Source organism: Candidatus Binatia bacterium (genome assembly GCA_029248525.1).
GTDB lineage: Bacteria > Desulfobacterota > Binatia > UBA12015 > UBA12015 > UBA12015.
The window spans coordinates 1-115,343 of the sequence record JAQWJE010000043.1 but is presented as its reverse complement, the minus strand read 5'-3'; the positions used below and the strand labels follow the sequence as shown (position 1 = coordinate 115,343).

Annotated in this window: 99 protein-coding genes (1 of these 99 running past the window's edge); 58 read left to right on the top strand and 41 right to left on the bottom strand. The window is 60.8% G+C overall.

Annotated features, from left to right (window positions below; genetic code table 11):
• Window positions 1-942: the 3' portion of an MFS transporter gene (locus P8K07_10780; GenBank protein ID MDG1959002.1), read on the top strand. 495 nt of this gene lie to the left of the window's left edge; 942 of the gene's 1,437 nt are visible here — the last part of the coding sequence; the start codon falls outside the window, past its left edge; the stop codon is at window positions 940-942.
• A 70-nt stretch (window positions 943-1,012) separates the two neighbouring features.
• A complete protein-coding gene (locus P8K07_10775; protein MDG1959001.1) occupies window positions 1,013-1,891 on the top strand; it encodes an aldo/keto reductase in 879 nt (292 codons plus the stop codon).
• Between the two features lie 12 nt (window positions 1,892-1,903).
• Here the strand turns inward: P8K07_10775 and P8K07_10770 are convergent, their stop codons facing one another.
• The gene (locus P8K07_10770; GenBank protein MDG1959000.1) at window positions 1,904-3,199 is read right to left on the bottom strand and encodes an MFS transporter; all 1,296 of its coding nucleotides are present in this window, start codon (window positions 3,197-3,199) and stop codon (window positions 1,904-1,906) included.
• An 84-nt stretch (window positions 3,200-3,283) separates the two neighbouring features.
• Here P8K07_10770 and P8K07_10765 point away from each other — a divergent pair, with 84 nt between their 5' ends.
• The 8 genes from P8K07_10765 (at window position 3,284) to P8K07_10730 (ending at window position 13,657) form a co-directional block, all read left to right on the top strand.
• Window positions 3,284-4,273, top strand: a complete 990-nt coding sequence (locus P8K07_10765; GenBank protein ID MDG1958999.1) for a DUF4105 domain-containing protein — start codon at window positions 3,284-3,286, stop codon at window positions 4,271-4,273.
• The gene (locus P8K07_10760) at window positions 4,248-6,203 is read left to right on the top strand and encodes an alpha/beta fold hydrolase (protein ID MDG1958998.1); all 1,956 of its coding nucleotides are present in this window, start codon (window positions 4,248-4,250) and stop codon (window positions 6,201-6,203) included. Before P8K07_10765 ends, P8K07_10760 begins: the two co-directional genes overlap by 26 nt.
• A gap of 106 nt (window positions 6,204-6,309) precedes the next feature.
• Entirely contained in the window at window positions 6,310-8,031 is a 1,722-nt protein-coding gene (locus P8K07_10755; GenBank protein ID MDG1958997.1) for an amidohydrolase family protein, read from the top strand.
• Window position 8,032: 1 nt separating this feature from the next.
• On the top strand, window positions 8,033-9,037 hold the full coding sequence (locus P8K07_10750) for an endonuclease/exonuclease/phosphatase family protein (GenBank protein MDG1958996.1): 1,005 nt from the start codon (window positions 8,033-8,035) through the stop codon (window positions 9,035-9,037).
• Between the two features lie 24 nt (window positions 9,038-9,061).
• Window positions 9,062-10,732, top strand: a complete 1,671-nt coding sequence (locus P8K07_10745; GenBank protein ID MDG1958995.1) for an amidohydrolase family protein — start codon at window positions 9,062-9,064, stop codon at window positions 10,730-10,732.
• The gene (locus P8K07_10740) at window positions 10,729-11,400 is read left to right on the top strand and encodes a Coq4 family protein (GenBank protein ID MDG1958994.1); all 672 of its coding nucleotides are present in this window, start codon (window positions 10,729-10,731) and stop codon (window positions 11,398-11,400) included. Before P8K07_10745 ends, P8K07_10740 begins: the two co-directional genes overlap by 4 nt.
• Window positions 11,401-11,473: 73 nt before the next feature.
• Window positions 11,474-12,361, top strand: coding sequence for an SPFH domain-containing protein (locus P8K07_10735; GenBank protein MDG1958993.1), 888 nt, complete (start codon window positions 11,474-11,476; stop codon window positions 12,359-12,361).
• Between the two features lie 120 nt (window positions 12,362-12,481).
• A complete protein-coding gene (locus tag P8K07_10730) occupies window positions 12,482-13,657 on the top strand; it encodes an acyl-CoA dehydrogenase family protein (protein ID MDG1958992.1) in 1,176 nt (391 codons plus the stop codon).
• A gap of 72 nt (window positions 13,658-13,729) precedes the next feature.
• Here the strand turns inward: P8K07_10730 and P8K07_10725 are convergent, their stop codons facing one another.
• Window positions 13,730-14,971 (bottom strand): cytochrome P450, encoded by a 1,242-nt coding sequence (locus tag P8K07_10725; protein MDG1958991.1) that lies wholly within the window; start codon window positions 14,969-14,971, stop codon window positions 13,730-13,732.
• A gap of 57 nt (window positions 14,972-15,028) precedes the next feature.
• Between P8K07_10725 and P8K07_10720 the strand changes: the two genes are divergently transcribed.
• Together P8K07_10720 and P8K07_10715 are read left to right on the top strand one after the other, a co-directional pair.
• The gene (locus P8K07_10720) at window positions 15,029-15,910 is read left to right on the top strand and encodes an SDR family NAD(P)-dependent oxidoreductase (protein ID MDG1958990.1); all 882 of its coding nucleotides are present in this window, start codon (window positions 15,029-15,031) and stop codon (window positions 15,908-15,910) included.
• A gap of 156 nt (window positions 15,911-16,066) precedes the next feature.
• Window positions 16,067-17,464: a hypothetical protein gene (locus P8K07_10715; GenBank protein MDG1958989.1), complete on the top strand. Its 1,398-nt coding sequence runs from the start codon at window positions 16,067-16,069 to the stop codon at window positions 17,462-17,464.
• Window positions 17,465-17,473: 9 nt separating this feature from the next.
• Here the strand turns inward: P8K07_10715 and P8K07_10710 are convergent, their stop codons facing one another.
• Together P8K07_10710 and P8K07_10705 are read right to left on the bottom strand one after the other, a co-directional pair.
• Window positions 17,474-18,400 (bottom strand): alpha/beta hydrolase, encoded by a 927-nt coding sequence (locus tag P8K07_10710; GenBank protein ID MDG1958988.1) that lies wholly within the window; start codon window positions 18,398-18,400, stop codon window positions 17,474-17,476.
• Window positions 18,397-19,128: a class II aldolase/adducin family protein gene (locus P8K07_10705; protein MDG1958987.1), complete on the bottom strand. Its 732-nt coding sequence runs from the start codon at window positions 19,126-19,128 to the stop codon at window positions 18,397-18,399. The genes P8K07_10710 and P8K07_10705 overlap by 4 nt, the downstream gene beginning before the upstream one ends.
• 147 nt (window positions 19,129-19,275) lie before the next feature.
• Here P8K07_10705 and P8K07_10700 point away from each other — a divergent pair, with 147 nt between their 5' ends.
• From P8K07_10700 to P8K07_10670, 7 genes are all read left to right on the top strand, one after another.
• Window positions 19,276-19,578, top strand: a complete 303-nt coding sequence (locus P8K07_10700; protein MDG1958986.1) for a sulfatase-like hydrolase/transferase — start codon at window positions 19,276-19,278, stop codon at window positions 19,576-19,578.
• Window positions 19,523-21,106, top strand: coding sequence for a sulfatase-like hydrolase/transferase (locus P8K07_10695; GenBank protein ID MDG1958985.1), 1,584 nt, complete (start codon window positions 19,523-19,525; stop codon window positions 21,104-21,106). The genes P8K07_10700 and P8K07_10695 overlap by 56 nt, the downstream gene beginning before the upstream one ends.
• Window positions 21,107-21,185: 79 nt before the next feature.
• Window positions 21,186-22,307 carry a hypothetical protein gene (locus tag P8K07_10690; protein MDG1958984.1) on the top strand — a complete coding sequence of 374 codons (1,122 nt, stop codon included), beginning with the start codon at window positions 21,186-21,188 and terminating at the stop codon, window positions 22,305-22,307.
• Window positions 22,308-22,315: 8 nt separating this feature from the next.
• Window positions 22,316-23,611, top strand: coding sequence for a serine hydrolase (locus P8K07_10685; GenBank protein ID MDG1958983.1), 1,296 nt, complete (start codon window positions 22,316-22,318; stop codon window positions 23,609-23,611).
• A gap of 83 nt (window positions 23,612-23,694) precedes the next feature.
• On the top strand, window positions 23,695-25,092 hold the full coding sequence (locus P8K07_10680) for an MATE family efflux transporter (GenBank protein ID MDG1958982.1): 1,398 nt from the start codon (window positions 23,695-23,697) through the stop codon (window positions 25,090-25,092).
• Window positions 25,093-25,166: 74 nt separating this feature from the next.
• A complete protein-coding gene (locus tag P8K07_10675) occupies window positions 25,167-26,066 on the top strand; it encodes a 1,4-dihydroxy-2-naphthoyl-CoA synthase (GenBank protein MDG1958981.1) in 900 nt (299 codons plus the stop codon).
• A 123-nt stretch (window positions 26,067-26,189) separates the two neighbouring features.
• Window positions 26,190-26,675 carry a MaoC family dehydratase gene (locus P8K07_10670; GenBank protein ID MDG1958980.1) on the top strand — a complete coding sequence of 162 codons (486 nt, stop codon included), beginning with the start codon at window positions 26,190-26,192 and terminating at the stop codon, window positions 26,673-26,675.
• A 2-nt stretch (window positions 26,676-26,677) separates the two neighbouring features.
• Here P8K07_10670 and P8K07_10665 read toward each other — a convergent pair whose 3' ends face one another.
• Window positions 26,678-28,360 carry a DUF3556 domain-containing protein gene (locus P8K07_10665; GenBank protein ID MDG1958979.1) on the bottom strand — a complete coding sequence of 561 codons (1,683 nt, stop codon included), beginning with the start codon at window positions 28,358-28,360 and terminating at the stop codon, window positions 26,678-26,680.
• 71 nt (window positions 28,361-28,431) lie between these two features.
• Between P8K07_10665 and P8K07_10660 the strand changes: the two genes are divergently transcribed.
• A complete protein-coding gene (locus tag P8K07_10660) occupies window positions 28,432-29,886 on the top strand; it encodes an NAD(P)/FAD-dependent oxidoreductase (protein MDG1958978.1) in 1,455 nt (484 codons plus the stop codon).
• A 199-nt stretch (window positions 29,887-30,085) separates the two neighbouring features.
• Window positions 30,086-32,287, top strand: coding sequence for a DUF3604 domain-containing protein (locus P8K07_10655; GenBank protein MDG1958977.1), 2,202 nt, complete (start codon window positions 30,086-30,088; stop codon window positions 32,285-32,287).
• Here the strand turns inward: P8K07_10655 and P8K07_10650 are convergent.
• The 5 genes from P8K07_10650 to P8K07_10630 are packed head-to-tail and all read right to left on the bottom strand — an operon-like array spanning window position 32,271 to window position 39,226.
• Window positions 32,271-33,149 carry an SDR family NAD(P)-dependent oxidoreductase gene (locus tag P8K07_10650; protein ID MDG1958976.1) on the bottom strand — a complete coding sequence of 293 codons (879 nt, stop codon included), beginning with the start codon at window positions 33,147-33,149 and terminating at the stop codon, window positions 32,271-32,273. The two genes, P8K07_10655 and P8K07_10650, sit on opposite strands and share 17 nt — an antisense overlap.
• 38 nt (window positions 33,150-33,187) lie before the next feature.
• Window positions 33,188-33,841, bottom strand: coding sequence for a TetR/AcrR family transcriptional regulator (locus tag P8K07_10645; GenBank protein ID MDG1958975.1), 654 nt, complete (start codon window positions 33,839-33,841; stop codon window positions 33,188-33,190).
• A complete protein-coding gene (locus P8K07_10640; protein MDG1958974.1) occupies window positions 33,838-35,601 on the bottom strand; it encodes a DUF1446 domain-containing protein in 1,764 nt (587 codons plus the stop codon). Before P8K07_10640 ends, P8K07_10645 begins: the two co-directional genes overlap by 4 nt.
• Complete coding sequence (locus tag P8K07_10635; GenBank protein ID MDG1958973.1) at window positions 35,601-37,541, bottom strand: biotin carboxylase N-terminal domain-containing protein; 1,941 nt, start codon at window positions 37,539-37,541, stop codon at window positions 35,601-35,603. The genes P8K07_10640 and P8K07_10635 overlap by 1 nt, the downstream gene beginning before the upstream one ends.
• The gene (locus tag P8K07_10630; protein MDG1958972.1) at window positions 37,538-39,226 is read right to left on the bottom strand and encodes a carboxyl transferase domain-containing protein; all 1,689 of its coding nucleotides are present in this window, start codon (window positions 39,224-39,226) and stop codon (window positions 37,538-37,540) included. The genes P8K07_10635 and P8K07_10630 overlap by 4 nt, the downstream gene beginning before the upstream one ends.
• 174 nt (window positions 39,227-39,400) lie before the next feature.
• On the opposite strand from P8K07_10630, the gene P8K07_10625 reads away from it, so the two are divergent.
• From P8K07_10625 to npdG, 6 genes are read left to right on the top strand one after another with little or no spacing between them, the layout of a single operon-like run.
• Complete coding sequence (locus P8K07_10625) at window positions 39,401-40,138, top strand: enoyl-CoA hydratase-related protein (protein MDG1958971.1); 738 nt, start codon at window positions 39,401-39,403, stop codon at window positions 40,136-40,138.
• The gene (locus P8K07_10620) at window positions 40,139-41,311 is read left to right on the top strand and encodes a nitronate monooxygenase (protein MDG1958970.1); all 1,173 of its coding nucleotides are present in this window, start codon (window positions 40,139-40,141) and stop codon (window positions 41,309-41,311) included.
• A gap of 16 nt (window positions 41,312-41,327) precedes the next feature.
• Complete coding sequence (locus P8K07_10615; protein MDG1958969.1) at window positions 41,328-42,143, top strand: TIGR03084 family metal-binding protein; 816 nt, start codon at window positions 41,328-41,330, stop codon at window positions 42,141-42,143.
• Window positions 42,144-43,346, top strand: coding sequence for an acyl-CoA dehydrogenase family protein (locus P8K07_10610; protein ID MDG1958968.1), 1,203 nt, complete (start codon window positions 42,144-42,146; stop codon window positions 43,344-43,346).
• Between the two features lie 2 nt (window positions 43,347-43,348).
• Entirely contained in the window at window positions 43,349-44,431 is a 1,083-nt protein-coding gene (locus P8K07_10605; GenBank protein ID MDG1958967.1) for an acyl-CoA/acyl-ACP dehydrogenase, read from the top strand.
• Between the two features lie 48 nt (window positions 44,432-44,479).
• Window positions 44,480-45,115, top strand: a complete 636-nt coding sequence (gene npdG, locus P8K07_10600; protein ID MDG1958966.1) for an NADPH-dependent F420 reductase — start codon at window positions 44,480-44,482, stop codon at window positions 45,113-45,115.
• A 1-nt stretch (window position 45,116) separates the two neighbouring features.
• Here the strand turns inward: npdG and P8K07_10595 are convergent, their stop codons facing one another.
• Window positions 45,117-46,367 carry a saccharopine dehydrogenase NADP-binding domain-containing protein gene (locus P8K07_10595; GenBank protein MDG1958965.1) on the bottom strand — a complete coding sequence of 417 codons (1,251 nt, stop codon included), beginning with the start codon at window positions 46,365-46,367 and terminating at the stop codon, window positions 45,117-45,119.
• A gap of 169 nt (window positions 46,368-46,536) precedes the next feature.
• Here P8K07_10595 and P8K07_10590 point away from each other — a divergent pair, with 169 nt between their 5' ends.
• Window positions 46,537-49,386, top strand: coding sequence for a TonB-dependent receptor (locus P8K07_10590; GenBank protein MDG1958964.1), 2,850 nt, complete (start codon window positions 46,537-46,539; stop codon window positions 49,384-49,386).
• A gap of 126 nt (window positions 49,387-49,512) precedes the next feature.
• On the opposite strand, the gene P8K07_10585 is transcribed toward P8K07_10590, so the two are convergent.
• Entirely contained in the window at window positions 49,513-50,895 is a 1,383-nt protein-coding gene (locus P8K07_10585; protein MDG1958963.1) for an MFS transporter, read from the bottom strand.
• A gap of 41 nt (window positions 50,896-50,936) precedes the next feature.
• Window positions 50,937-51,737 carry a phytanoyl-CoA dioxygenase family protein gene (locus P8K07_10580; protein ID MDG1958962.1) on the bottom strand — a complete coding sequence of 267 codons (801 nt, stop codon included), beginning with the start codon at window positions 51,735-51,737 and terminating at the stop codon, window positions 50,937-50,939.
• Between the two features lie 101 nt (window positions 51,738-51,838).
• Between P8K07_10580 and P8K07_10575 the strand changes: the two genes are divergently transcribed.
• A complete protein-coding gene (locus P8K07_10575) occupies window positions 51,839-52,450 on the top strand; it encodes a VOC family protein (protein MDG1958961.1) in 612 nt (203 codons plus the stop codon).
• 101 nt (window positions 52,451-52,551) lie between these two features.
• On the opposite strand, the gene P8K07_10570 is transcribed toward P8K07_10575, so the two are convergent.
• From P8K07_10570 to P8K07_10560, 3 genes are read right to left on the bottom strand one after another with little or no spacing between them, the layout of a single operon-like run.
• Complete coding sequence (locus tag P8K07_10570) at window positions 52,552-54,687, bottom strand: FAD-dependent oxidoreductase (GenBank protein MDG1958960.1); 2,136 nt, start codon at window positions 54,685-54,687, stop codon at window positions 52,552-52,554.
• A gap of 22 nt (window positions 54,688-54,709) precedes the next feature.
• On the bottom strand, window positions 54,710-55,531 hold the full coding sequence (locus P8K07_10565; protein ID MDG1958959.1) for an amidohydrolase family protein: 822 nt from the start codon (window positions 55,529-55,531) through the stop codon (window positions 54,710-54,712).
• A 9-nt stretch (window positions 55,532-55,540) separates the two neighbouring features.
• Complete coding sequence (locus tag P8K07_10560; protein ID MDG1958958.1) at window positions 55,541-56,299, bottom strand: SDR family oxidoreductase; 759 nt, start codon at window positions 56,297-56,299, stop codon at window positions 55,541-55,543.
• Between the two features lie 169 nt (window positions 56,300-56,468).
• Here P8K07_10560 and betA point away from each other — a divergent pair, with 169 nt between their 5' ends.
• A complete protein-coding gene (gene betA / locus P8K07_10555) occupies window positions 56,469-58,139 on the top strand; it encodes a choline dehydrogenase (protein MDG1958957.1) in 1,671 nt (556 codons plus the stop codon).
• A gap of 123 nt (window positions 58,140-58,262) precedes the next feature.
• Window positions 58,263-58,823: a hypothetical protein gene (locus tag P8K07_10550; protein ID MDG1958956.1), complete on the top strand. Its 561-nt coding sequence runs from the start codon at window positions 58,263-58,265 to the stop codon at window positions 58,821-58,823.
• Window positions 58,824-58,888: 65 nt separating this feature from the next.
• Here the strand turns inward: P8K07_10550 and P8K07_10545 are convergent, their stop codons facing one another.
• Both P8K07_10545 and P8K07_10540 read right to left on the bottom strand, forming a co-directional pair.
• Window positions 58,889-59,386, bottom strand: a complete 498-nt coding sequence (locus P8K07_10545) for a pyridoxamine 5'-phosphate oxidase family protein (protein ID MDG1958955.1) — start codon at window positions 59,384-59,386, stop codon at window positions 58,889-58,891.
• A 41-nt stretch (window positions 59,387-59,427) separates the two neighbouring features.
• Window positions 59,428-60,354: an EamA family transporter gene (locus P8K07_10540; protein MDG1958954.1), complete on the bottom strand. Its 927-nt coding sequence runs from the start codon at window positions 60,352-60,354 to the stop codon at window positions 59,428-59,430.
• A 254-nt stretch (window positions 60,355-60,608) separates the two neighbouring features.
• Here P8K07_10540 and P8K07_10535 point away from each other — a divergent pair, with 254 nt between their 5' ends.
• Window positions 60,609-61,727, top strand: a complete 1,119-nt coding sequence (locus tag P8K07_10535) for a hypothetical protein (GenBank protein ID MDG1958953.1) — start codon at window positions 60,609-60,611, stop codon at window positions 61,725-61,727.
• Window positions 61,728-61,740: 13 nt separating this feature from the next.
• Window positions 61,741-63,864, top strand: coding sequence for a sulfatase (locus P8K07_10530; protein MDG1958952.1), 2,124 nt, complete (start codon window positions 61,741-61,743; stop codon window positions 63,862-63,864).
• Window positions 63,865-63,869: 5 nt separating this feature from the next.
• Here P8K07_10530 and P8K07_10525 read toward each other — a convergent pair whose 3' ends face one another.
• The 3 genes from P8K07_10525 to P8K07_10515 form a co-directional block, all read right to left on the bottom strand.
• The gene (locus P8K07_10525; protein ID MDG1958951.1) at window positions 63,870-65,414 is read right to left on the bottom strand and encodes a radical SAM protein; all 1,545 of its coding nucleotides are present in this window, start codon (window positions 65,412-65,414) and stop codon (window positions 63,870-63,872) included.
• Window positions 65,415-65,526: 112 nt separating this feature from the next.
• Window positions 65,527-66,933: a phospholipase D family protein gene (locus P8K07_10520; GenBank protein ID MDG1958950.1), complete on the bottom strand. Its 1,407-nt coding sequence runs from the start codon at window positions 66,931-66,933 to the stop codon at window positions 65,527-65,529.
• A gap of 12 nt (window positions 66,934-66,945) precedes the next feature.
• Complete coding sequence (locus P8K07_10515) at window positions 66,946-67,842, bottom strand: TauD/TfdA family dioxygenase (protein ID MDG1958949.1); 897 nt, start codon at window positions 67,840-67,842, stop codon at window positions 66,946-66,948.
• Between the two features lie 96 nt (window positions 67,843-67,938).
• On the opposite strand from P8K07_10515, the gene P8K07_10510 reads away from it, so the two are divergent.
• Together P8K07_10510 and P8K07_10505 are read left to right on the top strand one after the other, a co-directional pair.
• The gene (locus tag P8K07_10510) at window positions 67,939-68,334 is read left to right on the top strand and encodes a DUF4345 domain-containing protein (protein ID MDG1958948.1); all 396 of its coding nucleotides are present in this window, start codon (window positions 67,939-67,941) and stop codon (window positions 68,332-68,334) included.
• Window positions 68,318-69,172, top strand: coding sequence for a hypothetical protein (locus tag P8K07_10505; GenBank protein ID MDG1958947.1), 855 nt, complete (start codon window positions 68,318-68,320; stop codon window positions 69,170-69,172). Before P8K07_10510 ends, P8K07_10505 begins: the two co-directional genes overlap by 17 nt.
• Window positions 69,173-69,254: 82 nt before the next feature.
• Here P8K07_10505 and P8K07_10500 read toward each other — a convergent pair whose 3' ends face one another.
• From P8K07_10500 to ilvD, 4 genes are all read right to left on the bottom strand, one after another.
• Window positions 69,255-70,550: an O-antigen ligase family protein gene (locus P8K07_10500; GenBank protein MDG1958946.1), complete on the bottom strand. Its 1,296-nt coding sequence runs from the start codon at window positions 70,548-70,550 to the stop codon at window positions 69,255-69,257.
• A 167-nt stretch (window positions 70,551-70,717) separates the two neighbouring features.
• On the bottom strand, window positions 70,718-71,974 hold the full coding sequence (gene rlmD, locus P8K07_10495; protein ID MDG1958945.1) for a 23S rRNA (uracil(1939)-C(5))-methyltransferase RlmD: 1,257 nt from the start codon (window positions 71,972-71,974) through the stop codon (window positions 70,718-70,720).
• 46 nt (window positions 71,975-72,020) lie between these two features.
• The gene (locus tag P8K07_10490) at window positions 72,021-72,863 is read right to left on the bottom strand and encodes a crotonase/enoyl-CoA hydratase family protein (GenBank protein MDG1958944.1); all 843 of its coding nucleotides are present in this window, start codon (window positions 72,861-72,863) and stop codon (window positions 72,021-72,023) included.
• 102 nt (window positions 72,864-72,965) lie between these two features.
• Complete coding sequence (ilvD, locus tag P8K07_10485; protein MDG1958943.1) at window positions 72,966-74,810, bottom strand: dihydroxy-acid dehydratase; 1,845 nt, start codon at window positions 74,808-74,810, stop codon at window positions 72,966-72,968.
• A 118-nt stretch (window positions 74,811-74,928) separates the two neighbouring features.
• Here ilvD and aroB point away from each other — a divergent pair, with 118 nt between their 5' ends.
• Together aroB and P8K07_10475 are read left to right on the top strand one after the other, a co-directional pair.
• Window positions 74,929-76,023, top strand: a complete 1,095-nt coding sequence (gene aroB / locus P8K07_10480) for a 3-dehydroquinate synthase (protein MDG1958942.1) — start codon at window positions 74,929-74,931, stop codon at window positions 76,021-76,023.
• 21 nt (window positions 76,024-76,044) lie between these two features.
• Window positions 76,045-76,677 carry a DsbA family protein gene (locus tag P8K07_10475; protein MDG1958941.1) on the top strand — a complete coding sequence of 211 codons (633 nt, stop codon included), beginning with the start codon at window positions 76,045-76,047 and terminating at the stop codon, window positions 76,675-76,677.
• Here the strand turns inward: P8K07_10475 and P8K07_10470 are convergent.
• The 5 genes from P8K07_10470 to P8K07_10450 form a co-directional block, all read right to left on the bottom strand.
• Window positions 76,674-77,864 carry a cytochrome P450 gene (locus P8K07_10470; protein ID MDG1958940.1) on the bottom strand — a complete coding sequence of 397 codons (1,191 nt, stop codon included), beginning with the start codon at window positions 77,862-77,864 and terminating at the stop codon, window positions 76,674-76,676. The two genes, P8K07_10475 and P8K07_10470, sit on opposite strands and share 4 nt — an antisense overlap.
• 182 nt (window positions 77,865-78,046) lie before the next feature.
• Complete coding sequence (locus P8K07_10465; GenBank protein ID MDG1958939.1) at window positions 78,047-78,820, bottom strand: glucose 1-dehydrogenase; 774 nt, start codon at window positions 78,818-78,820, stop codon at window positions 78,047-78,049.
• A gap of 61 nt (window positions 78,821-78,881) precedes the next feature.
• On the bottom strand, window positions 78,882-79,535 hold the full coding sequence (locus P8K07_10460; GenBank protein ID MDG1958938.1) for a GPP34 family phosphoprotein: 654 nt from the start codon (window positions 79,533-79,535) through the stop codon (window positions 78,882-78,884).
• A gap of 46 nt (window positions 79,536-79,581) precedes the next feature.
• Window positions 79,582-80,370: a phytanoyl-CoA dioxygenase family protein gene (locus P8K07_10455; GenBank protein ID MDG1958937.1), complete on the bottom strand. Its 789-nt coding sequence runs from the start codon at window positions 80,368-80,370 to the stop codon at window positions 79,582-79,584.
• Window positions 80,371-80,383: 13 nt separating this feature from the next.
• Entirely contained in the window at window positions 80,384-82,159 is a 1,776-nt protein-coding gene (locus tag P8K07_10450; GenBank protein ID MDG1958936.1) for a carboxylesterase family protein, read from the bottom strand.
• 135 nt (window positions 82,160-82,294) lie between these two features.
• Between P8K07_10450 and P8K07_10445 the strand changes: the two genes are divergently transcribed.
• From P8K07_10445 to P8K07_10410, 8 genes are all read left to right on the top strand, one after another.
• The gene (locus P8K07_10445; protein ID MDG1958935.1) at window positions 82,295-83,122 is read left to right on the top strand and encodes an enoyl-CoA hydratase-related protein; all 828 of its coding nucleotides are present in this window, start codon (window positions 82,295-82,297) and stop codon (window positions 83,120-83,122) included.
• Window positions 83,119-84,135, top strand: coding sequence for a TIGR03617 family F420-dependent LLM class oxidoreductase (locus tag P8K07_10440; protein ID MDG1958934.1), 1,017 nt, complete (start codon window positions 83,119-83,121; stop codon window positions 84,133-84,135). Before P8K07_10445 ends, P8K07_10440 begins: the two co-directional genes overlap by 4 nt.
• Before the next feature lie 2 nt (window positions 84,136-84,137).
• Window positions 84,138-84,905, top strand: a complete 768-nt coding sequence (locus P8K07_10435) for an SDR family NAD(P)-dependent oxidoreductase (GenBank protein ID MDG1958933.1) — start codon at window positions 84,138-84,140, stop codon at window positions 84,903-84,905.
• Window positions 84,906-85,004: 99 nt separating this feature from the next.
• Complete coding sequence (locus P8K07_10430) at window positions 85,005-85,985, top strand: sterol desaturase family protein (protein ID MDG1958932.1); 981 nt, start codon at window positions 85,005-85,007, stop codon at window positions 85,983-85,985.
• A gap of 77 nt (window positions 85,986-86,062) precedes the next feature.
• The gene (locus P8K07_10425; GenBank protein ID MDG1958931.1) at window positions 86,063-87,556 is read left to right on the top strand and encodes a carboxylesterase/lipase family protein; all 1,494 of its coding nucleotides are present in this window, start codon (window positions 86,063-86,065) and stop codon (window positions 87,554-87,556) included.
• 52 nt (window positions 87,557-87,608) lie between these two features.
• Window positions 87,609-89,258, top strand: coding sequence for a multicopper oxidase domain-containing protein (locus P8K07_10420; protein ID MDG1958930.1), 1,650 nt, complete (start codon window positions 87,609-87,611; stop codon window positions 89,256-89,258).
• Window positions 89,259-89,331: 73 nt separating this feature from the next.
• Window positions 89,332-89,922: a 2-hydroxychromene-2-carboxylate isomerase gene (locus P8K07_10415; GenBank protein MDG1958929.1), complete on the top strand. Its 591-nt coding sequence runs from the start codon at window positions 89,332-89,334 to the stop codon at window positions 89,920-89,922.
• 101 nt (window positions 89,923-90,023) lie between these two features.
• On the top strand, window positions 90,024-91,079 hold the full coding sequence (locus tag P8K07_10410; protein ID MDG1958928.1) for a WYL domain-containing protein: 1,056 nt from the start codon (window positions 90,024-90,026) through the stop codon (window positions 91,077-91,079).
• Here the strand turns inward: P8K07_10410 and P8K07_10405 are convergent.
• The 3 genes from P8K07_10405 to xylA form a co-directional block, all read right to left on the bottom strand.
• Window positions 91,076-91,552, bottom strand: coding sequence for a nitroreductase family deazaflavin-dependent oxidoreductase (locus P8K07_10405; protein MDG1958927.1), 477 nt, complete (start codon window positions 91,550-91,552; stop codon window positions 91,076-91,078). The two genes, P8K07_10410 and P8K07_10405, sit on opposite strands and share 4 nt — an antisense overlap.
• Before the next feature lie 84 nt (window positions 91,553-91,636).
• Entirely contained in the window at window positions 91,637-93,886 is a 2,250-nt protein-coding gene (locus P8K07_10400) for a CoA transferase (protein ID MDG1958926.1), read from the bottom strand.
• 28 nt (window positions 93,887-93,914) lie between these two features.
• Entirely contained in the window at window positions 93,915-95,231 is a 1,317-nt protein-coding gene (gene xylA / locus P8K07_10395) for a xylose isomerase (protein ID MDG1958925.1), read from the bottom strand.
• 133 nt (window positions 95,232-95,364) lie between these two features.
• On the opposite strand from xylA, the gene P8K07_10390 reads away from it, so the two are divergent.
• Window positions 95,365-96,564: a THUMP domain-containing protein gene (locus P8K07_10390; GenBank protein ID MDG1958924.1), complete on the top strand. Its 1,200-nt coding sequence runs from the start codon at window positions 95,365-95,367 to the stop codon at window positions 96,562-96,564.
• Window positions 96,565-96,573: 9 nt separating this feature from the next.
• On the opposite strand, the gene P8K07_10385 is transcribed toward P8K07_10390, so the two are convergent.
• The 5 genes from P8K07_10385 to P8K07_10365 form a co-directional block, all read right to left on the bottom strand.
• Complete coding sequence (locus P8K07_10385; protein ID MDG1958923.1) at window positions 96,574-97,239, bottom strand: TetR/AcrR family transcriptional regulator; 666 nt, start codon at window positions 97,237-97,239, stop codon at window positions 96,574-96,576.
• A gap of 142 nt (window positions 97,240-97,381) precedes the next feature.
• Complete coding sequence (locus P8K07_10380) at window positions 97,382-98,854, bottom strand: sulfatase (protein MDG1958922.1); 1,473 nt, start codon at window positions 98,852-98,854, stop codon at window positions 97,382-97,384.
• A gap of 118 nt (window positions 98,855-98,972) precedes the next feature.
• Window positions 98,973-99,428 (bottom strand): hypothetical protein, encoded by a 456-nt coding sequence (locus P8K07_10375; GenBank protein MDG1958921.1) that lies wholly within the window; start codon window positions 99,426-99,428, stop codon window positions 98,973-98,975.
• Between the two features lie 79 nt (window positions 99,429-99,507).
• Complete coding sequence (locus tag P8K07_10370) at window positions 99,508-101,259, bottom strand: hypothetical protein (protein MDG1958920.1); 1,752 nt, start codon at window positions 101,257-101,259, stop codon at window positions 99,508-99,510.
• A complete protein-coding gene (locus P8K07_10365; protein MDG1958919.1) occupies window positions 101,259-101,423 on the bottom strand; it encodes a hypothetical protein in 165 nt (54 codons plus the stop codon). The genes P8K07_10370 and P8K07_10365 overlap by 1 nt, the downstream gene beginning before the upstream one ends.
• Before the next feature lie 199 nt (window positions 101,424-101,622).
• Here P8K07_10365 and P8K07_10360 point away from each other — a divergent pair, with 199 nt between their 5' ends.
• Window positions 101,623-102,081: a nitroreductase/quinone reductase family protein gene (locus P8K07_10360; protein MDG1958918.1), complete on the top strand. Its 459-nt coding sequence runs from the start codon at window positions 101,623-101,625 to the stop codon at window positions 102,079-102,081.
• Between the two features lie 35 nt (window positions 102,082-102,116).
• Here P8K07_10360 and P8K07_10355 read toward each other — a convergent pair whose 3' ends face one another.
• Both P8K07_10355 and P8K07_10350 read right to left on the bottom strand, forming a co-directional pair.
• Window positions 102,117-102,470 carry a metalloregulator ArsR/SmtB family transcription factor gene (locus P8K07_10355; GenBank protein ID MDG1958917.1) on the bottom strand — a complete coding sequence of 118 codons (354 nt, stop codon included), beginning with the start codon at window positions 102,468-102,470 and terminating at the stop codon, window positions 102,117-102,119.
• Window positions 102,467-102,799 carry a hypothetical protein gene (locus P8K07_10350; GenBank protein MDG1958916.1) on the bottom strand — a complete coding sequence of 111 codons (333 nt, stop codon included), beginning with the start codon at window positions 102,797-102,799 and terminating at the stop codon, window positions 102,467-102,469. Before P8K07_10350 ends, P8K07_10355 begins: the two co-directional genes overlap by 4 nt.
• 500 nt (window positions 102,800-103,299) lie before the next feature.
• On the opposite strand from P8K07_10350, the gene P8K07_10345 reads away from it, so the two are divergent.
• The 10 genes from P8K07_10345 to P8K07_10300 all read left to right on the top strand — a co-directional run bounded on the left by P8K07_10345 (window position 103,300) and on the right by P8K07_10300 (window position 113,442).
• On the top strand, window positions 103,300-103,857 hold the full coding sequence (locus P8K07_10345) for a hypothetical protein (GenBank protein MDG1958915.1): 558 nt from the start codon (window positions 103,300-103,302) through the stop codon (window positions 103,855-103,857).
• A 415-nt stretch (window positions 103,858-104,272) separates the two neighbouring features.
• Window positions 104,273-105,319 carry a nicotinate-nucleotide--dimethylbenzimidazole phosphoribosyltransferase gene (cobT, locus tag P8K07_10340; GenBank protein ID MDG1958914.1) on the top strand — a complete coding sequence of 349 codons (1,047 nt, stop codon included), beginning with the start codon at window positions 104,273-104,275 and terminating at the stop codon, window positions 105,317-105,319.
• Complete coding sequence (locus P8K07_10335; GenBank protein MDG1958913.1) at window positions 105,319-106,074, top strand: adenosylcobinamide-GDP ribazoletransferase; 756 nt, start codon at window positions 105,319-105,321, stop codon at window positions 106,072-106,074. Before cobT ends, P8K07_10335 begins: the two co-directional genes overlap by 1 nt.
• A complete protein-coding gene (locus tag P8K07_10330) occupies window positions 106,071-106,646 on the top strand; it encodes a histidine phosphatase family protein (protein ID MDG1958912.1) in 576 nt (191 codons plus the stop codon). The genes P8K07_10335 and P8K07_10330 overlap by 4 nt, the downstream gene beginning before the upstream one ends.
• A gap of 399 nt (window positions 106,647-107,045) precedes the next feature.
• Window positions 107,046-108,224 carry an acyl-CoA dehydrogenase family protein gene (locus P8K07_10325; GenBank protein MDG1958911.1) on the top strand — a complete coding sequence of 393 codons (1,179 nt, stop codon included), beginning with the start codon at window positions 107,046-107,048 and terminating at the stop codon, window positions 108,222-108,224.
• Window positions 108,225-108,268: 44 nt separating this feature from the next.
• Window positions 108,269-109,381, top strand: coding sequence for an acyl-CoA/acyl-ACP dehydrogenase (locus P8K07_10320; protein ID MDG1958910.1), 1,113 nt, complete (start codon window positions 108,269-108,271; stop codon window positions 109,379-109,381).
• 32 nt (window positions 109,382-109,413) lie between these two features.
• Window positions 109,414-110,958 (top strand): AMP-binding protein, encoded by a 1,545-nt coding sequence (locus P8K07_10315; GenBank protein ID MDG1958909.1) that lies wholly within the window; start codon window positions 109,414-109,416, stop codon window positions 110,956-110,958.
• A gap of 56 nt (window positions 110,959-111,014) precedes the next feature.
• Window positions 111,015-112,046 carry a phosphotransferase family protein gene (locus tag P8K07_10310; GenBank protein ID MDG1958908.1) on the top strand — a complete coding sequence of 344 codons (1,032 nt, stop codon included), beginning with the start codon at window positions 111,015-111,017 and terminating at the stop codon, window positions 112,044-112,046.
• Complete coding sequence (locus P8K07_10305) at window positions 112,043-112,486, top strand: hypothetical protein (GenBank protein MDG1958907.1); 444 nt, start codon at window positions 112,043-112,045, stop codon at window positions 112,484-112,486. The genes P8K07_10310 and P8K07_10305 overlap by 4 nt, the downstream gene beginning before the upstream one ends.
• A gap of 77 nt (window positions 112,487-112,563) precedes the next feature.
• Window positions 112,564-113,442 carry an LLM class F420-dependent oxidoreductase gene (locus P8K07_10300; GenBank protein ID MDG1958906.1) on the top strand — a complete coding sequence of 293 codons (879 nt, stop codon included), beginning with the start codon at window positions 112,564-112,566 and terminating at the stop codon, window positions 113,440-113,442.
• An 8-nt stretch (window positions 113,443-113,450) separates the two neighbouring features.
• Here P8K07_10300 and P8K07_10295 read toward each other — a convergent pair whose 3' ends face one another.
• Window positions 113,451-114,299: a PaaI family thioesterase gene (locus tag P8K07_10295; protein ID MDG1958905.1), complete on the bottom strand. Its 849-nt coding sequence runs from the start codon at window positions 114,297-114,299 to the stop codon at window positions 113,451-113,453.
• 180 nt (window positions 114,300-114,479) lie between these two features.
• Here P8K07_10295 and P8K07_10290 point away from each other — a divergent pair, with 180 nt between their 5' ends.
• Window positions 114,480-115,190 carry a hypothetical protein gene (locus P8K07_10290; GenBank protein ID MDG1958904.1) on the top strand — a complete coding sequence of 237 codons (711 nt, stop codon included), beginning with the start codon at window positions 114,480-114,482 and terminating at the stop codon, window positions 115,188-115,190.
• Window positions 115,191-115,343 lie beyond the last annotated feature (153 nt).

Here is a 115,343-nt window from a genome sequence, read left to right as displayed (position 1 = left end):
GTAGGGGGACTCGGTTTGACCCAGTTGGCGTGGCTCGTTCTGATCCCGGCGGTTCCCGGCGGGCGGATGAATCCGGAGGCTTACCAGGCGATCGGCTTCTGGGGCGCATGGATTGCGGCGATCGGGATGTTCATCGCGACTGCCGGGACCCAGCGCCTGGTGCCGCAGCTACGTGTCGCCGAAGCCACGCCGCTGGGGTTCCGTGCTTTCTGGGGCGAGATCACCAACGCGCTCCGGAATGAATCGTTCCGAATGATTCTTTTTGGCGGTATCATCGTATCGGCGGCTGCGAATTTTCAGGAGGTCTTCGGCCTCTACATGAACACTTATTTCTGGGAGTTTACCGACGCGGATATCGCTCGGCTCGGACTCTTCCTCGCGGTTGCCGTGCTGGTGGCGGTGGTGGCGACCCGTCCTGTCACGCGCCTGTCCGACAAGCGCCGCACGGCGATCGGAATCGCGGCGTTTCTCCTCGTCTGGGGGCCGCTGCCGGTGGCGGGACGGTTGCTCGGATTGCTTCCTGAGAACGGGAGCCCGATGCTCCTGCCACTGATTACGGTTCATCTGATGGTGTCGCTGATCCCGGCGGTGGCGATGGGGATTCTTCTGGGTTCGATGTTCATGGACACCATCGATGAGAGTGAACTGGAGACAGGTATCCGGCAGGAAGGTGTCTTTGGCGCTGCGAATGCTTTTGCCCTCAAGGCCGTCGGCGGGGTCGGGAATCTGATGGGCGGCATGGCGATTGAATGGATCGATTTCCCCTTGCAGGCCTCTGTGGCAACGGTTTCGCCGGAAAAGATCTTCTGGTTGGGCATCGTCGCGGGTCCGGGCATGATTCTCTTCTATGTCGCCGGATTCTTTTTCCTGACCCGTTACAGCATCACCCGAGAGCGTTATCTCGATATTCAGAAACAGCTTGAGGCGCGGCGCTCGAAATAGGACGCACCAAGCCCGGGGTTTCGGCGTCGATCGACTCGATCGGTTGCGCGCTTTGGTCCATACTATGGACATGATCGAGCGAATCCCCTTTGGCAAAACCGGGCATCAAAGTAGTCGAATTCTTTTCGGGGCCGCCGCTCTGGGGGGGATGAAGCCCGATCGGGCCGAGGGGGTTCTGGATTTGTTGCGGCAGTCCGGGGTGAACCATATCGACGTCGCGGCCTCCTATGGTGCGGCCGAAGATCGTTTGGCGCCGTGGCTGGAGCGCCACCGGGACGAGTTTTTCCTGGCGACCAAGGCAGGCGAGCGTGACGGCCCCGGGGCACGAGCGAGTCTGGAAAGATCGCTTGAGCGGATGAAGATCGACTCCGTCGACATGATCCAGCTTCATAATCTGGTGGATGAATCGGAATGGGAGCAGGCCTTTGCTCCGGGGGGAGCGGTTGAGGCGCTGGTAAAGGCGCGTGAGGAAGGGCTCTGCCGGTTTATCGGTGTCACCGGGCACGGGACTCAGGTGGCTGCCCGCCATCGACAAAGTCTGGAGCGATTTCCTTTCGACGCCGTCCTTTTACCCTATAACCCGATGATGATGGCCCAGCCGGACTATGCCGCAGATTTCGAGGCACTCGCCAAAGTTTGTGCAGAGCGCGAGGTCGCGTTGCAGACGATCAAGGCCGTCGCGCGACGCCGGTGGCAGGATGATGAGGCTCGCAAATTCAGTTGGTACGAGCCGCTACGCGACCCCGAAGACATCGCGATGCTGGTTGCCTGGGTGCTGGATCGCCCGGGAACCTTTCTCAATTCCTCGAGTGATGCGACCTTGCTTCCCGATATCCTGGGGGCGGCGGCGAATCGCCGCGAATGCCCGGCGCCGGCCGAGATCGAAGAACTGCAGGTCCGCGAGAAACTCGAGCCCCTGTTTTCACCGGGTGCCCTCGAGTCCATCTAGGGCGATCGGGGCTCACGCATTGCCCGTGGGGTTTACGCGTGCGAGATCCTCGCGCAGGGAACGTCCGGCCATCAGGAAGAAAATGGCCGCCGCGCTGCCGACCACGGCGGCGATCGTCAGGGCGATACGCAATCCATCCACACCGTATTCCGGTTCCAGCACCTCGCTGACGTAGCCGGCGACCAGCGGGCCGGCGCCGAGTCCCACGATATTGAGTACGGTGAGTTGCGTCGCGGCCGCCATGGATCGCATGCGGGGGGAGACCAGATTCTGGACCAGCGTCCAGAGCGAACTGACGTAGAGGTTGTTGAGCAGGTAGAACGGACAAAATACCGCGATAGCGAGAGGTGCACTCTCGGCCCATGCAAATGCCAGCGCGAAGGGTAGGGCGAGCAAGGAGCCCGCGGCTGAAATCCAGACGAACCAACGGGCATCTCGACGGGAGAGTCGGTCGGCGAGCAATCCGCCCAGGGTGACGCCGATCGCGCCGGAGATCGCGGCTGCGAGGCCGAACTGAATTCCCGCGTCTCGCCCGGAGAGTTCGAGGCAACGCCGCAAGAACGTCGCGCCCCATGACAGGATCGTATAGCCGAGGAAAGCCTGACAGGAGGCGGCGATCATGAGCAGGGGAAAGCTCCGTCGGGCAAAGAGGGTGCGCACAACCTCGCTCATCGCGGGGGTTTCGACTTCGACGGCTCCGTCGGAAACCCCCGGAGGTGGTTCGCGAACCGTCAGCCCCAGAACGAGAGCCACCGGAATTCCCACCGCACCCGCGATATAAAACGCAGCTCTCCAGCTGAAAGTTTCCAGCAGAATGCCGCCCAGCGCAAAGCCGAATCCCGTGCCGAAGAAGATGCCCCACCCGTAGATCCCGAGAGCAGTGGCGCGCCGTTCGGGTGGAAAATAGTCGGCAATCAGAGAGTGCGAAGGCGGCGTTCCGGCAGCTTCGCCAATGCCGACGCCAAAACGGGCGAACAGCAACTGGGGAAAGGTCATCGCGGCGCCGCAGAGTGCGGTCATGCCGCTCCATACCGCGAGCCCGACAGCGACCACATTCTTTCGCGAGGTGCGATCGGCAAGGCGCGCAAGCGGAAGTCCGGCGAGCGTATAAAAAAGAACAAAGGCGGGGCCCAGCAGCCACCCGAGCTGGGAATCGGTCAGGCCCATATCGGCCTTGACGTCCTCGGCGACCAGCGCCAGAACCTGCCGGTCGACAAAATTCAGGATGTAGGCGAGCAATAATACGATCAGAACAAAGCTGGAGTAGCCTGCGCTGGGCGCAAAGGGGGCGGGATTCTGCTTCGACATGCGGCAGGAGTAGAACAGTCTGTCGCGAGTTGCGAGCCGCAGCGGATTCTTCCGAAAAAAATCCTGTCGTGTTAATCGATACCCGTGTTGCTGCGGATTCTGAGTATATTGTCGATGCCTCTGGTTCTTTTCGGCACGGCAGCTCTTTTTGTGGACGGTCCGGAGGCAAAGTCCTTGCGGGCACTGCTGGCGTTGACTTTTGCCGGAGCTTCCCTCTATCTCCTTTTCTTCCACCGGTCGCGCCGAACCGGTTGCGCGGGCTTTTTCGGATTGCTGGGCCTGGTGCTGGTCTGGTGGGTGCAGATCCCGCCGCAGCAGGATCGACCCTGGATGGCGGACGTTGCCCATCCAGCCGAGGCTGTCATCGAAGGTTCACGCCTCACCATCCGCAATGTGCGAAACTTTCACTACCGAAGCGAGACGGATTTCGACGTGAACTGGGAGACCCGAACTTGGAATCTGGACCAGTTATTGGGCGTCAACCTGGTTCTGTCCTACTGGGGATCTCCCTATATCGCGCATACGATTATGAGTTGGGAGTTCGCCGAGGGCCCGCCGCTCGCAATCTCGATCGAGACCCGGAAGGAAGAAGGTGAGTCCTATTCCGCGGTGCTCGGGTTCTTTCGACAATATGAACTCTACTATGTCGTCGCCGATGAGCGTGATGTTCTCGGGGTTCGATCCAATTACCGGGGCGAAGACCTCTATATGTACCGCCTGAATCTGGATCCGGCGACGGCAAGGGCATTGCTGCTCGACTACGTGGAAGGGATCAATGCTCTCGCGGTCGATCCTGCCTGGTATAATGCAGCGGCGCAGAACTGCACGACGACCATTCGCGTTCATATGCAGCATGTGGGTCGCGGAAATTTTTGGGATCCTCGATTGTTGGTGAACGGACGAATCGACGAATTGGGCTACGAGCGTGGGGCGCTGGATGGGTCGCTTCCGATGGCGGAATTGCGGGCGAAAAGTCGTTTTGACGAGAAAGTCTCGGGCTCGCCACTGGACGGGGATTATTCTCGCAGGATCCGCGAGGGATTACCGGGTGGCTTTGCCGAACCACAGCCCTGAGGGGCTTGCGCAGGAGCGCGCAGACCCGCAATGTCTGGGTGTGGTACGCGCACATATTTCCTTGATACTCGCCTGTCTCGTTTTTCTGGCAGGATGCGGCTCTCCGGTAACGGCCCGTCGGGTTGGCCCGCGCGACGTTTATCAGCAGGACTCGGCCAGCGTTCTGGATTCGGGCGAGCCGAGTCGGTTCACCCGCATTGTTCTGAGCCGGGCGGCCCTCGATCCGATTTACGAGAAATCCCCGCGACTTGCTCTCTCGGGGCTGTATGGGCAGGCTCTGCGCAAACCTTCGCAGGACCAGATCCTCGCCCTGGCTGAAATCTCTTTTCTGATCGGACAGAAAAACGATGATCGCGCGGCCTATCTGGGAGCAGCTGTTTACGCCTATCTCTATCTCTTCGACCGTCAGGAAACCGCTCAGGATAAATGGGATCCGCGAACCAGGATCGCCGCAGATGTCTACAACCGAGCGCTACCGCGTGCGTTTCGCTCGGCAGAGACTGGCGCTTTCGAACCGATCGCCGGCGTCCGAAAACTCCCCGTGGGTGACATCCGGATCGAAGTCCCGCGGACCTCGGTGACCTGGCCCCATGGCGTCAGCTTCGACGTGTTTTTGCCGGCCGACGAATTTGAAGTGGAAGGATTGGCCGCCAGCTATCGTCGCCCCGGAATGGGCGCACCCTTGATTGCGGAGCGTCGCCCCGCGGAGCCAGGCTCCCCGGATCCCTTCCCGGAGAATCTGGCGATTCCCGCGACGGCATTTTTGCGAATCGAGGGGAGCCTGTCGGATGTGGCTGCGGGCACAGCGACGGGACGGTTGGAGTTGCTGGACCCTCTCAAGGAGGGCAGCATCGAAGTCCGCGGTGAGTCCGTGCCTCTCGAGGCCCAGACAACGACCGCCTATGCTCATCTGCTCGGGGAGAGCTCACCGCTCCGCCGGGAAATCGGGTCTTTTTTCGGGATCAACGAAGACGCCGAACTTGCTGGGCTCGGGATGATCGAGCCGTATGCGCCCGGCCGGATTCCGGTGATTCTGGTGCACGGAACGGCTTCGAGCCCGGGGCGATGGGCCGGTTTGGTCAATGAGTTGCGCAACGATCCGCAACTGGGCGACCGGTATCAATTCTGGTTTTTTACTTATAATAGCGGCAATCCAATCGTCTATTCGACGGCGCTGCTCCGCGAGTCGATCACAAGTCTTGTCGCGCGCCTTGACCCTGAAGGCGAAGACCCGGCGTTGCGCGAGATTGTTTTGATCGGCCACAGTCAGGGCGGCCTTCTGGTGCGTCTGGCGATTTCGGATTCGACAGTGATCGACTACAAGTCGCTGGGCCTGAATGTGCCCGGACCCGAAGATACGGACGTCGAGGGCGTGGTGGATCTGCGGGAGATTCTGATTTTCAAACCTCTACCGGAAGTGACGCGAGCGATCTTCCTGGCCACCCCTCATCGTGGCAGCTTTGTGGCCGGCGGCCGGCTCGGCAAGATGGGATCCGGGATGGTGCGGGTTTCGCAACGGATCGTGCAGTTGCCCTGGCAGTTGTTTGTGGTGCCGGCACAGGCTCTCGCGAAGGGGGATAATCCTTTCGAAGTGCAACCCGTGGGGGCCCTCACCGCGGTCGATAATATGGTGCCGAACAGTCGGTTCAACACGATCATGGCGGAAGTCCCGATGTCGAGTCGCGTGCCCGTACATTCGGTCATCGGGGTTCAGGGCGAAGGCTTTGCGAGGCGCGGAAATGATGGCGTGGTCGCCTACGATAGCGCCCATCTGGAGGCGGCGGAATCTGAAGTGATCATTCGTTCCAGCCATTCCCTGCAGTCGAATCCTCATACCGTGGCCGAAGTGAAGCGAATTTTGCTGCGTCATCTCGAGGCGCCCGATGGCAAGCAACCCCCCGCAAACGCAACCGAATCCGTTGCCCGATAGGGGCTTTACAGAGACCCACAGTGGCCCGATTCTGCCGGTTGTGCGGAAATGCTTTCCGAACCCCGGTCCTATGGTCTAGTCTCGATGATTCCGAGAGGGGACAGGTATGCACGATCTGGTAATTCGCAGGGGAAAAGTTGTCGATGGTTCAGGTGCGCCGGCGGTGGACGCGGATATCGCGATCGATGGAGAGACGATCGTGGCGGTCGGTGAGGTCACCTCGCCGGGAAAAATCGAGATCGACGCCGATGGCGATTTGGTGACTCCGGGTTTTGTCGACGTGCACACGCATTACGACGGGCAGGTCACCTGGGATCCGGAATTGCGGCCTTCGAGTTTCCATGGCGTCACCACTGTGGTGATGGGCAACTGCGGCGTCGGCTTCGCGCCTTGCGCGCCGGATCGTCGCGACTGGCTGATCGGATTGATGGAGGGCGTCGAGGATATTCCCGGGACTGCGCTTGCCGCCGGCATCCGCTGGAATTGGGAAACATTCCCCGAGTTCATGGATGCCGTCGAAGCCTCGCCTCTGGCGATGGACGTCGGCGTACAGGTCCCGCACGGCGCCTTGCGTGCGTATGTGATGGGCGACCGGGGTGCGGAGCTTGCGAAGGCCACACCTGCCGAGATCGAAGAAATGTCGGCTCTGGTATGCGAAGCGGTGGAGGCGGGCGCGCTCGGATTCACGACTTCTCGCACCGAGAAGCATCGCGACAAGGCCGGGCAGCCGACACCAAGTTTCGGGGTGGCGGGCGAGGAGTTGCAGGGCATTGCACGGGCCATGGGCAAAACCGGCAAAGGCGTCCTGCAGTTGATTGCCGATTTTCACGATTTCGAACCGGAGTTCGCCATGATTCGAGGCATGGCGGAGGTTTCCGGCCGACCCCTCTCGATGACGATCGAACAGGATGATCGCCATCCGGAAATCTGGAAAAACGTGCTCGAAGGCATCGCGGCTGCGGCTCGCGACGGGTTGCCGATGCGGGGGCAGGTGCCGGCCCGTGCGACCGGTGTCGTCATGGGTCTCGATGTGACGCTGCACCCCTTTCTTCTGCACCAGACGTTCTACGAGCTTGCCGACAAACCTCTGGCGGAGAGAGCCGCAGCACTCCGCGATCCGGAGTTTCGGTCGCGCTTGCTGGCGGAAACGGTCGAGATCGATCCGTCCACAATTGTGGGGGTGCTATTCGGCAGTTTTGGCAAGATGTTTCGGTTGAACGATCCGCCCGACTACGAACCTCATCCTTCCACCAGCGCCGCAGCGGAGGCGACCCGGCGAGGGGTAACCCCGCAGGAGGTTCTGCTCGATTGGCTCTCCGAGGAAGACGGGAACGCGCTGCTGTATTTTCCATTGATGAACTATCTCGATGGGGATCTCGAGATGGTTCGAGAAATGCTCACCCATCCGCAGGCATCTTTCGGACTGAGTGATGCCGGCGCGCATTGCGGCACCGTCTGCGACGGGAGCTTTCCGACGACAATGCTGACGCATTGGGTACGTGATCGCGCGCGGGGCGAGAAGCTGCCCTTGGAGTGGGTGATCCAGAAGCTGACGCGCGGGGGGGCTGATTTGGTGGGACTGAAGGACCGCGGACTGCTCGCGCCCGGCATGAAGGCTGACGTGAATGTGATCGATTTCGATGCGCTGGCTTTGCACGCGCCGCAGGTCGTGCGTGACTTGCCGGCCAACGGACGTCGCTTGCTGCAGCGTGCCAGCGGCTATCGCTACAGCGTGATCAGCGGCGAAGTGGCTTTTATCGATGGCGAGGGCACCGGAACGAGGCGGGGTCGGTTGCTGCGCGGTGCCCGCCCGGATCCGCGGGCATAGAATGCGAGGGCGTGTCGAGGCAATCCTGATTGCGTTGGTTCTGGCGGGATGTGGGGGATCGAGTTCGCCTGCGCCGCATATCACGCTGGCCAATCTTAATTTTCTGCACGGTATTTTTTGCCCGGCCGAGAGTGCATCGTGCCGACTGGAGGATCGATCGGAACTCCTGGCGGCGTGGGTGCGGGACGCCGGGTGCCCTGACGTGGTGACGCTGCAGGAGATTTTTCCCCCTTCCGTCGACCTCCTCGAGAGCTGGGCGGCGACGGTTTGTCCCTTCCCTTATGACGTCGTGCAAGGCGACGTTTTGCTGAGAGTGGACGACGAAACCGTGCTTTCGCGTTATCCGATTCTGCAAGCGGACCAGTTGCGGCTCTTTGGCGAGTTTCGAGCCGTCTTGCATGTGCAGGTGGACCATCCGACCGGGCCGGTCGACGTCTTCTCCACGCACCTTGCCTCTGGTGCTGATGGCGGCAGGGATCGCTGCGATGCCATCGACTGTCCGGCCGTCTGTGAGGATGCAGGGGCCGGAACCCGCAGGGAGTGCCAGGCGGTCCAGATGGCCCAATGGATTGAAGAACGCCATGAGGGACCGAATCCGGCGCTTGTTGCGGGTGATTTCAATGCCCGCCCGGGCAGTTTTACCTATCGACAATTTACCGAACGTGGCTGGGCTGATGCGTATCTGGAGGCTGGTCACCCGGAGTGTGATCCGACAACCGGTATCGGCTGCACTGCCGGTCGCGAAGACGGCAGCCTCGAAGGTCTGGAATCGCCGGCGCTCGGGGAGTCGGTTCGCATCGACTTTATTTTCGTGGTGCCGAGCCTGCCGGGCGCCGGATGTTCCGGCAGGATCGAGCCGGCCGGTGATCCGGACGGAGATGGCGCCAGAACGGCTCTGTTTGCAGACGCACCAAATCCGTTTGCTCCGACGTGCGGTCCGCTTCCGAATCCGGTTTGCTGGCCGTCGGATCATGTCGGCGTCCAGGTCGACTTGCAGTGTAATTAAGTAGAGGGAAAGAGGACAGAATTCATGGCAGAGTACGATCTTCTCGTGCGAGGGGGCACGGTTGTCGATGGAACGGGTGCGGCTGCATTCCGCGGGGATGTGGGCGTGCGTGGCGGCCGTATCGTGGATATCGGTGCCTTGAAGGGGCAGGGGGCTCGCGAGGTGGATGCCGAAGGTGCGATAGTCGCTCCCGGGTTTGTCGACATTCACACGCACTACGACGCACAGGTGTTCTGGGATCGGATGATGACGATTTCGCCCTGGCATGGAGTGACGACCGTGATTCTCGGGAACTGTGGCTTTGGTGTGGCACCGACCAAGCCACGTGATCGCGATTTGATCCTGCGGACCCTCGAGAACGTCGAGGGAATGTCGCTGGATGCTCTGCAGGCAGGATTGGGTGCGGAATGGCCTTTCAGCACGTTCGGAGAATTCCTGTCGGCGATCGAGTCTCGCGGTACGGCGATCCATGTCGGCGCCATGGTCGGGCATACCCCGATCCGGACCTGGGTGATGGGAGAAGACGCCGTGTCGCGCGAAGCGAGTCCCGAAGAGATCGAGGAGATGCGGGTTCTGGTTGCCGCTGCCCTCGCGGAGGGAGCGCTAGGCTTCGCGACCTCGAAGGCACCGACTCATGTAGGTTATGATGGCAACCCGGTCCCCAGCCGGATGGCGGCACACGAGGAAATTCTCGCGCTGGGGGATTGTTTGCGAGAAGCTGGCAAGGGCACCTTCCAGTCGACGATCGGGCAGGGCCTCCTTTTCGATGAGTTGGCTGAAATTCAGCAGCGGATCGGGCGTCCGGTGACCTGGACCGCGCTGCTCGGCGGCTTGTTCGGCCCCGATGGGCACCGCAAGGTGCTGGAGAAAACCGCAGAGCATCAGGCCGCCGGAATCGAGGTCTATCCGCAGGTAACGGGTCGACCCTTGATGCTCGAATTTGATATGGGCGCCCCGTTTCCCTTCGGCAGTATCCCGGCGATGAAGCCTGCATTTGCGGCCGACAAGGCTGGCAAGATGCGCCTGTACTCGGACCCTGATTTCCGTGCTGCATTCGAGGAGGCCACCCAAAAGACCATCGGGATTTTCTCGATGGATCATATGTGGGTGTCGCGACACCCGACCGATGACAGTCTTGCAGGAGTCTCGGTGACGGATGTGGGCGCGCGAAAGGGACAGTCGCCGGTGCTGGCCATGTTGGATCTCGCCCTCGAGACAGAACTGGCGGTCTCCTTCCGAATGGCGGTCGCCAATCGGGACGAGGACGTCGTTGCCGAGTTGTTGTCGGACAAAACCGTGGTTTTGGGACTCTCGGATGCGGGCGCGCACGCCAGCCAGCTTTGCGATGCCGGTGCCTCGACGCACCTTTTGGGCCACTGGGTGCGAGAGAAAGAGGTCCTCTCGATGGAGGAGGCTGTCCGCAAGCTCACCTCCGAGCCCGCCGATCTCTTCGGCCTTGCTGATCGCGGTCGAATCGCACCCGGTCAGACGGGCGATCTGGCGATCTTTGATCCGGCAACGGTTCGGTGCGGCGAACTGGAGCGCGTGCATGATTTTCCCGGAGGCGCCGATCGATTGATTGCACCGGCTGAAGGAATGCGGGCGGTGGTGGTCGCCGGCGAAGTTTTGCGCGAAGAGGGCGTGGATCAAGTTGACCCGGAAGGTGCCTTGCCCGGGCGGGTGGTGCGCTCATGAGCGCACCGGAGTCGCCCGATCTCGCGCCCGAACTGGTAGAAAGCCTTTTACGGTCTCTGAAAAGTTGGGACCCACGAGCCTCGGTTCCGCTCGCTCTGGACTATATGGAACACGGCGACCCGGATGCCTTGAACGGATTCGACGCGCTGGCTCGCAAGAATCCGGCTGCCGAGCAGATGCTTGCGGACCGGTATTTGAGCCCTTCGCCGGATGTCGATGCGCTCCGTAATCTGCCGGAGGGAACCCTCGGTCGAACCTTTGCCCATTATCTGGACGATAACGAGCTCGATGCCAACCTGCTGCGCGAATCCGCCTTCATTCCGGCCCATCGAGCGCGTGGCGAAGACGTTGGGCACCTTGCCGAGAGAGGCTTTCAGCTGCACGACCTTTTTCACGTACTCACAGGGTTCGATACAACGCCGCTCGGCGAGGTTCGTGTGGTCAGTTTTACGGTAGCGCAAACGCCGGCACCCTATCCTGCGATGATCATTGCCAGCCGGCCTTTGCAGATGGTCCTCTATCAGCCGGAACTGCTGCCGCCCGTGATGGATGCGATCACCGAAGGTTGGGCGCTGGGCCGTCGCGCGAAGTGTCTTCTGGGAGTACAATGGGAAGACCATTGGGGCGACTCGCTCCTCGAACTGCGCCAGAAGTTCCAGCTGGACTGAGCGGTCAGGCCCGTTTGGGGCGGTTTGGCGGGGCGGGGTTGGTCCTGCGGCATGGATTGTGACAGGGGGAGATATGAACAAAAGTACTTTTGCAGGTTTGGCAGTGCCCATCGTGATGATCGTTCTGGTTTTGGTGGGAAGTCGGTTCTATGAGAGCGTCCCGCCGGGGCACGTGGCTGTGGCGACGCTTTTCGGCGATGTCCTCGAGGATCCTTATGAGGCCGGGCTGCATATTCCGGTCAACCCCCTCTACGATTTCCGCTCCTATGATGTGCGCGAAAAGACACACCTCGAGAAGGCTCAGGTCCCCAGTCAGGATCAGCTCCAGACGCAGGTCGATGTGAGCGTGCAGTATAATATCATCCGCGAAGATACCCCTCGGATTTTGAGGGAGACCGGGACCTTGACGGATGTGCTTCGGGTGCAACTTGTTCCGAAGCTTCGCTCGTTGATCCGGGAGCAGGGCAAGACCGTGCGGCGAGCAGAAGATTTCTTCCTCGAAGAGACTCAGGAAAAACTGCAGGCGGCTATCCTTCTGGGCATGCAGGAGTACCTGACCCCCAAGGGTGTGCAGGTAGATGCGGTCCTGATCCGTGATATTTCGCTGCCGCCGTTCATCGCCAAGGCGATCGAGGAGAAAAAGGAACGGGAACAGGAAGTCGAAAAACAAAAAGCCGAACTGGAAAGGTTCCGAACCGAGCAGCAACAAAAGATCGCCCAAGCGCAAGCCGAAAGAGGCGCGGCCGAAGAGGAAGCCGCGATGCGTCGAGTCCTCGCCGATGCGCGAGCGTATGAGATTGCCAGTATCAATAAAGCGATCGGTGATAACCCGAACTACGTGAAATTGCAGGCCTTGCAGGCGCTCGAGTCGATTTCCAAGGACCCGGCTGCCAAGGTTTATTTCCTCAATTCCGACAGTCCTACGCCACTGCCGTTGATGCACCTTGGCGAGGACAAATAGCCACTGGAAGAATATCGGCGCAACGGGCCTGGTCGGGCCCGTTGTCCTCGCCGTGCGTTTGGTATTTTGCGCCGAGATTCTTTCGTGCACTCCGCTCAGGGTGCTGATAGGCTTTTGCCCATGGATTTTGATCTCGGTCCCGAAGAGCTGAAGTTTAAGGATGAAGTCCGCACGTTTTTGGAAAGTGTGGCTTCCCCGGAGATTTTCGATCCCCAAGGCGAGCAGTTATCACAAACCGTCGACACGCCTGCGAAACGCCGCTTTATCCAGCAGTTGGGGGAAAACGGTTGGCTCGGCATGTCCTGGCCCAAGGAATATGGCGGGCAGGCGCGGTCGGGAATCTATGATTTCATTCTCTGCGAGATGCTTGCTCGGTTTGGTGCACCGCAGCCCGGGAAATCGGTCGGCAAGGTCGGCAAGACCCTGATTCGCCATGGCTCCGAGTTTTTGAAGAATAAATTCCTCCCCAAGATCATGCGCGGCGAGGTTGAGTTCGCCATCGGCTACAGCGAGCCCGGCGCCGGCTCCGACGCCGCAAGCATGCAGCTGAAAGCGGACAAGGTCGGCGATGGCTGGATGCTCAACGGCCAGAAGACCTGGACGACATCGGCACATTTTGCAGACTGGTATTGGGTAGGGGCGCGCACGGATCCCGACAACAAGCATCGCGGCATCACGTTGTTTCTGATCCCGATGGATCATCCCAACCTCAAGATCGACCCCATTGATACGATCGGCGACGAGCGTACGAACGCAGTTTTTTTTGATGACGTCTTCGTGCCCGACGACCATGTTGTCGGCGAGGTGGGACAGGGCTTCATTTACGTCTGTGAGGCACTTGATCTCGAACGCTTCACCATGATGCCGATTGGGGTTCTGGAGAAGAAGGTCGAGGCGATCGTTGATTGGGCGCGAACGTCGACGCGGGATGGCAAACCCCTTCAGGAAGATAACGAAGTTCGCCGGCGGGTCGCGCAAATCGCGACGGAACTACAGGTCTCGAGGAATCTCCAGCGGTTGGTGGTGTCCAAGGCTTTGCGGGATGCTATTCCGACGGTGGAGGCATCCTACTACAAGCTCTTCATGAACGAGAGCGGTCAGCGAGCCGCAAATGCGGCCTTGGACATGATGGGCCCGGACGCGGTTCTGCGCCCCGACTCAGACGAGGCTCCGATCGACGGCCGGTTCGAGCGGAGCTACCGCTATACGGTCGTGGATACCATCGGTGGCGGTGCCAGCGAGATCCAGAAAAATATCATCGCGACTCGCGGTCTCGGTCTGCCACGAAACTTCTGATCGTTTACGCGAGGTTCGCCGGACTTCGGTTGGGTGGTGACGGCCGCGGGGCCAAGAGGTCGAGAAGCCCCCTCAGGTATCGTCGGGACTGCGCAGAAGCACCTTCGCCATGCCTCGAAATCCGGGAACTTGTTTCCATTCTTCGCTCCCCGAGACCAGTTCGAGTCGCGGGAATCTCGCGAGCAGGGCACCAATGGCCTCCTGTGCCTCAATTCGGGCAAGGTGGGAGCCGACACAGAAATGCGCGCCGCCGCCGAACGAGAGATGCTGGGGATCGTCGCGGTCGACCAGGAATTTCTCGGGCTCGCGATGGACGGCGGGGTCTCGGTTGGCCGCCGACAGCATCACGGTCATCGACTCACGGGCACCGACCTCAACACCCTTGATGTCCATCACCTCGGGCGTGATTCGACCGGTCACGGTGACGGGAGGGTCGAAGCGGAGCATCTCCTCGACGGCGTTGGGCAGCAGTTCGGGGTTTTCCTGAACCACGGCCAGTTGCTGAGGGTGTTGCAGAAGTATGCGTACGCCATTGCCGATCAGGTCGGAGGTGGTGACATTGCCGGCGACCAGCAAGAGATTACACATCGTCAGAATTTCCTCTTTGGTAAAGCGGTCGCCGTCTTCCTGGGCATGGACCATCTGTCCGATCAGGTCGTCGGTGCCTCCACCCTGGCGGTGTTCGATCTCCTGAGCGAAAAGTTCGCGCAGGCTTTCGACGGCCGCCGCCCCAGGTTCTTGCAGGCTCGGGTCGAGCGCCCCTGTGAAGAAAGCGGCGGACGCCGTCTCGGACCATTCCTTGAACTGATTTTGTAGCGCCGGGTCGATGCCCAGAATCTTGGCGATCGCGACCGCCGGCAATGGTCCGGCGAGCGCATCGATCAAATCGAATTCTCCCTTGTGGTCGGGTTGAATCGCGGCCACGAGCGTTTTGGCGATTTCGCGGATCATCGGACGTTTTGCCTCGACTTTTCTCGGGGCAAAGGAGGGCGCCACCAGCTTGCGAAGTCGCTGGTGGTCGGGATCATCGAGAAAGAGCATCGAAGGCTCGGAATCATCCGGAGGACGAAATTGCTGGACGCTATCTTCGGGGTTGGCTTTGCGTGGGTCGACTCCGAGGCTGTGGTCGCGGATAATCTCGCGCGCGGACTCTTCACTCGAGATGACCACCTGATTAAATTCGGAGTCGCGATGGACCGGGCATAGCTCACGCAGATCCTTCAGGCGCGGGTGCGGGTCCCGGCGAAATTCTTCGTCGAAAGGTGTCAGCCGCAGCCCCAAAGGAATTTTTCTCGATTCGTTCTCGCTCGCCATGGAATTTCGGTATCATCCGATGGAGTCGTCCGCCTAGGGCGATTCATGAGAAATCGTATGAAACGACGAATTGCGATGGTCACTGGTGCAAGCCGAGGTATCGGCAAGGCTTCAGCGCTGGCTTTGGCGTCGGCCGGCTTTGCTGTAGCCATCACGGCGAGGACTCGGCTGGAAGGCCAGGGGCGGGTCTCGGGTTCCTCGTCTGTGCGGCCGAAAGAGGTCCCGGTTGCGGGAAGCCTGGAGACGACGGCCGCGGAGATTCAGGCACTTGGAGGCGAGGTCCTCGAGATTCCGATGGACCTGCTGGACCTGGCGCAGGTGGAGCAGGCCGCCGAGCGGGTCGCGGAAATCTGGGGGCCGGTAGATATTCTGGTCAATAATGCGATCTATCAGGGGGCAGGCAGAATGGACCGCCTCGAGGATATTCCTGTGCGGGAGTTCCGAAAATTACTCGAAGGCAATTGCGTGGCGCCTTTGGAGTTGATGCGGAAACTTCTGCCCGGAATGTTGCGGGCCGGCGGTGGGACCGTCATCAATATGACTTCGCGGTCGGGGCACGCCGATCCGCCCGGACCGGTCGGGCAGGGTGGTTGGGGCTATGCCTACGCCGCTTCCAAGAGTGCGTTGCATCGGATGGTGCCGATTCTGCACCACGAGCATGCTGCCGACGGGATTCGAGCCTTCAATATCGACCCCGGTTATACGCCGACCGATACGATGCGCGCCCTGCGCGGGGCCAAAACAGATCTGGATGCGGTCTGGGACGGAGCGCCGCCGGAAGTGACTGCGGCGGTCATAGTCTGGCTGGCGACGGCGCCCGAGGCCGCGGCGCGCTCGGGAAGTACGATCCATAGCCATCGTGTCTGTGCCGAGCTGGAGTTATGGCCCGGTTGGGACGGAAAGAAATACCATCGGCCGGCGCCAGCATCTGGAGAGTAACACCGAGTTCTCCTCTGATATGGTGGTTCGGTCGGCTTTCTGGAGCGTCCAGTGCGGCGCTAGACCGCTTGCGGTGGAGGTGATGCTATGGCGTCGAGCACCTGGCGCCAGACCCCCTGATTCTCAGGGCGTTGTGTCGCCGGTCAAGGAGCCCAAATGAGACGAAGCCCCGAAGAAGCCACATCCGAGTTACAGGCCGCCTGGGACGATATGATGGCGAGTCTCGGGGAGGCGCGCGATTGTCTCGATGTTCCCGATCGAATGCCGGCGCCGGCCTCGGACCGCATGCTCGCGGAGGGCTACCGCTATTTGATGGGTTATCTGCATGCGGCAATCGAGAGAGCCTTTCATAGTGATCCCCAGCAGCCCCAATTTCATAATGCCTTGTCGCCGATCACTCGGGCAACGATCGATAATGCGGATGCGATCTACTTTTATGCCGCGATTGACGGGCGGGAGAGTTATTTGGTCCGTGGTCAAACCGGGGACCATGCGCATTGGCGCGATCCGGGTGCGGTTTGCACGGCGCCCAAAGCCCCGCACTATATGATTTTTGAAGCGAGCGAGGGAGTCCTGGCGGGTGATTCAGGTGACCTGACCGAGTTGATGCCGGGCACCAAGGCTCAGACGGGTCGTCTGGATTCGTCGACAATCGAAGTCGCGTTGGATGGGTCGTTCGAAATCCTCTTCGCGCCCCGGCGTCCCGCCGATTGGACGGGCAATTTCGTATCGACGTTCCGGCATATGGATAGCCCGCATCCCACCGATCCGGAGCGCGGCCCGGAGCGCTTCGCCGATTATATCAGCGGCCGGCAGCTGTTCTACGATTGGAGTATCGAGGAGGCGATCCATCTGGAGATTTCCTGTCTCGACAGGGTGGGGCAGGTCCCGCCCATCTATTCGACGGATCGCGCGGCCGCGGAACTGCGGCGTTGCGGCCAGACAGCCCGGAACCAGATCCAGTTCTGGAATGCTTTCTGGACAATTCTGATGGGAACCTACGGCGAGCGCCCCGGGACTTTGCCCGGCATCGGTTTTCGCCGAAACGAGTTCAACCAGATGAACGTTGCCGGTCTCGCCACCGGGGGGGGCATGAGCACGAATTTATACGCGGGCACCATCGCGGCGCTCGGTCCGGACGAGGCTTTGATCGTGGAGAATCAGATTCTTGAAACGCCGCAGTATGTAGGTCTGCAGCTGGGCAATCTGTGGGGTGAATCGCTTGAGTACGCGCATCGAGTCGGAAGTCGCAACGGTGCTCAAGCGCGTGTCGATACGGACGGTCGACTTCGCTGGGTGATCGCGCATGGCGATCCCGGGGTGCAGAATTGGGTAGATACCAGCGGGCATCCGGAAGTATTCGTGGCGCCTCGTTGGGCGTATTCCCAAACGCCCGAGAAGAAAGATTGGCCGCAGGTCAGGTGTCGCAAGGTTCCCTTTGGCGAGGTCAGAGATCATTTACCGAAAGATACGCCGACTTTTTCTTCGGAGGAGCGACAGGCTGAAATCAAAGTCCGGCAGCGGCATGTCCAACAGCGCTTCCGCTGCTTTTGAACTCGATGGTTATCCCGATCCGTCCTGCTTGAGGAACGCGAGGAGCTTCCCTGCGAGTTCTGTCTGCCGCCCGGTCGAGAAGAAATGTCCGCCCGTATAGCGCGCGACATCAGGCTCCGAATACGCGGCGATGGCTTCTTCGACAAGCGCTGGCGCGATTTCGGGATCATCGGTCGCGTAAGCAAATTGGACAGGCGTGCCAGCCCGTGCAATGGCCTGATGATCGGCCAGTCGATCGCCAAGCAAGTCGCCTGTCAGCATGGAGAGCAGACCTTTCTCGGTGCCGATGACTGAAAACTGTTCGCGAAAATGATCAAAAACCGCTTGTCCACGGGGATCGTCGACGTCGACGGCCTCGCCCCGTTGGATCATTTTGGGCGTGAGCAGGACGCGCATCAGGAATCTGTTGAGGAGAGGAATTCGACCGATGGCCACCAACGGAGAGGTCGCGCCACGGATCAGCGGTACCTGATATCCGATTGCGGTGACTCGGTCGGGATGGGCAGCTCCAAACCGTGCGGCAATCGCACCGCCCAGAGAGATCCCGTAGAGCACGGCGCGATCGACCTGAAGGTGGTCAAGCAGTTCGAGGAGTTGGCGCCGCATGCAGTCCATGTCGAGAGGGATGCGGATGCGATCCGAGAAGCCGCGGCCATATTCATCGTACGCAACGACCCGATAGCCTCCCTGCAGGAAAGGCTCGTAGTATTCTTCGTAGGCAACAGAGCCGAGTGTTGCCCCATGAATGATCACCAGCACGGGAGCCTCCCGCGGGCCAAGGTCGCGGAAGGCAGTGGTGCCGTCGCTCAGGACCGCGGTGTCGTAAACCGAATCCTCGCGGAACTCGGTGGCGGTGATGGTCTCGCGGTTGGCGCGAATATGCACCACAAGGAGAGCAACGCCTGCGAGTGCGAGAATCAGGATCGGAGCGCTCATCGTCGCATCTCGATGGTGCGAGAATCTCCGATATGCCTCTCGACCATTGACCAGAATGCCCCGCGCGCGGATTGCAGGCGGTTCAGGTCGTCGCGGGCCAGTCGAGCGCTGGCCGGCGAGATGGGTCGAGCGGCCCGGGCCTTCATATGGACCTCGGCCACCCGTTCCATCAAGACGAACGCACCGACAGCGGCGTCGACGCGATTGCCGACGGTCAGGAGCCCGTGGTTGCGGAGAATCACGGCGCGGTGTGCGCCCAGCGCCTTCGCAATCCGTGTTCCCCCGGCCGTACTCATGATCTGAACCTCTTCGTCATCGAAAAGCGCATGGTCTTCGAAAAAAAGCGTGGACTCCTGCGAGATCGGCTCGATCGCTCGGGCTTCTGCGGAAAAGGGCGTGCCCCATCCGGTATGCACGTGGCAGGCGCTGGTGACTTCGGGGCGCGCCAGCAGGATCGGCTGATGGATGAAATATCCTGCCCTATTGATGTCGCCTTTACCGTCAATGATCTCGCCACGATCGTCGACCAGAACCAGATCGTCGATCGTGGCCTGATGATAGGAGACGCCGAGGCGTAGCATCCAGAAAGCATTGGTATGCTCCGGGTCACGCGCGCTGATATGGCCGTCGCCGAGATCGCCCCATCTCTGGGCGGCAAGAAGCCGATAGCCAAGGGCGACTTGTCTCAGGCGACTCGCGCGGAGATCGCCGAAGTTGGGTGAATTCATCGATCCGGACTCCTGCATATCGCTTCTTTAGCTGGTGCAGACAGAGGTTCGCCATGCCGAGCGAAAGGACGCCATAAAGAAGATTTTTTCAAGCCAAATTAGATGCTGGGAGGGAACGGCGCCTTAGGGTACCTGTTGGGGACGACGATGCGTAAATATATCATTCTTGTCGCGATGTTTTTCCTTCTGGGCTCGGGCGCCGCTGGCGCGAACCAGCCGAATATCGTTTTGTTTATTGGGGACGACCACGGCTGGGACCATGCCGGGTTTCTCGACCATCCATTCGCTTTGACGCCGAACCTCGACGAGCTTGCGGAGTCCGGCACCGTTTTTACAAATGCGCACAATACGGCCAGTACCTGTTGGCCGTCGCTGCGAATCTTTTTTGTCCGGGATGCATTCTGTCCAATGGATGCAGCGGCTGGGCTCCATCGAAGCTGCCTCGGGTGATATCCCATATCGTCGCGAGTCGGCACACTTTCGTACCTTGCCCCGCGAGCTGGCACGTCGAGGCTACGTATCTTTCGAGGGTGGAAAGTTTTGGGAGGGCACCTATCTGGACGCAGGCTTCACCTCCGGGATGGCGACATCGTGCTGTTCGGGTTTCTTTTCCAGTGTCGGCGACCAATTCGGGCGGGAGGGCATAGGTCCTTTTCGCGATTTCCTCGATACCACGGAGGGCGCTCCCTTCTTTGCCTGGCTGGCACCGAAGCTGCCGCATAGCCCATTCAATGCGGCGGATACCTATAGGGCTCGTTTTTGGGGCCTGGGCCTTTCAAATTGGACGATCGAGTATCTCGCGAATTTATTGTGGATGGATGATGTCCTTGGCGAGGTCCTCGCTGAGCTGGAAAGTCGCGGACTGCACGAAAATACCTTGATTGTCTACGCCTCGGATAATGGATGGCAGTTGGGCAGTCCGGGTGCCGCTCTGGGCGGGCAGCCCAGAGGCAAGACGAGCATTTACGAGCAGGGTTTTCGAACGTCTTTGGTGTTTTCATTGCCGGATACGGTTCCGGCAGGTGTGCTTCGGGACGATCTGGTGTCCATGGTTGACTTGTTCCCGACGCTGTTGGACTTCGGGGGCCTGCCGCAGGTTTCTGGTCGCTGGGGAAGAACGCTTCTTCCGAATATTGTCAATGGGACACCCACCGGCACGGATCATCTGGTTGGCGAGGCGGAAGTTCGTTTGAATGGGGAGCCTGCTGCCACGACTCACCACTTTGTTCGAGGGTTGGATTGGCGATACGTGCATAATAGCGACGGCACCGAGGAAATCTATTCGATCAACGAGGACCCTGACGAGCTGAGCAATCAAATCGCTGAGCGGAGTGATATCCTCCCCGAGGCTCGGGCAGCCGTTGCCGACTTTGAAAACAAGCTGAGCACTCCGGCAGCATTACTGGACGTGGCCGGTCGTTTTGTTGATGTCGACGCAGAACCTGTCGCTGGTATTGGGCTCCAATTGAAAGGACGGAGTCCAGAGGGGCGACTGCTGAAGTTGCGTACCATTACTGGACCATCGGGCTATTTCCGTTTCCCCAACTTGCCCCATGGGACTTATACGCTCTCCAGCCGTCGCCGGTTCATCCAAAGGGGGGAATTGGTCTATCGGGGGCAGGCCGAGCGTCGGCTCGAGATCAGTTTGCCGTGGGCACAGCACGGAGCTTACCTCCCACTGGTCGGGAATCCTCGCTCCGAAATGGAGCGGCCAGGCCAGATTGGTTTGCAAGGGCAGGTTGTGGACCAGAACGGGTTGCCTGTCGCGGGCGCGATGCTTTCGACGCCGGTTGGTTATGGGCGGTGGCTGGACGTGCTTAGTGATCAGGAAGGCAAGTTCGATTTCGATTTTTTGAATCCCGGGGTGGCACGCATTCGCGTGTCTCGTGGCCCTGTTCGAGGAAGCAAGGTTGTGAGCGTCGAGATCGGAGATGAATCTCCTGCCCCAATTGTGATTCAGGTCAAGCGGCGCCGATAAAGGGTCGATTGCACCCGAGCACGGGTGGTCGGGTGGGTAGCGGGTTGTATCCAGACGCGGAACTCGGCAACATGGGGCAATGATTAACCAATGTCCGTCTCCGTCTCCGTCTCTCACCCGATTTTTGGTCGCAACCTTAAGCCTTGGTCTGGCCGCTTGTTCCGGCTCCTCAAGCGCGGATACCGAATTTTTCGATGTTCCGGGGCCTTATGTGGCCGGTGTGACCACTTTGAATCTAGCGGATCGTGAGGTCGAGATCTGGTATCCGGCGGATCCCGGCGCCGAGGCGGGCGTGGACCGCGAGGAGTATTTCATCCGCTCATGGTTGCCCCCGGTGATCGATGGCTTGCTCGACCCCGATGCGAACCCTCCTTTTGTGGAGGAGGCCTACCGCGACATCGAGGTTTCGGGCGATGCGCCGTTCCCCACCACGATCTTCGCGCATGGCTATTCTGCCTTTCGCACCCAATCGACTTTCATGACGGCCCACCTCGCTAGTTGGGGTTTTGTCGTGGTCTCCGTGGACTACCTCGAGCGCGGTCTTGCCGCAGCACTTGGCTTTGCTCCGGATATGCCGATGGACGATGTGGTGGTCACCCGGATGGCTGTGGACGCTCTGGTGGAAGCATCCGGCACGCCCGGGCATTTGCTGGAGGGACTGGCGGTGACCGACGGCCTCGTGATCGTGGGCCACTCGGCCGGCGCTGGCACAGCGACGCGATTTGCGTCGGAAGCTGATGTTCTGGCCTACGTGCCGATGACTGGCGGTGGCAGTCGATCCGGTAATTTCCCGGATCGCCCCTCCTTGTGGATCGCGGGGGCCATCGACAAATCGGTCGGCCTGCAAGGGTTGCGAGATGGATACGCAGCCGCTCCGGGGCCGAAGCGCTTTCTGATCCTCGAGAGAGGCGGCCACCTTGCTGTCTCCGACCTCTGTGCGATCGGGGATGAGGATGGCGGGATCATCGATATTGCCGAACGCGCCGGGCTGCCGGTGCCTGAAAACATCGCGCGACTGGGCACCGATGGGTGTCAGGAAGATGCCCTCCCGGTGCGAGAAGGCTGGCCGATTGTGAACCATGCCGTGACTTCCTTTGTTCGCGAGTTGTTCGGCATCGATTCGGTTGCTCGGGGCATGGGCGAGGACCTTCTGGGTCATTTCCCGGATGTCGGACTGGAGTTCGAGCAGGCGGGGAACTGACGACGCACGTGGCAAGGCGAATCACGACGGGGGTCGTCTGGCCGCGATTGCTGCTGGGGGCTTTGTGCTTCAGCCTGGCGTTGGGTTGCACTCGGAGTGAAACGCTGGAGTTGCCACCGGCAGGTGCCGAACAGACGGAAATGAAACCGCTGGGCTCGATCGCGGAGGCATCCCTCAAGGTGTTCCTCGGTATGAGCGCCTGGCTGGAATTGCAGTCGGGTTACGTGGCTGCGTTCGCCCGTGACGGGGTTGTCGTTTCAGCGGTGAGTGCCGGCTATGCCGACCGCGAGGCGGGACTGCCGATGCGCATCGATACTCGATTTCGGCTAGCTTCAATGACCAAGCCGGTGACCGCGGTCGCCGCCATGATCTTGATCGAGCAAGGTCGCTTGCAACTCGAAGCACCTGTCGCCGAGTTTATTCCGCAGGCGGCTGATCTGCGCGTTGCCACCAGCAAGGATCTTCGTCCCGACGGCACATTTCCGACAGAGCCGCTGAGGCGCCCGCTGACGGTTCGCGATCTGCTGATGTTCCAATCCGGTATCGGAGCCAAGGATGAGGATTCCGACCTCGGTCGGGTTTGGGCCTCGAATGATATTTATGCCGGATCGGGTTCGTTGGGCGATCGGGTGGTGCGTCTCTTGTCCGCGCCTCTCTATGAACAACCCGGTGAGCGCTGGCGATATGGTTGGTCCGCCGACGTTCTCGCCCGCGTGGTGGAGGTCGCGGCCAACAAGCCTTTTGACGAGTTTCTCCGCGACCAGATCTTCTTGCCGCTGGGGATGGAGCATACCAGTTTCCTCCCGCCGACCGACCGGCGCGAGGGGATTGCAGCGATGTATACTCAAAATGCTGATGGGGAGCTGGAATTGGTGCCGATGCCCGCAAGTGATGCGCCCTTCTGGACACCCGGCGGGAGCGGACTGGTTTCCACAGCAGGCGATTATCTTCGATTCGCTCTGATGTTGTGGAATGACGGGGCTTACGATGGGACCCGGATCCTTTCCGCCAGCACCGTCCGCGAGATGACGACAGCTCATATCACCGAGGGCGTTTTGGTCGAGGAGGGCATCGACGGCCTCGGCTGGGGCTACGGCCTGGCCGTAGTGGTTGATGCGGACGCGTCCCCGATGATCGATGAGGACGGCGATTTCTTCTGGTCGGGCTATTATGCGACAACCTTTTTTGTGAGTCCGAAGAAGGGCGTTGTCGGGGTCGTGCTGGCCCAGAACCAGCCTTCAGAGCATAGTCCGATTCCCTATCCGGTCTTCCTCGCCCAAAGCTTTGCCTATTTTGGCTCCTGATCCGAAGTTGCGTCCTCGTTTGTAGAAACTCCTTTCGTCTCTCGTCTGTTGTTCGGGGGTAAAGCAGGCTAAGACCGCCATCTATGGCTGAGGCGAAACCGGACGGTACAGAAGATTGGTCCGGTCCGGGATCCGGCTATCGTCAGATTCTGGCTTTGGGTTGGCCCGTAGCGTTGTCGAACTCCACAATCGCTCTCTTCCTCGTCGCGAATCTCTATTGGATCGGCCACCTCGGAACGACGGCTGTCGCCGCGGTCTCCCTCTGCGGCCATGTGCTCTTTATTCTTTTCGGTTTTACGCAAGTGGTTCATACCGGAACCGTGGCGCTGGTTTCCCGCGGTGTCGGGAGTGGTGATCGCGAAGGGGCGTGGTTCGCCGCGATGCATGCGATCGCGCTCGGCGTGGGCATGGGCCTTGTTCTTTTCGGGTTGGCGCCGTGGATCGCTCCGGCAGCGATCGGCTTTTTCGGTGTGAGTGAGGAGGTCCGTTCGCTGGCCATCCCCTATCTTTCGATCTCGCTTTTTTCGCAGGTCCTGATGTTTCTCGGGATGGCGATGGGCGCCGCCTACCAAGCGGCGGGTGATACCCAGACACCGATGTGGATCAACGTAGGTGCCGTCGCGATCAATGTCGTGATTGATCCGCTGTTTATTTTTGCTCCCGGCGAAGAATTTCTTTTCGGTGTCGACATCGGATGGTTGGGTTTGGGTGTTCCGGGGGCGGCGATTGCGGATATTGTGGCGCACGTCTTCGGGATGAGTTTTTTTGTCGCGTGGAGCTGGTGGCGCTCCTGGCCGCTTCCACGGCCTTCGGGCGCGCGACTGCGTTTTAAAATCTCCGAGTTTGCGCGCATTATCAGGATCGGTGTGCCGGCAAGTATATCAATGATGGCCCGCCCGGTCTCGACTTTTATTCTGTTGCGCGTGATCGCCTCTTTTGGCGATGCATCGGTTGCGGCTTTCGGAGTGGCTCTGCGGGCCTTTAATCTGAACTGGATTCCGCTGGCCGGGCTGACCGCGGCGATCGCGACTTTGGTGGGCCAGAATCTCGGCGCACAACTTCCGGATCAGGCTGCCCGTGCGGTGGGTCGTGGTCTGCGAATCTCGATTGCGCTGGGTTTTGTGTTCATGATTTTTTATGGATCGGTGGCAGAGCAGTTCATCGCCTTCTTCGACGATTCGCCCGAAGTGGTCTCGATCGGCAGCAGCTTCTTGCGGATTCTCGCAGTCAGCATGTGGGCGAGTTCGGCAACGGTCCCTCTGGTGGCGGCGATGAACGGCGCCGGCGATACTCGCGCGCCCATGTTGGCTGCCTTCATCTCGAATTGGCCGATCAAGCTTCCTCTGGCCTGGGCTTTGGCGGTGCCTCTGGGCTATGGCCTCGATGGGGTCTGGACAGCCATGTTCGTCTCGATTGTGCTCGAGGCGGTCCTGATTATCGGTTGGTTCCGTACCGGACGTTGGAAGCTGAAGCAGGTCTGAAGCCATCGACAGGCGGTCTTTGCCGCCTCGAGAGGTAATTCGCCGCATCGACATCTTCCGGTTAAGATCTCGGAATGGTTTCCGAGACGTTTGATGCAAAATTATGGGCAGAAGTCCCCGGCTTCGACTTTACCGATATCACTTATCATCGCGCCCATGCGCACGGCACGGTCCGTATTGCTTTCGATCGGCCCGATGTGCGCAATGCCTTTCGTCCACGGACCGTGGATGAACTCTACCGGGCGCTCGACCATGCGCGGATGTCGACCGATGTCGGCTGCGTGATTTTGACGGGCAACGGCCCCTCGGCAAAGGATGGCGGCTGGGCTTTCTGCTCAGGTGGGGATCAGCGGATCCGCGGCCGTGACGGGTATAAATACGCCGAAGGCGACGATGCAGCGAGCATTGATCCCGCGAAGACCGGGCGATTGCATATTCTGGAAGTCCAGCGACTGGTGCGCATGATGCCGAAAGTCGTGATCGCGGTTGTGCCCGGTTGGGCGGTTGGCGGTGGCCATAGCTTGCACGTCACAGCGGACCTGACGCTCGCTTCGCGCGAGCATGCGATTTTCAAGCAGACGGATACGGATGTGGCTTCCTTTGATGGCGGTTTTGGCTCGGCGTATCTGGCGAGACAGGTGGGCCAGAAGCGAGCTCGCGAGATTTTCTTTCTCGGGCGCAGCTATTCAGCGACCGAGGCCCATCAGATGGGGATGGTCAATGAAGTGGTCCCTCATGCGGAGTTGGAGAATACCGCGCTGGAGTGGGGGCGCGAGATCAATACCAAGAGTCCGACGGGGCAGCGGATGGCCAAATTTGCCTTCAATCTGATCGATGATGGCTTGGTGGGACAGCAGGTCTTTGCCGGCGAAGCGACGCGTCTTGCCTATATGACCGACGAGGCCGAAGAGGGGCGGGATGCCTTTCTGGAGAAGCGTCCGCGGGACTTCTCGCGCTTTCCCTGGCACTTCTGATCAATTTTCGAGGCTGGGATGATTCTAGACGATCTGGTCTCGGATCGTTACGTCTAGAGTTCTGAATATATCTGTGAGCCCGGGCGATCTCTTGCATGGCCGGGACAAAAAAGGAGAGCGATTATGTCCGATAGTGCCGCTGCGAAAGCCTATGAGTTGTGGAAAGCCGTCGAAGGAACCGAGGAGTCTACCGGTGAATGGATGGAGATCACTCAGGATCGCATCAATCAATTCGCCGATGTGACCGAAGACCATCAGTTCATCCACGTGGACCCGGAGGCGGCCAAGGCCACGCCTTTCGGCACCACGATTGCCCACGGGTTTCTTACCCTCTCGATGCTCACGCACCTCGACGCATTGACGCCGAATACGGCCGAGCCAGGACGCTATGATGGCATAACCATGGGGATCAATTACGGCTTCGACAAAGTTCGTTTCCCCAGTCCGGTTCCTGTTGGCAGCAAGATTCGCGTCCACCGGATGCTCTCTCGCGTGACGTTGAAGGGAACCTCGCTGGAGACCATGCGCACAATGACCGTTCAGGTCGAGGGGTCCGACCGGCCTGCCGTCGTGGCCGAGTGGGTGACTCGATTGATGTTCTCTTCCTGAGCCTATTTGAAGGCTTCTGCACGCGGGCCGGTTGGCCAGGGCTGCCACTCGATCATATCCTTGATCATGGATTCGCCCTCGGCCATCTGGCCCGTTTTTGCATCCACGACCCGCCAGGCCATGGAGCGGCCAAGCAGTGGCTGCGACTCGACCAGAACGACTCGTAATTCGCCCTCTTCGAAATGGCATTGCTCCTGTACCGCATCGAGCAGTTGCTCGTCGTGGAGGTGGCCATCCCCGAAGTTCCATCCGAGCACCATGCCAGCAACCATTTCACCATCCTGCCATTCGTAACGGCTCATATCACCACCGGCGATGGCCAGAGGCACGTGCGCTGCGCGTCCCTGAATATGCATAAGCCGAAAAGCCGGGGTCATGGCACAGGACATCGCAACCTCATCCTCGTCCTCGACGAGCCGAGCCAACTGTTCCTTCATGGTGGGGATCCCTTTGGTCAGCAGGTGCAGCCTGTCGATCGAATCGTCACGGAAAAGCCAGATGCTGTAGGCCCAGTTGCCGGCGTAATAACGCATCGCCTGCAGAAACGAGACGTGCTGCGGTGCGAAGTTCCCCAATAAAGGGACAAAGACCAGCATGGCGAGAAGGAAACCGAGTAACCAGGGGGTTCCGATCAGGGCCATCAGAGGGACTTCGGCAAAGTGTCCGAAGAGAACAAACCCCCCATAGACCATCATGATATTCCACTCCACCGGCATGCCGCTTGGTGCATTGCCGGCGATGAAGGAATGAAAGAGCACCATGGCGATCAGGGCATACGGCGTCATGGGGCCCCCCGCGCTCCAGAGAAGGACGATAGGGAAAGCGTACTCAGCGAAGGTGCCGAAATGTGCGAGCGTCGCCGCAACCGAGGATGGGCGCATATCTTTCGGGAAGTCCTTGAAGAGTCGCCGGTGGATGGATGTCGGAATAAACGGGCTATTGGTCAACATCACAGCGATGATCGAGGGAAAGTGTTGATTGAGCTTGGAGGTGGCGGCCCAGAACCAGACGCCGAACCAGACGGCCTTGTTGCCCGCGATCCAGGCCTCGCCGGGTGTATCGATATACCAGAGTGCGACCAGCGCCAGATAATAGTGGTCCCCGCGAAAGGCGGCGAAGGTCGTTTTGTCGCGCAAGGCAAGAATGGGCAGAAGAATGACCAGCGGCAGAATCATTGCCGATGTGATTTCGGCCGCGATCAGCCCATGCAGCAGGAATGCGTAGATGGCGAAGTAGAGCGCCACGTCGAGGCGGCTGCGGCGGAATCCTCCGCAGAGCGGCATCTGGGGAAAGAGGGGGAGGCGTGTGGTTCCCGGCCTCGCAAAGTGCAGAATGCCCCCGATCGGAGGCAGAATGCGGCCGGTCATCGGCCCCGAGGAGCAACCCAGCCCGATTCCCTCGTAGAACAGACACCATAGCACGGCCTTCTGGAACGCGGCGCCGGTCAAGGCCCAGGTGCTGAAGTCGCTCCAGCCGCCAGCTCCCGGGATGGCAAGGCAGCAAAGCCACCAGCCGCCGATAAAGAGCAGCAGGTATTTTACAAGGTAGCCGATATAGACGCCGATCGGCGTCGCGATCTTCCCCATCGCCCAACGCATGCAAATCGTGTGGAGCTGCCGGGCATAGGGCTGCGCCCGCATTTCGTGGATATCGTCGGTGGTTTCAAAGTCCTGTGTTTCGCTCATGAGGTTCCTCGACTGGCCGACCGAAGGGCGGTCAGCGACAATTCCGTTTGGTTGTGCCAAACCTTGAAGGAATGGACCAGCCCCATGAGCAATTCGATGCGGTAATTATTGGATCGGGTCCCAACGGGCTCGCTGCCGGAGTCGCGTTGGCGCGAGAAGGCGCCTCCGTGCTGGTGCTCGAGGGCGCGTCCCGTCTGGGCGGCGGCGCGGATACCCGCGAGATCACGTTGCCGGGGTTCCGTCACGATATTTGTTCTGCAGCCCATCCGATGGGGATTCTTTCGCCCTTTTTCAGGGAGCTCCCTCTCGAAGAACATGGTTTGGAGTGGGTCAAGCCCGGCGCATCGGTCGCGCATCCGCTGGATGATCGACCGGCTGGCATGTTGTGGCGATCACTGGATCGGACGGTGGAGGAACTCGGCTCGGACGGACCCCGATATCGATCCTTGCTGGAGCCCTTGTTGGCGAACGGGCAGGGTTTGCTGAAAGACGCTTTGGGGCCCCTGAGCTTCCCCGAGGATCCAGTTTCCTTTGTTCGTTTCGGGTTGCGCGCGATGTGGCCCGCCAGCCTTCTGGCAAAGACCTTGTTTCGCGAGGAAACCGCACGGGCGCTTCTGGCGGGATGTGCCGGGCATTCGATCCTACCCCTCTCGCAGCCCATGACATCGGCGCTGGGCGTCCTCTTTGCGCTGACGGCCCATCTCGAAGACTGGCCCGTCGCCAAAGGGGGGTCGGATGCGATCACCGCGGCCTTGGCCTCCTTGCTGCGTGCGTCCGGCGGGGAACTGCGCACCGACCATCCGGTTGCATCGGCCCGCGATCTACCCCCGGCAAAAGTCTACCTCTTCGATACGGACCCGCACCAGTTGGCCCGAATCGCAGGGGATGCGTTGCCCGCTGGCTACCGCAAGCGCTTGCAGCGCTACCGCTTCGGGCCGGGCGTTTTCAAATTGGATCTCGCGATGGACGGACCCATCCCCTGGAAAGATCCCCGTTGCTCTGAAGCATCGACGGTTCATGTGGGCGGGACCCTGGATGAAGTCGCGGCCAGCGAGGCCGCAATGTGGCGCGGCGACCATAGCGAGAAGCCCTTCGTGCTGGTGGTGCAGCAAAGTAATTTCGATCCGACGCGAGCGCCTCAGGGCAGCGGCACAGGCTACGCTTACTGCCATGTGCCGGCGAATTCGACCGAGGATATGACCGGCGCGATCGAATCCCAGATCGAGCGCTTCGCGCCGGGTTTTCGAGATCGAATTCAGGCGCGCCATATCATGAGGACGACGGATTTTGCGGCGATGAATCCGAACTATGTGGGTGGAGCGATCACAGGAGGGGTAGCGGATCTGGCGCAGCTATTTACGCGCCCCGTAGCGCGCCTCGACCCCTATTCCACACCCAATCCACGTATCTTCATCTGTTCGGCCTCGACGCCGCCGGGCGGGGGCGTGCATGGGATGTGCGGCTGGCATGCCGCCCGAAGCGCCCAGGGGCAGCTCGAGAAGCAGACCTTCCAACCCTTTGCCTGAGGCCCGGGCCTTCGTCGTGTTACCAACTCCGGAGGCGCATGTGGGATCGGCGGCAGCTGGTCTCCAAAGGGGGCATTGGACCCGGAGTCCCCAACTCGGCTAGTCAGGGGTCAGGGCATGGTCCGCGGTACCGACCATGCGAGGAAATTTCCCTCGGGGAGGTCATGCGTTGTCGTCATTTCTGAAAAGAGGAGCCCTCGTGGTTCTCCTGCTATTTGCCGGCTTGTTGGTCGCGGTTGTCGTCGCTGGCCGTGGCACTTTTGGTACCGTCGAAGACCGTGGGAGTCCCGCAGGCAATGCTCGCAGCCCGGAGAGCCTGCGCGAGGGAGAGCGAACGCAGGCCGCGGCCGCCAGAGCTGTTGGTCGCGAAGATGGACGGCAAATTCTTTTTGGTGATTTGCACGTGCATACCACCTTTTCTGCCGATGCCTTCACCTTCAGCCTGCCGATGGTGGGGGGCGAGGGCGGGCATCCGCCGTCGGACGCCTGCGATTTTGCCAGGCATTGCGCCGCTCTGGATTTCTTCTCGATCAATGACCATGCAGGGAATCTTTCGGAACGTCGTTGGGTGGAGACGGTCGAGGCCATTCGGCAATGCAATGCTGTCTCCGGAGCGTCGGATGATCTGGTCGCCTTTTTGGGTTGGGAATGGACGCAGGCCGGGCCGACTCGTGAGACCCATTTCGGGCACAAGAATGTCATCTTGCGTGATACCGAAGACGGCCACATCCCGACGCGTCCGATCGCAGCGACCAAGAATGCGGGAGAGAATGTCGGCGAACTCGGCCTACTGCCGCGTGGCGCTGCGGCCCTGCTGATGGGGGGGCGCTTCCATGACTGGGCGGCCTATCTGACCGAGACCGAGGCCATTCGGGATTGTCCGACCGGCGTGTCGGTGCGTGATTTGCCCACCGATTGCCGTGAGGCGGTCGCGACGCCCGCCGAGCTTTTCGAAAAACTCGATGATTGGGGCTATCCGTCGCTCGTAATCCCGCATGGAACCAGCTGGGGCGCTTACACTCCGGCGGGTGCGAGTTGGGACAAGCAGCTGGTCGACGGCAACCATGATCCGGCACGGCAGACCCTGATCGAGGTCTATTCCGGCCATGGCGACTCGGAGGTCTACCGAGATTGGCGTGCGGTTGATCTCGGGCCGGATGGCACGGTGATTTGTCCGAGCCCGCGACCCAACTATCTCCCGTCCTGCTGGCGGGCCGGCCAGATCATTGAAGCGCGCTGCCTGAACGAAGGCACGGACGCGACCATTTGTGAGGAGCGCGCCGCGCTGGCACGGGCGCGACATCTCGAAGGCGGCATGGCGGGTCATCTGGTCGTTCCCGGGGTCCTTCCGGAAGATTGGTTGGATGCGGGCCAATGCCAGGATTGTCGTGAACCGAGCTTCAATTACCGACCCGCAAGTTCCGCACAATATATTCTCGCACTAGGGGATTTCTCCGAGCCTGGTCCGCCGGCTCGATTTCGGATGGGATTGATGGCGTCGAGCGATAATCATTTCGCGCGATCGGGATCCGGCTACAAGGAAGTGGCACGGCGGGGGATGACGGAGTCAATGGCTTCGGGGCCTGTGGATGAAAGCCTCGGTGTCCTCAGCTCGGTCATCTTGCCGCCCCCGAGTGAGCCGCTGCCCAATTCGATCCCCTTTGCCGAAGCGATCGAGACCGCCTCGGGGTTTCAGCGTTTCGAAGCCGAACGGGCCAGCTCATTTCTGATCACCGGCGGTTTGATTGCCGTGCATGCCGAGGGTCGGGACCGCGATGCCGTATGGGACGGCATGCAGCGGCGAGAAGTGTACGGCACCAGCGGACCACGCATTCTTCTTTGGTTCGATTGGCTGGAGGCCGACGGTCGAAGATTGCCGATGGGCAGTGAGGGGTTGTCCTCTCGGAATCCGCGATTTGAGGTTCGTGCGGTCGGCTCTCTGGTGCAGAAGCCTGGCTGTCCCGAGGAGTCCTTGAGCTCTCTCGGCGCCGCGGACGTGGCACGCCTCTGCAAGGGCGAGTGTTATTATCCCACGGATGAGCGGCGACCGCTGAGTCGCATCGAGGTCGTGCGGATTCGCCCGCAAATCAAGGCCGGCGAGCCGATCGGCGAATTGATCGAAGATCCTTGGCGCGTTTTTCCCTGCTCGGGCGATCGAGCGGGTTGCATGGCGACTTTTGAAGACCCGGAGTTTCGTGAAAGCGGTCGGGAAGCAGTGTATTACGTGCGGGCGTTCGAGGAACCGATGCCCGGTATCAATGCGGACAATCTTCGTTGCGAGCGGGATGAGGCGGGGGCCTGCATCCATGTGTCCACATGTCCGCAAAGCACAGGTGATGAGTGCCTGGCTCCCCACGAGCCTCGCGCATGGTCGTCGCCGATCTTTATTTCCCAGCCGTAGCGCTGGCGGCACGCCTTTCGAGGCGGGAGGCCTCGCTGGCAAAGCGGTTGGCGATAAAGGAGCTGAACAAGCGCGGAAAGAGTTTGTCGAACCGCGCCATCATATACCATCGACGCGGCAGGATGATGATCTCATCATTGGCGGCGACACGGTCCAGGGCTTCGCGAGCAAAGGCATCGGCGTCCATCGGCTTGGTCTTCGCCAGTTGTTCGGCATCAGGCTCTGCGTCGGCCCAGCCCATGCTGCGTCCGAATGTGCCGCCCTTGTTCAGAATCTCGGTCTGAATCACGCCGGGACAAAAGGCGCTGACCTGCACGCCGGCCTGTGCGGACTCGGCGCGGAGTGAGCGGGAGAGTCCGACGACAGCATGTTTGGTTGTGGCGTAAGCTGTCAGCCCGGGGCAGGGGATCTGGCCCGCCATCGAGGCGGTGTTGATGATATGGCCGAAGCCCTGCTCGCGTAGAATGGGCAAGACAGCATGAACGCCATAGACGACGCCGAGAATATTGACGTCGATCGTATAGCGCCAGTCCTCGAGGCTATGATCTTGTACCGGGCCACCGATGCCGATGCCGGCGTTGTTGAAGAAGTAATCGATTCGTCCGTGCCGAGCCTTGGTGCCTTCCACGACGCTGGCAAATTGATCGGCGTCCCGCACGTCGAGGGCGACGGCCTCGGCCTTGGCGCCCAGGGAGGTTGCCAATGTCTGCGCCGCCTCCAATTGGCGGTCGGCGAGAATGACAGAGGCACCGCGGCGAACCAGATCCTTGGCGATGGCCGCACCGATTCCGGAGGCGCCTCCTGTGATCAGGGCGACCGCATCCTTGTAGGTGCGAATTTTCTGGTTCGAATCGTTACTCATGGGATTTACCTTCCTATGTGGCAAGGGTTTCTGCAATATCAGGGCTGGCGGGCAACCAGGCCGCGAAGCAGGACGTCGGTCAGGAGGTTGGCGGCCTCGTCGGGGGTCCCGTCGATCATGTCGACGATATCGGGTTTGGTGAATTCGCGCCCGAAGCCTCCGAGAATATGAGCAACCGCAGCCGTGTCCACGGGGCGGATCTGGGTCTCGGATACGGCGCGATCCAGAAGTTTTTGCACCACTGAGATTACATAATTTTCGTGTGAATCTGCCAGTCGGCGAGAGCCGCTGACCGTTGCGAAGTCCCTCGACAACGTAAAGGTTTGTCGTTGTACGGCTGCGTTGGCGCCCTCGAGGTAAGCGCGCAGAAGCTCCAGGGGGGAAAGCGTCGGATCCAGCTTCTCGATGGCCTTGCGCCCGATGCGGCGGAGCCGGCGGTCCACCGCAATCAGCAAGAGTTCGTCACGTGTCGGGGCGATGCCATAAAGCGTCCGCAACGAGCAATTCATGCGGGCGGCGATCTCCGCCATGGTTTGGGAGGCAAACCCATCCTCGGCGCCGGCGGTCTCCAGTTCGTCGAGAATCTCCTTCTGTCGATCTGTCAGGCGATGCTCGGCCTCGGCATCGAGGAGAGGTTGCGGGGCCCGGACCCCGGGGAATCGGGGGCTCGACTGGGTGGCCTTCTCGCTCACCCGAGCAGGCTCGCGGGGATGTCGACGACCCGGGCGCGCAGCCACTCTCCCAAACTCTTGGCTTGGGGGTCCTGTCGCGTCGACGCGGCGACGCCTTCTTCAAGAAACCCGTGCAGGACGAAGTTGAGGGACCGGATGGCGGGTAGCCGATGTCGGTCGATCGCCAGGTCCCGGGATTCGGGCAAAAGCTCCTTGAGCTTGTCGATGGTCAGGAGGTTGTCGAGGAAGGTCCAGGCTTCATCGCTGCGCGCGAAGATGCCCAGATTGGCGTTGCCCCCCTTGTCCCCGGAGCGCGCGCCGAACAACGTTCCCAGCGGCAGGGATTGGGTGTCCCCGGCAGGAGGCGTGGCTGCCGGCTCTGCCGGCGCGGTGATCTTCACGTCTCGGCGGGGAATGACCGAAGAAACTTCTGTGGTCTGACCGCCGATGCCGAGGAAGGTGACCTTTTGCGGCACTGTCGCCGCCGGAACCCGTGCCGTCTCGAGCACGCCATAGGGGCGTCCGGGGCCGACTCCGCCACCCATTGTGAAAAAGCCCGGGATCGAGGCCAGAGCCAATTCGATCATGGCGTTGGAGAATGCACGACCGACCTTCTTTTCATCGGGATCCTTCACGCTGCAACGCCAGATGGCGACACCTTGCTCGTTGGAGTCGGGGTCAGTTTTGTCGTTGCGCAAAAGGCGCGTCTTGAGGAAGGCGTAGTCTTCGCGGTTGTACGGATTCGCCGACCAGAACGCCTCTTCGATCAAGGCGGCCTTTTTTTCGATGTCCATGCCGGTGAGGCATATATTGACGTCGGCCCGGAAGCCGCCGGCTTTGTTGATGCAGACCTTGAGGGTTTCCGGCGGTGCCTCTCCCCGGACGCCGTGCATCCGCACGCGGTCGGGTCCGGCCTGCTCCAATTGGACCGTATCGAAACGTGTCGTGACGTCAGGGCCCAGGTACGAGGGTGCGCCGATCTCGTACAGGAGTTGTGAGGTTACCGTGCCGACGTTCACTTCGCCGCCGGTGCCATCGTGTTTCCCGATCACCGAGGAGCCGTCAGCGGCAACTTCGGCCCACGGGAAGCCGGGATGGATGAGATTCGGGATCTCGTGGAAAAAGGAGTAGTTGCCTCCGGTCGCCTGCGTGGAGCACTCAATCACGTGGCCTGCAGCGACGGCGCCCGCGAGCGGATCATAGTCGTCTCGCGCCCAGCCGTGGTGCCATGCGGCAGGACCGCAGACGATCGCGGCGTCAGTGGCGCGACCTGTGATCACGATATCGGCGCCTTGTTCGAGGGCCTCGACGATCCCCCAGCAGCCGATATAGGCGTTGGCGGTCATATAGGCTGTGGCGTCCGTGATGGCTTCGTCGGTTTCGAAATTCAACAAATCGCCCCGGGCGATTCTATCCGCCGCAGTGGGGAGCAGGTCGTCGCCCGAAACGTAGGCGATTTTAGGATGAACGCCGAGTTTCTGGGCTGCCGCAGCAACGGCATCTGCACATCCATCCGGGTCGAGCCCGCCGGCGTTGGAGACCACTTTGATCCCCTTGTCCATGCAAGTCCCCATGACTTGTTCCATCTGTTTGACGAAGGTTTGTGCGTAGCCGCCACTGGGCCGTTTGGCGCGTTTGCGTGCGAGGATCAACATGGTCAACTCGGCGAGCCAGTCTCCGGTGAGGACATCGATCGGCCCGCCTTCGACCATCTCTCTGGCCGCGGAGAGGCGATCGCCGAAGAATCCGGAGCAGTTCGCAATGCGAATCGGGTCAGCCATTATTCATTTCCTTCGGGGTCATCGACGACCAGCAGGAGAGCGCCATTCTCGACCTGATCCCCAGTTGCGACACGAAGCTCGGTCACCTTGCCATCTTGAGGGGCTTGAATCGGGTGCTCCATCTTCATGGCTTCGAGCAGCAGCAGTGTATCGCCCGCTTGCACGGTATCGCCTTCGCTGACGCGAACCTCGATGACCTTGCCCGGCATCGGTGCCGTAAGACCGCCGACCGATGCTTCCGTCCCCGGGAGCACAAAGCGGGGCAGGACCACGAACTCGATATCTCCGCCCGGAATGCTGACGAGGATCTTGGCGTCTTGCGTGGAGATTTCGGATTCCGCTCGGATCCCGCCAACTTCAAGGTCGATGGCATATTCGGAACGGCCATAGATGGTTGCCGTCTGATCTTCATCAAGGCGGAACGTTCCATCTCGTTGCGATTGGTAGCGCACCGTGATCTCTGCCTCGCCGTGCTGCAGGACCAACTTTTCGGGTGGCATCACGGCATTACGCCAGCCGCTGGGCGCCATGCCCAGCGCGCCGGCATTGCGCCGATTCTCTCCTTGCAGCCAGAGTGTTGCCGCCACCGCCGCCTGGCGGAGTTCTGCGGCGGAATGAGGCCGGCTGCGATCCGGCTTGACCCGCTGGATGAAGTCGGTGGTCGTGTCCCCATCGAGAAACTCGGGTCGACGCAGGGTGGTCGCCAGGAAATCGCGATTGGTCGTGACGCCGCCGATATGCAGGTTTTCCAGAGCCAGCGCCAGTCGTCCGGCCGCCTCCCGACGAGTCGGGGCATGCGCGATGACTTTGGCCAGCATCGGATCGAAGTCGGTTCCCACGACGGAACCCTCGGCGACCCCGGTGTCCCAGCGGACATCCGGAAAGCCATACTCGAAGGCAAATAAAGTGCCCGTCGCCGGCAGGAAATCGTTGGCGGGGTCTTCGGCGTAGAGCCGAGCCTCAATGGCGGAGCCCTCGAAGGTGATCGCCTCCTGATCGTACCCGAGCTCTTCACCGGCGGCGATGCGGAGCTGTTCTCGCACCAGATCAATTCCGGTCACACATTCGGTGACCGGATGTTCGACCTGAAGGCGGGTATTTACTTCGAGAAAGAAAAACTCGCCGCTCTGGTCGTCGAATAGAAATTCGCAGGTGCCGGCGGACTCATATCCGAGGACGCTGGCCAGCGAGAGTGCCGCCTCGCCCATGCGGGCGCGCAGCTCTTCGTCGATCCGCGGGGAAGGGGATTCTTCGATGATTTTCTGATGACGTCGCTGGATGGAGCATTCTCGTTCACCGAGGTGAACGGCATTGCCGTGGGCGTCGCCGAGAATCTGAATTTCGATATGGCGCGCTCGGGGGACATAACGCTCGAGGAAGACGCGATCATCGCCGAACCCGCTCTTGGCTTCGCGTTGTGCGGCTTCGAGCGATTCCTCAAGCTTGTCCGGGCTCTCCACGACGCGCATGCCCTTGCCCCCACCTCCGGCGGCCGCCTTGACCAGCAGCGGGTAGCCCACTGTATCGGCGGCGGCTGCATCGGCGTCGTCAGATCCGGGCAGCACCGGCACGCCGGCATCCTGCGCGAGTTGCCGAGCCTCGATCTTGTCGCCCATGCGAGTGATGGCCTCGGGGGAGGGGCCGACCCATGCCAGCCCAGCTGCCTTCACCTTGGTGGCGAAGCCGGCATTCTCGGAGAGGAAACCATATCCGGGATGGATGGCTCCGGCCCCGGTCAGTTCCGCTGCCTTCAGAATCTCGTCGGCGTCGAGATAAGTGCCGGGAAGCCGGACGGCGACGTCGGCCTGGTGCACATGCAAGGCGTCGGCATCGGCGTCCGTATAAACGGCTACGCTCCGAATGCCCATATCGCTGGCACTGCGCATGATTCGACAGGCGATTTCGCCGCGGTTCGCGATGAGGAGAGTGGAGAAGCTCATAGCCGGTAAACTCCGTAGCCTTCGGCGCCCTCGATGGGGCGGTTACGTACAATGGAAAGACACATGCCCAAGACGGTACGCGTGTCGCGGGGATCGATGATTCCGTCGTCGGTGATAGCGCTGCTGGCGCTGAGTGCGAGCTCGTTGCGTCGCTCGCTGCGGATAACCGCCTCGACAAGTTGTCGATCCATCTCTTCGTCGAATTCAATTCCTTTGCGCAGGGCCTGATTGCGGCGGACGATCGACATCACGCCCGCCAACTGCTCGGGGCCCATCACGCCGATTTTCGCCGACGGCCAGAGGAATGTGAACCGGTTGTTGAAAGCACGCCCGCTCATGGCATAGGTGCCGGCCCCGTAGGAGTTCCCGACGACGACCATCAAATGCGGCACGGTCGAGTTGGTGACCGCGTTGATCATCTGGGAGCCCTTTTTGACGATCCCGGATTCCTCGAAGTCCCGTCCGACCATGAATCCGGTAATATTCTGGAGGAAGAGGATGGGCAGGTCGATCTGATTGCAGAGCTGCACAAAGTGCGCGCCCTTTTGTGCTGAGTCGGGATAGATCACGCCGTTATTGCCAAGTATGCCCACCGGGAACCCCTGGATGGAGGCAAATCCGCAAACCATGGTGGAGCCCCAGCGGGGCTTGAATTCCTCGAAGCGTGATCCATCGACAACCCGCGCGATGACATCGCGAATGTCCAGCGGTCGCTTGAGGTCCTTATGCACGATCCCGAGCAGTTCTTCCGGGTCGTAGATCGGCTCATCGGCTTGCATGGTTGGTTCGGGTCCGGGTTTGGACCAGTTCAGATGGGACATGATTTCGCGACACAGCCGCAGGGCATCGGATTCGTCTTCGGCGAAATAATCGCCGAGGCCCGAGACCTCGGCATGCATCTGGGCGCCACCGAGTGTCTCGTCGTCGGATTCTTCTCCGGTGGCCATTTTGACCAAAGGTGGACCGGCCAGAAAGATCTTGGATTGCTCCTTGATGACCACATTATAGTCGGACATGCCGGGCTGGTAGGCGCCGCCGGCGGTCGAGGATCCGAAAACGACGCACACGGTCGGGATGCGCATTTTGGAGAGTTCGATGGTCTCGTAGAAGGTCCGTCCGGTCTGGGCAAAATGGTCGGTACGTGCGGGACGGCTCTTTTTCTTGCCATCTTTTCCGCCCCCGCCTTCGCCGCCGCGCCGCAGGTCGGCGCCCGCTGATTCAACGAAGCTGACGTAGGGGATGCCGTTGTCACGGGCGATCTCGAGCGCGCGTTCCCATTTCTTGAAGACATAAGGTGTCAGGGCGCCGCCAAGCACGGTGGGGTCGTTGGCGAAAATCACGCACTCGACGCCGGCAATCACGCCGATCCCGAGAACCGCTCCGCCGCCGACGGGGTAGTCGGAGCCGTAGCCGGCCAGAGAACTGATCTCGAGAAAGGGGCTGTCGGGATCGAGAGCCAGCGCGATCCGCTCCCGAACAGGCAACTTTCCGCGTTTGGCGAGACGCTCGAAGGCGGCCTCGCCGCCCCCTTTGGCACCTTCGGCAAGCATCTTGGCAATCTCGTCGATCCGCTCGAGCATCGCCTCGCGGTTTTCTGCGAACTCCGCGGATCGGGTATTGAGATTGGAGCGAAGCGGTGAGGCCAGCAGTTTGGGCCGGGATTGGTTGGTCGTCTCTTCTTGCATTGGCATTTTCCTGATTTGCGTTGTTCTCAGAGAGTCGAAGTGACTCCTGTTTGCATTGACACGGGGTTAGCACCTTCGGTAATCAAATCCAATCCAAATTACCGCTGACTTACCCCAGCAGAGAGAAAATCGGAGAAAATCATCAGCAAGATACGAGTAGAGACGAGCCGTCGGGTGATGAAGATCACTCTGGCGGATTCCGAGAACCGTAATGCCCTCGGCGGCGAGTTGTTGACGCAGTTTGACGAGGCCCTCGACTCGGCCAATGCCGATCCGGCCATCCGTGCGGTCGTGGTGACCAATGAGGGGAATACGTTCTGCGCGGGTGCAAACTTGAAGGAAAGAGCAGGCGCGGCAGCTCCGAGTCGTCCTTCGATTTCCTTTGATGCTCTGCTCGAGAAAATCCAGACCTCGGCCACGCCGGTGATCGGTCAGATCGATGGCCATGTGGTCGGTGGCGGCAACGGCCTCGCCGCCGCGTTCGATATCTCGGTGGCGCGCGAGGATGTGAAGTTCGGATTTACCGAGGTGCGCCTCGGGGTGGTGCCCGCGATTATCTCGGTGGTTTGTTTGCCCAAGATGAACCGTGGCAACGCGATGGATGCTTTTCTGCGGGGTAACCGCTTTTCGGCAACTCGAGCTGCTGCGATGGGATTGATCAATTACGCGGTCCCCGGGGATCAATTGGAAAGCGCTGTCGACGAGATTGTCAGCGATATCGCCAAGGGTGGCCCGAACGCGGTTTCGGTCGCCAAGCAACTCGTGAATGAGGTACCGGCAATGGACCAGAAAGATGCCTTCGCAAAGATGGCCAAACTGTCGGCCGAACTGTTCAGCGGCGATGAGGCCAAAGGCGGTATGCGAGCATTTTTGAAAAAAGAAAAGGCCCCATGGGCCTCGGAGGATAGCTGAGTGGGAAAACCTACGCTGAAGACGGAGTTCTGTGAACGCGTCGGTATCGAGTATCCACTAATTTTGGCAGGGATGGGGCCTGTTGCCGGGACGGGCGATCCGGTCGCGACAGCGCCTCTTTGTGCGGCCGTGTCCAATGCAGGTGGCTTGGGAATGATCGGAGGTGTGGCGTACTCGCCCGACCAACTCCGAGCCGAAATTCGCAAGGTGCGCTCCCTCACCGACAAGCCCTTCGGCGTCGATCTCCTGCTGGCTCCGAATTTCCTTTGGGAGCGCCCCGAGGGTGAGATCCCTCAGGCTGTATTTGCCCCTCAGGATGAGAAATTTCCCGAAGGGTATCTCGAGGGTGTCGCCCGAATTGCGGAGGAGTTGGGTATCTCGGTGGAGAAAGCTCCACCGGTGGATAACGCCATGGGCACATGGATTCCTCCGGGCAAAAGTTGGGCTGGTTGCCAGATGGAGGTTGTTCTCGAGGAGAAGGTGCCGGTATTTGCCTCCGGTCTCGGCTCGCCGGAGCCCTTTGCCGAGGCATTGCACGCGAATGGCACGACGATTCTTTCGCTGGTCGGTAATGTGCGCGGCGCGAGACGCGTCGCTGCGGGCGGTGCCGATTACGTCGTGGCGCAGGGCACCGAGGCGGGTGGCCATACCGGGCGGATGGGAACCCTCGCGCTGCTCCCCCAAGTCATGGACGCGGTCGCGCCGACGCCGGTGATCGCGGCCGGCGGGATCGCCAGCGGTCGAACCCTGGCCGGGGTGCTGGCTATGGGCGCCGAGGCTGCCTGGTGCGGGACTGCATTCCTGGTCTCCGACGAAGCCAATCAACCAGATCTGCAAAAGCAGAGGATCCTCGAAGCTGCGGCAGAGGATACGGCCGTAACGCGTCTCTATTCCGGCAAGACCATGCGCAATATCACCAACCCCTTTATCGAGGCTTGGGAGCGTTCGGGTCTGCAGGCATTGCCGATGGGCCAGCAGGCCTCGCTGATTGCCGACCTCGAGTATTCCATTCGTCTGGCTGGTCGAGAAGATCTGCTGATGAACGCGGCGGGGCAGGCGTCCGGAATGTTGACCCGACAGAGACCGGCAGGTGAGATCTTCGCCGACATCATCGCGGAAGCGGTGGACGTGCTGGCGACGCGCAACCCGAGCCGCCTCCGGGCGGCGGTCTGAGGGCAAAGGATTCTTTATGTTGCAGGAAAGTGTGGATTTTCGCGCCGAGGCAGACACTCTTTACGAGTTTCTGACCACGTTGAACGCCGAGGACTGGGAGAGGCCAACCGGATTTCTCGGCTGGACCCCCTGGGACGTGGTGGCTCACCTTCATTATTTCGATCTGGTCTCCAACCTCTCGCTGGGTGGGGAGGAAGCCTTCATTCCCAAGCGCAACGCCCTGATCGAGTTGCTCAAGCAGCGCAAAACCAATCAGGAGATCGCGCGCGACGAGTTGGGGGATCTTTCGCCACCGGAACTTCTGGCGATATGGCGGGCGACCTACCAGAAGCTCACGGATGACCTGTCGGCATCGGACCCCAAGCGCCGCCTGCCCTGGTTTGGTCCGGATATGGGTGTGCGGATGTTTACGACAGCCCGCTATATGGAAACCTGGTCTCATTCGCAGGAGATCTACGATCTCCTCAACGTCTCACGGACTTACGATGATCGAATTCAAAATATTGTCGCGATCGGGGTGAAGACGTTTGGGTGGACCTTCATCAATCGTCGGGAGGAAGTCCCGGGCCCGATGCCTTATGTGCATCTCGAAGCCCCGTCGGGAGCGATCTGGGAATATGGCGACCCGAGTGAGACGGAGTCGATTCGGGGCACGGCAGTGGACTTCTGTCATGTCGTGACGCAAGGACGTAATATTGCCGATGTCTCGCTGGTCGTCACCGGCCCGATTGCCACGCGGTGGATGTCGATTGCTCAATGTTTTGCGGGCGGGGCGGTCAATCCCCCCAAGCCTGGCACACGTGGTCCCGCGCAGGCGGGGGAGGCTAGCTGAATGGATCTCGAATTCGGAGAAAAGTACGAAGATTTTCGCCATGAAGTACGCTCGTTTCTCGAGCAGCACAAGCCGGACTTCAACAACAATGCCGGTCTCAGTCAGAGCCGTCGAGGGCCGCTGATCGACTGGCTGACCAAGCAGCTCGACCATGGCTATTGGGGCCGCACGATTCCTTCCGAATATGGTGGTTTTGGGGCCGAGCCTGATTTGCTCGAGACGGTCATCATGGATGAGGAGTTTAACCGGGCGAAAGTGACGCGTGGATTCCCTGCACAGGGGCCCTCGATGCTCGTGCCGACCTTGTTGGAGTACGGGACGGAAGAGCAGAAAAAAGCGTGGATCGGGCGCACGATGCGGGGCGAAACCCTCTGGTGTCAGGGATATTCCGAGCCGGGGGCGGGGAGCGATCTTGCCAGCCTGCAGACGGCGGCCACGGAAGACGGCGATGATTTCGTCATCAATGGTCAGAAAATCTGGACGAGCACCGCGGACCGGGCCGATATGTGCTTCCTGCTGGTGCGCACCGAGCCGGATGCCCCCAAGCACAAGGGAATCAGCTATGTGCTCGTGCCGATGGATACCGCGGGCATCGAAGTCCAACCGCTGCGGACGATGTCGGGCAACCTCGGCGAGAATAGTTTCAATCAGGTGTTTTTCACCGATGTTCGAGTGCCGAAGACCAATGTCGTCGCTGGCCGAGGCCTCGGATGGACGGTTGCCAATACGACGCTCAAGCACGAGCGAAACAGCCTGAACGCAAACCCGGAAGGCACATTGCTCAAGGTGCGCGACTTGATGCAGCGCGAGACCATCAATGGTGTCGCAGCGATCGAAAGCCCGATCTACCGGGATCGCCTCATGAAGCTGCAGGCGCGGGCGCTGACGATGAAGACCCATGGGATGCGGATGTTGACCTGCAGCCTGAAGGGCGAGTCTCCCGGCGTGGCGGGCCTCGTCTCGAAATTGCAGAACTGTCAGATCAATTTCGACATGGCGACATTGGCTCTCGATGTTCTCGGGGAACTCGGCGTTCTGTACGAGCACACGAAATACGAACGGGCGCGCGCCTACTGGCAAACGCATTCGATGTTCTCACTCGGGTTGATCATCGGCGGGGGCACGGCTCAGATTCAGAAAAATATCATCTCGGAGCGAGGGCTCGGCATGCCTCGCGAACCCAAGCCGGCGCAGGGGAAATAGTCATGGATTTTGGATTATCAGAGGACCAGAAGCTTCTGGAGCAAACCGCACGCGGGTTTCTCGCCGACAAGGTTTCCATCGATCGTATCCGTGAATTACGCGCGGCCGAGGTTTGGAATGATCGGGGTATCTGGAAGGAACTCGGGGCACTCGGTCTGACCGGGATCCTCGTCCCGGAGGAACATGGCGGCAGCGGTCTGCCCTTGCTCGAAGCCGCATTGGTGGCGCAGTCCATGGGCTTTGCGGCGGCACCAACGCCCTACCTGACGTCGGCGATCATGGCCCCGGTGGCGTTGCGCGCGGTCGGCGGCGACGCGGTGGGTCCCTGGTTGTCGGGTCTGGCGGCCGGAGAATTGCAGTTTGGCATTGCGGTGACGGAGCTATGGTCGGTTCGTGAGGAGGCTGGTGTCACGCTTGCCGGCGGGAAACTCTCGGGGAAATCGATGATGGCCTGGGACGCGATGGGCGCTGATTTTATTTTGGTGGCGGTGTCAGAGGAGACGCTTGCGGTGGTGCGAGCGGATGCCCCGGGGGTTGGCCGGGAGCGGTTGCTGACAATCGACGCGACTAGGTGCAGTGCCGAGTTGGTGTTTGCCGACGTTGTGCCGGAGGCGGTTTTCGAAGGGGCCGGCCCGGCGATCGCCCGGATGATGCAAGCGGGGCGAATCGCCCTGGCCGCCGACTCGCTGGGTGCTTGCGAAGCGATGGTGGGGCAAGCGGTCGCCTACGCGATGGAGCGCAAGCAGTTCAACCGGGTGATCGGATCCTTTCAGGCGGTGAAGCATATGTGCGCCGAGATGATCGCGGAGCTGGAACCGACACGATCGCTTCTGTGGTATGCGGCGCATAGTTTCGACACCCTTCCGAGCGAAGCGCCACTGATGTCGCTGCATGTCCTCGCGCATACCTCGGAGATCGGACACGAGATTGCGAGCGTATCGACGCAGGTTCATGGAGGTACAGGCTGGACGGACGAACAGAACCTGCACTTCTGGTTCAAGCGCCTTGGCGTGGCCCGACATCAACTGGGCGGGCCGGAGTTCCTGCGCGAGCAGGCGGCTCGGGCGCAAGGTCTTGCCGCCTGAGGGAGCGGCCGTCGCCTCGAGGCGACGTTTGCGCGGGAGAATGGGTCGATGAAGATTGGAATTCTGGGCGGAACTGGCGACGCCGGGCAAGGCATTGGATTAAGGCTCGGGATGGCGGGGCATGAGGTTTGCCTGGGCTCCCGCGACCCCGCTCGGGCAGCGGAAGTGGCGACCAGTCTTGGCCAATCGGGCATTCAGGGTGGGTCGAATGCGGACGCTTCCGGTTTCGGACCGGTTGTTGTCGTCGCGCTTCCATGGGAGTCGGCTCATGGCGTCGTTGCTGCGAACGAAGAAGCACTCGCGGGACGTATTGTCGTTTCGATGATCAACGCTCTGGCTTTCGTGGACGGTCAACCCGAGCCGATCATCCCCCCATCGGGGTCGTTGGCTCTGGGGCTGCAGGCCCAGTTACATCGAAGCTCTGTGGTGGCAGCCTTTCATCATCTGCCCGCCCGCTTGCTGATGAAACGATCGGCGACCCTGGATCTGGATGTTCTTGTGTGTGCGGATGATGCAGCGGCTCTGGCAGAGGTCCGTGTTCTTACGGATTCGATCACCGGGTTGCGGGCCGTACATGCAGGGGGCTTGGTCAACGCGTCGGCCATCGAAGCTCTGACGCCGGTCTTGATTGGCATCAATATGCGCGAGCGAAAGCGCACAGGCCTGCGCATTCAGGGGCTGTGATTCAACCCGCCTGCAGCGGCGTTGTTTCGAACTCCATGAACTTGCCGCCTCGGGCCTGACCGAGGCGTGATACCAGCGCGTGCCCCAACCCGGTGGAAGGCGTGAGCACGCCGGCGCGGTGCGACGCCCCGCTGTGGTCATCGAGGGCGAGACAGAGGCCGAGCTCGGCCAGCATCTTGGAGGTTGCGCCATAGCCGGGGTCGCCTTGGCCAGAAATTCGCGTGCGGGTGGACTTCGCGTTGGCGGTGGCGGTCACCTCGATCTCGAAACCTCCATCGCGTAGCAGCCACGAGGGCGGACCTTCCCCGGAGCTTGGTTTGAAGTTGATCGGTTCGCCCAGGAAATAGCCGAACCCGCGACTAGCCCACATTCCCGCTACCCGCATCCACATCCCTGCGGCTGCGCACTCGCTGTAAGACGTATGCTTGTGCTCGCCGCGGAGCATGAGGCTGCGCCGCACGACTCTGGCGTTGATCGGCGCCATGAAGAATGTGGAAACGACGCCGTAGGTCGAATCGAAACCCCACTGAAAGTCTGCGGCCATGCCATCGGCAGTCCCGGGGGTTCCGGTCTCGGCACCTGTGGTTCCGGGTGCCAGAAGATAGGGATCTGCTTCCATCGCGTCGCTGTAATTGCCCGATTTTTTCGCTCGCGCCGTCGCCTTCCCTGAGTTCAAGGTGCCACCGGAAAACGACCCGGTGTAGCGGGTATAGACGCCGCGGAGCTGCACCTTCTGGTCAGAATCACCCGGCAGAGCCTCTGCCGCGACAAACGCACCGAGGTCGGAAGGAATCGAATCGACACCGCCGCCCAGAATCACTTTCGCTCCGGACTGCTCTGCGAGGTCGTGAAAAGCCTGAACCATTTCGGCTTGCCAGAAGCCTTCTCCGGCAAGGTCGGAGTAATGGACGCCCGCTCGAGCACACGCGCCCAACAGAGCTGCGCCGTTGTAGAGGGAGTAGGGGCCCGCGCAATTGAGGACCACGGCCGTCCGCGCGACCATCGCGGATACGGCGTCGGCATCCTCGAGGTCCACGCAGAGAGTCTCGGGCCGCCCCCCGAGCCTGGCCGACAACTCGGCGAGCTTGCTCTTCGTGCGGCCCGCGATGGCCCAGCGCTTGCCGCGCAGTTCAGGGTGGGTGTCGAGGTAGGTGGCGACCAACTGGCCGGTGAACCCGGTCGCTCCATAGACGATCAAGATCAATGGTTGGGGTTGGCTGGATGTTGCGGGCGTCTCGTCCTGAGAAGTCATCGTTTTCCAGAATAGCTGGATGACATCCTGCGTCAAAGCGTTCGCGGTTATTCGATGCCGCGATGCGTTAGCAGTGAAGGTGTTCGCGGGGTCCATCGCCACAGGCGTCCAGCGTTTCAGCCACGCGCAGTCTCGTGGTACGTGGGCAACAAACCTTCAGGGGGCGCATATGAATTTGAGTGGTCGTCGGTCGAATCTGCAGTTCGTCAAGTATGTAATTTTTGCGGTAATTTTTCATGTCGCAAGCGGCTTGGGTCTCGCACAGGCACAGGAAGACGCCGCCGGAGCCCTGCAGGCAGGGTCGGCCGCCGAGGCCGCAGCGCCACCCGAGCGCACGTTGCAGGATCCGCTTCCGGAGCCTGCCTATGAGCCGGCGATCACCAGCACGATCGATGATACAAGCACCGCAGACGCCATGGGCGAACAAGAGGCCGAGACCCTTCTTGCCGACGGCGAAGCCAAGAAAATGTCGAGGGGCGAGCAGCGCAGGATTGAAGAGATCGTTGTATCCGCGCGTCGCCGTACCGAGCTTCTCGAGGACACGCCGGTTGCGGTGACCGCGCTCTCGGCTGATGACCTCATCGATGCCAACGTGACCAACTTGCTCGAGATCGGAGAACTCGTTCCCAACCTTCAGGCAATCTACACGGGTGCGGGTGCGGCCTTCGTGATTCGCGGGATCGGCTCTTTCCCGGCGCCTTATTTTGACCAGGGGGTCGGCCTGTATGTGGATGGCGTCTATCTGCCGCGACAGCAGGGCAATATCACCGAGATGGTCGATGTCACTCAGATCGAGGTTCTGCGGGGTCCACAGGGCACCTTGTTCGGGAAAAACAGCGCTGGTGGCGCAATCCGGATCACCACGGCCAAGCCGGACTCCGAGCTCGGCGGCTCCTTGCGGTTGCGCTATACGACCAACAACAACGTACAGACCCGCGCGATGTTGAATGTGCCGATCAATTTCGGCGACTTTCAGGACCGCCTGGCGGTGCGCGCAAACTTTGCCTCCACCAATCAGGGTGGCTTTGTCAAAAATATCTACAACGACCAGTGGCTGGGCAATCAGGACAATCTGGGCTTCCTCGGCAGCTTGCGCTTCCTGATCACCGATGACCTGGTGCTGGATGTTTCGGGTCTGTGGAACCAGACCCATAGCCGAGGCCTCGGCTCCCGCTGCATGTATATTCAACCTTCGCAGTTCGAGGCGATTATGGATTTGCCAGCCGCCCTGGGCGGGCCGCCGGAAGGAACCTACAATCAGGCGAAGTACAAAGAGGCTTGCGAGGAGGCGCTTCGTTACAAGGTCAACATGGACGCGCCGAATTTCTACAAGCAGCAATCGTCCATGGTCTGGGGTTCTCTGACCTGGGATATCGGCGATCTGGCGGTTTTCGAAGATCTGCAGACACAGTTCCTGACGTCGGGCCGCCGGTACAACGAGTATCGCAATTTCGACGCCGACGGGACGCAATACGATATTCTTGTAGCCTCTTCGACCGGCGACAACCCTTATGGGGGTTCCCCCGGGGACGGTTGGTCCATCACCGAGGAGATACAGTTGACGGGTGCCGCGCTCGATGGACGCATCAGTTTTGTTACCGGCGTCTTTGGCTCGATGGAGTCCGTTTATGACAATACTCTTCTCGAGGTTCTCCCCAATACGCTTGCCGACGTGAACGGCGGGATTACCGATGGGGAGTTCAAGACGAAGAACTGGGACTTCTCGATCTTTGGTCAGGCGGATGCCGCTTTGAACGATTGGCTGAATCTAACCGCTGGCATTCGTTTCGGGCGGACCAAGAAATCGGTCAACCGTCTGCGGATCCAGCCGGTTGAGGGCGCTTACCCGGGGCCGGTTGCTTGCCAGCCGGGTACGGGACCCGGCAACGTCAACGATTTGGGCCAGGAGGTAACCTGCGTTCCTCTGCTGGCAGGACCGGGTGAAGATCCCTACGAGAACAACCGGTTTCCGAGCTCCGGCGAATGCCGAGAGGGAACCGGTCCGATCCCGGAGTATGACGCCGAAGGAAATGTCGTCGAGTACCGCGAGGGCGATGTGATGTGTGATCCTGAGCCCTGGAATGGGACAAGGTACTTCACCAACTGGTCGCCGATGATCTCCTTGCAGGCCACGATGCCCGAAGATCTGCTTTTGGATACGCCGATCGACCATTTGATGGGTTATTTTCAGTTCGCTCGGGGCTACAAGACCGGCGGTTTCAATGGAGGGGCCCTGGATAATGATCCCCGCAATCGAGATTATTTCGATTCCGAGACCGCCGATGCCTTCGAGATCGGCTTGAAGACGGTCTGGCTCGATCGGATGTTGACCGCCAACCTGACCGGCTTTGTGACCATGTATCAGGACCTGCAGCTGCCGACGTCCGAAACGCTTTTTCCGGAAGATGGCTGCCTCCCGACAGACGACCGTCTCGACGAGTGCCTGACCGTCTCGGCGTCCTTTACCCGAAACGTGCCCAAGGCAAATATCCGCGGGATCGAGTTCGACTTCTCGTTCCAACCGCGCGAGTTCATTCAGCTCAGTGGCAACCTCGGCTTGCAGGATGCCCGCATCGGCGAGTGGCGCACGGCCGAGAATCCTCTCACCGGTTTGCCGGAGAACGTCTCGGGACGGAAGTTCTCCTACGTCCCGTCGATCAACTCCTACCTCGCATTGACGACACCTTTTCCGGTCGAATTTCCCATGGAGTTCTTCTCGGGCCTGATGTTGCCGCGAGTGGATTGGTCCTACCAAAGCGATGTTCAGTGGCACAGTCCCAATTTGAACAACGGGGCCACGCCGAATGCGGCGCTGCAAGAGGCCTATAGCAACGTGAACCTGCGTCTGACCTACCTGTTCAATGATGGCCAGACTTCGGTCGCACTCTTCGGCGAGAACATGGTCAATGTGAAACCGATTACCGGTGTGCTGAACAATTCGCAGCGGGTTCTGGGAACGGTCCTGAATTACTACGGTCAGGGTCGAGCCTTCGGTTTCGAAATTACCCACGAGTTCTGATCCACGAGTTCCGACCACGAGTTCTGACGGGCGAGTTCTGCGGGACGAGCCGGTCTCCTCGGGCTCCGGACTCGCAAGATTGCTGGCATCCGGCCCGGTCACCCCATGGGTGGCCGGGCCGTTTTATCAGGCCGGGTTCTCGGAGCCGGATGTCGCGGGGCGACCGGCTTGTGGGGCCGCGTGCGGATCGTCGCTGATTTCTTCAAGCTCCAGGCCGCGCGTCTCGGGAAGCAGGAAGAGCGCGAGGCCGGCAATGATGGCAAAACAGCTGACGATGCTCTCCACGGCGGGTAGCGAGTACCCCATGCTTTGGCCCCAACTGATCGACCATAAGCCAAGTGCTGCGCCAACCGTTCCCGTCAGGGTCATCCATCCCGCCGCCGTGCTGCGTTGGCTTGTGGGAAAGGACTCGGTGACAATCGCCCGCAGCATGACGTTGGCGGCAACGCTGCCAAACGAAAGGATGATCCAGAAGATCGCGAGCTTATCGCTCGAGACGTGAAAAAAATTGATCGCACCGAGCGGCAGCATGCACATCACGACCATGCCGACGGGGCGCCTGCCGAACCGGTCACCCAGGCGTCCGGCCGCGACGTTGGCCCAAAGCGGGATCAGTCCGCCGACCAGGATCAGCGCCGAGTATTCCCATGGCTCCCAGCCATGCTCTTCCAGAATGAAATAGGGAACAAATTGCATCACGGCCAACTCGGAGGCGGCATAGATAAAGCAGGCCAGAGTCACCCCGAGCATGCGTTGCGGATAGGTTGTGAAGAGATCCCGAATGGGTTGGGCCCAGCCGAGAAGGTTGCTGGTGGGGCCTTCCAGCTCGTCACGCTGTTGCTGGATCTCGGCGAAGCGCTTGGTTTCCGGAACGTTGCGCAAGAAAAGCGGCAGGAAGAGCAGAGGCGCGGCTCCCACCAGATAGAGCGCTCGCCAGCCACCTGGGAGGACTTCGATCTGGCTGAAAAGGATCGCCGAGAGTCCGTAGCCAAGAGCGCCCAGTGCACCGAAGATTCCCATGCCCCAGCCGCGATGCTTGGCGGGGAATTCCTCGGAAATAATCACGATTGCGGTGGCAGAGAATGTGATGAACGAGACCCGAGCCAGCATTTGCAGGAGGGCGAAGACGAGGATCGTCGGGCTGAACGCGCTGGCCAAAGTGGCCAGACTCAGCCCGAGAAGAGAGGCCAGAAACACCTTGCGGCGCCCGAAGCGGTCGGCAAAAGGCAACAAGGCGAACGCCGGCAGCCCACCGAGCCGGATCAGCCCGGTCCAAAGGCCGAGGGTTTCTTCGGAGATTTCGAGATCAGCGGCAATGAAGCTGAGCGCCGAGGTGAGCAAGGAGAGGTCATAGGCCTCAAAGAAGACGGCCAGACCGACAGTTCCCAGAAGGGTGAGGGACTTGGCGTCAACGTCGGGGATGGCCCCGAGAAAAAAAGGAATCCACCAGGGCCTGCGCGTTCGCGTTGGCGGGACGGGGTCGGTGGGGTCCTCCGGTACATCAGACATCTTGCACCGAGGTTAGCGGGGGGATGGGAGGGCCTGCAACTTCAAACGGGCGCACGGTCGCGCAGGACGGTCATCCAGTCATTGTTCGGGCTGGGCTGGCCCCAGATCTGCTCGGTGCGATCCACGGTAGCGCTCTCCGCGTAGTGATAGACCATCGCGGCGCGGACCTCGCCAGCCTCGTGGTCTGTCGAGCGGTGCATGAGGTGTCCGTGGAAGACCAGCAAATCGCCAGGTTGCATCAGGACACGCTCGGCGCCGTCCATTTCGTGGTCCACGATCTCGACGTAACCAAAGGGGGCATCGGGTCGCGGGTCGGTAATGGCGTCATGCACTGCTTCGGTCTGCGATCCCGGCAGCACCCAAAGCGGGCTGTTTTCCGCCCCGGCCTCGGTGATCGCCAACCAGGCTCCGACCTGAAGATCGCGACCAAAGGGGAAGTAGAAGGCGTCCTGATGCCACGGTTGCCCCAGTGCCCCGGGCTGTTTGAAAATGAATTGTGAGAGAAAACAGTCGACATCCGGCCCGAGAAGGTCGGCCATGATGGCCAGAAGCGCGGGGTCTGTCGCGCCGGCATGGAAGGTCGGGTCGTCTCGGTGCAGGCGAAAGATCTTGGAGGCCCGTTCTTCTCCGAGCCGTCCTGGCTGGTCGAGGCGCGTTTCACGCAGGACGTAGGCCGGAGCGATCGATTCTCCGGCGACTTCCGCCCGGGCCAGTTCCACGGCGCGATCCCAGAGTTTCCGGCAGGTCGGGCCCGAGGCAAAGCCACGTCGCACGAAGAAACCGTTTTCTTCCCAATCGTTCTTCTCCGTTGGGGTGAGGCTGGTGGCGATGGGTCTGGTCACGATTTCGTCTCCGCTCTTTTCTTTTCTTCTCTTCTCTTCGCGATTCCCGGGTCTTCTCTATTCTTGTCGCGGATCCGGGCTCCGTTCCTCGGGATTGGAATATGAGTGGCCGGCTCTTGACGCTGGGGCAGGTGCCGGAGACACTGCGGGAGAAAGGAACTCTGGAAATGCCCTATCATCATTTGGCGTTCGCTTCCCATAATACTGAAGCCACGGACTGTTTTTACCGCGAGGCGATGGGATTTACGCTCAGCAAGGTCGAAGTGGGCCCCACGCCTACGGGGGGATGGTCCAAGCATTTTTTCTACGATACCGGGGACGGTTCGATGATTGCGTTTTGGGAAATTCACGACGAACACATTCCCTCGCCGCCCACCACGGCGATCTCGACGGGGCTCGGTTTGCCGGAATGGGTGAATCACGTGGCCTTCGATGCACCGACTCGTGAGGATCTCGACGAACATCGCAGCCGACTGAACCGCAACGGCTACGACGTGCTCGAAGTCGACCACGGGTGGTGCATCTCAATCTATATGCAGGACCCCAATGGCATCATGGTCGAATTTTGCCATTCCACTCGTGAATTCACCGCCGAGGAAGTCGCCGAAGCAGCCGTCTTGCTGCGTGCCACAGAGCCACCCGCATCCTCGCCGCCACCGTCGGTTCGCGGCTTTGCCGGCGAGGGCCAACCTCTGCATTTGCGCAGCGCCTAGCCCCGGCGGCCTTGCGGCCCGTAGCTCCGCCACGACCGTCCGCCACGCCCCTCTTCTTGCGACCAGGCCGCGGGTATCGAATGCTTTCGGAGCGATCGGACTTAGAGACGGCGCGCAGCGTGGAACCCGTCGCCGATGGCGCCTTCGAGATAGTCGACACCTGTGGCATCGCCGAGGACCTGTATCTCGGGAGCTATTCCGTCGAGCATCCGAGCTAACTCGGGGGCGGGCTCAAGGCCCGAGGCGATGATCACCGCATCCGCAGGCGTCGTTTCTTCGCCGACGGTCCCGTCCGGATTTTTCTGCGTGTAAAAGACCGAATGGGCATCGATGCCGGTGGCCTCGGCCTCTCGGCAAACCTCGACGCCGAGTTCTTCGAGTTCGTGCAGGACGCGAAAGCGGCGCGGGTGGGCCATCTCCAACGCCGGGATTGCTTCTGACGCCAGGATTTTGACCCGTCGACCTCGCTCCGCAAGAAACTCGGCAATCTCGCAGCCCACCAAGCCGCCGCCAAGGACGACCACGTTCTTGCCGATCGGCATATAGGCGTAGGAGGCTTTTCGAATGCGGGCGGGGTCGGTGGTGAGTCCGGTCGCGCGGCCGATCCGGACCGCGAGCCGTCCGGTGCGCGAGATCTTCTTGTCAGCACCTGCATCCTCGCCACCGGTCAGGAGGCTGCGCAAATCGTCTCCGTCGAGCACGTGGTCCTGATCCACGCCCGGGATCTTCGGTCGCGATTTGGAGGCTCCGTGGCAAAGCAGCAGGACGTCGGGTTTCAGATCTCGAACAAGAGCGGCATCGACGGCTGTGTCGAGGCGAATTTCGACCTCGAGGAGCTGGAGCTGGTTTTCGTACCAGCGCAGGAGCCGCTCATTCGGTTCGTAGACGACCGCGCCAAACCGCAACGCGCCGCCGAGCTGCGAGCTTTTCTCGCAAAGGGTCACGCGATGCCCGCGGCTGGTGGCAATCCGCGCGGCTTCCATGCCGGCGGGCCCACCTCCGGCAATCAGAATATGCTTGCGGTCCTCGGGCCCCACGGTGTCGAGGTCGGCGAATTCCGTTTCGTGCGCCGTTACCGGGTTCACCGCGCAACGCACGGAGCGATCGAAGAAAGCCTGAGCCACGCATACGTAGCAATAGACACAGGGCCGAATCTCCGCGGCCTTGCCGTCACGTAATTTTCTCGGAAGTTCGGGATCCGCGAGCAATTTGCGCCCCATGGAGACCATGTCGAACACGCCCTTGGCGATCAGGGATTCGGCCTCGTCCGGTTCAATGCGGCCCACCGCGATCACCGGTACGGGAACCAGCGCGCGGATATCCTTGGCGAAATCGACATAGGCCGACGGCGCATGGGGGAGGGGGCCGTCGGTGAAGCCCGGAGCCGAGGTGGCGTCGGCGTAGGCGGTCATATGAATGGCATCGGCACCGGCGGCGACGGCCAGCTTTGCGGTCTGCTTCGCTTCCTCGAAGGTGATCCCGTCGGGTGTCCGGAATTCGCAGGCATCCAGCCGCACCAGTACCGGGAAATCCTCTCCGGCGCGCGCCTTGATCGCCCGGATGACCTCGCAAAGAAGACGGGCACGGTTTTCCTGCGAGCCGCCGTATTCGTCGTCGCGCCGATTCCAGCAGCGTGAAAGAAACTCCGAGAGCAGATAGCCATGCGCGCCATGGACTTCGACGGCATCGAATCCGGCACGCCGGCTGCGCTCGGCGGCAGAGGCGAATTTGTCGATCACCCAGGCGATATCCTCATGGTCCGCTGCACGGATTTTTCCACCTCCGCCGGAGGCCTCGATCATCAGGGTGATCTCTTCGTGAGAGAGGTCGTTCCCCATGGTCATGCTGCCATGCCATTTTGGCTTTGATGGCATGAGGATGTCGCGGCCCTCCTTGGCGTCCAGCCGAGATACCTTGCCGTGATGCACCAATTGCAAGGCGATCTTGCTGCCGTGTCCATGCACTCGACGCGCCAGCTCCGTCAGGCCGGGCAAATATTCATCCGAGGAGGATGCGATCTGCCGGCGGGCGTTGGCCCCCATCGGATATGCGCAAGCGCTGACCTCGGTGATGATCAGGCCGGCGCCGCCCCGGGCGCGTTCTTCGTAGTAGCGAATCGCGGGCTCGCGGAGGTGCCCATCCTCGTCGAGGATTTCCACTCCCATCGGCGCCATGGCGATTCGGTTGGGAACGGTCATGGCCCCGATCGAAAGGGGCGTAAAGAGGTGCGACGGCATCCGATGAGTTCTCCGATATCTCTCAGCGAGGGTTTCGTTCGGTGAAAAAGAAGTCCTCTGAGTTTTGGTAGAGATACTTCTCCAGAACGCCGTCTCTGAGGTCGAGGGACTGGGCTTCATCCAGGCATCTCTGGAAAGATAATACGGGATGGTCCGAGGCGAACATGATTCGGTTCTGCCCGCGCGTATTCATGAAGTGCAGGAGTTCCTCGGGGAAGTATTTGGGAGCGTAGGCTGATGTCATCAAGCGCAGATTGGCGTATTTGATCATCAACCGGGTGGCGACATCCCACCAGGGATCAGCACCGTGCGCCATGCAGACTTTCAACTCCGGGAATTGATAACAGATCCGGTCGAGGTGCATGGGGTTCTGGCAATCACCAGGCATTGGCGGCCCCGGCAGTCCGGTGTTGATCGAGATGGGAAGGTCCAGCTCGATGCATTTGACATAAAGCGGGTAGTAGATCGGGTCCGTAGGCGGTTTGTCGATGGCGAAGGGGACCACTCGCGCCATGACCACGGGATGTTCGCTCACGAGTTTTTCGAGCTGCCAGACTTCCTCCATCCTTCCAGTGGGCTGACAATAGGCGGAATAGAAGAAGCGTCCGGGGTGTCGTCGCGCGAAATCAAAAATTCGTTCGGGTGTTTCGGCGATATTGATCGTGAGAACGACCTTTTCGACTCCGGCAGCATCCATTTCGGCGACCAGCCGGTCACATTCGATATTCTCGAAGAACTCGTCGCCCGCCTTGAAATAGTCTTCCTTGACCCGAACGAGATATTCGGCCGGTTCCTGGTCGCCCATCGACACATTGACCCAGAGGTCGTTTGCTTTGGTCTGCATATTTTCTCCTCAGGCAATGGTGCGAAAGCCGATCAGGCCGCCGCCATCGAGCACGAGAGTCTGACCCGTCATCCAACTACCTGTTTCGGCGGCTAGATAGAGGGCGGCTCCTGCAATATCCTCAGGCTCGCCGAGTCGTTCCAGCGGGTAGGCCTTGGCCACCTCGTCACCCCGGTCACCCTCCCAGAGCATGCGCGCAAAATCTGTTTTGATCAAACCCGGGGCAATCGCATTGACGCGGACTTTCGGGGCGAGCTCGGCGGCGAGTTGCTTGGTGGCGTGGATCAGAGCTGCCTTGGTGACGTCATAAACTCCGAGCACGGGATTGGTCGCGAGACCGCCGACGCTGGAAATATTGATGACGCTCCCTCCGTGCTCCTGCATGCGCTTCTGCCAGGCCAATTGCGTCCAGAACAGAGGTGCTGTGAGGTTGATTTCCAGAGTCTTGTCCCAGCGCGCTCGATCCACATGGATCATGGGGCCAGCGTAGGGGTTCGTGGCGGCATTATTCACCAGAATATCGAGCCCTCCGAGACGGTCGATGGTGGCCCCCACAACCCGCGCGGCGTCCTCCGGTTTGCCCACATGCCCCGGTTCGAAAGAGGCATTCGGGCCGATCTCAACCGCGGCTTTCTCGCAGGCCTCGGCGTTGCGCGAGGTAATCATGACCTTGGCTCCCGAGGCTGCAAAGCTTGCGGCGATCGCGCGACCGATGCCACGCGAACTTCCGGTGATCAGAGCTACTTTTCCGTCCAATCGTAAATCCATATCGAGAAAATGCCTACGGTCACCGCCGGGATGCAAGCCCACTGGAGTTGGCCGCGGGTTCGGGGCCGCGGGCTCAGGCGATTCAGGCGAGTCCGGCGGGGCGCGTGGGCGGATCGGACGCAAAGAAAGTCTTGAACTGTACCGTCCGGACGGTATAATTGCGGTCCTGATGTTTGGTAGAAAAAAGACGAAAATCTGGGATTTCCTGATCATTGGCGGTGGTTCTGCTGGTTGTGCGCTGGCGAATCGGCTGAGTGCCAACCCGGAAAATCGGGTACTTGTTCTCGAAGCGGGACGCCCGGACTACAAATGGGATCTGTTCATCCATATGCCGGCCGGGCTGAGTTTTCCCATCGGCAATCGCTTTTACGATTGGAAATACCTGTCGGAGCCTGAGCCCGGGATGAACGGTCGTCGGGTCTACCACGCCCGGGGCAAGGTTCTGGGTGGATCGAGCAGTATCAATGGGATGATCTATGTTCGCGGGAACCCGATGGATTATGAGCGGTGGTCCGCCGAGCCGGGAATGGCTGAATGGGACTACGAGCATTGCCTTCCGTATTTTCGGCGCGCCGAAACTTGCCTTGAAGGCGATGCTGATTTTCACGGCTCGGCAGGCCCGCTGCACCTCGAGAAAGGACCCTGCGAGAACCCTCTCTTTCCCGCTTTTCTGCAGGCCGCCCGCGAAGCAGGCTATCCGGCGACCGCGGACTCGAACGGTTTTCAGCAGGAAGGATTCGGGCCTTTTGATCGAAATATTCACAAAGGTCGTCGCTGGAGTGCGGCTCGCGCCTACCTGCATCCGGTTCTGCATCGACCAAATCTGGAGGTAGTGACCCACGCTCATACAACCCGATTACTCTTTGAGGGGACACGGGTGGTCGGTGTGGAGGCTCGGCGCCGCGGTCGAATCGAGAAGTTTTTTGCGGGCTCCGTCGTGGCGGCCGGGGGCGCGATCAACACTCCGCAACTTTTGCAATTGTCCGGGATCGGTTCGGCAGAGCATCTATCCTCGGTCGGGGTGGCGCCGCGCGTAGAGCTTCCCGGCGTGGGCGAGAATCTGCAGGACCACCTCGAGGTCTATTTGCAGCATGCTTGCCGCGAGCCAGTTTCGGTTCAGCCCAGCCTGCAGTGGCGCCGGCGTCCCTGGGTGGGGCTGCAGTGGCTGTGGGGCAAAACCGGGCCCGCCTCCAGCAATCATTTCGAAGCTGGGGGGTTCATTCGGAGCAATCCTGCCGAGCCGTATCCCAACGTACAATTCCATTTCCTCCCGCTAGCGATCCGTTATGACGGGACCTCGCCGCAGGCAGGACATGGCTATCAGGTCCATGTCGGCCCGGTGCTGTCGGATGCACGTGGCTCGGTGCGCATTCGCTCCGATGACCCCGGTATCGCTCCGGCGTTGCGTTTCAATTACCTTTCGACGGAACGAGACCGCCGGGAATGGGTCGAGAGCATTCGTTGCGCGCGGGAAATTCTCCGTCAGCCAGCGTTGCAGCCCTTCGACGACGGAGAAATATCGCCCGGACCCGAGGTCGAGACAGATGCGGAAATCCTCGAGTGGGTTCGCAACGATGCTGAAACAGCGCTCCATCCCTCGTGTACCTGCCGCATGGGCACAGATCCCCTCTCGGTGGTGGACCCCGGGACCATGGGCGTGCACGGGGTTGAGGGCCTCTCGGTGGTCGATGCATCGGTCCTGCCGACGATTACCAACGGGAATATCTACGCTCCCACCATGATGGTGGCCGAGCGCGCAGCGGATATTCTCCTTGGAAATGAGTGCCTTCCTGCCGAAAACACTCCTTTTTATGCTGCTTCGACAGCCAAGGTTGCATGAAACTTCGCGGGTTTGGGCTTGAGAAATCAGTCGCTGGTTGTTGATAATTGGTGACGGGCCGACTTCCGGGGACCTCTCCGAGGGTCGGCTCTTTTTGAATCTGCTGGGAGGCAAGAGAAAGTCATGGCGGAAAAGGCCGAAATCAAAACGCAAATCAGAGAGCTGAAAGTCCAGCGTGGCACGGCAGAAGAAGCCAAGGACGCCGCGGGTCTGAAGAAGATTCGACGGGGCATTCGCTCGCTGAAGCGAGAGCTCCGTTCGATGAATGGCGCGGCCGTTCAGGCAGCCAGAACCGCCAAGGAGCAGGAACACGCTGCGGCGAACAAGACCAAGTCTTCGGAGAAGGCAGCGGCCGCAGCGCAGCGAGAGAAAGAAGCCCGCGAGGCGGAAGCCGCGCGGGAAGCTGAGGCGGCAGCTGCCGCCCAAGCTGCCGCGGAAGCAGCGGCCGCCAAGGCTGCGGAAACAGCGGCCGCTCTTCAGGCTGCTGCTGCGGAAGCCGCACCCGAGGCTGCTGCGGAAGCCGCACCCGAGGCTGCTGCGGAAGCCGCACCCGAGGCTGCTGCGGAAGCCGCACCCGAGGCTGCTGCGGAAGCCGCGCCTGAGGCTGCTGCGGAAGCCGCGCCTGAGGCTGCTGCGGAAGCCGCGCCTGAGGCTGCTGCGGAAGAGGAAAAGAAAGACAGCTGATTCTTCCCGACGGACTGTCGAGAGATTCGGAAAGGCCACACCCCTCAGGGTGTGGCCTTTTTTTGTCACGATTTTTCGATTGCGGAAGGGGTTTGGCTCGAGGGTAGCTTGCCGTGATCCCAGCTGACGAAACGTTTCGGGGTCAGACGGAGCAGGACGCGCTTGCCGGCCATTTGTTGCTTGAGTTCGAGGGGCAGGTCGTCGACGGCCGGAAGTTCAATGCCCACCCGAGCATTGGCCTCGACCATGGTTTGGACGGTCGCATCGAGAGCATCGGTGATGATTTCAGCATCGGCTTCGATCATCACACCGCGAAGCTCATGATAAGCGATCCCGGTCTCGACCAGCAGAGTCACTTTGGGATTCCGCTCGATATTCCGGACTTTCTGGCTTGTGGCATAGGTGGACATCCGGACCGTCAGGTCCTCGTCCAGCCCGAACCACATCGCGATGGCATGCGGATAACCGCGAGGCCCCTGAGTGACGAGCGTCATGGCACGGGCGGTACGGAGAAGTTCACGAATTTCAGGGTCGGTCAGACGGATCTTTTCACGCATGGACATCGCAGCAGGTTCGCATTGATGAGGCTTGCCTTGCAACAGCCTCAATCCAGAAGAAGCAGAAGAAGAGCTGCAATGAGCAGGATGATCCCGACGATTTCCCGGCGCTTGAGTCGTTCACGGAAGAAAATCAGCGATGAGCCGATGGCGAAGAGGAGTTCGACCTGTCCGAAAGCCCTGACGTAGGCAGCATTCTGAAGGAGCGAGGCACCGAACCACCCGGCGGAGGCTGTCGCGCCGACCAGTCCGACGAGACTGCCACGCCGCCAACAGCCCGCGACTTTCCGCAGCATGTCCGGGTCGCGTACGCAGATTTCCAGAGTCATCAACAGAACCTGAAAAATCAGTACGCAGGTCAGGGTGAAGATCGAGCGCAGCAGGAAATCACCGGTGGCGAGGTCGAGACCGGCGCCTCGGTAGAAAACTGCAGCCAGCGCGAAGGCGGCTCCGGCGCACATGCCCAGCAGAGCTCCGCGATCGGTGAAGAGGCGACCCCAGAGGGTGGGACGAAACGCTTCGCGGCCGACGGTAAGCACCAGGACCGCAACCAACCCGAGCGCGATTGCCCCGAGTCCGCCGAAGGGGACACGTTCTCCCAAAATCATCAGACCGAAGAGCGCTGCCAGCAGAGGTTCGGTTTTGGAGTAGGCGATGCCGGCCGCATAGTTGCGGGACTCAAAACTGCTCAGCAGGGCCGCGGTGCCGAGAATTTGAGACGTTCCGCCGAGGACGCAATAAAGAAGAAAGCGAGGTTGGATGGCCGGGAGGTCTTCCCCGCGGCCGGTTGTCAGGAGGAGGAGTCCGAATAGAGCCACAGGGACGCCAAACAGAAAACGGACATAGGTCGCGCCGCGGGTGCCAAGCTCCGGTTGCAGGGATTTCTGCAAGGAACTGCGCAGGTTTTGCATGAATGCTGCCATCAGCGTAAGAGGCACCCAGAGATCGCCGCCCAGATCTTCTATGGGCGGCATGGATACGCATTTCTGCTGATTTTCTTGTGCGTCATCTGTCTTTCACCGACGCGCCCCATCGAGGAAGCGGCCGTTTTCTATCGATCGAATAGCCGAAGCATGGCCGTCTCCTCCAAGGAAAGCAATCTGCTTCAGGCTGCTGGACACGGGGGGGCACGTCTTGGCAAACTCGCTTGCGGACGGCCGATCGCCATCCGCTTGCCCTTTGCGACGCGGGAGACGACAAGGGAGAAGATTCGTAACCCGGAGGAAAGATGCTCAGCAAATTCGACGATTACCCGATTCACCAGACAGCAGAACCCGTGGCCGTCCGCGCGACAGGCGATCGCAATGCTTACGACCGCTACTGGTTCAACGGCTATGGGGAGGAAGGCGAATTCTACTTCGGGATCGGTATGGGGCTCTATCCCAACCTGGGGATTCTCGATTGCGGCTTCAGCCTGGTCATCGATGGCGAGCAGCATGCGTTTCATGGCTCGCGGCGGGCGCCTTTGGACCCAAGCGATACCAGTTGTGGTCCTTTCCGAATCGAGATCGTCGAGCCGATGCGTCAGGTCCGGTTGATCCTCGACGACAATCGAACCGGGATCTCGGCAGATCTTCTTTTCACGGCGCGAACCGCCGCGGTGGAGGAGGGGCGACAGACCCGCCATGCTGGCGGGCGCGTGATGATGGATGCCACCCGGTTTGCGCAATTCGGACACTGGCAGGGCGAAGTGCGCTACGCGGGCAAGACCCTGTCGATCAAGAGTTGTCCCGGGACCAAGGACCGTTCCTGGGGCGTGCGGCCGGTTGGTGCGCCGGATCCCGGTCCTGCACCGGCACTCGTGATGCCGGAAGTCTTCTTCCTCTGGGCACCGCTGCACTGGGAGAATCGCTGCACGCATCTGGGGATCTTCGAAGAAGCCGACGGGACGCCCTGGCATACCGACGGTGCTCTGGTGCCGGTGTACGGGTCCCCTGAGGAAATTCCCGCGAATGCGGACGAAGGTATCGAGAGAGTCGTTTCGGTCGAACGGCGGCTGGAGTACGTGCCCGGTACCCGTCAGGCAAAACGTGCCGAGATTGTGCTGGTCCAGAGGGATGGGACGCGCAACGAGATTACTCTGGAACCGTTGCTTCTTTTCCGGATGAAGGGGATTGGCTACCAGCACCCGGAGTGGGGACACGGGCGTTGGAAAGGTGAACTGGAATTTGCCGGCGAATCGTGGCGCTGTGAGGATATGGATCCATTGGCTCTGGATAACTTGCATATTCAGCAGGTGATGCGCGCGAGTATGGGCAACGAGAAAGGGATCGGTGTTCTCGAACAGATTGCCATCGGCCCGCATGCTCCGTCCGGATTCCGCGGGCTTGTTGACGGCGCTACCTGATACCTTCGCTACGATGCGAAGACTTGTTTTTCTGGTCGTATGGGGTTTGGCCTCGGCATCCCCTGTGCTCGGGCAGTCGCTGAATCTCGACTTGCTCGCGCAGGCACCCTTTACGACCAGCGCTTTGCTCGGCGGGGGGGAACTCGGGTCTTTTTTGGGGCAATCCAGCCGCGGCAGGGAATGGGAGCCTCTGCCCGACGGCCGGCAGGCACGTTCTTTCGCGCGGCGCAGCACAATCGACGTCCGCTATCGTTCGAGCGAGGCCGAGGAGTTGACGCTCCTATGTGGTGTGCCCGACGCGGGCACTGGCGGGGTGCGTGTGTCGGTTCTGCTCAATGGGCGCCGCCTCGGGATCGTTCGATTTTCGCGGGAAATGGAGGTCGCTCGGTTTCCTCTGAACGCGCGCCGCGTTCGTCCCGGAGTGAACCGTATCGAAATCAAGAAGCCGGCGGGAGACCCCGCTACGGGCACCAACGCTCTGGTCTGCAGCTTCTTCGGCATTGGGCGACTCGGGGCAGCACCCAGACCCGCTCTGAGCTGGGATCCTTTGCCGAGCGATGGTGGCGCTCTGGTTATCGAACCTGGGCAGACCTTCGAGGTCTTTTTGCGGCATCCGGCAGGGGCTCGATTTTCTCTGGAGCTTTGCCGCGGATCGTTGAAGTTGGTCGCCGAGCATTCTCAGCACGACGTATTCGTGCAGGACCTGGAAACCGGTCCGCTCCGGGAGATCGCCGTGCCGGGAAACCGATCCGGTTTCGCACGATTGGAACTGGTGGCCGGTTCCCGAGGCGCGCGAATTTGCCGTCTGCAGTTGATGGCTGACGATACCCCGGGCACGTCGAGAGCAACACGTCTGCGAGGGCCCGAAAGACGGCCTCGAAATCTTCTGCTGATTGTCGTGGATACGTTGCGTGCGGACCGCCTCGGGGTCTACGGCGACAGTCGTGGTCTGACGCCGTCGATCGACGCTTTGGCAGCACAGGGCCTTCTCTTCGAGAACGTCGTGGCGCAATCTGCCTGGACGAGTCCGGCGACGGCGTCCATTTTGACGGGAACGAACCCGACGACTCATGGCATACGACGATTGGGCGATACGATCGCGCCTTCGGTTCCCAGCCTGGCGAAGATTCTGGCGGGCGCAGGCTTTTCGACGGCGGCGATCACCACGAATATCAATGTGCGCCCGGAGCTTGGTTTTGATCGAGGTTTTGCGAGCTATCGCTATTTGCCCGAGTCGGATGCCCGAAAGGGCTTTTACGCGCAGGCCGAGGAGGTGCAGGCCGAAGCGTCGGCGTGGTTGGATCGGGATCCGGGTCAGCCCTTCTTCCTCTACCTCCATCTGAGTGAGCCGCATGCGCCCTATGCGCCGGCGGCTGAGGCCAGAGCCCGGTTCGCTCAGGGGACGCCCTCGGCTGCGACCGCTGCGGCCGCCGATCCACTGGACCATTTGTCAAATCTGACGGGAACTTCCATGGGTGCGTCGCGCGTCGAAGATTTGGCTTGGGTAAGCTCTCTTTACGATGCCGAGGTCGCCACGGTGGATGCCATGCTGGGGCAATTGAGGAAAGATCTCGAAGCCCGCGGGCTTTGGGAGACAACGCTGGTCGTTCTTACCTCGGACCATGGTGAGGCCTTCGGGGAGCATGGGTTTGCGGGGCATGGGTATTCAGTATTTTCGGAAGAGGTCCAGGTGCCCCTGATCTTCGGATGGGGGGGCGAGGAGCACGAGGCCCAAAGAGCGGCAGGCCTGGCGCGACAAATCGATGTATTGCCGACCATTCTGGATCTGCTCGGCGTCTCGGCGTCTGCCGGGATCGAAGGCGTCTCCCTGATGCAGGCCTCCCCGAGAGAGGCCTTTACCGAGACCCGTTTGCACCGCCCCGGCACGAGCGGATTGATTCTCGACGACCTCAAGGTAGTCCGGTCGCAGGGGCGCGGCTCGGGCTCGCGGTTAGCTGTCTATGATTTGGGAGAAAACCCGGCAGAGAGCAAGGACGTGATCGGCGAGCATGCCGCATTTGCAGGGTGGGCCGAGCAGGAGCTGCGAAGGCGAGATTTCCTGGCTCCGATCACCCGGAAAGTAAGGGCGGATCCGTCGATAGAATCCCGTCTGAAAATGCTCGGCTATGTTGAGTGATCTTTTCAGGAGGACTTGAGGGCCGGGCGCGGTGCCGGATGGGCATCTTCTCGAGCCCGCCGGCGACCGATGAGATTGGAAAGCCCTCGCTCCAGAAGGGTTTCGTGCCGGCCGGTCAAAATACGGAAAATGTTCTGGAAAGCGCGCCAGGGGCGCACGGTGTAGCTCACGGCGTAAAAGACCACCATCGCAAGTACTCGGGCGATCCCCAGCTGCCGAGCGCTGAGATGGTCCGTGAAGGAAACCGATCGAGTCAGGTCGCCGCCGCACATCAAGGCGAGGAAGTACTCATCGCTCGGAGGCGGCAATTTTTTCTTTTCCAGCAATTGATCGTAGAGAACGGAACCGGGATAAGGCTCGAAGAGAAAGACCAGCGCATCGGAAACGCCAATCACAGCCATCTGGATCAGAAACCAGAAGGTATGCATCAGGTCGCGGAAAGTTTCGTCGGGGAAACCCAGGACGATATTGACCTTCACCTTGAGCCCGTGGCGGGTGCAGGATCGCATTGAGTCCAGCATGACCGGGAGCTTCACCTTTTTCTTGATTCGGCGAAGCTCATCGGGAGAGCCGCTCTCGGGAGCGTAGGTGATGTTACGGCAACCTGTCGCGAAGAGTGCTTCGGCGACATCGGCGTCGATTGCCTCGGATCGTGTGCCGGTCGGCAATTGCCAAACGAAGTCAAGCTCTCTCTCCTGCACCAGATTGCAGAATTCTAGAATCCAATCTCGCTTGATGATGGCCGTCAGATCGTAGAAGTCGAAGCTGTGGACGTCGTAGGTCTTTTGGTAAAACTCAATCTCGTCGAGAACCTTACCGGGATCACGCGCCACCCACCGGGTGGTCCACATGCTGGGGCTGGAGCAAAACGTGCATTGGTAGGGGCAGCCTCGAGTTGCGAGAATGGGCATCGTGCGACCGCGGTCGACGCCAAAGCTCAAGCCCTTTGTCAGGTAATTTTCGATCGGGAAGAGATCCCACGCGGGGATGACCACATCATCGATTTGTTTGATCCGCGGGCGTGCCGATGTCTTGACAAAATTGCCGTCGATCCGAGTGCCGATCCCGGGCACCTCGATCAAAGGTTTATGGTTCTCGAGGGCGTCGAGAAGTTCAACGATGCACTCTTCCCCCTCACCAAAGACGATATGGTCGAGGCCTCCACTGTCCATCGAGTACTCGGGGAGGGCCGTGATCGCCTCGCCCCCGGCCAGGATATGGGCTTGAGGAAAACGTGATTTGAGGGCCAGGGTGAGTTTTCGCACGTAGGCCCAATCCTGCGAGAACATCACGGAGACCGCATAGGCCTCGGCATCGGTGGGTACTTGCTCCAGGATTTCCTCGACGGTCATCCCGCGGCAGGAGAAGCGATCGCCCTCGAGCGGTGTGACCTGCTCCGGTGCTTCGCCGATGGCATCGAGCACGGCGCAGTCATGTCCTGCTTCGCGGGCCGCCGCCACAATATAGGCAAAGCCGATCGGAGGCACAGGCAAGGACACCATTTGGTAACGCAGTTCCACAAAGGGTGGCCGAATGAAGCAGACCTTCATTGGAAATTAATAGCACGCGGCCCATGGGTTATGAAGGCGATATTTCTTCAATTCTGGGCGTTTTTGGCGCGAATTCGTTGCCGAAAGCGTGCTTTTTCGTCGGGATATCGATTCAGGTGCAGTAGGTTTCGGTCTCCAGCGCGTGGGCGAGACCCTGCAGAGGTTCGCGCGCAGCAAACCGGACCGCGTTTAGCCGCGCGTGTTCAGCAAAACGTGCGAAGGCCCGGCGTTCGTTCAATTCGCCCATATCCTCCTCCAAATGCTCTTCGAAGAGTTCTGTGCGCAGTTGCTTTACGGCGTCGGGGCACCAGAACGAAGCATTCATTTCGGTTTCCTGAAAAAAGGATCGCCCCATGAAGTTGGTCGATCCGATCGTGGCCCAGGAATCATCCACCAGCATCATTTTCGCGTGGACATAGATGTCCACTTGTCTGCCGGTAACATCCTCGCGCGCAAGTCCGACAAGCGTGAATCCGGGGTGAGAACCGCAGCGGTCGAGCCACTCGAAGATCGGCGCTGCCACCTCCGGTGCTCGTCGCCGGTATTCGATGAGCTCTTTCATCGGGATTCGCGGTACGACGGCAATCACCTGCACGTCGCGTTGGAGCGCGTCGTGAAGGGCCGACAGGAGCGTCCTCGAAAGGAAGATTTGATTCTCGATATAGATCGTTCGACGTGCGCCGGCGACGGCGGACAAGATCTGCTCGCGCACGCTGGCCTCTCCGGCCGCGATATCGAAGGCTGCGGCGTCGGGTGCGCTCTCGCTCCCCGTATAGACGCCGGACTTCACGGTCCGAGTAATTTGCACGGCCACGTCGCCTTGGACCTCAGCGAGTCGGGACGGAAATGACAGGTCGTCTGCGGTAGCAGGATCGGGAAAACATCCCCCGGGAACCTCTTTCTCGCTCGCCTGATTCCACCGTTGGACGAAGTTATGGAAGACGTCAGTTGTCGAGGGGCCGCGGAGTTCGAGGTACAAGTCATGAATTTCCGCATAGAGGTCCGCTACTCCGCTTTCGGGAGTACCCCGAAGAGCATGCCCCCTCGGAGAGAGCGAGCCGCGATCGAGATTGATGCCGCCCACAAACGCTCTTTCCTCCGGCTGGCCGGCGTCGATCAGCCAACTTTTCTGGTGGTGACAGAATCCGGGTAGGACGTCCCAACGAATTTTCCCTCCCCAACCACGATCTCGCAGCATCTTCTGCTCGGTTTCCGTGCCTGCGAAGATTTGCGAGTCCGATACCAGAGATTCAAGGTCAGGCTCGCGCCAGAAAAGCCCTCGAACGTCCACGCCCCGTTCCGCCGCAGCACCCAGCAGGTCGAATAGCGAGCCGCGCCCCCCCGGGAAACGGAACTCGGCCTCGTGAAAGGCGAGTGTCAGCCAGACGGAGTGTTGGGCTGCCTCGACAACCTCAGCGATACGGCCGAAAGATTCAGGGCCATCAATCAGTGGACGGACTTGATTGCCGCTTCGGCACGGATAGGCGCCGCCAGCGGCCGGAGCGATGGTCGAGTGCATGAGTGGCCCTTTCTACGTCGTAGCCGCATAATCGGGGTCGGCGGGGGTGCGCTGCGGATCGAAATAGGGACGGTCACCGTCGACCACGCAGCGATGAACGCTTCTCCTCGCGGGGAAATGATCATTCACGGCCTGATGAACGGTTGATCGTTCGTCCCAGATGGCGAGATCGCCGGTAGTCCACTTCCACCGACACTGGAACCGCACCTGACCAATATGCTGCTCGAGGAATCCGAGAAGCGCGGCGCTCTCGTCGGGATGCATTCCGACGATATTTTTCATGAAGCGCCCGCCCCAAAGAAGAGCGCGCCGCCCGGTTTCGGGGTGGGTGCGCACCAGAGGGTGGGTCACGGGTGGGAAAGTTTCTCGCAGTCCCGTCGCCAGATTTTCGGATTCGGCAGTGAAATTCATTTTTCGCTGGACGGCCTGGATAAAGGCCTGGTTGTCGTGAATGACCTCCAGCCGACATACGATCTCCTGCATGGCAGGGGATAGGGCATCGTAAGCGGCGCTCATGGAGGCCCATGCCGTATCGCCACCGGAGGTTGGCATGATTCCGGCCCGCAAGAGCGCAATTTTCGGAGGTTCAGCTGTCCAGGTAACATCGGTATGCCAGTAGTCGGCCTCATTCGGGCTCTCAGGGCCATCCTCGATGACTTGAAAACTCGGCTCGGTGGAACCGAGGAGTTGCAAGACCGGAAAGATACTGGGTTGGCCGAACCGGTGCGCGAGTGCCATCTGGGCATTGTCATCGAGGTCGCAACCGGGAAAGAAAAGAACCTCATGCTGGAGGAGTGCTCGATGGATTTCCTCGAAGACGCTTTCCGAGAGGTCCAGAAAGTCGACGCCCGAGATTTCGGCACCGAGACTGCCGGTGATGCGGCGTATCTGCAAACTTTGATTGGGCATCGGCAGATCCTGCCATAGTTGGGGGGGGCGGGGCCAGTCGGGGGGTGGGGCCCGCTGCTTGAAAGTGCAGGGGGTTCTGGGCGATGCTGAGCGCCTATGCAAATTTTTCTGCTTCTGGAGTCGCTGATCTGGCTGCCTTATGGCTTGTATCTCGTTTTCGATCCATCCTTTTTGGTGACCGCGACCGAGGGCGGTCTGCAGACTGGAAATGGGACGGGCATCAGCGAGATTCGAGCGATGTATGGCGGTCTGCAGGCGGCGATCGGTGTTTCCTGCCTGCGCGGGGCTCTGCGGCCCGATCGTGCCATGACCGCTCTTGCCATGCTGGCCTTTCTCGCATCGGGTTTGTGGCTCGGCCGTGTCTTCGGCGTTTTTCTCGATGGAGGGCTTTCAAGTTATACGATCGGAGCGCTGGTCTTCGAGGGGGTCACCGCGCTCGGTGCTTTCTACTTCCTGCAGAGCCGCGGATCGGAAGATGTCTCGGCAAGTTGAGCCAGCTGATCGTCTCTTTACCGCCGAAACTTCCGCCCGAGTCGATTTTTCCGATCTTAGCGAGCGCCAATCGGTCAAGCTTGGCGCGATGACTCGCTACGTGGCTCGTTCTCATTTCCAGACTTGGGAACAGTTACAGCGAATGCCGGATTTCGACTCGCTGACCGGGATTTTTACGCCGCTGGTCTGCCTGGAGGTCGAGGCCACGGACGCGAAAGTTCGCCCGGGTGAAACCCTCACCGCCCGCGGTTCGAGTGCATTCGGAAAGGTTCTCGACGGCGCCGGGAACGTCCGTCAAATCACCCGAGATGGGTTGCATGAATTGTTCGGAGAGGACGATCAGCGTCTGGGCTCGGTGCGCTTCGTGAATGTATTTACCCGCTACGACAAGGACCCGGCGAAGAGGAAGGTTCTGGAGATTCCCGCAGAGCTCGGCATCGGACCATTACCGACGCGCGAGACCGATCTCCCTGCGGCGGAAGATCTGATTGATTCAGAACGGCTGCCGGATTTCACCGAAAGCAGCGGTGGTGTCTGGCACTACGAGCAGACGGATCCCAATCGTCACGTGAACAGTCTGGCTTATCTTCACGTCTTGCAGGAATATGTGCTCACCGAACTTTTTCACGCAGGAGCCCCGATGGATTCCCTCTGGATCGAGCGTGCTTGTCTTGTTTTCCGCAAGCCCTGCTTTCGCGGAGAGGGGTACCGGCGGTCGGTCTGGCAAAGGGGATCAACTCCGGAGGTTCTGGGCGCTGCTGTTTTCAAGGCGGGGGACCCGGCAGGCCATCCTCCGGCGGCCGCTGCCGCGTTGACGTTGGCCCATCACGAGAATTGAAGTCGAGGGCCGCGTTATCGTCGTGGCGTCTTTTGCGACTGTGGTAAATGGCGATGCTGGTGCCGCGCGGAACCCACGGGGTTTATGCAACGGGTGTCCCTTGTCCTTTGAGGAATTCCGGATCGGACAAAGTGCGGCTGCTCCAGGCCATCAATGGGGTTTGTGCGAGGAGGAACAGGCTTGTGAAGGAGTTTTTCGCATTCCAGGCCTCGCCCAGACCGAAGATCAGAAAGCAGCCGGCGACGCCAAGGCAGCAGAGGCCGCATGCGAGTTCGGGCCGCGACTTCGCGCGAATCGACAGTTGCCACCCTCGAATAGCCGGCAGGAGCAATACGCCCAGCAGCGGAAGGAATCCCAGCAAGCCCTGAGCTACGAGGCTCTGCAAGTAAGCCGAGTGGGCGTGCGCGGCGAGGTTCGGGTTCACGGCGAGGAGGGGATCCTGTCGCGCGTCGGTCAGGGCTGTAAGTCCCGTGAGGTAGTGCCCAGTTCCAATGCCGAACACAGGGCTCTGCTGCCAAAGTTCCAGACAGAGGGCCCATAATTCCAGACGCCCCCCCAAGGAGGTGCTCGCCATGCCCGGAGTCGCCTGCCACCACGCTGCCGTTTCCTCAATACCTCTGAGTGTATGTCCGACAGCGTCGGGGAGGACTACGAAAGCGAGGCCGATGCCCAGGATCATGGTCAGCATGATTCCCGAAGCCCGTCGATGCTGACCCCGCCGTTGGAAGAGGAAAGCTGCGAGAACGCCGGCGGTCGGCAGTACCAAAAAAGCATTGCGCGTGAGCGAGAGGTTGGTGGCCAAAAGGCCGCAAAGGGCCGCAACCAAAAACAGGATTCTGGCCCAGCCGCGTGCCGCAAAAGCGAGGGCGGCGAGGACGCAGGAAAGCAGAATGGCTGTGTCTCCGAACAGAATCGGATGCACCGCTCCATGCGCCCGGTCGACTCCGGCGCTTACCTGGCTCAGGGCCACAGCTCCCGATCCGATGGCTCCGAAGCTGAGGATTACGCCGATTAGAGGTTGAGTCCCGGGCGATTTGTGGCGGATGGCGAAGTATATCGGAACCGCGAGTGCGAACCGCAAATGACGTTCGAGGCGTCTCGCTCCGAGGAGCGGGTCCTCACTTTGGGTGAGGCTGATGATCGCCGCGAACGGGATCAGGAGCAGGCAAACGAGCCAGACGGTCTCCAATCGGTCGATCGAAGGTGGCTTGTTTTGGCAGGCGACAAGGCCGAGGGCTCCTGCGATCCACCAACCACTGCTCGCCGCTCCCGGAAGGATATTGGAAAGAGCGAGCGCTATGGGCACGGCGAGGAGCAAAAGACTCACGGCCTGTCCGCGAATCCGGAAGACCTTGCTTTCTGTACCAGGCTCGCTCACGGTTTTTTCAGCGATTCGGGGGGTCGGGCCATGCCGATGATATTCGCTTCCCCCATGAATGAAATCTCCCACGCGGAGTGTGGCGATCCTGCGTTGGGGGCGCAAGTGAAACCGCTGACTTTGCTCGTTTTTTGCGCGGAGATTTGGGTCTGCCGCGGACCCGAGGCTCAGCTCTTGCGCACAAGCCGAGCGACCGCCTCGGTGTGTGGTGTCTGCGGAAAGAGGTCGATCGGTACCACTTGTTCAATTCGGTACGACACACAGAGGCGGCCCAGGTCGCGTGCAAGCGTGGTTGGGTTGCAGGATACGTAGACGATCTTTCTGGGCAAAAGTCGCAGGAATTCGTCGATGGCTTCGGCCGCCCCGCTGCGTGGTGGATCGAGCACGATCAGATCAAAGCTGCCCGCCGGATAGCGCGGAAGGGTTCGATGTACATGACCGATCCGGCCCTCGAGATTATGGAGCTGGAGGCGCTCGGCGTTCGCTCGGAGTGCTTCAATGCCGCGGCGATCGCGTTCGATCCCCAGCACCGAAGCGCCGGATCGAGCCAGCGGGATGCTCAGATTTCCCGCACCGGCATAGAGATCGGCGACCCGAGTCTCGGAGGTCACCTCGGCGAAAGAGAGCATGGTGGAAATCAGCTGGTGATTGCCACTGTCACTGACCTGGCTGAAAGCGCCTGCGCGGACATGCATTTCTTCGCCGGGGAGTTCGACTCGGATGCGGTCCATGCCGAGCGCGTGGTAGAAGCCCCGGCCGTGCAGAACGAGAGTCGAGAGTCGGGATTCTTCGCGCAGCAGCGCTTCGCTGCTGGCGCGATCTCCGTCGGCCAGAGCCCCGTCACATTGGCCGATCAGCGCCATCCGGTCGGATTCTCCGGTCCAGGCAAGCTCGATCCGATTGATTCGAGTTTCCAGACGCCGAACCCACCGTCGGGCGAGTTCAATGCCGCCCGCCAGCGCAGGTACGCCCAGCAGGCACTCGTCGATCGGGATCAGATTGTGGCTTCCTCCGGCGAAAAAGCCGACTTCCTTGCGTTCGACCCGGAGGGATAGGCGTCGGCGATAGGCCAGAGGGGCGGAAGCCGCCAGAATCGGGTCAATCGTGGTACCCGCAAGGCCGTCGGTGCGGGCGAATACTTCCTCGATGCTCTTCTGCTTGGTGTCGCGTTGCGAGTCTTCGTCGAGGTGTTGCCATCCGCATCCGCCGCACTCGGGTACGTAGCGGCAGGGCGGGTCGCGTCTGGTCGGACCGGGCTCGAAAAGTTCGGCGATCCTTGCGTAGGCAAACTTGCCTTTATCTTCGGTCACTTCGATCTCGGCGAGATCCCCCGGCGCTCCCCCTCGGACCAGATGCACCTTTCCTTCGACGCGAGCAATTGCGTGAGGGCCCTGACTGAGGGATTCGATTCGCACACGCGGCATGGAAGCTCTCCGGGCTCACCGACCAAGGTGAGCGTTGTCCGCATGACTAGATCGGTTTTCCGGCAGGAAGCAGGTCGTCGAATTCGGGATCTCGCTTTTCGCTTTTCGCCCGGAAGGATTCGGCCATATCGGCGGGTTGAAACATCCCGGTCTGCCAGGTCGCGATATAGTTCAGCGAATCCTCAACGGAGTGGTCGCGGGAATAATTGATCATCTCCTTGGTGCCCCAAATCGCGAGGGGAGATTTCGTCACGATCTGTTTTGCGACGGCCATCACGCCGGCGTGCAACGCCTCATAATCAGGGAAGACTTCGTTGATGAGTCCACAAGCCTTGGCTTCGGCAGCGCCCATGCGCCGCCCGGTGTAGGCCAGTTCGCGAGCGATTCCTTCCGGGATGATCTTGGGGAGTCGTTGCAATGTCCCGACGTCCGCGGTCATGCCGATATTGATCTCCTGAATGCAGATGAACGCTTCTTCGCTCATATAGCGCATGTCACACGCGGTGATCATGTCTACGGCGCCGCCGATCGCGCCACCTTGAATCGCCGCCAGGATGGGCACTCGCGACTTCTCGAGGCTGGAAAAGGTCTCCTGAAGTTCAAGAATATGGCGACGCAAGTTGGCTCGCTGTCGTCCGACTTCACCTTCGACCGGGCCACCGAGGCTGCTGCCGCCAGTGAAGACGGACAGGTCCATTCCGGCGCAGAAATGCTTGCCGGTTGAAGACAGAACGATGGCACGGGTGTCCCCGCCCGCATCCAGTTCCCGGATGATCCGCGGTAGCTCCGTCCAGAAGGCGGGTATCATGGAATTCAGCGATTCCGGTCGGTTCAGGCGAACTTCGGTAACCCCGTCAAGGGTTTCGACATCAAAGCACTCGTAACTCATGGGCTTTCAATAGAAGCAGGAGGCGATCAGGGCAAGTCCCGGAATTTGAGCGATTCGGGCGCCGCCGGGCGCCCCGAAAACGAAGGTGGGAGGCGCCGCGATTCAATCGAGTCCGGAAATGTCGCGGACCGCCCCGCGATCGGCGCTTGTGGCCATGGCCGCATAGACGCGCAATGCCGGGGAGACTTTTCGGGGCCGCGCCTCGGTGGGTTTCCAGGCCTTGTTGCCGCGCGATTCCATGGTCTGCCGACGTGCGGCGAGTTGCTCGTCATCGATTTTCAGATCGATTCGCCGATTCGGAATATCGATATGGATGGGATCACCGGTTTCGACCAGGGCGATCGCGCCACCTGAGGCGGCCTCCGGGGAGACATGCCCGATGGAGAGCCCCGATGTTCCCCCGGAAAATCGTCCGTCGGTCAGCAGGGCGCAGGCTTTTCCAAGCCCTTTCGATTTCAGGTAGGAGGTCGGGTAGAGCATCTCCTGCATGCCCGGGCCTCCGCGGGGACCTTCGTAGCGGACCACGACGACATGGCCGGCCTGCACGCGATCGTTGAGGATATCCTCGACGGCGCTGTCCTGGCTTTCGCAGACGTGTGCGGTGCCTTTGAAGACCAGGTTGTCGTCATCCACACCGGCCGTTTTGACCACGCAGCCATCGGGTGCAAGGTTGCCGTAAAGAATCGCCAGACCGCCATCGGTGGAGTAGGCGTGCTGGAGATCACGGATGCATCCAACGGCACGGTCGGTGTCGAGGGTCTCCCAGCGGGTATCCTGGCTGAAGGCTTCCTGCGTCGGAATCCCGGCCGGACCGGCTCGGTAGAACTCGCGTTCGGCATCTCCTGCATTCGCCGCGACATCCCATCGGTCGAGAGCCTCGCTCAGGCTCGGGGCATGGACGGTCCGCGTTTGGTCGTGAAGCAACCCCGCGCGTTGCAGTTCGCCGAGGATGCCCATCACTCCGCCAGCGCGATGCACGTCTTCCATATGGTAGAGCGGCGTGCTCGGCGCTACCTTGCAGAGATTGGGCACCTTGCGGGAAAGCCGATCGATATCCTTCATGGTGAAATCGAGCTCGGCTTCTTGCGCAGCCGCCAAGAGGTGCAAAATCGTATTGGTTGATCCGCCCATGGCGATGTCGAGGCTCATGGCGTTCTCGAAAGCGTCGAAGCTCGCGATGTTGCGCGGCAGAATCGCGTCCTCATTGCCTTCGTAGTAATCCTTCGCGAGCTTCACGATCAAATGGCCGGCACGCTCGAAAAGCATGCGTCGATCGGCATGCGTTGCCAGCACGCTGCCGTTGCCGGGCAGCGAGAGCCCGAGCGCCTCGGTCAGGCAGTTCATGGAGTTGGCCGTGAACATTCCCGAACAGGAACCGCAGGTCGGGCAGGCGGAGCGTTCGATCTCGGCGACGGTTTCGTCATCGACCGAATCGTCGGCCGCAATCACCATGGCGTCGATCAGATCGAGTTTATTTTCGGACAGACGTGTCTTCCCGGCTTCCATGGGGCCGCCGGATACAAAGACGGCAGGGATGTTGATCCGCATGGCGGCATTGAGCATCCCCGGCGTGATCTTGTCGCAGTTCGAAATGCAGACCATCGCGTCGGCGCAATGGGCGTTCACCATATACTCGACGGAATCCGCAATCAGGTCGCGTGAGGGCAGGCTGTAGAGCATGCCGTCGTGCCCCATCGCGATACCATCATCGACCGCGATGGTATTGAATTCCTTTGCTACGCCTCCCGCGGCTTCGATCTGGCGAGCGACTAACTGTCCCAGATCCTTGAGATGGACGTGGCCGGGAACGAATTGGGTGAAGGAGTTGACCACCGCAACGATAGGCTTGGTGAAATCTTCGTCCGTCATCCCGGTGGCCCGCCAAAGAGCGCGGGCTCCGGCCATATTGCGTCCGGCCGTTGTCGTTCTGGATCGATATTGAGGCATGTCGAGAAGTGTACCGGATCGTAGGTCGTCTGCGCCAGTCGGTCGATCTCGGCGCGGGAATCCCCTTTGCCGGCCCGGGGTTCCCGTTTTGGGTCTCGGCTTGCTAACTTCAGGGAATATGGCGAGCGAACAAAGTATTACCGTCGCGCTTTCGGGGCGTGCCTACGAGGTTCGGGTCGGTGAGGAGATTCTCGGCGACGTGGGGGCCGAGGCCGTCGCCCGCGATCTGGGTGGTCAATGTGCGATCCTGACCGATGAGAATGTGGAGGCTCTGCACCTCGATGTGGTGGTGGAGAGCTTGCATGCGGCCGGGGTTGTGACCCACGTGATCGTTTTGCCTCCCGGGGAAGGGACCAAGAGCTTCGCGCATCTCGAAGGTGCTCTGCGAACGATGGTCCGAAGCGGCCTGGACCGGCATTGCTTCGTAGTGGCACTCGGCGGCGGGGTGATCGGTGACCTCGGCGGTTTGGTGGCCTCGCTTTTCTATCGAGGGGTTCCCTGTCTGCAGGTTCCGACAACGGTGGTCTCGCAGGTCGATAGTTCCGTCGGCGGCAAGACGGCAATCGATGTGCCCGAGGGGAAAAATCTTGTCGGAGCGTTTCATCAACCGGCCTTTGTGTTGGCCGACACGCTCACATTGCGCACTTTGCCACCGCGGGCCTGGGCGGAGGGCTTTGCCGAGATCATCAAACACGCGGCGATTCGGGACCCGGATATGCTCGCGGTGGTGGACGGGCTGGAGGGACGTGACGGTCTTGTGCCACTGATTTCGCGGAATGTGGCGATCAAGGCGAAAGTCGTGGAAGAGGATGAACTGGAGACCGCCGGGGTGCGAGCGCATTTGAACTTCGGGCATACGCTGGGCCATGCGATCGAGACGGCGGCTGGAGAAGGGGCGCTCCTGCATGGCGAAGCGATCAGCTTGGGGTTGCGTGCGGCTCTGATTCTCTCCGAGCGTAAATGCGGACTGAGTCCGACGGACACGGCACGTGTTCTGGCATCCCTGCATCGATTTGATCTGCCCCTGGTGCTGGATCCCGGCCTTCGCGACGATGCGATTTTGGAGACGATGGCTCGCGACAAGAAATTCGAGTCCGGCCAGATGCGGTTCGTGCTGCTTTCGGCGCTCGGCTCAGCCGAAATAAATAGCGAGGTATCGCTATCGGACGTCCGCGAGACTCTCGATACTTTGCGTCAGCCCTGGGACCGCTGAACTCGCTGGAGGAGAGCTTGCATGCAACTGGAATTTTTCTTTTCGTTTCGCAGTTCCTACACCTATCTTTGCTTTCATCGCCTCAAGCAGGTGCTGCCGGAAATGGATGTGGAGCTGGTCTGCTATCCGGTCTTTCCGCCTCCCGATGGTCCTGAGCCCCGCGTGTCCGCTGATCCGAGGCATTTCGCCTATATGCTCGAGGATTTCCAGCGCCACTGTGAGGCCTATGGGCTCCCCCTGCGCCTGCCCGACACCAAGGATACCGATTGGATGCCCAGCCATGCGGCCTTTTACCATGCTCAGGAAAACGGCAAGCGCATGGAGTACCTCGAGGCAGCCTTTGCCTGCCGGTTCCAGCACAACCGGGATCTTGGACAGGACGAGACGCTGCGTGGAATCGCTGAGGAGATTGACCTCGACCCGGACGCGCTGCTCGCAGCCGCGCATGATTCTCAAAAGCATGAGCAGGTCGTGCTGGGCATGATGCATTTTGCCAAACAGGGCATGGTTGGTGTGCCGGGATTTGTTGTCGCCAACCAGAAGTTCTGGGGAAATGATCGGCTGGAGTGGGTGCTCCGGACGATTTATCAGGAACAAGGGCGTGAGGTTCCCGACCTGAATGCCGATCGGCTCGCACCTCTGGTGCGCGTCTAGATGGAAACGGGCACGCGCGAGTAGCCACGCACGGTGGAGGTATGAACCATTTCCAGGCCTCCCTCGTCGATCTCCCAGCGTGGAAAGCGGCGCAGGGCCTCTTCGAGCGCGACGCGACCTTCCATCCGCGCCAACGAGGCGCCCAGACAGAAGTGAATGCCAAAACCGAAGGCGACGTGCCTGCTGAAGGAGCGTCCGACATCGAAGGTATCCGGATCCGGGTACTCGCGTGGATCTCGGCCTGCGGATCCGGTCATCAGGGCCATCTTGGATCCTGCAGGGACTTCCTGGCCATGCAGGACGATCGGTCGGGTGACGTATCGTGCCTGAATGGGTGACGGTGCCTCGTAGCGCAGCAGTTCCTCGATTCCGTTGGGAATCAGCGAGGGGTCTTCGATGAGTCGCTCTCGCTGTTCCGGGTATTGTGCGAGAACGACGCCGGCCCAACCGAGCAGGCGTGCGACAGTTTCATTTCCGGCGCCCGAGAGGAGTGCGACAAAGGCATGAAGCTCTTCGTCGTTCAGGCGACGACGCTTTCCATCAGGAAGTTCGATTTCGCTGGCCAGAAGGTCTGACATCAGATCGTCTCGAGGCGCTTTTCGCCGCGCTGTAATCTCGCGTTGGAAAAGGTCGCGGAGGTTTTTGGAGGCGTCCTGCGAGTTCACGTTCAGTTGCGTTTCGCCGGGTTCGATATGGAGAAGGCTGTCGGTCCAGGCGCGGACCTGCTCTTGCTGGTCTGCAGGAAGTCCGAGGAGGGCCCCGATGACCATCACGGGCAGTCGGGCTCCGAAATCTTCGACAAAATCAAAACGACCCTGTTCGACCAGAGGGTCGAGGTAGTCGGCCGAAAGCTCACGGATGCGCTCTTCCAGACTGCGGATGCGACGCGGCGTGAAGGCGCGCCCGACCAATTTACGCAGTTGGGTATGATCTGGCGGGTCGAGCCAGATCATCATGGGGCCGTAGTTCACGTTGTCGCTGATGACCTCGAGCACGGTGCCGTGGGCGGAGCTGAAGGTATCGTGGTCGATGGAGGCATCCCAGACGTCATCGAATCGGGACAGGGCATAGAAGTCGAGTTTCTCGTTGTAGTAGAGAGGCGCCTCTTCCCGCAGGCGCTGCCAGACCGGATGCGGGTTGGCGTCAATCGCGTAATCGTAGGGGTCGTAGTAGAGTTCACTGGGCATGCGGGAGTCCTCTTCCGATCGGGACAAAGCCTGATGGCCCTGTGGTATGCGCCTCTTTCGTGTCTGGCAACTTCAATCGACGAAAAACTCGTTTCAAGGTGAATTAGCTGGCCGCCACGGTTGAGCAATTCTTTGCTGGTAGCGGCCGTTCGCAGGGCTCCGATGTGCTCGGCGTCGAGGACTCAGGAGGTCGTCATGCCGCCATCGAGAATGATCGTCTGGCCTGTGGAGAAACTGCCGGCATCGCTGGCAAGCAGCAGGGCGGCACCGACCATCTCCTCGGGGGAAGCCATTCGCTTGACTGGTGCGGCGTCCCGCATGCCCGCCTGCATCTCCGGGGGAGTGTTGCGGACCATCTGCGTGTCGACGGTTCCCGGGGCGATTGCGTTGACGCGGATTCCGTGACGAACCAATTCATGAGCCATCGAGCGCGTCATCATCCGCAAGCCTGCCTTGGCAGCGGTATAGAGAGCCACGTAAGCCCCGTTCGTGTAGACGCCCGCGCTGATAATATTGATCACGGATGCGTGCGAGCTTTTCTCCAGCCAGGGGAGAGCATTCTGGACTAGAAAGAGTGGGCCGCGCAGATTGACGTGCATGGATTTATCGAAGGCATCGGCGGTAATCTGGCCCACCGGCAACGCGAGAGGGTTTGCGGCATTGTTGACGATGATGTCGATCTGTCCGAAATGCTCGACGGTCTGGTTGACGAGATTCTCGAGTCCGTCGAGTTCTCCAAGGTGCGTGGGTACGGCGATCGCCTCGCCCCCTGCGGCTTTGATGGACTGGGCCACTGCCTCGCAAGCGTCGGGCTTGCGCGAGGCGATCACCACTTTGGCGCCGGCGGCAGCGAAACCCCGAGCGATCGCTTCGCCGATGCCGCGACTGCCGCCGGTCACGATGGCGACCCGGCCACCAAGGTCAAAAAGTTCATTGGGTGTTTTGGTTGCGGCCATTATCTCTCCCGATGGGGCTCACCGTTCTCCGGTCGGTCCGGAGGGTAGCGCCCCTTTTGAATTATTGGTGTGTTTGCGTGAGGACCTGCAACATCTCGAGCCGAAGGTGCTCGATGACTGTGGCCACTTCCTTCCCGATCACGTCCATGTCGCGGACTTGCGCTACTCGGCGGGCCGATTCTCGGGTTTCCGCATCGCTCAAAATATGTGGGAGCAGTCGCGCATCATCGACCAGGCCGACCAGAATGGCATCGGCCTGCGAAGGCTCCTCGTCGCTCAGCAGCACGTCGCAAATCCGTCGTTTGACTTCTTTTTCCTCGGTGCCATCGAGCATCGGGTAGCGACGGGTCTCGAAGACCCACAGAAAATTTGTCTCCTGTTTTTCGAGGATGCCGCGCTGGACCAGGCGCGTCAGGGCCGCCGTTTCGATCTGGTCGGCCGCCAAAGCGAGGCGTGCGATCCAGACCCGGACCTCGAGAGGAGTTGTTTCGGCTTCGATGGTTTGGCGCCATCCGTCCAGCAAGGTCTCGCCGGTGTCGGCGGGGTCGGCGACGCGAAGGTCTCCGTGATGATTCTCCAGCCGGCCGAGCAGCGCGAGGTCGAGAAGTACGGCCCCGGCGAGAGCATGTCGGTAGCCGATATCGTCGACTGGTAGAATGCGTCCGGAATGATCGTCGAGGGCCAGGAGCACGAGATCTTCTGTCAGGGTGAGCACGCCGAGAATCTACACAGGATCAGCAAGCAGGTCTAGAGCCAGACGCTCAGCGGATGGGATTCCCCAGATTGAAGGGTCCGGATTTGGCTCCATAATCAACGCCAGCTTCTCGTTCGCATTCAGGAGGGAAAACAGCTCTCTTGTTTTCGTAGTAGGCTGCTCGACGGTCTCCCTCGCGGGAGCGGTTGTAGGTGATATAAAGTGCTCGGCGGGGGCTCTCCGAGCCATTGGCCGCGGAGCGGTGGGGGATGTAGGAGTCGAAAAACAGGACGGAGCCTGCGGGAAGCTCGAGCGGGTACCAGTTTCGCTCGGCTTCGATGGCCCGGGAGACCGTGCCGTCGGCTTCCTGAGCAAGGAGTTCCTGGCCGTCGACCGGATCGGAAACCTCCAGGCATCCGTTGCGGGTGGTCATCGGGTCGACGGTCACGAGCATTGTAATATGGTAATGTTGTCCGAAGCTTGCGAAAGCCGGGGCGTCTTGATGGGCGAGGAAACCGGATCCGCCCGGTAGCTTGTAATTCAATTTTTCCTTGAAAAGAATCGCTGGTTCCCCCATCAGGGCACCCACCATCTCCAGGGTGGCCGGGCCGAGAATCAATTCGCGCAGGCCGCGATGGTGCTCCAGAAAATTCTCGATCCGGCAGAGTTGGCGCTCGTCCCGATCGGCCCGCTCGAAATATTTCATCCAATGGCCCGGTTTTTCGGGCCATCCGGCGAGCTCGTCGGTCCACGCCACCAGGTCCGCGAGATCGGCGCCGGTAAATACGCTTTCTCGAAGCAGGTAATGGTTCTCTGCCCAAAAAGTTTTCTCGGGCGAGTCGGGTTGGGGTTGCATTATCGTGTCCCGTTCAGCAGCCGGCTTTGGCGAGAACGCCTCGGTCCGGTCGGATTTGTCTCTCGAGGGTCCGCCGCAGGACCTCGCATCTTTCCAGGGGTGAGAGGTCGGAGTCCTGAACGATTTCCTGCAGGACGAGTCTCTCGGTGAGAGTGTCGGTGGAAGGCCGCAGCCCCCCGCCTGCTTCGGTGTCCAGAAGCAGGAATTCCGGCCCCCTCGGCCACGTCGCGCGTGCGGGGTCTCCGCCGTTCCCGGGAGTGCCGGTTTTGGCAAATGTCGACCAGTAGCCAATCATCGCGCTTTCGAGTTCCTTGCGGCCGGCCTTGTTTTCATCTGTGAAGAGTAACGATAGTTCGGAGCCCATATCGTAGTTTCCGAAAATAAACGGGATCTCGATGGCATGGCCGGCGCCGATCAACTGGCTGAAATCGGTACCGAGGAGTTCGCCTTCTTCGTCCCAGTCAAAGCGATACACCCAGACGTCAGGGTGGCCGCTTGCCCGCATCGCCGCAGCGGGTTCATCGGCACCGACAGCTTTCCAGTTTCGGGAGGCGTGACGGGCAAAGGCCTCATAGCGTCGGGGATCCTTGATCCGCGGCAGCCAGCCGAGCCATGCGGTGGTCATGTCGGGGTCGGCGGCAAGGAAGAGTTTCTGCTCGTCGCGATTCGTGCCAAGGATTACGGGAACGTGATTGAAGTTGCCCGCCTGAAGGGAATCGAGAGGATCCCCGGCCGGCAATACGGTTCCGTCGCGCAAGGTGCGCGGCATATCGATCATGCCCAACATTTCGCCATCGGCATAAGCGTCGAAAATCTCCTGCGTGGTTTTGCTCCGCAGGTATGCCGCAGTCTCGCTGTCGGACATGGTGGCCAATTGCGTGCGGGCTTGTTCTCGATTGGCGGCCCTGCCGTCTTGTTGCAGCAGAGTGTAGAGAACCTCGGTCGAGGATCTGGGATGGCCGGGTGGAGTCGCATCCGTAGAATTTTCCGCCTCGGCTGCCGTATGGGCACCGAGACTTCCGCTTTGCGAGATGGCGCGATGAAACAGCCCGGCCGCCTGCGGGGCGAGAAGCAGGCTGAAGACGTTCCGCCCGCCCGCAGATTCCCCGAAGATCGTAATATTGTCGGGGTTGCCTCCGAAGGCGCGGATGTTTGTCCGGACCCAGCGCAGGGATTCGATCATATCCAGAATGGCGAAGTTGCCCGAGGCTTCGACGGGATCACGATCGTTCCGCAACGAGGCGTGACGCAGGAAGCCGAGGGGGCCCATGCGGTATTGAATGGCGACTACGACAACGCGCCCGTTTCGCACCAGCTCGGCCCCCTGGTAAAAGGACGAGTTCCCGATGGTGTTTCCCCCTCCATGGATCCAGACCATGACCGGCAGGGTTTCATCAGGTGCGATTTCGCGAGGCGCATAGATGTCGAGGGTGAGACAATTCTCGTCGCCGCGGAGTTCTTTGCTCGCCCCCGATTCGCCACCGAATCGACTGGCGAATTGCGGGCAGGCGGGTCCGGGATCGATTGCCGAAAAGAGGTTTGCCCGGGGCGCTGCCGGGACGGGGGCTCTCCAGCGTCGATCGCCGGTGGGCGCCGCGGCATAGGGAATGCCTCGCCAGACATGATTGCCGGACATATCGCGCGTGCCGATATAACTTCCTGCGGGTGCGGTTCTTTGCGAAGTCGGATCGGCGATATCGGGCTTTTCCCCTGAGGTGCAGGCGGCCAGAGTGAGGCCGACGCCCATCCCGCACAGGACCGCTACCTTTTGAATTCGTCGGTTGTTCATGAATTGTCCCCCCACGACCCTGAATGAAACCGCTTCAGCCGCTCGTCGCAAGTCTGGCCGCTGCCTTCGGGGCGTGGCGCAAGCGCCGCGATAGTGCAAGTCGCGCAACGGCATGCGAGGCAGTAAGAAGAGACTATGCCGAAGTCGCCGTATCGAGACATCCTGTGGGAACTGCAGGATGGAGTCGCTCAAATCACATTGAATCGACCCGAGGCTCGCAATGCCTTCACCGGCGCCATGGGCGAAGATCTGGCGCAGGCCTACCAAAGATGTGACGAGGACGACGCTGTACGGGCGGTCGTGGTCACGGGTGCCGGGCCGGCTTTTTGTGCCGGCGCCGAGATGAGTGGGGAAGTTTTCGATTCGCCCGATCTGGAAAACTTCAGCGCCGCTGGGGCGGCCTTCCCTGCTTTTCGGGTACGCAAGCCCGTGATTGCCGCGGTCAACGGTCATGCGATCGGGGTTGGATTCACCCTGGCGGTGCAGGCCGATCTTCGCCTTTTCGCTGCCGAGGGCAAGTACGGCGTTCTGCAGGTCCGCCGCGGCATGATGCCGGACGCCTATGCGCACTTTACGCTGCCGCGCCTGATCGGGGTGGCGCGAGCAGCCGAAGTGCTGCTCACCGGGCGACGTTTCGACGGGGCGGAAGCGGAGAGGCTGGGGATTGCCAATCGCGTATTGCCGGCCGACAAGGTTCTCCCGGCCGCGTTGGAATTGGCACGAGAGATGGTTGTCGAGACTGCACCTCTGTCGGTCGCGGTTACCAAGCGGCTTCTGTGGGAGAGCTTCGCGCTGTCCGCCGCCGAAATCGAAAGCAAGGAAACCGAATTGCATCGACACCTGATGGGCACTCCTGATGCCATGGAGGGGCCGATGGCATGGCTGGAGAGGCGCAAGCCTCAGTGGAATTTGTCCGTGAGCCGAGACTGGCCGAAATGGCCAGGGAAAGATGAAAACGAATGAAGATTGATGGTGCACTTTCCTTCGCAGGGCCCGGCCACGCCGGTGCCGCAGCGGCACGTCTGGAGGAGCAGGGGTTTGATGGCGCGCTCAGTTTCGAGGGCCCGCACGAACCCTTCATGCCGCTGGCTCTGGCGGCTCATGAGACCAAGCGAATCGAAATCATGACCGCGGTCGCAATTGCCTTCGCGCGCAACCCGATGGTGTGTGCGTATGCCGCGAACGATTTGCAGCTGATTTCCGAAGGCCGTTTCATCCTTGGCCTGGGTTCGCAAATCCGCCCGCATATCGAGCGTCGATTCAGCCAGACCTGGTCCAAGCCCAATTCCCGGATGCGTGAGTTTGTGCTCGCGATACGGGCTATTTTCCGGACCTGGAATGAGGGTGAGCCGCTGAAATTTGAAGGCGAGTTCTATCGGCATACCCTGATGACTCCCTTTTTGAGCCCTCAGCCCAACCCGCATGGCCCACCGCCGATCTATCTGGCCGGGTTCGGCGCCGGGATGATCCGCGTCGCTGGCGAAGTTGCCGATGGGTGGATGGTTCATCCGCTGCATACGACCGGCTATATGCATGATGTTGCGATTCCGGCCTTGCACGAAGGCCTCGCCAAGGGTGGGCGGACGCCAGCGGACTGCGAGATCTCCGCGCAAACAATCTGCATGGTCGGCCGGACCGAGGAGCAGATCGAAAAGGCCAAGGCCGCCGCCAAGATGCAGATATCCTTTTATGGATCGACGCCTGCCTACCGGGTAGCGCTCGAGCACGAGGGTTGGGGCGATCTGCAGCCTGAACTCAACCGGATGAGCAAGGCGGGGCTCTGGGCCGAAATGACGGGTCTGATTTCGGACGAAATGCTGGAGAAGATCGGCGTCATCGGCACGCCGGAGGAAGTCGGTCGCCGGCTGCGTGAGCGAAATAATTTTGCGGCGCGGACCAGCGTCATTCTTTACGATGAGAGCGGTGATCCGGAAGCTCTGCCCAAGATCGCCGCGGGCGTGCACGGAGAGGATTGAAGATGAGTCGATTGCAAGGAAAGAAAGTGTTGATCACGGGTGGAGCGTCGGGAATCGGCGCAGCATCGGCCCGGCGGTTCGTTGCCGAGGGTGCCTCGGTAGCTCTGGCGGATCTGCAGGAGATTCCGAGCGCTTTGCTGGACGAACTCGGCTCTTCGGTCGTGAGCACGCATTCGCTCGATGTTCGTGACGAAGCCTCGGTCGAGGCGGCCGTGCAGGGGGCTGCAGGCAGTCTCGGGCAAATCGATGTCCTCCTGAATGCAGCAGGGGTCAATGGCTACGGCTCCGCGCACGATCTGGATGCGGCCGAGTGGGATCGCGTCCTCGATATCAACTTGAAAGGATCTTTTCTCGTGGCCAAGCACGCGTTGGCGGGTATGCGCGAGCGCCAGGCGGGCAATATTATTCATATCGCGAGCGTGGAGGGGATCTCGGCCATCAGCATGCAGTTGGCCTATAATGCCTCGAAGGGAGCCGTGATCTTGATGACCAAGAATATGGCGCTGGATTACGGGGTCGAAGGGATTCGGGTGAACTGCCTTTGTCCCGGGCTGATCGAGACCCCGATGACGGCCATGCTGCAGGAGCCCGAGTTGCAGGTTTTACGTGAACGCATGGTGGAACTCCATGCCCTGAAACGCATGGGGCAACCGGAAGAAGTCGCTAATTGTGCGGTGTTTCTTGCCTCGGATGAGGCATCTTTTGTCACGGGCACGGCTTTGGTTGTTGACGGCGGCTGGACGGCGGGACATCGCCTGGAAATTGGCTGAGGCTTCTCCGAATTCGAACTGTTTTGTCTCCAAAATTTACAGAGATGGGATGCGACGAAATCGGTTTCGGAAAGAGCGAATCCTAGGTAGGATCGAAGCATGAATCAGTCGGTATCCGAGGGGCCGGAGGGCTCCGCGATCGCTTCGAGCCCGGGGGGCTTTCCCCGGGAATGGTCTTTTGTCGAGCGGGTATTTTCGGTCCTGGTTTTTCCGGTCGTGCTGACCACGGCTGTCTGGGTGGGTTACGCCTGGATGGAGAGCGGAGTGCCGGCGGAAGTCGCGGTCTTTCCCGTGATTGCCGGGACCTATTTTTTGCTGGCGATACTGGAGCGAATTTTCCCCCATCACGAAGATTGGCTCCGCTCGCGTGGGGATCTCTCGGTTGATCTTGGGTATTTATTCACCAATGGCTCGATGGTGCGCTTGACCGAACCGCTGATGCTCTCTGGCGTGGTCTATTTGGCGATGCTGGTGTCGGAGGACTTCGGGACGGGCTATTGGCCTACCGCATGGCCCATCCTCGGGCAGTTGGTCCTCGCTTTGGTTTTGGCAGAGTTCGTTGAGTATTGGTGCCATCGGGGGATGCACGAAATCGATTGGATGTGGCGGTTCCATGCCACACATCATTCCGCGCCGCGGCTCTATTTTCTGAACGCGGTGCGCTTTCACCCGGTGGACATCTTTCTGATCGGGACCGGCAAGTTGCTTCCCATCGCCGTTCTGGGAGCGTCGCCGGAAGTGCTGGGGTTGGTGACGCTCTTTGCGGCCGTGCACGGGGCATTTCAGCATTCCAATTTGAAGCTGAAGCTGGGTCCCTTGAACTGGATTTTCAGCATGGCCGAACTGCATCGCTGGCACCATTCGCCGGTGGTCGAGGAAGCGAATCATAATTATGGCGGCAATCTGATCATTTGGGATGTGGTTTTCGGGACGCGGTGGCTCCCGAAGGATCGCAAATCGCCGGCCGAGATCGGGATGGATTCGCTGCCGCATTTTCCGATGGGTTTTTTCTCGCAAATGGTCTCGCCGCTGCGATGGGAAAAGGTGGTCGAGGAATCGACCGCGAGAAAAACCAGCTGAAAACCCGCTCCAGAGCTGTTCAAGTCGTCGGATGGCTGCCGGTTGCGCTGGGGCTCTCGGCTGCGTAGCACCGCAGGATGGGTACAATCGTAGCGACGAAGAATGGACGCGTGCAGGGCGCCCCTCGTGATGGCCACCATGCATTTTTGGGGATTCCCTTCGCCGCACCTCCCGTGGGCGAACTTCGCTTTCAGGCCCCGGTGCCGGCGACTCCCTGGGCAGATATTCGTCCGGCAACCGAATTCGGCCCGGCATGCCCCCAGCCGGATAGTGCTTTGCCCGGGATGGCCCCGGGTCCGCAGGAGGAGGCGGGTTGTCTGACCTTGAACGTCTACACCCCGGAGGCCGGGAGCGGTGCGCGTCCGGTCCTCGTGTGGATTCACGGAGGCGCGTGCACGACGGGGTCCAACCGCCAATTGATGTACGATGGAGGACCGTTGGCTTGTCGCGGCGATGTGGTCGTCGTGGCTCTGAACTATCGCCTCGGTGTGCTCGGGTGGCTGAACCCGGGACTGAACGGGAGTGATTTCGCGCCGAATGTCGGTCTTCAAGACCAGATTGCCGGCCTCCGTTGGGTGCGGGAGAATATTGCTGATTTTGGCGGCGACCCGGAGAATGTGACGATTTTCGGGGAATCGGCAGGTGGGATGTCTGTGACGACCCTCATGGCCACGCCTTCCGCGCGCGGTTTGTTTCATAAGGTCATTGCCCAAAGCGGCGCGGCGCAGGCCACGCTTTCGCCGGCGCAGGCAGCCGAAGCCGGAGATGTCCTGGCGGCCGAGTTGGGGTTGGCGCAGCTGGAGGCTTCCTCTTTGCGGGAACGATCCATCGAGGACCTTCTCGCCGCACAATTGAAGGTAACCGCGCGATTGCAGGCCAACCGCGTGATGCCGTGGGCGCCCGTGGTCGACGGATTGATTGTTCCCGAACACCCGATGCTTGCCGTGAGTGCCGGTCAGGCCGAGAATATTCCTCTGCTGATCGGCTCGACCGCCGACGAGTGGCGTCTTTTTACGATTGCGATGCCGCACCATCGATCGATGGATCGAGCAGCCTTGCGCAAGCGTCTGGCGCAGCGCCTGTCCAGCATTGGCAAGGGGGACGCGGATGAGGTTCTGGCGCTCTATCCGCATTCCGAGCCATGGCAGGTTTTTGACGCGATCGAAACCGACCGAGTCTTCTGGATGCCGGCAGTCCAGCTGGCCGAAGCGCAGCAGGCCCATCAGGCTGGCACCTATATGTATCGGTTTTCGTGGCCCTCCCCGGCGGTGCGGGGAATGCTGGGTGCTTGTCACGCTGTGGAATTGCCTTTTGTCTTTGGCACTCTTGACGCCCCGGGTATGGACCGGTTCTCCGGCGCCGGGCCGGCGGCCGAGGCGCTCGCCTTGCAGGTGATGGATTCCTGGATTGCCTTTGCGAGAGCCGGGGATCCTTCACATCCGGGTATTCCCGCATGGGGCCCCTATGAGCCCTCGCGTCGGATAACGATGGATTTCGCCGAGGATTCCGTTGCCTCCGACGCACCGCTCGAAGAGCGCCGGAGTCTCTGGGCGGAGATTCTCGAGGATTGATTGTCCCGCAAACCCATGGGAACCCGATCCGGTAGCTGATAGAGACGGCAGCATGCGTGCATTGATGCTGTCGTGGGGCTTGCTGGTTCTTTTGGCTTCCGGGTGTGGGGAATCGACGCCGGTGTTTCTGGAGCCGCCGGTGATCGAGGCAGAGGACGGGGTGCTCTCACTTACTCTCACGCCTAAATATACCAACCTGTCGGTCAACGACCTCGATCTCGAGGGCAGGGCCTATATGGGGCTGTTTGCGCCAGCGACATTGCGCGTTGCCCGCGGTGATCGATTTGAGATTCTTCTCGAGAATCAATTGCCGAGCGAGTCCACGAATCTTCATTTCGATGGCATGAGTCTGAGTCCGCTGATGCAGGGGTGGGTGGCTGGCGACGACGTCTTTCTTGATGTCGAGCCCGGTGAGGGGCAGCTCTACAGCGTGGTTGTTCCCGAGGATCATCCTCAGGGTATCTTTACCTATCGTCCTTCGCGCTTCGGGGAGATCGCCAGTCAGTTGGGCAACGGGATGGCCGGGGCGATTGTTGTGGAGGGAGTCCTCGATCCGTTCCCGCAGCTCTCGGGAGTTACTCAGCGAACGCTCGTCCTCAAGGATCTGCAGCGCTCCGGAGGGACCATTTTTGAGCAGCCTGACCCGGAGCAACTCAAGATGCTGACCGTCAATGGTCAGGTGCGACCGCGATTCAAGGCGAATCCGGGTGAAATGCAATTCTGGAGCGTCGCGAACGCAAGCGCGAATCTTTACTACCGGTTGGCTCTGGCCAACCATACCTTCTACGAGGTGGCGCGCGACGGGAATCGCCATACGCGTTTGCTTGCCTTGCAGAATATCGACTTGCCCCCTTCGGCGCGTTCGCAGTTCCTGATCGTCGCGCGTGGCGAAGGGCAATATGAGTTCTCGACAGCGACCCTGGGCAATCGCCCCCCGGACTATGACGCATTCTTTGGTGAAGGCTCATCCTTGTATCGGGCGGGTGCCTGCGGAGAGGCGGAACTCGCGGAGACCACCGGTTGTGAGGACCTCGATGCAAGCACCTGTATGGGGCCTCAAGGCCCCTGTGTGGTGGGCGGGTCTCTGGGAACGCTCGTCGTTGCGGACGACAAGGTTCTGGCCCCGCAGTTACCCTCGGAGGATCAGTTTCCAGCCCTGACAGATCTGCGGGAAGAGAATCGTTGTCGCAGGCGCGTCTTCCGATTCGAGCAGGGACCGACCGGCGATGTATATACGATTGATGGTCGGCCCTTTGATCCTTATCGCATCGATGCCGAGGTCCGATTGGCGTCCGAGGAGAATTGCGTGGAGGAATGGCGCCTGCAGAACTGCAGTGGGCAAAACCATGTTTTCCATATAGGGCAGGTCGATTTTCAGGTTCTTGAAGTCAACGGAGTGCCAGTGGAATTTACCGGCTATCAGGATACCGTGACGATGCCTTTTCGGGATTGTGACCGATACGAGAGCGATGCCACCGAATGTCAGGCCGTTGAGATCGAGCAGAAGATTTACCCGATCTACAGTTGCCCGACCGCAAATGATCCTCGAGGCGAGGTGGTGGTGCGGATTCCGTTTTCGGAAATTGCCGTCGGGAAATTCACCTTTCGATCGGCTGCAGCGAATGCCAGCGATGCGGGAATGATGGCCGCGATGCAGGTTTGTGATGATGACCAATACCCCTGTGGTGCGCCGCAGCGGTAGTCGCTCTGCACTATCGCGAGGGGGAGCGCCATTTGGGGAGGCAAGGTGAGACTCGTTAGGTTAACGTTGGCTCATGGCCCAGCGCTTGGAATTCTTTTTCGATTACGGAAGCCCCTATAGTTACTTTGCCGACACGCAACTGCCCGGTCTGATCGAGCGCACCGGCTGTGAAGTTGCCTATCGCCCGATGCTGTTGGGCGGAGTGTTCAAATCTGTGGGAAGTCATTCGCCCGCGGCCGAACCGGTCGAGGCCAAGCGCCGTCATTTTGCGGTGGAGCTACGGCGATCGGTGGCTCACTACGGGGTTCCGTTCGAGAGCCCCCCGGGCTGGCCGATCAATACGCTGCAAATCATGCGGACCGCGCACGCGGCACAGCGTGAGGGCGTTTTCGATGCCTTTCATCAAGCGGTCTACACGGCCTTCTGGGGGTCAGGGAAGGCGATTGGTGACCTGCGTGTCTTCGCCAGTATTTTGCGGGAAGCGGGATTGCCCGCGGAGGCCCTGCTTGCGGCTTCTCTGGAGCCTGATGTGAAGACAGAGCTGCGGGATACGACCGAGGAGGCCGTGGAGCGCGGGGCTTTCGGGGCTCCGACCTTCTTTCTCGATGAGGAGATGTTCTTTGGCGCTGACCGGATTCCGTATATCGAGAAAATTCTGACCTGATCCCGAGGTTGCGGGCATTCCGGGCCCTTTCGACGCCCCCGACTCTTCCGGCGAAAAAGACAACGGTTGTCGGTTCTTGCCGGAGAAACTTGCGATTCTCCGTGGAATTTGAGATGCCGCAGATGATGGCTGCAGCGAAGGGAGTCGAAAAGGCAGGCGAGTCTCGCAAGCCGAACTACGGGGCGACCAAGCGTTGCCTGCAAGTCTTTCTGGAACTTTTGCGGACTCCGGGGGGACGCGATTTGGAGACCCTCGCAGACCAGCTGGACGTCTCGTCTCGAACGATGACCCGCTATACCAAGATCCTGCAGGAGTCTTTATTCGACGAGACCAACCAGCCTCTTGTCGAAGTCCGTCAGCAAGGGGCTCGTCGGCATTTGCGTGTCCGGGGCGCCGAAGTCGGTGTCGATCCGGCCGCACATCAGGCTGCAGCGATGTTTTTCTCGGTGGCAGCTTTGCGTGCGCTGCGGGGGACAGCGGTGGGCGAGAGTGGCGACGTTCTGTGGCAACAGACGCTGAAAAAACTTCCGTTGAAGACGCGGGAAGCCCTCGATCAAATCGAGAAACGCTTTTTCTATGTGCCGTTCGCGCCAAAGGATTACCGGGATCACGATGAGGTGCTCGATGTCCTTTTTCAGGCCGTATTGAGGCGTCGCACGGTGCGTCTTGCGTATCGCAAGCCGTCGGGGCGACGAAATTGGCATTCCTTTCATCCCTTCACGATGGTGTTGTACCGGGACGCGATCTATATCCTCGGGGCATCCGATCGACACGCACATCCTATTTACCTTGCGGTGGATCGCATCGAGGAGCTTGAGGTAACCGGAGAGAAGTTCCGCATTCCCAAAGACTACGATCCCGAAAAAATGACGCGTGACGGGTTCGGCATCTGGAGTGGAAAGGAATGCGAGGTTGCCTTGCGTTTGTCGGGCCGCGCGGCCGAGCAGGTTCCCGAGCGCCTGCACCAAAGAACCGTTCGGCTGTCGACCACTCAAGGTGGCGACGTTTTGCTGAAGGCCAAGCTGCGCGGGTGGCAGGAGTTGGCTTGGTGGATTCTCTCCTGGGGACGCGACATCGAGGTCCTGAGCCCATCCGATCTGCGCAAATATGTCGCCGAGGAACACCAGGCGGCGGCGCGTCTTTATAACGGAGATTAGCTCGGCGAGAGTCGGATGACCGGGATCTTGCGCGTGGTTCGAGCCTGATAGTTGTCGAAATCCCCGTAGGATTCCATTGCGAGCGCCCAGAGTCGTTCCCGGGTTTCGCCCTCTGGCACGGTCTCGGCGCGGTAGTCGACACGCTTGGGCCCGATCTCGAAGGTGACCTCGGGATTGGCGACCAAATTGAGGTACCAGAGTGGGTGCTTGGGCATCCCGCCTTGTGAGGCAATGATGATCACGTCCTCGCCGTCTCGCGCAAAACAGAGCGGGATATCAAAGATCTTCCCGCTCTTGCGACCCGTGACCCGCAAGATCCCGACTTCGCCGTCTCCGAAAAAGCTGCGTCCCCATGTGCCGCCCGTGGCCCGGTAGATCCAGGTGTTGATGCGGCCGCCAATCTTCAGAAGGGGTTTTGCGATTCGCAGCTGGGCTTCGGTGGAGGGCGGGTATTTGGGCTTCTCTTCACTCATGGGGAGCTTTTATCCTGCTTTGCCCCTCTCTGCATCTTCCCGGGTGACGCCGCGAGCCCTGATGCGGATCGACCGCCATTCGCTTCAGTCGCCAGCGAGAATTTGTGCAAGCTCGTCGTCATGCTGGCCGAGCAATGGTGTCGGGGCACGGTACCCGGCCGTTGCCTGACTCATGCGGAAACCGTTGCGCTCATAGAAGCGTTCGCCGAGAATTGGGTGCTGCAAGGTTTGGAAGTGGTCGCGGGCACGGAGCGTGGCATCTCCAAAGACGTCACCGAAGTCGGCTACGGGAACTGCCTCGATTCCGCGTTCCTGCAGGCGCGTGGCCAAAGCTTCGGCGTCGAGCTCCTTGGTGGCCTGGCGGATTTCGCTTTCCAGTGAATCGAGATCCGTCTGGCGCTGGGCCGCACGGGCGCGGCCTTCTGTGGCGAGGTTCAGTTCCTCGGCCAGCGAAACCCATTGCGCGTCGGTGTGGCAGGCGATGGCGATCCAGCGTTCTTTGCCACGGGTGGGAAAGACGCCATGCGGTGCCGCGTCCGGATGCCGATTTCCGTTACGTGTGCCCGCTTTCCCGGTCTGGGCGTAGGCGAGCAGCCAGGGCCCCAGAGCATACTCGGCCGCCTCGACCTGCGAGAGGTCGTAATGCCCGCCTTGTCCGTTGCGGCGCCTGCGGAGCAGGGCGGCCGCAGCCAGGGTCGCGGTAAAGCGAGGCGCCAGCGAATCCGTGATCGTGCCGTAGGGGCCGAGAGGTTCGCGATCCGGCCATCCGGTGAGGAAATTATAGCCCGCGAGCGCCGAGCCTTGTCCGCCAAACCCGGGGTAGTTGCGGTGCGGGCCAGTTTGTCCGTTCAGGCAGGTGGAGATCATGATCAGGTCGGGTTGGTCGGCCACCAGAGACTCGAAGTCCAAACCGAAGCCCCTCATGGCGCGGGGGGCAAAGTTTTCCAGAACGAGGTCGGACCACTGGATCAGGTCGCGGGCGCGAGCGAGACCTGTGGGGTCCTTGAGGTCCAGGGTGATGCTTTTCTTGCCCGGGTTCAGCGCGCTGAAGAGAGGGGAGCCCTCGAGCCCATGCGGGCTGGCCTGAGCCCACATCGCCCTCAGGAAATCGGGTCTTTCTCTGGATTCGACCTTGATGACGGTAGCACCGTTTTCCGCAAAGTAGCGGGCTGCGATCGGTCCGGCGGCGCCGCTGCCGAATTCGACAACGCGAAGGCCCTCCCAGCAGCCCTGATCCGGCGTGTTGCTTGTTGCCTCGACGGCCTGGGAGAGGCCGGTATCGGGGCCGCTTCGCCAAAGTGCCATCCGCGCCGGCAGCCCGCGGAGCTCACCCTCGGTATGAAAAACTTCTCGGTCCTGATTTTGCGCCCGCGCGAGAATCTCGTCGGGGCCTGCCGCCGGGGCCAGCATCAGGTTTGTCTCGCACGCAAGTTGGTACCATTCCCGCATCGAGCGACGAGAGAAGAGTTTGCCGAGCGGTTCCTCCAGCGATCGTAGCTCGGCTTCCGCTGCGGTTTTGGCGTCATAGCTCAGCCAATCCCGCTCCTCCCATGCCGGGTTGAGCAAGCCTTCCTCGCGCAGCAAGTCGGTCAAAATCGCCAAACTTTTGAGCCGCGCTCGACCGCCCCGCAAGCCGAAACTCACATACCCATCCCGGCAGCGCCAAATTTCGCGCGTGCGTCCAGTGACAGCGCCCTTGCGCAATCCGCGCTCACCGGTACCGGGGAAATTGCCCGGGCCGCCCATATTCGCGCTGAGGATGGTCTCCTGCATCGACAGATCCACGATTTGTGGCCGTCCGCTGGCCAGCGCCGTGAGCGCGGCGAAGGCGGCTTCCGGTCCCGTGTGAGCGTAGGCGACAGGTTCGGCGCATCGGACGGGGGGACGGTCAGGCTCGCCTGTGGCGAAGAGGTTGCCCGTGGAGGCCAGAATTCCGAGGTCGGTTCCGCGCCAATGGGCCCGCGGGCCGATGGCACCGAAAGGAGTGATGCGGACCCAGACGGATTGCGGGGCGATTGCCGGGTCGAGCCTTCCGAAAGGAGTAGCGTCAGGCGTATCGAGAATGATGTCGGCGTGGGAGAGCCGAGCGGGCAGGTCGGCTGGTCGATCAAGTCGTTCCAGTTTCTTGCCAAGGCTCCATGCCCGATGACGCAGCGACTGCCCATGGTCGTCACGGGGCGCTGTAGCGCGCAGAGGATCGCCCTCAGGGGCTTCCAGACGAACCACGCTGGCCCCGAGATCAGCGAGAATCCTGCCGGTCATCGCTCCGGCTTCTCCGGCCAGATCGATAACCTCAATACCGCGCAGGGGCGTATCTGTGGAATTGGCAGCCATGGCCGTCTCTCCTCGGGCTCGGCGCGCCTCAGGTGAAGCGATTGAGAAGGTTTTCGAGCATTTCCTGTCGCGCGCTGCGTGGCGAGGGGTCCAGACTTTGATCACGGACCCGTTTGTCCAGATCGGCAAGAGACGCCTCCCCGCTCAGGATCTCCTTGCCAAGAGAACCCTCCCAGCCATCGTAGCGTTCATCGACGTGCGCTTGCAGAGCGCCATCAGCGAATAGCGCTTCGGCGCAAAGAAGCGCTCGGGCGAGTGTGTCGATCCCGCCGATATGGGCATGGAAGAGGTCCTCGGGTGCGATACTCTGTCGCCGCAAATGGGCGTCAAAGTTGAAACCGCCGCTGTCGAGTCCGCCGGCTTTGAGAATCTCGAAAAGAGCAGGCGTCAGCTCGACGTGATCGTTGGGGAATTGGTCGGTATCCCACCCGTTTTGGGGGTCGCCTCGGTTGGCATCCACGCTACCGAGCATGCCTTCGGCGAGCGCCCAGGCAATTTCGTGATGGAAGGAATGTCCGGCCAGAGTGGCATGATTGACCTCGATATTAAGCTTTACTTCTTTTTCCAGACCAAAGCGTCGCAAGAAACCGATCACGGTAGCGGCATCGGTGTCGTATTGATGCTTGGTCGGCTCGCAGGGTTTCGGTTCGATGAGAATGGTGCCGGAGAAACCGATGCGATGCTTGTGTTCGACGACGAGACTCAAGAACCGCCCGAGTTGTTCCTGCTCACGGCGCAGGTCGGTGTTGAGCAGCGTATCGTAGCCCTCGCGTCCGCCCCAAAGCACATAATTTTCGCCGCCAAGCCGATGCGTCGCCTCGAGGACATGCTTAACCTGGGCGGCCGCATAAGCGAAGATCTCCGGGTCGGGATTGGTAGCGGCACCGGCGGCGTAGCGGGGATGACCGAAAAGATTGGCCGTGCCCCATAGGAGTTTGGTGCCGCTGCGTGCCATCGCGGCTTCGACGTCTTCAAGGATCCGATCAAAAAGGTCACAACTCGCGGCAAGAGTGTCTCCTTCCGGGGCGATGTCGCGGTCGTGAAAGCAGAAATAGGGATTCCCGAGCTTCTCGAAGAACTCGAAACCAACGGCGACCTTCTGCCTTGCCTGCGCCATCTCGTCGCCGCCCGCGGCATGCCAGGGCCGGTTGAGCGTCGGCGCCCCGAAAACATCACTGCCGGGCGCGCAGAGGGTATGCCACCAGCAGACAGCAATGCGCAGATGGTCCTCCATTCTGCGGCCGTGCACCATTCGATCGGCTTCGTAGAACCGATACGCAAAGGGGTTGCTGGACCGCGGTCCTTCGAAGGGGATTTTTCCGATGCCGGGAAAGAACTCTTGCATACAGGGGTGGTATCACAGCAGGCCAACTTGCCAACGCCCGGGGTGAATCCGATGGGTCGGGCTGGAGAAATCGCCCCGGAGGCCTTTGCGCGAGCTTGTGAGCGCTTTAGCTGGTAACGGTTCCGGGGACGTCATGGCACGGGCTCTCCATTTTGTTGCGACCTCCACCCGGGGGATCGAGGAAGTTCTCGCAGAGGAATTGCGAGGTCTGGGAATGCGTCAGGTCAAGCCGCAACGCGGGGCGGTCGAATTTCAGGGCCGCCTGCGTGACGGCTATCGTGCGGTGCTTTGGTCCCGGCTTGCCAGCCGAATTTTTCTTCGCCTCGGGCGGGCGGAGGTGCATGATGCCGATGGTCTCTACGCCGGGGCTCGCGAAGTGGCCTGGGAGGATCATATCGATCGAGATCGCACGATCGCGGTCTCCTTTGTCGGCAAATCACCCGAAATCCGAGACACTCGATTTGGCGCGCTCAAGGTGAAGGATGCCATCGTGGATCGTCTGCGCGATCAACGGGGCGTGCGCCCCGATGTCGATGCGGCAAACCCCGACGTACCCATTCACGTCTATCTCGACCATTCGGTAGCGACCTTCAGTCTGGATCTCTGCGGCGCACCTTTGCATTTGCGCGGAGGTGGCGGTCGGATGTCCGGGGCCGCCCCGTTGCGCGAAACTTTGGCCGCGGCACTTCTCCTGTTTTGTCGGTGGCCCGAGCGATCAGCCGCCGGCGAATCTTTTTACGATCCTTTCTGCGGTTCGGGTACCTTGCTGCTCGAGGCCGCCGGTATCGCGCAACAACGGGCGCCCGCACTCGGCCGGGAGTCTTTCGGGTTTGTGGGCTGGTCAGGTCATCAGCCCGACGTATGGCGGGAACTGCAGGAAGAGGCCCGGGCGAAGCTCCTGCCGATCGAAGAGATCCCCAATCTGCTCGCAGGCGGCGATGTCGACCGGCGCAGTATTCGCGATGCGCGCGCGAATTTCTCGCGGCTTGGCGTCGCGTCCCTGGTCGAGGTGGTGAAAGGCGATATGCGCTCGCTGGCGCCGCCGCCGGACGCCCCGCCGGGTCTTCTGGTGGCCAATCCACCTTATGGCGAAAGGCTCGGGGACCCGGAGGCGTTGGTGGGTCTTTATCAAGAGTTTGGGGACCGCCTGCGGCGCAAGTTTCTCGGCTGGCATGCCGGCGTGATCGTTGCCAACAAGTTTCATGCGGGCGCTCTGGGTCTGAAGCCCTCGGCGCGTCGTCCTGTTTTCAACGGACCCATCGAATGCCGATTTCTCGAGTTTCCGATCTCGGCAAAGCCGCCTGAAAAATCCGGTCCCGGCTGGCGAAGCTGACGCTGCTGCTCAGGCGCGCGCGGCGAGCGAGAGGTCGTGGCCGAGTTTGGCCGGAGGGACAAAGCTGCGTTCGATTTGCGTGATCACGGTCTCGAGGATCTGATCGGGATTCCCGGGCGCGCCGCGTCGCACCCAATCCGCCAGCAGGATCTGCTGGTTGGCGAGCATCAGTCTAGCGGCAACCTCGGGGTCCCCATCGAAGAATGTCCCGTCTTGCATGCCTTCCCGAAAAATCTTTTCCAATTCGGGGACACCCAACTCGATCCGGCCCTCCATATTTTGGGGTCCTTCTCCGATCTGGACGGCCCAGGACTGTCCCTGCCGCAGATGCATGCGCAGGTAGGCGGGATGCGAGGTGAGGAAAGTCAGGTAGCAGCGCACCACCGCGAGGAGCCGGGGCAGGGGGGGAAGGCCTGTATCGATGACGACAGAGGCAAAAAGCTGGCCGATCCGAGTTTCTTCGATCTGTCGGTAGAGCTCCTTCTTGCCTCGATAGGTCGCATAAAGCGTTCGCAGCGATATCCCGGCTTCCGCCGCGATATCTTCCATTCTGCTCTCGCTGAAACCCTTGTGTGCAAAAACCTTTTCACCTGCCTGAAAGACCAGATCCCGGTACATCCGGGTGCGTGCTTCGGCGAGGTCTTGCTTGCGAATACGTGTGGCAGCGGGCTCCATCTCATCAATGCGTAACGATAGGACCGACCCGGATGCAATCGGCCCGAAAAGGCTTGGTTCGCGGGTTGTTTTTCGGGTCGCTGGGAAGGGTCCCTGTGCGGGGGCAAGATTCCGGGCCGATGAATCGGACTCGTCGGCGGTGCTATTCGACGTATCCGAGCGCGCGCAGTCCTTCGATCTGTTTCTCGCTGCGTCCCGGAGCGACTTTTGGCCCCGAGATCCATTGCGGAGGTGCGCCTTCCGGGGTCAAATTTTCCGGATAGGAATCATCCCGCATCCAATGTTCCAAAACTTCGGCGGCAGGTGACTCGACCCAGTCTCCTGCCTCGGGCTCAGCGATAACCGTCGCTGCCAGAGGGCTGTCGGTCTCGCGGAATTGGCCCGTTTGTCGGCTTTGCACCTTTCCTTGGGCATCTCGTCGAACGGTCCATTTCCGGTTGCCGGAAATGGCGGCGCGAATCTGCTTTTTACGGCTGGTCGCTTCGAGCGAAACAGGCGCTTCGGCGGGGCGGTCGCCAAGTGGAAAACCATCCATATAGGTGGGCACCGGCAGGCCCAGCCAGGCGAGAACCGAGGGTGCGATATCCATCGTGGAAACGGGTTGGGTCGAGACGCCGTCGGGATTGCCGGGACGCCGCACGGCCAGCGGCACCCGCATGACCGGTTCAAGGGTGTCGTAACCGTGCGTGAAGTAGCGGTCGGCGTCGGTCATGGTCTCCCCATGATCGGCCGTGAAAATAAAAATCGTGTTTTCCACAAGGCCGGCTGTCTTGTACTCGTCGAGCAGTCGGCCGACTTCGCGGTCCATATAGGCAATTTCCTCGTCGTAGCGGTCGATATAGAGGAGTCCGTCGGTAGGGTCTTCCTTGAGTCGGGTATAGCGCGGGACTCGATTCAGGGGGATTTCCTGACGTCCTTCGTGGGAAAAGCTGCGAGGCTTGTCGGCCGGCGATCGGTAGGGACCGTGCGGGTCGATATAATGAACCCAAAGGAAATGGGGCGAGGCGCTCGAGGCGCGATTCCCGAGCCATTCGAGTGCGGCGTCGGTGGTCCGAGAGGCGCGCCGTTCCCAGACCTTTCGGATGCCTTCGCGTTCATCGACAAAATCATCGTAATGGTCGAACCGTTGATCGAGGCCGGTGGCTTCTGCGGTCAGGACGATGTTGGAGACGATGGCGCTCGTATCGTAGCCGTTGGTGGTCAGGATATCGGCCAATGTCGGGATGTCGTCGCCGAGGTGCCTGTAGAAAAGTCGGACGCCGTGGTTTTGCGGCAGGCGACCGGTCAGGAGGGAGACCACGCTCGGCGCAGTGCTGGCTTCTGCGGCGTAGGCATTCTTCCAAAGTTCGGACTTGCCGAAAAAGGCGTCGATCTCCGGGCTGGTCTCTCGAGGGTAGCCGTAGAGGCTTAGATGATCCGGCCGCAGCGTGTCGATGCTGATCAGGACGACGTTGTCTTGTCGCGGCGGGGCACTCTCGGTGATCGAGGCTTCCTCCTCGGGAAAGAGGAGGTCGACGGTGAGAAACGCGGCGCCAGTGCCGGCCACCAGGGCGACCAGAAACAAGATTAGATGTTGTTGCCACTTCAAAATTGCCTGACCCCCAGTTCGATTCAAGCAAACTACCCGGACCTGAAACCGACGGTCAAGAACTCGCCTGGTCGGATGGATGCTGATTCGAGGACTGTTCCTGACGGTGGCGCTACAGGTCCGAAAGGCCCCGACGCGATTCCGCCTAGGTGCTGCGGGTATCCTCGAGCCAGTCCGGCAAGTTGATCTCCGGGTTGGGTAACTTCCTCGCGTTCTTTTGTTTGAGGAGTCGCTCAAAGCCTTCGGGGTCTGCCGCCCAGGAGCGTGGGTCGCCCATCATGACCTCAAACAGGACAACACCTTCCGGACCTGCAACGAAGGGGCCGAAAGCTGCTCCCTGGTCGAGGGTGATATGCATGCCTGCACTGCAGACAACGTCGCCGCAGCTCATTTCTCCCGAAATCACGTAGAGGATGTGATCGCTATTATGGCCGTGCTTGTGAATCATCATCCCGGGGTCCCAGTCGGCGACCAGGGAAAGGCAATTTTTGGAAAATTCAAGCCACTTCTCTCGCACGCAGGCTCGACGACCATCGATTTCGACCGCCCGCACCTCTTGCCATTTTTCTTCATCTGCATGTCTGAATCTGGGCTTCTGCATGGGTGCTCCTCCGCCCCCTCGGGGCTCTGTGGTGGTCGACCGCTCTTGCACATGGGGCCTTCTATTCGATCGGACGCCCTTAAGGTGCTGCGGCAAGAAAATTCTGGACTCGAGCGCGGACTTCGGGATGGCTGATCAAGCCATGATCCAAATCGGGCCACTCTTCGAGAAGGGTATTGTCCCCGCTCCATCGGTGCGGCCCGGCGGGTTTCATGCCCAGCGCTTCGGCCAATCGATAGGTTTGCCGCGGCGCGAGAATCCCGTCCTTGCCGCCGCTGACGATCAGCAGCTTTGTATCGCCGGCGGGTCGACTGGCGTAGTCGGCCGGATCGGCGCCTGCCGCCGCTACCTGCCAGGACCAGCGAAGATGGCGACTCGCGGATTGCAGAAGAGGATCAATCACACATTCACCTCCGGGACATTGGCCATGGCCAAAACAGTTCTCACCAGCGCTTTTTCCGCCAAGGCAGGTCAGCATCGGAACGCCGCTTCCGGCGACCACCTGGAGGAGGAGCCAGTCGGCCAGATCCGCGGAAGGTGCGACCAGTGCCATCCGATCGATCTCCGGCACGATGGCGCGCACGAGAATCCCGGTCATTCCGCCGAGTGAGTAGCCGAGATAGCGAATAGCGCCGGCGGTCGGCGCCCGGTCGCCCGGCACCGCCAGGCCGCATTGGCGGACTTGCCGGATCGCGGCTGCGACATCGAGCGCACCCAACTGGAGGAACCTCGCCAGGCGCGCGGGATCTTGAGCGTTCATGTAGCGATCGCCGTCGTGTCGCATGCCATGGGCGGGCAGTTCGACGGCGACGACGCCGAGCCCGCGAGCGCGCAGGCTGCGGATCTGATCTGTGGCAAATCGCTCCATGCTTCCCCCCAGGCCGTCGACCAGGAACACTAAATCTATCGCTTCCTCTCCCGGCGCGGGCAGGGCGATCAGAAACGGCAACCAAACGATCGAGCCCGATTCATCGAGAGAGGGGAAGCGGCCTCGCCATTTCTCGGCTCCGGGAGCCATTCGATCGGCGCGCAGGGCAACCGGACTGCACGGCAAGGTATCCAGCGCGTCATGCCTCGCTCGAAGCGCGCCTACCGAGTCTGCGATCGATAGCGACGTTATTGAAGCGGAGGGCTCGGCTACCGGCAGAAATCCCACGCGGAGCTTTTCCAACTCGGCAGCGGTGAGTTCATGTTCCAGAAGAATGCGCACGCCCGCCAACGTGGGCACGCCCGTCGCGGTTTCAGCCTGGTCTTCGAGTTGCCGCTGCAACTTGGCGAGAGGAACTTCGAGTTCGGATAACTCGCGCCCGGAGGTCGCCTCGCGGAACGAGGCTTCCATTGAGGATCGGAGTGCCGGCGATGAAGTCCCGGTCTGGAGGGTGCGCACCGGGAGGCCCTCGAGGAGAACTTGGTAGGTGACTCCCGGAGATAGTGCGACCTGCGGTTCGAGGTGCACCAACGAACCATTTCCGAGGGGCCGAAAGCGCGCCGGGATTGCGCCTTCGGGAAGAACTGCGTTCTGACGGCTGACGATCATTTCCGCCAGAATATTACGAATATTGCGGGTCTTGGCTCGCCTCAGCGCATCCGTATCCAATGCCCGCGGGGTCGCGTAGATCGTTCGCAACAGGCGGAGGCATTCGGTCCCGGTGCTCGTGTCGTCACAACGGTTTTTCAGTGCCTCGACCGTTTCGGGTCCAAGTGCAAATTGCTCACGGATCAGATCATCCTTGATTCCACCAGCGGATGCCGGGCTGGCGAGCAAAACGCCGAGCGGCAGGGCCGCAGCCGCGAGGCAGCAGCGAAAGATTTTCTGAAACAGTCTCCGCATCAGGAGTGTCCGGGATTGAGGATGCACTCCTCGAAACTCTCCATCTGATTTTTGACCTCGTCGCCCGGACTGTCACTGGTCTTCGAGTCGCCACAAGAGGCCGCAAGAAGCAGGCCGATGGCGAGTAGAAAGCGTTGTTCATGCATTTGATGAGTTTCAGCCAAGTCGGGGGCCGTTTGCAAACGCAGAAATGATGCCTGCACGATCCAGGCGGGCGACTCCGGGGCATTGCGTGCATTGCATGCCGCAATCAGTGGCGGCCGGGGGAGAGGCGGACATCTGATCGCAGGGTCCGGTTTGACGAATCAAGGGCAGGTCGTGCAGAGTATGCGTTTTGTTCTCCGATCCGTCAGGCTCTCTCTCATGACTGCCCAAGCCGCCTTTTACCGCTACATGCTGAATCCCGTGATGCGTGCTCTTTTGCGATCGCCCCTGCATGGGATTGCGAGTGGCAGCATCGGTATCTTGCACTTCAAGGGCCGCCGCACCGGGCGTTCGTTGGACACGCCGCTGAGCTTTATGCGGGAGGGCGAAACGATTTGGCTGCTCTCGGCCACAACGACCCGCTGGTGGATGAATTTTCGCGGCGCTGATGCTCTTCCGGTCGAGATGGAAATCGCCGGAAAATATTATCCGGGTCATGCCCGGCTATTCGAAGGCGATAGTGAAGCGCTGCGTGATGGCGTGCGCCGATTCATCGCCGCGGTGCCGCGGGACGCCCCGATCTATGCGCTGAAACTCGATGCGCAAAAGCAGGTGAGGGAAGAGAGCCTGGCCGCCGGGGCGGCAGATTTGATCGTGGTGCGGGTCGACCTCGGCTAGATTTATTCCGCCCGCGAAATCGATTGCATCCGAGCCTAGAGATCCTCGGATGCGTGATCCAGGCCCATGCGGAGAATGGCTCGTACGTGGTCGTCGGCGAGTTGGTAATACATATGCTTGCCCTCTCGGCGTCGGCTGACGAGCCCATCGGCTCGGAGCAAGCGCAGCCGCTCGGACATTGTCGACATTTTTTCGTCCAGCTCTTCTGCGAGCTCGGTGACGCAATGCTCGCCAGTCATGAGCAGTTCGAGTAGGCGCAGGCGACTTTCGTCGCCTGCGCAGCGGAACAGTGCCGCCGCCCGCTCGATGACTGCCGGCGCGCTGGGCTGATGCTCGTGCGGCTCGTGGCTGCACGAATCATCCGGCGGCGAACGATGGCTTTTGGTCAAACGACGTCCACGCGACCGTGGTCGTCGCAGTGATCGGAATGCGGGTGGTGCAGCACGCCATCGACCAGATAGTCGGTATGATCCCCATGCGGCACGGCAGGGTGTCCGCAACTGGCTCCATGGACGTGCTCGGCCTCTGCGGCGGCCGGTCGGCATCCATCCGGGTTCGTGTCACCGATCTCGACACGACACTCGTCGACGTGTCCTTCGTGGTCGTGATGCATATGGCCATCGTGCAGGTAGTCGACGTGTCCGTCGTGGCGGATCGCCACATGACCGCAATTCGTGCCGTGTGCGTGATTATGTCCGTCGTGCGTCTCGTGCTTCATGTTGAGCTCCTTTTCAATTCATCAATTCAACGATCCATGAAGTATAGAAATGATGCGGGCGAGTCAAGCCCTGTTCCGTCTCGAACCGGTGTCGGGCCGGGCCCTTCCGGGCGGAGCGATGGTCCACAGCCACGCATTGTGGCCGATTTCCTGAGGCAATCCCTTGGAAATTCGTCCAGATCCGTATGAGCCATCCCGCGAAACCTTCGGCGCGGTGGCAGCGACGCCGCGTCCTGTTTCGAGGGTAGGATTACCTGCAGCAATTCCTCCGGAGACGACAGGTTCGGCGTCCGGCGGCATCCCCGGAGAGGTTTGGGCGCGAGATCTCTGCGGCTGCTGGCCGGGGCGGCACAGCTTTCCGGCTGAGCAGTCGGTCTCTTGAATCTGCGATGGAAAGGGGATAATCCCGCAAATTCGGAATTTTCTCCATAGCCCTGACTGTCCGATGCGGCAGCCTTGTTCGGCCGGGATCATTTGCCTGGCGCCAGAGGATACGAAAAATGAAATTGTCTATTTGGTTGGTGGCAGCAGTCATTGGTCTTGGCGCGAACTTCGCGGCCGCGAGTGAAACCGTCGTTGTTGATCGATCCATGTCGGAACAGGAAGTGCTGGATGCGCAGCAAGGATGGTGCAAGGCGTTGCTCGATATCGGCAACGTCCACACGAAAGAAGGCCACGCGGCTGCCAAGGCTCTCGCGGGCCAGGTAATTGATGGGGCGTACGCGTATCAGATGGGCGCCGTTCTCTTTAAGCCCACACTGACGGTGAACCCGCAGACCTTCCGTACGACCCGCGATGGCGCGCTGTCCTATTTTGTCGGAGGAGACTCGGCGTTCCCCAACGACGATGGTTTTGCGCTCAAGGGCTGGAAGAAGTGCGAGATCGAAAACGCGGCCATCTTCATTACGGGCGATAGCGCAACGACCATGGGGAAAGTGCATTTTACCGACAAGGACGGAAACAAGACCTCGGTCGACAAGACCTGGGTGTTCGTCAAAGACGACTTGGGAACGCCGAGAATCGCCACGCACCATTCGTCGCTGGAGTATCAGCCCTAGAAATTGGACCAGGCCGCGCGGGCAGGTCCAACGAGCAGGGCTGCGCGGCAAAGACCGATTGACTTGCTTGGCGCTCGGCTAGCCCGAGCCCTGAGCTTCGGGGCTCGGCTGACCAGCCAGAAGTCTGCATGCGCCCCCGGCACGGGCGCTGGCCCGGCCTGCCGCGCCCTCCTCAGGGCTACCAACTCCGTGATGGCCAAAGGCAAGCTCGAATACAAAGCCGGGCTGATTTTCGAGCGTGTGGAGGGAGGGCGATCCGCCCCCGGACCTGCGCTTGCTGGTCAAGGATCCCGACGGTGACGTGCGGCTCGACCTTGATATGCCGGCGGGCCTCGGGACAGCCATGCTTCCCTTGGCTAAAAGAGGTTCCATTCAGTAGGCTGAGCCTCCGAGGTTTCAGGGTGATGGCGTTAGCATGAAATGGAACATTCCGACCCGTGACGGCGGATACAAAGCCGCGGCCTTGGCGCGTCAGGCGCGTTTGACCAAGCCCGCAGGCGCTCTGGGTGCATTGGAGGACGTCGCGGTCTGGTTGGCCGATATCCAGCAGTCCGACCAACCGATCGCTGACCCTGCGGCGACCATCGTATTCGCATCGGATCACCCCGTTTCCCGGATGGGCGTGAGTGCCTACCCGCGCGAGGTGACGCCGATGATGGTGATCAACCTCGCAACCGGCGGCGCGGCCGCTTCGGTTCTGGCTCGGATGAACGGCATCCCTCTTCATGTTGTGGATGTAGGCACCGAGGCCTACCCCGACCCCCAACCGGGACCGGGACTCCATTGGACCCGCGTCGATCCGGCAGGGGTCGTTGGCGACCTTGTAACGTCGGATGCAATGGACGAGCGCGCGCTCGAGGCTGCCCTCAAGGCAGGCGCAGAGGCCGTGGATGCGTTGCCTACGGGAACCCGGATCGCGATCTTTGGCGAAATGGGCATCGGCAACACCACCCCGGCGTCCGCCATCAGCGCTCGCTTGATGCAAACGACGGCAGCCGAAGTGGTCGGCCCCGGAACGGGCGTGCAGGGCGAAGCATTGGAAGCCAAACGCGCCCTGGTCGAGAAGGCTCTTGACCGAACGCTAGGTACAGACGAACCCCTTGCCGTGCTTCGCCGATTGGGTGGACGTGAGATCGCGGCCATTGTCGGCGCCATGGGGCGAGCGGCAGAACGGGGCATGGCGATCCTGGTTGACGGGTTCATCGTGAGCAGTGCAGCGCTGGTAGCCGCCCGACACGATCCGCAAATACGTGACCATATGTGGTTTGCTCATCGCTCCGGCGAGCCCGGCCATGCTCGGATTCTCGCATCATTAGGCGCCTCTCCCCTGATCGATGCCGGCATGAGGCTGGGCGAAGGGAGTGGCGCCTTGGCCTCCTTGCCGCTGATCCAGGCCAGCGTTGCCTTGCACAACCAAATGGCGACGTTCGAAGAGGCCTCCGTGCCCGACAAGGCAGAGTGATGCCGGAGTGGTTGCGCGCATTTCGTGCCTCGTTCACGTTCCTCACGAGGATACCGGTGGGCGGGTTCCCCTATCCGCCCAAAACCTGGGAATGGATATCCATCTGGTTTCCTCTGGTGGGTGCCCTGATCGGCTTGCTGCAAGTTCTGGTGTGGGTAGGACTGGACGGCTACTCGGATCCCACCCGGGCGATCGTTGTCGTCACCCTGGGCATTCTGGTGACCGGCGGATTTCACGAAGATGGTCTGTCCGACTCGGTCGATGCACTTGGGGGAGGCTACGACCGGGATAATGTGATGCGGATTCTCAAAGACAGCCGCATCGGTGCCTTTGGTGCGCTTGCCTTGATCGTCGCTCTATTGCTCAAGGTAAGCCTGCTGGTTGACCTGGGCGCTCTGGCCCCGGTCGGTCTGGTTCTGGGCCAATCCTTGTCGCGAGCCTTGCCGGTCATGCAGTTGGGACTGCAGCCCTATGCCCGAAGAGACGACCCCCAATCCAAATCGCGAGATGTGGCGCGGTCTGGCCGGGTGCAGGCGCTGATCGCCATGGCTTGGGTCGTATTGATCGCTGGGGCGGCTTGGGCTTGGGGCGTCCCGGCCCGGGGGATCCTGGAGGCTCTTTTCGGGATGGTGGTGGTCGGTGTGGTGCTGGGGGTTTATTTCCAGCGACGTGCCGGCGGGTTGACCGGAGACTTCATGGGAGCACTGCAGCAGGTTTCGGAGTTGGTCATTTTGATGGCGCTGGTTTCGACGTGACGATCTGGACGCTACGTCACCCTCCTGTGGACCGCCAAGGCAGGTGTGTGGGGCAAACGGTCATCGAGACCACCATATCCGGTGCGGACGCCGTTGCATTGGCCATGGAGGCGGCGCCTTTTCGGCCGGGAAAGTTGTTCAGTTCGGACCTTCCGAGATGCGCGACATTGGCCCGTGACTTGGCGGCGGCCTGGTCGGTGCCGGTGCGCACGGATGCTCGGCTGCGCGAGATGGACTTCGGAGAATGGGAGGGCCGGACGTACGATGCGATCGACGCCGAGGATGGCCCGCGTTGGCGCGCATGGTGTGCGGACTGGCAGACGATAACGCCCCCGGGTGGAGAATCTTTGCATGCCTTTGCCAGCCGAGTCGGGGGGTGGTTGGAGGACCAGGCGCCGTCACCCACAGACGCGATCGTGACCCACGCAGGCGTCATTCGCGTCTTTCGAGCCTTGGGTGGGGCCACTTGGGAGGAAGCGATGGCATCTGACAATCCTTTTCTGGGCTGGATCCAGCATTCGATCCAGCATTCGATTCAGGACCGGTTTCGAAGACCAAGTATCTCCAGTTAGGCAAGGCCGCCCAATGGCCTCGCGAAGAGAAGGAAGGATATCCCCAGTGCTGGCGCGGGATAGTCGGACATCGCGAATCGCGCTTGTTCTCTCGCTGGTCTTGCTGCAGCTTCCCGGAGCTTCCCGGAGCGGCAGCCGCCCCGGAGTTTTGCGCCAAGCCTCAGCGAGGGTCGGGCGGTCGCTCCCCACCGGGCCGCACGCGTGCGGCTGAATCCGAGTCAGCCTCGACCACCTTTGTCTCGCGGCTCTCTGGCGTCGGATCCACGGTCTAAAGTCGCCACTTGCCTTCTCTATGTCGCTGAATCTCCATGAGTTTCCCTCGCCTTCATCGAGTTTGGCAGAGGAAGGTCAAGCGACTTCACCATTGACTCCTTCCGACCCCATTGATTCAATGAGCATATGTACATTGGATATACCGAGGAACAGGAAGCGCTCCGCAGTGAGCTTCGCTCGTACTATGAGAATTTGCTGACCCCGGAAGTCGTCCGCGGTCTTCACGAGGGGCAGGGCACCGGTGAGGTGATGCGCTCGGTTGTGAAGCAGATGGGCGCGGACGGATGGTTGGGCGTGGGCTGGCCGCAGGAATACGGCGGCCGTGGTCTCAGCCCGATCGAGCAATTCATCTGGTTTGATGAATCGATGCGCTCGGGAGCGCCTGTGCCGATGCTGACCATCAACACCGTCGGTCCCTCGATCATGAAGTTCGGCAGCGAAGAGCAGAAGTCCTTCTTCCTGCCCAAGATTCTTAAAGGCGAGATTCATTTTTGTATCGGCTACACCGAGCCTGCCGCCGGTACCGACCTTGCGTCCCTCACCACCAGAGCCGACCGCGAAGGCGATGAGTTCGTGATCAACGGGCAGAAGGTTTATACCAGCTTGGCCGGCGACGCCGATTTCATCTGGCTTGCTGCGCGCTCGGACCAGGAGGTCGCCAAGCATAAGGGCCTGTCGATTTTCGTCGTCGACATGAAGACGCCGGGGATCAAGGTCGACCCCATGACGTTATTGTCCTCGCATGACATCAACACGACATTCCTCGATGACGTGCGAGTGCCCGCCTCGGGCGTGGTGGGGAATCCGGGCGACGGCTGGGCGTTGATCACCAACCAGCTCAACCACGAACGCGTGACTCTTTGTTCCGTCGGTATGCTTTCCGGTGCCTATGAGGCTTGTATGGATTGGGCCCGCGAAACCCGGATGCCGGACGGCAAGCGCGTGGCGGACCAGGAATGGGTCCAGGCCAACTTCGCCAAGATCCGGGCCGGTCTGGAATACCTGAAGTTGCTTAACTGGAAGGTTGCCTGGGCCTCCGAGCAAGGCCCTCTGGATGTGGCGGATGCCTCGAGCATCAAGGTCTACGGGACCGAGTTCTATCTGGATTCGGTTCGCATGCTGATGGAGGTGCTCGGTCCTCGCGGTTACCTGAGCGCCGACTCCGAAGCGGCCGTGATTGGCGGGCGTCTCGAGAATCTCTACCGCTCCTTGCTGATCCTGACATTTGGTGGCGGCACCAATGAGGTCCAACGAGATCTCATCGGATTGTTCGGGATGGGTTTGCCCCGGATTCCTCGTCACTAAATCCCGAAGATACAAGTCAAGGCAGGCAGAGAGCAGGAGTCGATATGGATTTTTCGTTGAATGAAGAACAAACCGCGCTGGTCGATCTGGCCGACCAGATTCTGACCGAGAAGGCAACGCATGAAAGTATCCGCGCCATCGAGCGCGCCGAAGGCCCACGCTTCGATGCCGATTTGTGGAAGACTTTGGGCACCAGCGGGTTGATCGGTGTGGCCTTGCCGGAAGCCTATGGTGGGGCCGGCATGGGTTTTCTGGAATTTTCGGCGATTCTCGAAAAGGTCGGCAAGACGGTCGCACCGGTGCCATTGCTCGAGACCGTGGTCCTGGGGGGCATGCCTCTGGCCGCTCACGGAACCGAAGAACAGAAAAAAACACTTTTGCCCGCGATTGCCTCGGGCGAGCAGATCGTCACCGCCGCTCTTCTCGAGGATTTGCGGGAACCGGTGGATCCTGGCACGACAGCGGCGGCGGACGGAAATGGATGGGTTCTCGACGGCCACAAGATTGCGGTGCGCGCTGCGGAACTCGCCAGCCAGATTCTGGTGCCGGCGAAAACCGCGAACGGGATCACGATCTTTCTTGTGGATCCCACAGCTGACGGCGTGCATCTGACCGCACTGGATACCACGACTGGTCAGCCCGAGGCCGATATCAGGCTCAACGGGGTTCGGGTCGCGTCCGAGGCGATCGTCGGCGGCCTCGATCAGGGCGCGCCGATTGTCGCGGAAATGGTCTTGCAGGCAAATGCCGCACTTTGTTCCTACGCGGTCGGTGCTTGCGAGTCGGCCTTGGCCCTGACGTCGGATTATATCAAGACCCGCAAGCAATTCGATCAGCCGATTGCGATGTTTCAGGCCGTCGCCCACCGGGCTGCAGATTCCTACATCGATACCGAAGCTCTGCGACTTGTGGCCCGCCAGGCTGCCTGGCGAATCTCCGAGGGATTGCCCTCGGAGACCGAAGTAGCGATCGCCGCCTATTGGGCCACCACCGGTGGGGATCGGGTGCTTCATGCTGCCCAGCACCTCCATGGCGGTGTCGGTGTGGACCGGGACTATCCGCTGCATCGCTTTTTTCTCGCCATGCGGCATCTCGGTTTGACCATGGGCGGTGAAAGTCGCCAGCTGCAGGCATTGGGCCGGTTGGTGGTGGATTAGGGCGCATGCAGGAGGCGCCGCCTCTTTGGATATTGGCGGGAACAAACCCGTCGGCTCCGGCGCTTGTGGATGCTCGCGGCTCGATGTCCTGGCTCGAACTCGAGGCGCGGACCAACCAGCTCGCCCGCGGAATTGAGGGTCTCGGGCTGGTGCCCGGGGACCATATCGTTCTCTCGGCAAGCAATCGGCGGGAATTTATCGAAAGCCTTCTTGCCGGCATGCGTGCCGGGATGGTGGTGACACCGGTCAAGACCGGTTGGCGCGCCGAAGAGTTGGCCTATGTGCTTCAGGACGCCGATACGCGCCTGGTGATGACTGACGGTGCCGTGGCTCGCGAGACCGCCGACGCACAAGCCGTCCCGGTTCTGGATCTGGATCAGGGCGTCGGGAAGAGTCCCGGGCAGGGTGTCGAGCAGGGTTTCAATCAGAGTTTTGAGGACTGGCTGTCCGAGCAGGACGAAGCACCCTTGCCGCACGATCGATGCGGCGTCCGCATGTCCTATACCTCGGGCACGACGGGGCGCCCCAAGGGTGTGATGCGGGCGATGGATGTCGCGCGGCCGTTTGCCGATGCCTTTGCGGCGAGTTCCCAATTTGCACGCATCCTTGAGGTGCCGAGCTTCGGGCCCCATTTGAATGTCTCGGCGCTTTTTCATGGGGCACCTCTGGCCTTCAGCCTATCGCTTCTGGCAGCCGGGGCGCCGATGCATATTTTGGGTCGCTGGGATGCCGAACTCGCGCTCGAGGCACTTGCCGACGGAATCCATTCGACCTGCATGGTGCCCACGATGTTCCGCCAAATTCTGAGTCTGCCCGAGGAAGTGCGCGCGCGATTTTCGGCACCCGCGCTCAATTGCGTCCTGCACGGTGGCGAGCCCTGTCCGCAGCCTCTGAAACACGAGATGCTTGCGTGGTGGGGCCCGATTTTGACCGAGTATTACGGCATGACCGAAGGGGGCATGACAGTCGCCAATGCCCGCGAATGGCTCGGCCGGCCCGGGACGGTGGGGCGGGCCACGCGAGGCATGTCCGTGGAGATCCGATCACCGGAGGGCGAGAAACTGCCCGCAGGATCCTCGGGGGTGATTTATTTCCGCAATCCGGCCGGACGCACCTTCCGCTACCGCAATGAACCCGAGAAGACCGACGACGCCTATCTCGACGAGGGTGCTTTTACGGTGGGAGATATCGGTTTCCTCGACGACGAGGGCTATTTGTTTATCTCGGGCCGTAAAGCGGATCTGATCGTGTCGGGTGGGGTCAATATCTATCCGGCCGAGATCGAGGACCTGCTGCATGGACTCCCGGAGGTCGCCGATGCTTGCGTGACCAGTGAGCCCGACGAGATCCGCGGCGAGAGCGTTGTTGCCTGCCTGGTGCTCGCTCCGGCGGCGGCTGCCGAGCAAGACGCGGCAGTGGCGCGAATCGAAGCTGCCTGCGAGCAACGTCTGGCCGGGTACAAACGGCCCCGTCGCTTTCTGGTCCGCACGGAGGTGCCGCGCGACGGCACGGGCAAGCTCTTGCGCCATCAGGTGCGCCAGGAGCTCTGGGGCGATCGCTCTCCGTTTGCGGGGTAGGGATTGTTGCGTTTGCGTCTTGCAAGTCCGGCTTTCGCCTGAGAGTACTCCGAGAAGTGGCTGATAATTCGATTGAAACGGGGCTGGCAAGATTTGTTGCGGCAAAGCTTCCCGACGTGAGCAATGTTCTGGTCGACGAGGTCGATCGGATTCATGGGGGAGCTTCGCGCGAAACCTACCGACTGCGGCTGCAGTACGATGAAGATGGGCAGACCCGGGAACGCCGGTTGATCCTGCGGCGCGACCCCGAGGGGAGTTTGATCGAAACCGAGCGCAGCGTGGAATTTGCGGCCTACCGGGCGATGCTCGGCACGGCGATTCCGGTGCCGGAGGCTCTGTGGCTGGAGGAAGGCGACGGCTGGTTGGGTGCGCCGTTTTTCGTGATGGAGGAGCTGCGCGGGTACAGCTCGGACCTGACCGATCTGGTGTCCCCCACCTACGCCCCATTGGCCGACAAGCTGGCCGAGTCCAAATGGACGATTCTCGGCAATTTGGCGCGTCTGGACCCCGCCGATGTCGGGCTCAACGAAGCCTTCGAGGTGCCCGAGCGTGATCAATGCTGGCGTCGTGAGTTGGATAAATGGGAGACCATTCTCGACAAGGAGGAGCGTACGCCGCAGCCCGTAACCCGGGCAGCGATTCGTTGGCTGCGTCGCAATCCGCCCCCGCCGCCGGACCGCATTGGTGTCGTGCACGGCGACTACCGCAGCGGAAACTTCCTTTTCGATACGGAAGGCGTGCAGGCCATTCTGGATTGGGAGATGTCTCATTTGGGAGACCCTCTCGAGGATCTCGGTTGGAGCCTCTCTCCCTTATGGCATTTTGCGAAAGATGATCGAGCAGGAGGGTTGGTTCTCCCCGAGCAGGCAATTTCGATCTGGGAGAAGGCTGCCGGTCGCGAGGCGGATCGGGATGCCTTGTATTGGTGGCAGCTGTTTTCCTGTGTGAAGGGACAAGCAATCTGGGTGACGGCCGCCCGCGAGTACGTCGAGGGTTCCAACAAGGATGTCGTGATGGCGCTGTCGGCGTGGTCGATCGCTCTATCGCAGGATGTGGGGACTCTGGCGGTGATGGAGAGGCGACGATGAGCGTACAACCGATGAAAATTGCGCAGACTCTCGCTGCCAGCTTCTTGATGGGGCAGGTCGTGGCACCGCGTGGGTCCTACGAGACGAAATCTTCGATGCTCGCCGGCGTGCTTCTCATGATGTTTGCCGAGGATGCCGACAAGATGGCCGAACGCCTGCACGAGGAAAATGCCGCGATGCGCGAGATCTTCCGCGATGCCGACGATCTGGTCGAGGATGCCGATCTGGTCGGGCGTCTCGAGGCGTCGATGGTCTCGCAAAACTCCCTGCGTGTCTCGATCCTGCAGGCAGAGAACGACGGGATGCGCGCCGTGTTTGCGGATTTGCAGGCAGCGCTCGAAGAGATCGATTCGCCGCCGGCTGCCGCACTCGAGCAGCGCATGTGGGAGGAGCTGAAGGCTTCCACCCAAAGAAGGTCGCTCGCCTCCCAGCCTCTCTGAGCGCTGTGGCACGGCGGTTTGCGAGTCGGGTCGCGACTCGGGTTGCAATTCCTGTTGCCAAACCGGATCGTCAACACATGATCGATCTTGGAAAAATTGGAATTTGGGCCTTTCTCGACATGATGCCGGCGCAGGAGTCCCAGCGCTGTGCCAAACAGATCGAGGATCTCGGTTTTGGTGCCTTGTGGATTCCCGAGGCGGTGGGGCGCGAGATCTTTACCAGCTCGGCCCTTCTTCTCGCGGGGACCGACAAGCTGGTCGTGGCGACCGGGATCGCGAACGTCTGGGCGCGCGATGCGATGGCGATGGCGTCGGCGCAAAAGACGCTCTGTGAAGCCTACGATGGACGCTTCCTGCTCGGCATGGGCGTAAGCCATGCTCCCATGGTCGATTCCGTTCGTGGACATGCCTACAACAAGCCGCTGACGTATATGCGCGAATATCTCGACAAGATGGATCAGGCGCCGTTTTTTGCGGCGACCCCGGCCGAGCCGCCGCAGCGAGTTCTGGCTGCCCTGCACCCCAAGATGCTCGCGCTGGCCGCCGAGAAATCGGCCGGTTCGCATCCCTATTTCGTGCCGCCTTCCCATACGGCGAAGGCCCGCGAGGCTCTTGGCCCCGATAAATTCCTCGCGCCCGAACAGGCGGTCTGTCTCGAGACGGATCCCGAAAAGGCGCGCGCATGGGCCCGGACCCATATGCAGATCTATATCGGCCTGCCCAACTACCGCCGCAATCTGGAGAACCTCGGTTTCGAGGCGGCCGATTTTGAAAACGGCGGCAGCGATCGACTCGTGGATGCAATTGTTGCCTGGGGCGATATCGAAGTCATTCGAGAGCGCGTGATTCAGCATCAGGAAGCGGGTGCTGATCATGTCTGCCTGCAGGTGGTCGGACCCGATATGTCGCACGTACCGACGGCTGAGTGGGAGACCCTGGCGGCAGCGCTTCTCTGAAGCGGGACCTAGCCGAGAAGGCGGAGCCGAATATCGGCGACGCTCATGAGGGTGTTGGTCCCGGTGTCATGAACCTCGACGCGGGCCAGCGCCTCATCTTCGCGGCAGCGCAGCAAGAACGCCTGGCTTCGGTAGGGCCCCTTGGGCCCCTGAGCCAGGTAGCGGACGGTGAGGTCCTCAGTAATGGCCGAGAACCCGCGCGCGGTCAGCAGCGATTCGGCGGCGGCCTCTGCCAATGCAGCCACAGATCCTCCCTGTAATGTGCCAAACGAGTTCAGGGTATAGTCGGTTCGACGCAGCGTGCAGATGCCGTTTTCGGGGTCCGTCAGCTCAATTCCCGTCTGCTCACGGTGCGCGGCATGCAGGCCACCGCCTGCCGCGCCGAAGGATTTCCGCTCTCGGGCAACCGGCGCGTCGACGGGGTTGAGGTTCAAGGTCAGCTCGGGGCGCTCAATGCGGGCGAACGTCAAGGTCGCATGGCCGACGGGTCTCGGTGTGGCAGGCCCCTCATCTTCGATGGTGACCTCGGTGATGATGTTCCGCCTGCCGGCGCGCAGGATCTCGGCGCGGGCGACCAACGTCGGGCCTGCGGGCGCCTCGAGCACATGCAGGGCCAGATCAGCGGTCGCCATCCAGTCAGGCAGCAGAAACTGGAAGGTGACGGTTGCCCCTGCGAGGTCGGCCAGCGTTGCCAGTACCGAGGCTTCGACCCGACCGTCGGGGGAGAGGACCTCGGGCACCACGGGCATCCGCGATCGAAAGTAGTTTTCGGGCCCGGTTTCCATCTCCAACTGTAGATCGCGAAGAATATGTCGGGGTGGGGGGTATTCGCGGGGTGGGACGTCAGGCGATGACATTCTTCTCCAAGCTTTAGCCGTAAGCAACTGATCTCGCAAGGTTTTCTGGGGGCAGGGTCGTTCCCTATCCCGTCTTCGTCACATGGATTCCGGAATTCGCTCTCTCTGTTGACGGTCGCGGTTATCCAAAGGTACTACTTGTAGTCCAAGATCGACTAACCACGAACGGAGCAAGATCCCATGAAAACCACAATCCTCCCTCTAGCCATCGCGCTGGCTTTCTCGTTTACCGCCGTCCCGGCTGATGCCGCGCTGAGTAACGCAGACAAGTGCGAAGTCTTCCGCGCCAAGACGGAGATGAACTTCGCCAAATGCCTGAAGGTCGCCAATCTGCTGGAGGCGAAAGGCAAGACGGGAGACCGCGCCAAGTGCGTGACCAAGTTCGACCAAGGCATTGCCAAAGCGAAGACCAAGTTTGTGAACGACAAGCTGAATGTCACCGAAGCCGAGTGCAGCCTGAATCAGGAAGCGGTCGATGCGATCAAGGCGCTTGATCTAGTGGCTGCTGGTGTCGCGTTGGCCGATTACGGCCTCGACTCCGGCGACCTGCCACTTTACCAAGATATTCAAGATCTGATTGATGACGCGGTAGATGCCGTCGATATCACCTCGGACAACGCGGCGCTCTGTACGGATGCCGGCGGCACCTATGATGCAGGCACCGACACTTGCACCCCGGGCTACAATTGCACGATTGGCGCGATGTGTAGCGCCTGCGCCGCGAAACATCCGGAGGCTATGGGGTGTTCCCCCAACAATTATGTCGGACACACCGCGGCTACCTCTGGATGCGTTGAGTTTGATTGGGAAGCGAACGTGAGTTTTGTTTCAAATATCAGTCCCACAGGCATCCCTATCAATGGTGCCTTATACTTCCTTACCTGTGAGTGACTAGGCGCACCCCGCCCGTCCCGCACCTGCGGGCTGTTTGAAAAACGACGACGAACACAAATCGATGTCTCCAAACGCCGCGTGCGGCCTGCTCATGAAGCGGGCTGGGCGCGGCGTTTGTGCGTCAAGGCGGACGGTGGAGGTCGAGATGGA

Bases quoted from the DNA above. Each gene is read 5' to 3' on its own strand.
- P8K07_10325 (MDG1958911.1), top strand. From the start codon at position 107,046: ATGTACATTGGATATACCGAGGAACAGGAAGCGCTCCGCAGTGAGCTT.
- P8K07_10745 (MDG1958995.1), top strand. From the start codon at position 9,062: ATGGCAGAGTACGATCTTCTCGTGCGAGGGGGCACGGTTGTCGATGGA.
- ilvD (MDG1958943.1), bottom strand. From the start codon at position 74,810: ATGCCTCAATATCGATCCAGAACGACAACGGCCGGACGCAATATGGCC.
- npdG (MDG1958966.1), top strand. From the start codon at position 44,480: ATGAAGATTGGAATTCTGGGCGGAACTGGCGACGCCGGGCAAGGCATT.
- P8K07_10390 (MDG1958924.1), top strand. From the start codon at position 95,365: ATGGCACGGGCTCTCCATTTTGTTGCGACCTCCACCCGGGGGATCGAG.
- P8K07_10425 (MDG1958931.1), top strand. From the start codon at position 86,063: ATGGGTACAATCGTAGCGACGAAGAATGGACGCGTGCAGGGCGCCCCT.
- P8K07_10635 (MDG1958973.1), bottom strand. From the start codon at position 37,541: ATGAGCTTCTCCACTCTCCTCATCGCGAACCGCGGCGAAATCGCCTGT.
- P8K07_10305 (MDG1958907.1), top strand. From the start codon at position 112,043: ATGAGCGTACAACCGATGAAAATTGCGCAGACTCTCGCTGCCAGCTTC.
- P8K07_10550 (MDG1958956.1), top strand. From the start codon at position 58,263: ATGGCGGAAAAGGCCGAAATCAAAACGCAAATCAGAGAGCTGAAAGTC.
- rlmD (MDG1958945.1), bottom strand. From the start codon at position 71,974: ATGCCGCGTGTGCGAATCGAATCCCTCAGTCAGGGCCCTCACGCAATT.
- P8K07_10750 (MDG1958996.1), top strand. From the start codon at position 8,033: ATGCGAGGGCGTGTCGAGGCAATCCTGATTGCGTTGGTTCTGGCGGGA.
- P8K07_10490 (MDG1958944.1), bottom strand. From the start codon at position 72,863: ATGAGTTACGAGTGCTTTGATGTCGAAACCCTTGACGGGGTTACCGAA.
- P8K07_10525 (MDG1958951.1), bottom strand. From the start codon at position 65,414: ATGAAGGTCTGCTTCATTCGGCCACCCTTTGTGGAACTGCGTTACCAA.
- P8K07_10695 (MDG1958985.1), top strand. From the start codon at position 19,523: ATGCATTCTGTCCAATGGATGCAGCGGCTGGGCTCCATCGAAGCTGCC.
- P8K07_10345 (MDG1958915.1), top strand. From the start codon at position 103,300: ATGAAATTGTCTATTTGGTTGGTGGCAGCAGTCATTGGTCTTGGCGCG.
- P8K07_10725 (MDG1958991.1), bottom strand. From the start codon at position 14,971: ATGGCGAGCGAGAACGAATCGAGAAAAATTCCTTTGGGGCTGCGGCTG.
- P8K07_10545 (MDG1958955.1), bottom strand. From the start codon at position 59,386: ATGTCCATGCGTGAAAAGATCCGTCTGACCGACCCTGAAATTCGTGAA.
- P8K07_10360 (MDG1958918.1), top strand. From the start codon at position 101,623: ATGACTGCCCAAGCCGCCTTTTACCGCTACATGCTGAATCCCGTGATG.
- P8K07_10675 (MDG1958981.1), top strand. From the start codon at position 25,167: ATGGTTTCCGAGACGTTTGATGCAAAATTATGGGCAGAAGTCCCCGGC.
- P8K07_10405 (MDG1958927.1), bottom strand. From the start codon at position 91,552: ATGAGTGAAGAGAAGCCCAAATACCCGCCCTCCACCGAAGCCCAGCTG.
- P8K07_10740 (MDG1958994.1), top strand. From the start codon at position 10,729: ATGAGCGCACCGGAGTCGCCCGATCTCGCGCCCGAACTGGTAGAAAGC.
- P8K07_10440 (MDG1958934.1), top strand. From the start codon at position 83,119: ATGAAGATTGATGGTGCACTTTCCTTCGCAGGGCCCGGCCACGCCGGT.
- P8K07_10560 (MDG1958958.1), bottom strand. From the start codon at position 56,299: ATGGATTTACGATTGGACGGAAAAGTAGCTCTGATCACCGGAAGTTCG.
- P8K07_10775 (MDG1959001.1), top strand. From the start codon at position 1,013: ATGATCGAGCGAATCCCCTTTGGCAAAACCGGGCATCAAAGTAGTCGA.
- P8K07_10630 (MDG1958972.1), bottom strand. From the start codon at position 39,226: ATGCAAGAAGAGACGACCAACCAATCCCGGCCCAAACTGCTGGCCTCA.
- P8K07_10505 (MDG1958947.1), top strand. From the start codon at position 68,318: ATGTCTCGGCAAGTTGAGCCAGCTGATCGTCTCTTTACCGCCGAAACT.
- P8K07_10420 (MDG1958930.1), top strand. From the start codon at position 87,609: ATGCGTGCATTGATGCTGTCGTGGGGCTTGCTGGTTCTTTTGGCTTCC.
- P8K07_10570 (MDG1958960.1), bottom strand. From the start codon at position 54,687: ATGCCGTCGCACCTCTTTACGCCCCTTTCGATCGGGGCCATGACCGTT.
- P8K07_10515 (MDG1958949.1), bottom strand. From the start codon at position 67,842: ATGCCCAATCAAAGTTTGCAGATACGCCGCATCACCGGCAGTCTCGGT.
- P8K07_10350 (MDG1958916.1), bottom strand. From the start codon at position 102,799: ATGAAGCACGAGACGCACGACGGACATAATCACGCACACGGCACGAAT.
- P8K07_10615 (MDG1958969.1), top strand. From the start codon at position 41,328: ATGTTGCAGGAAAGTGTGGATTTTCGCGCCGAGGCAGACACTCTTTAC.
- P8K07_10445 (MDG1958935.1), top strand. From the start codon at position 82,295: ATGCCGAAGTCGCCGTATCGAGACATCCTGTGGGAACTGCAGGATGGA.
- P8K07_10755 (MDG1958997.1), top strand. From the start codon at position 6,310: ATGCACGATCTGGTAATTCGCAGGGGAAAAGTTGTCGATGGTTCAGGT.
- P8K07_10660 (MDG1958978.1), top strand. From the start codon at position 28,432: ATGGACCAGCCCCATGAGCAATTCGATGCGGTAATTATTGGATCGGGT.
- P8K07_10670 (MDG1958980.1), top strand. From the start codon at position 26,190: ATGTCCGATAGTGCCGCTGCGAAAGCCTATGAGTTGTGGAAAGCCGTC.
- P8K07_10585 (MDG1958963.1), bottom strand. From the start codon at position 50,895: ATGTCTGATGTACCGGAGGACCCCACCGACCCCGTCCCGCCAACGCGA.
- P8K07_10385 (MDG1958923.1), bottom strand. From the start codon at position 97,239: ATGGAGCCCGCTGCCACACGTATTCGCAAGCAAGACCTCGCCGAAGCA.
- P8K07_10710 (MDG1958988.1), bottom strand. From the start codon at position 18,400: ATGAGCGCTCCGATCCTGATTCTCGCACTCGCAGGCGTTGCTCTCCTT.
- P8K07_10510 (MDG1958948.1), top strand. From the start codon at position 67,939: ATGCAAATTTTTCTGCTTCTGGAGTCGCTGATCTGGCTGCCTTATGGC.
- P8K07_10680 (MDG1958982.1), top strand. From the start codon at position 23,695: ATGGCTGAGGCGAAACCGGACGGTACAGAAGATTGGTCCGGTCCGGGA.
- aroB (MDG1958942.1), top strand. From the start codon at position 74,929: ATGGCGAGCGAACAAAGTATTACCGTCGCGCTTTCGGGGCGTGCCTAC.
- P8K07_10770 (MDG1959000.1), bottom strand. From the start codon at position 3,199: ATGTCGAAGCAGAATCCCGCCCCCTTTGCGCCCAGCGCAGGCTACTCC.
- P8K07_10295 (MDG1958905.1), bottom strand. From the start codon at position 114,299: ATGTCATCGCCTGACGTCCCACCCCGCGAATACCCCCCACCCCGACAT.
- P8K07_10430 (MDG1958932.1), top strand. From the start codon at position 85,005: ATGAATCAGTCGGTATCCGAGGGGCCGGAGGGCTCCGCGATCGCTTCG.
- P8K07_10335 (MDG1958913.1), top strand. From the start codon at position 105,319: ATGCCGGAGTGGTTGCGCGCATTTCGTGCCTCGTTCACGTTCCTCACG.
- P8K07_10540 (MDG1958954.1), bottom strand. From the start codon at position 60,354: ATGCCGCCCATAGAAGATCTGGGCGGCGATCTCTGGGTGCCTCTTACG.
- P8K07_10610 (MDG1958968.1), top strand. From the start codon at position 42,144: ATGGATCTCGAATTCGGAGAAAAGTACGAAGATTTTCGCCATGAAGTA.
- P8K07_10595 (MDG1958965.1), bottom strand. From the start codon at position 46,367: ATGACTTCTCAGGACGAGACGCCCGCAACATCCAGCCAACCCCAACCA.
- P8K07_10435 (MDG1958933.1), top strand. From the start codon at position 84,138: ATGAGTCGATTGCAAGGAAAGAAAGTGTTGATCACGGGTGGAGCGTCG.
- P8K07_10705 (MDG1958987.1), bottom strand. From the start codon at position 19,128: ATGAATTCACCCAACTTCGGCGATCTCCGCGCGAGTCGCCTGAGACAA.
- P8K07_10300 (MDG1958906.1), top strand. From the start codon at position 112,564: ATGATCGATCTTGGAAAAATTGGAATTTGGGCCTTTCTCGACATGATG.
- P8K07_10375 (MDG1958921.1), bottom strand. From the start codon at position 99,428: ATGCAGAAGCCCAGATTCAGACATGCAGATGAAGAAAAATGGCAAGAG.
- P8K07_10700 (MDG1958986.1), top strand. From the start codon at position 19,276: ATGCGTAAATATATCATTCTTGTCGCGATGTTTTTCCTTCTGGGCTCG.
- P8K07_10715 (MDG1958989.1), top strand. From the start codon at position 16,067: ATGAGACGAAGCCCCGAAGAAGCCACATCCGAGTTACAGGCCGCCTGG.
- P8K07_10530 (MDG1958952.1), top strand. From the start codon at position 61,741: ATGCGAAGACTTGTTTTTCTGGTCGTATGGGGTTTGGCCTCGGCATCC.
- P8K07_10465 (MDG1958939.1), bottom strand. From the start codon at position 78,820: ATGGCCGCAACCAAAACACCCAATGAACTTTTTGACCTTGGTGGCCGG.
- P8K07_10735 (MDG1958993.1), top strand. From the start codon at position 11,474: ATGAACAAAAGTACTTTTGCAGGTTTGGCAGTGCCCATCGTGATGATC.
- P8K07_10320 (MDG1958910.1), top strand. From the start codon at position 108,269: ATGGATTTTTCGTTGAATGAAGAACAAACCGCGCTGGTCGATCTGGCC.
- P8K07_10730 (MDG1958992.1), top strand. From the start codon at position 12,482: ATGGATTTTGATCTCGGTCCCGAAGAGCTGAAGTTTAAGGATGAAGTC.
- P8K07_10450 (MDG1958936.1), bottom strand. From the start codon at position 82,159: ATGAACAACCGACGAATTCAAAAGGTAGCGGTCCTGTGCGGGATGGGC.
- P8K07_10470 (MDG1958940.1), bottom strand. From the start codon at position 77,864: ATGCCCAGTGAACTCTACTACGACCCCTACGATTACGCGATTGACGCC.
- P8K07_10650 (MDG1958976.1), bottom strand. From the start codon at position 33,149: ATGAGTAACGATTCGAACCAGAAAATTCGCACCTACAAGGATGCGGTC.
- P8K07_10415 (MDG1958929.1), top strand. From the start codon at position 89,332: ATGGCCCAGCGCTTGGAATTCTTTTTCGATTACGGAAGCCCCTATAGT.
- P8K07_10590 (MDG1958964.1), top strand. From the start codon at position 46,537: ATGAATTTGAGTGGTCGTCGGTCGAATCTGCAGTTCGTCAAGTATGTA.
- P8K07_10690 (MDG1958984.1), top strand. From the start codon at position 21,186: ATGATTAACCAATGTCCGTCTCCGTCTCCGTCTCTCACCCGATTTTTG.
- P8K07_10370 (MDG1958920.1), bottom strand. From the start codon at position 101,259: ATGCGGAGACTGTTTCAGAAAATCTTTCGCTGCTGCCTCGCGGCTGCG.
- P8K07_10400 (MDG1958926.1), bottom strand. From the start codon at position 93,886: ATGGCTGCCAATTCCACAGATACGCCCCTGCGCGGTATTGAGGTTATC.
- xylA (MDG1958925.1), bottom strand. From the start codon at position 95,231: ATGCAAGAGTTCTTTCCCGGCATCGGAAAAATCCCCTTCGAAGGACCG.
- P8K07_10455 (MDG1958937.1), bottom strand. From the start codon at position 80,370: ATGCAACCCCAACCCGACTCGCCCGAGAAAACTTTTTGGGCAGAGAAC.
- P8K07_10535 (MDG1958953.1), top strand. From the start codon at position 60,609: ATGCTCAGCAAATTCGACGATTACCCGATTCACCAGACAGCAGAACCC.
- P8K07_10720 (MDG1958990.1), top strand. From the start codon at position 15,029: ATGAAACGACGAATTGCGATGGTCACTGGTGCAAGCCGAGGTATCGGC.
- P8K07_10575 (MDG1958961.1), top strand. From the start codon at position 51,839: ATGAGTGGCCGGCTCTTGACGCTGGGGCAGGTGCCGGAGACACTGCGG.
- betA (MDG1958957.1), top strand. From the start codon at position 56,469: ATGTTTGGTAGAAAAAAGACGAAAATCTGGGATTTCCTGATCATTGGC.
- P8K07_10565 (MDG1958959.1), bottom strand. From the start codon at position 55,531: ATGCAGACCAAAGCAAACGACCTCTGGGTCAATGTGTCGATGGGCGAC.
- P8K07_10290 (MDG1958904.1), top strand. From the start codon at position 114,480: ATGAAAACCACAATCCTCCCTCTAGCCATCGCGCTGGCTTTCTCGTTT.
- cobT (MDG1958914.1), top strand. From the start codon at position 104,273: ATGAAATGGAACATTCCGACCCGTGACGGCGGATACAAAGCCGCGGCC.
- P8K07_10665 (MDG1958979.1), bottom strand. From the start codon at position 28,360: ATGAGCGAAACACAGGACTTTGAAACCACCGACGATATCCACGAAATG.
- P8K07_10475 (MDG1958941.1), top strand. From the start codon at position 76,045: ATGCAACTGGAATTTTTCTTTTCGTTTCGCAGTTCCTACACCTATCTT.
- P8K07_10520 (MDG1958950.1), bottom strand. From the start codon at position 66,933: ATGCACTCGACCATCGCTCCGGCCGCTGGCGGCGCCTATCCGTGCCGA.
- P8K07_10640 (MDG1958974.1), bottom strand. From the start codon at position 35,601: ATGGCTGACCCGATTCGCATTGCGAACTGCTCCGGATTCTTCGGCGAT.
- P8K07_10605 (MDG1958967.1), top strand. From the start codon at position 43,349: ATGGATTTTGGATTATCAGAGGACCAGAAGCTTCTGGAGCAAACCGCA.